The organism is Ornithinimicrobium cavernae, assembly GCF_003121625.1.
GTDB lineage: Bacteria > Actinomycetota > Actinomycetes > Actinomycetales > Dermatophilaceae > Ornithinicoccus > Ornithinicoccus cavernae.
This window is the reverse complement of record NZ_QDDJ01000001.1, coordinates 224,544-338,630: the sequence shown is the minus strand read 5'-3', so window position 1 is coordinate 338,630 and position 114,087 is coordinate 224,544. Positions and strand designations below refer to the sequence as shown.

Annotated in this window: 102 protein-coding genes and 1 pseudogene (2 of these 103 running past the window's edge); 62 read left to right on the top strand and 41 right to left on the bottom strand. The window is 69.4% G+C overall.

What is annotated here, in order from left to right; translation table 11 throughout:
- The 3 genes from DA085_RS01575 to rfbB all read right to left on the bottom strand — a co-directional run.
- Positions 1–145: the 5' end (the start) of a DUF6270 domain-containing protein gene (locus DA085_RS01575; RefSeq protein WP_109471162.1), read on the bottom strand. 641 nt of this gene lie to the left of the window's left edge; the window shows 145 of its 786 coding nt (coding positions 1–145); its start codon is at positions 143–145; its stop codon lies beyond the left edge, outside the window.
- A 124-nt stretch (positions 146–269) separates the two neighbouring features.
- On the bottom strand, positions 270–1,688 hold the full coding sequence (locus DA085_RS01570) for a sugar nucleotide-binding protein (protein WP_109471161.1): 1,419 nt from the start codon (positions 1,686–1,688) through the stop codon (positions 270–272).
- A gap of 2 nt (positions 1,689–1,690) precedes the next feature.
- Positions 1,691–2,689, bottom strand: coding sequence for a dTDP-glucose 4,6-dehydratase (gene rfbB, locus DA085_RS01565; protein WP_109471160.1), 999 nt, complete (start codon positions 2,687–2,689; stop codon positions 1,691–1,693).
- A gap of 197 nt (positions 2,690–2,886) precedes the next feature.
- Between rfbB and cysD the strand changes: the two genes are divergently transcribed.
- Genes cysD through DA085_RS01550 form a run of 3 tightly spaced genes read left to right on the top strand, consistent with a single transcriptional unit; the run spans position 2,887 to position 5,823 of the window.
- On the top strand, positions 2,887–3,798 hold the full coding sequence (gene cysD / locus DA085_RS01560) for a sulfate adenylyltransferase subunit CysD (RefSeq protein WP_109471159.1): 912 nt from the start codon (positions 2,887–2,889) through the stop codon (positions 3,796–3,798).
- On the top strand, positions 3,798–5,039 hold the full coding sequence (locus tag DA085_RS01555) for a sulfate adenylyltransferase subunit 1 (RefSeq protein WP_109471158.1): 1,242 nt from the start codon (positions 3,798–3,800) through the stop codon (positions 5,037–5,039). Before cysD ends, DA085_RS01555 begins: the two co-directional genes overlap by 1 nt.
- Positions 5,040–5,043: 4 nt before the next feature.
- On the top strand, positions 5,044–5,823 hold the full coding sequence (locus tag DA085_RS01550; protein WP_109471157.1) for a 3'(2'),5'-bisphosphate nucleotidase CysQ: 780 nt from the start codon (positions 5,044–5,046) through the stop codon (positions 5,821–5,823).
- Here DA085_RS01550 and DA085_RS01545 read toward each other — a convergent pair.
- Both DA085_RS01545 and cysC read right to left on the bottom strand, forming a co-directional pair.
- A complete protein-coding gene (locus tag DA085_RS01545; RefSeq protein ID WP_202619062.1) occupies positions 5,816–6,754 on the bottom strand; it encodes a sulfite exporter TauE/SafE family protein in 939 nt (312 codons plus the stop codon). The genes DA085_RS01550 and DA085_RS01545 overlap by 8 nt on opposite strands.
- Before the next feature lie 13 nt (positions 6,755–6,767).
- Entirely contained in the window at positions 6,768–7,937 is a 1,170-nt protein-coding gene (cysC, locus tag DA085_RS21260; RefSeq protein WP_202619061.1) for an adenylyl-sulfate kinase, read from the bottom strand.
- Positions 7,938–8,114: 177 nt separating this feature from the next.
- Here cysC and rfbA point away from each other — a divergent pair, with 177 nt between their 5' ends.
- Positions 8,115–8,987: a glucose-1-phosphate thymidylyltransferase RfbA gene (gene rfbA / locus DA085_RS01535; RefSeq protein WP_109471156.1), complete on the top strand. Its 873-nt coding sequence runs from the start codon at positions 8,115–8,117 to the stop codon at positions 8,985–8,987.
- A 52-nt stretch (positions 8,988–9,039) separates the two neighbouring features.
- Here the strand turns inward: rfbA and DA085_RS01530 are convergent, their stop codons facing one another.
- Positions 9,040–10,647, bottom strand: a complete 1,608-nt coding sequence (locus DA085_RS01530) for a metallophosphoesterase (RefSeq protein ID WP_109471155.1) — start codon at positions 10,645–10,647, stop codon at positions 9,040–9,042.
- Between the two features lie 66 nt (positions 10,648–10,713).
- Here DA085_RS01530 and DA085_RS01525 point away from each other — a divergent pair, with 66 nt between their 5' ends.
- The 11 genes from DA085_RS01525 to hutU all read left to right on the top strand — a co-directional run bounded on the left by DA085_RS01525 (position 10,714) and on the right by hutU (position 22,894).
- Positions 10,714–12,387, top strand: coding sequence for an FAD-binding dehydrogenase (locus tag DA085_RS01525; protein WP_109471154.1), 1,674 nt, complete (start codon positions 10,714–10,716; stop codon positions 12,385–12,387).
- A gap of 188 nt (positions 12,388–12,575) precedes the next feature.
- Positions 12,576–13,361 (top strand): hypothetical protein, encoded by a 786-nt coding sequence (locus tag DA085_RS01520; protein WP_161958386.1) that lies wholly within the window; start codon positions 12,576–12,578, stop codon positions 13,359–13,361.
- A complete protein-coding gene (locus tag DA085_RS01515; RefSeq protein WP_109471152.1) occupies positions 13,361–13,873 on the top strand; it encodes an NUDIX hydrolase in 513 nt (170 codons plus the stop codon). The genes DA085_RS01520 and DA085_RS01515 overlap by 1 nt, the downstream gene beginning before the upstream one ends.
- On the top strand, positions 13,870–14,982 hold the full coding sequence (locus DA085_RS01510) for a RodZ family helix-turn-helix domain-containing protein (RefSeq protein WP_202619060.1): 1,113 nt from the start codon (positions 13,870–13,872) through the stop codon (positions 14,980–14,982). Before DA085_RS01515 ends, DA085_RS01510 begins: the two co-directional genes overlap by 4 nt.
- Positions 14,983–15,061: 79 nt before the next feature.
- Complete coding sequence (locus DA085_RS01505; RefSeq protein ID WP_109471151.1) at positions 15,062–15,271, top strand: hypothetical protein; 210 nt, start codon at positions 15,062–15,064, stop codon at positions 15,269–15,271.
- Between the two features lie 433 nt (positions 15,272–15,704).
- Positions 15,705–16,478, top strand: coding sequence for an IclR family transcriptional regulator (locus DA085_RS01500; protein ID WP_109471150.1), 774 nt, complete (start codon positions 15,705–15,707; stop codon positions 16,476–16,478).
- A 9-nt stretch (positions 16,479–16,487) separates the two neighbouring features.
- Positions 16,488–17,477 (top strand): NAD(P)H-quinone oxidoreductase, encoded by a 990-nt coding sequence (locus tag DA085_RS01495; RefSeq protein WP_109471149.1) that lies wholly within the window; start codon positions 16,488–16,490, stop codon positions 17,475–17,477.
- Positions 17,477–18,115, top strand: coding sequence for a proteasome activator (locus DA085_RS01490; protein ID WP_109471148.1), 639 nt, complete (start codon positions 17,477–17,479; stop codon positions 18,113–18,115). The genes DA085_RS01495 and DA085_RS01490 overlap by 1 nt, the downstream gene beginning before the upstream one ends.
- A gap of 348 nt (positions 18,116–18,463) precedes the next feature.
- A complete protein-coding gene (locus DA085_RS01485) occupies positions 18,464–19,357 on the top strand; it encodes an MFS transporter (RefSeq protein ID WP_237565244.1) in 894 nt (297 codons plus the stop codon).
- 102 nt (positions 19,358–19,459) lie between these two features.
- The gene (hutH, locus tag DA085_RS01480) at positions 19,460–21,076 is read left to right on the top strand and encodes a histidine ammonia-lyase (protein ID WP_109471225.1); all 1,617 of its coding nucleotides are present in this window, start codon (positions 19,460–19,462) and stop codon (positions 21,074–21,076) included.
- A gap of 162 nt (positions 21,077–21,238) precedes the next feature.
- A complete protein-coding gene (gene hutU, locus DA085_RS01475) occupies positions 21,239–22,894 on the top strand; it encodes a urocanate hydratase (protein ID WP_109471147.1) in 1,656 nt (551 codons plus the stop codon).
- Positions 22,895–22,970: 76 nt separating this feature from the next.
- Here hutU and DA085_RS01470 read toward each other — a convergent pair whose 3' ends face one another.
- Genes DA085_RS01470 through DA085_RS01460 form a run of 3 tightly spaced genes read right to left on the bottom strand, consistent with a single transcriptional unit; the run spans position 22,971 to position 24,672 of the window.
- A complete protein-coding gene (locus tag DA085_RS01470; protein WP_109471146.1) occupies positions 22,971–24,014 on the bottom strand; it encodes a hypothetical protein in 1,044 nt (347 codons plus the stop codon).
- A 26-nt stretch (positions 24,015–24,040) separates the two neighbouring features.
- On the bottom strand, positions 24,041–24,433 hold the full coding sequence (locus DA085_RS01465; protein WP_109471145.1) for a type II toxin-antitoxin system VapC family toxin: 393 nt from the start codon (positions 24,431–24,433) through the stop codon (positions 24,041–24,043).
- On the bottom strand, positions 24,430–24,672 hold the full coding sequence (locus DA085_RS01460; RefSeq protein WP_109471144.1) for a FitA-like ribbon-helix-helix domain-containing protein: 243 nt from the start codon (positions 24,670–24,672) through the stop codon (positions 24,430–24,432). The genes DA085_RS01465 and DA085_RS01460 overlap by 4 nt, the downstream gene beginning before the upstream one ends.
- A gap of 82 nt (positions 24,673–24,754) precedes the next feature.
- Here DA085_RS01460 and DA085_RS01455 point away from each other — a divergent pair, with 82 nt between their 5' ends.
- The gene (locus DA085_RS01455) at positions 24,755–26,047 is read left to right on the top strand and encodes an MFS transporter (RefSeq protein ID WP_161958385.1); all 1,293 of its coding nucleotides are present in this window, start codon (positions 24,755–24,757) and stop codon (positions 26,045–26,047) included.
- Between the two features lie 18 nt (positions 26,048–26,065).
- Here the strand turns inward: DA085_RS01455 and DA085_RS01450 are convergent, their stop codons facing one another.
- The 3 genes from DA085_RS01450 to DA085_RS01440 form a co-directional block, all read right to left on the bottom strand.
- Positions 26,066–27,028 (bottom strand): AraC family transcriptional regulator, encoded by a 963-nt coding sequence (locus tag DA085_RS01450; RefSeq protein ID WP_109471142.1) that lies wholly within the window; start codon positions 27,026–27,028, stop codon positions 26,066–26,068.
- 38 nt (positions 27,029–27,066) lie between these two features.
- Entirely contained in the window at positions 27,067–27,687 is a 621-nt protein-coding gene (locus DA085_RS01445; RefSeq protein ID WP_109471141.1) for an NAD(P)-dependent oxidoreductase, read from the bottom strand.
- Between the two features lie 72 nt (positions 27,688–27,759).
- Positions 27,760–28,260 carry an anthrone oxygenase family protein gene (locus DA085_RS01440; RefSeq protein WP_109471140.1) on the bottom strand — a complete coding sequence of 167 codons (501 nt, stop codon included), beginning with the start codon at positions 28,258–28,260 and terminating at the stop codon, positions 27,760–27,762.
- Positions 28,261–28,475: 215 nt separating this feature from the next.
- Between DA085_RS01440 and DA085_RS01435 the strand changes: the two genes are divergently transcribed.
- From DA085_RS01435 to hutI, 7 genes are all read left to right on the top strand, one after another.
- A complete protein-coding gene (locus DA085_RS01435) occupies positions 28,476–28,754 on the top strand; it encodes a Fe-S cluster assembly protein HesB (RefSeq protein WP_109471139.1) in 279 nt (92 codons plus the stop codon).
- A 58-nt stretch (positions 28,755–28,812) separates the two neighbouring features.
- Entirely contained in the window at positions 28,813–29,283 is a 471-nt protein-coding gene (locus DA085_RS01430; protein ID WP_109471138.1) for an aminoacyl-tRNA deacylase, read from the top strand.
- Between the two features lie 160 nt (positions 29,284–29,443).
- Positions 29,444–31,408 (top strand): BCCT family transporter, encoded by a 1,965-nt coding sequence (locus DA085_RS01425; protein WP_109471224.1) that lies wholly within the window; start codon positions 29,444–29,446, stop codon positions 31,406–31,408.
- 45 nt (positions 31,409–31,453) lie between these two features.
- Entirely contained in the window at positions 31,454–32,680 is a 1,227-nt protein-coding gene (locus DA085_RS01420) for an allantoate amidohydrolase (RefSeq protein ID WP_272914464.1), read from the top strand.
- Positions 32,681–32,802: 122 nt separating this feature from the next.
- Positions 32,803–33,282, top strand: a complete 480-nt coding sequence (locus DA085_RS01415; RefSeq protein ID WP_202619059.1) for an AAA family ATPase — start codon at positions 32,803–32,805, stop codon at positions 33,280–33,282.
- Positions 33,279–34,658 carry a formimidoylglutamate deiminase gene (locus tag DA085_RS01410; protein WP_109471137.1) on the top strand — a complete coding sequence of 460 codons (1,380 nt, stop codon included), beginning with the start codon at positions 33,279–33,281 and terminating at the stop codon, positions 34,656–34,658. Before DA085_RS01415 ends, DA085_RS01410 begins: the two co-directional genes overlap by 4 nt.
- A 31-nt stretch (positions 34,659–34,689) precedes the next feature.
- On the top strand, positions 34,690–35,877 hold the full coding sequence (hutI, locus tag DA085_RS01405; RefSeq protein ID WP_109471136.1) for an imidazolonepropionase: 1,188 nt from the start codon (positions 34,690–34,692) through the stop codon (positions 35,875–35,877).
- A 27-nt stretch (positions 35,878–35,904) separates the two neighbouring features.
- Here the strand turns inward: hutI and DA085_RS01400 are convergent, their stop codons facing one another.
- Positions 35,905–37,695, bottom strand: coding sequence for a bifunctional metallophosphatase/5'-nucleotidase (locus tag DA085_RS01400; protein WP_109471135.1), 1,791 nt, complete (start codon positions 37,693–37,695; stop codon positions 35,905–35,907).
- A 200-nt stretch (positions 37,696–37,895) separates the two neighbouring features.
- Here DA085_RS01400 and DA085_RS01395 point away from each other — a divergent pair, with 200 nt between their 5' ends.
- The 3 genes from DA085_RS01395 to DA085_RS01385 all read left to right on the top strand — a co-directional run bounded on the left by DA085_RS01395 (position 37,896) and on the right by DA085_RS01385 (position 40,777).
- The gene (locus tag DA085_RS01395; RefSeq protein WP_109471134.1) at positions 37,896–39,206 is read left to right on the top strand and encodes a sensor histidine kinase; all 1,311 of its coding nucleotides are present in this window, start codon (positions 37,896–37,898) and stop codon (positions 39,204–39,206) included.
- 256 nt (positions 39,207–39,462) lie between these two features.
- Complete coding sequence (locus tag DA085_RS01390) at positions 39,463–39,924, top strand: hypothetical protein (RefSeq protein WP_109471133.1); 462 nt, start codon at positions 39,463–39,465, stop codon at positions 39,922–39,924.
- A 235-nt stretch (positions 39,925–40,159) separates the two neighbouring features.
- Entirely contained in the window at positions 40,160–40,777 is a 618-nt protein-coding gene (locus DA085_RS01385; RefSeq protein WP_109471221.1) for a response regulator, read from the top strand.
- Between the two features lie 6 nt (positions 40,778–40,783).
- Here the strand turns inward: DA085_RS01385 and DA085_RS01380 are convergent.
- A pseudogene (locus tag DA085_RS01380) lies at positions 40,784–41,098 on the bottom strand (transposase); the annotation flags it as partial.
- A 54-nt stretch (positions 41,099–41,152) separates the two neighbouring features.
- Here DA085_RS01380 and DA085_RS01375 point away from each other — a divergent pair.
- The 5 genes from DA085_RS01375 (at position 41,153) to DA085_RS01355 (ending at position 46,826) form a co-directional block, all read left to right on the top strand.
- Positions 41,153–41,611: a type II toxin-antitoxin system Phd/YefM family antitoxin gene (locus tag DA085_RS01375; protein WP_237565243.1), complete on the top strand. Its 459-nt coding sequence runs from the start codon at positions 41,153–41,155 to the stop codon at positions 41,609–41,611.
- Complete coding sequence (locus DA085_RS01370) at positions 41,608–41,946, top strand: hypothetical protein (RefSeq protein WP_109471131.1); 339 nt, start codon at positions 41,608–41,610, stop codon at positions 41,944–41,946. Before DA085_RS01375 ends, DA085_RS01370 begins: the two co-directional genes overlap by 4 nt.
- Before the next feature lie 339 nt (positions 41,947–42,285).
- Complete coding sequence (locus DA085_RS01365; RefSeq protein ID WP_109471130.1) at positions 42,286–43,053, top strand: ABC transporter ATP-binding protein; 768 nt, start codon at positions 42,286–42,288, stop codon at positions 43,051–43,053.
- Positions 43,053–45,611 carry an FtsX-like permease family protein gene (locus DA085_RS01360; RefSeq protein ID WP_109471129.1) on the top strand — a complete coding sequence of 853 codons (2,559 nt, stop codon included), beginning with the start codon at positions 43,053–43,055 and terminating at the stop codon, positions 45,609–45,611. The genes DA085_RS01365 and DA085_RS01360 overlap by 1 nt, the downstream gene beginning before the upstream one ends.
- Before the next feature lie 141 nt (positions 45,612–45,752).
- Complete coding sequence (locus tag DA085_RS01355) at positions 45,753–46,826, top strand: glycerophosphodiester phosphodiesterase family protein (protein WP_109471128.1); 1,074 nt, start codon at positions 45,753–45,755, stop codon at positions 46,824–46,826.
- Positions 46,827–46,902: 76 nt separating this feature from the next.
- Here the strand turns inward: DA085_RS01355 and DA085_RS01350 are convergent, their stop codons facing one another.
- Complete coding sequence (locus tag DA085_RS01350; protein WP_161958384.1) at positions 46,903–47,508, bottom strand: COG4315 family predicted lipoprotein; 606 nt, start codon at positions 47,506–47,508, stop codon at positions 46,903–46,905.
- Positions 47,509–47,608: 100 nt separating this feature from the next.
- On the opposite strand from DA085_RS01350, the gene DA085_RS01345 reads away from it, so the two are divergent.
- From DA085_RS01345 to DA085_RS01330, 4 genes are all read left to right on the top strand, one after another.
- Positions 47,609–48,202: an RNA polymerase sigma factor gene (locus DA085_RS01345; RefSeq protein ID WP_109471126.1), complete on the top strand. Its 594-nt coding sequence runs from the start codon at positions 47,609–47,611 to the stop codon at positions 48,200–48,202.
- The gene (locus DA085_RS01340) at positions 48,195–48,863 is read left to right on the top strand and encodes a hypothetical protein (RefSeq protein WP_109471125.1); all 669 of its coding nucleotides are present in this window, start codon (positions 48,195–48,197) and stop codon (positions 48,861–48,863) included. Before DA085_RS01345 ends, DA085_RS01340 begins: the two co-directional genes overlap by 8 nt.
- Before the next feature lie 177 nt (positions 48,864–49,040).
- Complete coding sequence (locus tag DA085_RS01335; RefSeq protein WP_161958383.1) at positions 49,041–49,463, top strand: DUF4333 domain-containing protein; 423 nt, start codon at positions 49,041–49,043, stop codon at positions 49,461–49,463.
- Positions 49,464–49,467: 4 nt separating this feature from the next.
- On the top strand, positions 49,468–49,692 hold the full coding sequence (locus tag DA085_RS01330) for a DivIVA domain-containing protein (RefSeq protein ID WP_161958382.1): 225 nt from the start codon (positions 49,468–49,470) through the stop codon (positions 49,690–49,692).
- A 34-nt stretch (positions 49,693–49,726) separates the two neighbouring features.
- On the opposite strand, the gene recD is transcribed toward DA085_RS01330, so the two are convergent.
- From recD to recC, 3 genes are read right to left on the bottom strand one after another with little or no spacing between them, the layout of a single operon-like run.
- Positions 49,727–51,784: an exodeoxyribonuclease V subunit alpha gene (gene recD / locus DA085_RS01325; RefSeq protein WP_109471122.1), complete on the bottom strand. Its 2,058-nt coding sequence runs from the start codon at positions 51,782–51,784 to the stop codon at positions 49,727–49,729.
- Complete coding sequence (locus DA085_RS01320; protein ID WP_109471121.1) at positions 51,781–55,209, bottom strand: UvrD-helicase domain-containing protein; 3,429 nt, start codon at positions 55,207–55,209, stop codon at positions 51,781–51,783. The genes recD and DA085_RS01320 overlap by 4 nt, the downstream gene beginning before the upstream one ends.
- Positions 55,206–58,670 (bottom strand): exodeoxyribonuclease V subunit gamma, encoded by a 3,465-nt coding sequence (gene recC, locus DA085_RS01315; RefSeq protein WP_109471120.1) that lies wholly within the window; start codon positions 58,668–58,670, stop codon positions 55,206–55,208. Before recC ends, DA085_RS01320 begins: the two co-directional genes overlap by 4 nt.
- A 134-nt stretch (positions 58,671–58,804) precedes the next feature.
- Between recC and DA085_RS01310 the strand changes: the two genes are divergently transcribed.
- Positions 58,805–59,803 (top strand): CHAD domain-containing protein, encoded by a 999-nt coding sequence (locus DA085_RS01310; RefSeq protein WP_154402063.1) that lies wholly within the window; start codon positions 58,805–58,807, stop codon positions 59,801–59,803.
- Here DA085_RS01310 and DA085_RS01305 read toward each other — a convergent pair.
- Positions 59,787–60,251 carry a YbaK/EbsC family protein gene (locus DA085_RS01305; protein WP_109471118.1) on the bottom strand — a complete coding sequence of 155 codons (465 nt, stop codon included), beginning with the start codon at positions 60,249–60,251 and terminating at the stop codon, positions 59,787–59,789. The two genes, DA085_RS01310 and DA085_RS01305, sit on opposite strands and share 17 nt — an antisense overlap.
- A gap of 151 nt (positions 60,252–60,402) precedes the next feature.
- On the opposite strand from DA085_RS01305, the gene DA085_RS01300 reads away from it, so the two are divergent.
- On the top strand, positions 60,403–60,636 hold the full coding sequence (locus DA085_RS01300; RefSeq protein ID WP_109471117.1) for a YlcI/YnfO family protein: 234 nt from the start codon (positions 60,403–60,405) through the stop codon (positions 60,634–60,636).
- A gap of 106 nt (positions 60,637–60,742) precedes the next feature.
- The gene (locus tag DA085_RS01295; protein ID WP_272914462.1) at positions 60,743–60,955 is read left to right on the top strand and encodes a hypothetical protein; all 213 of its coding nucleotides are present in this window, start codon (positions 60,743–60,745) and stop codon (positions 60,953–60,955) included.
- Between the two features lie 39 nt (positions 60,956–60,994).
- Here DA085_RS01295 and DA085_RS01290 read toward each other — a convergent pair whose 3' ends face one another.
- Positions 60,995–63,205, bottom strand: coding sequence for an alpha/beta hydrolase (locus DA085_RS01290; protein ID WP_109471116.1), 2,211 nt, complete (start codon positions 63,203–63,205; stop codon positions 60,995–60,997).
- A 40-nt stretch (positions 63,206–63,245) separates the two neighbouring features.
- Positions 63,246–64,346 (bottom strand): class I SAM-dependent methyltransferase, encoded by a 1,101-nt coding sequence (locus DA085_RS01285; RefSeq protein ID WP_109471115.1) that lies wholly within the window; start codon positions 64,344–64,346, stop codon positions 63,246–63,248.
- A gap of 124 nt (positions 64,347–64,470) precedes the next feature.
- On the opposite strand from DA085_RS01285, the gene DA085_RS01280 reads away from it, so the two are divergent.
- From DA085_RS01280 to DA085_RS01260, 5 genes are all read left to right on the top strand, one after another.
- Entirely contained in the window at positions 64,471–67,197 is a 2,727-nt protein-coding gene (locus DA085_RS01280; RefSeq protein WP_161958381.1) for a helix-turn-helix transcriptional regulator, read from the top strand.
- Between the two features lie 192 nt (positions 67,198–67,389).
- Positions 67,390–68,235: a class I SAM-dependent methyltransferase gene (locus tag DA085_RS01275; protein WP_109471113.1), complete on the top strand. Its 846-nt coding sequence runs from the start codon at positions 67,390–67,392 to the stop codon at positions 68,233–68,235.
- Positions 68,236–68,417: 182 nt separating this feature from the next.
- Positions 68,418–69,470, top strand: a complete 1,053-nt coding sequence (locus DA085_RS01270; protein ID WP_109471112.1) for a type IV toxin-antitoxin system AbiEi family antitoxin domain-containing protein — start codon at positions 68,418–68,420, stop codon at positions 69,468–69,470.
- The gene (locus tag DA085_RS21970; protein WP_419866486.1) at positions 69,455–69,814 is read left to right on the top strand and encodes a type II toxin-antitoxin system Phd/YefM family antitoxin; all 360 of its coding nucleotides are present in this window, start codon (positions 69,455–69,457) and stop codon (positions 69,812–69,814) included. The genes DA085_RS01270 and DA085_RS21970 overlap by 16 nt, the downstream gene beginning before the upstream one ends.
- Positions 69,811–70,188, top strand: coding sequence for a PIN domain-containing protein (locus tag DA085_RS01260; RefSeq protein ID WP_109471111.1), 378 nt, complete (start codon positions 69,811–69,813; stop codon positions 70,186–70,188). Before DA085_RS21970 ends, DA085_RS01260 begins: the two co-directional genes overlap by 4 nt.
- A 174-nt stretch (positions 70,189–70,362) precedes the next feature.
- On the opposite strand, the gene DA085_RS01255 is transcribed toward DA085_RS01260, so the two are convergent.
- The gene (locus tag DA085_RS01255; protein WP_161958380.1) at positions 70,363–72,180 is read right to left on the bottom strand and encodes a helix-turn-helix domain-containing protein; all 1,818 of its coding nucleotides are present in this window, start codon (positions 72,178–72,180) and stop codon (positions 70,363–70,365) included.
- A 114-nt stretch (positions 72,181–72,294) separates the two neighbouring features.
- Here DA085_RS01255 and DA085_RS01250 point away from each other — a divergent pair, with 114 nt between their 5' ends.
- The 3 genes from DA085_RS01250 (at position 72,295) to DA085_RS01240 (ending at position 77,643) form a co-directional block, all read left to right on the top strand.
- On the top strand, positions 72,295–73,674 hold the full coding sequence (locus tag DA085_RS01250) for an MFS transporter (protein ID WP_109471109.1): 1,380 nt from the start codon (positions 72,295–72,297) through the stop codon (positions 73,672–73,674).
- A complete protein-coding gene (locus tag DA085_RS01245) occupies positions 73,671–75,116 on the top strand; it encodes an FAD-binding oxidoreductase (RefSeq protein ID WP_109471108.1) in 1,446 nt (481 codons plus the stop codon). Before DA085_RS01250 ends, DA085_RS01245 begins: the two co-directional genes overlap by 4 nt.
- A 274-nt stretch (positions 75,117–75,390) precedes the next feature.
- Positions 75,391–77,643: a D-glucuronyl C5-epimerase family protein gene (locus tag DA085_RS01240; protein WP_161958379.1), complete on the top strand. Its 2,253-nt coding sequence runs from the start codon at positions 75,391–75,393 to the stop codon at positions 77,641–77,643.
- A gap of 132 nt (positions 77,644–77,775) precedes the next feature.
- On the opposite strand, the gene DA085_RS01235 is transcribed toward DA085_RS01240, so the two are convergent.
- From DA085_RS01235 to pdhA, 3 genes are read right to left on the bottom strand one after another with little or no spacing between them, the layout of a single operon-like run.
- Positions 77,776–79,080 carry a dihydrolipoamide acetyltransferase family protein gene (locus DA085_RS01235; RefSeq protein ID WP_109471106.1) on the bottom strand — a complete coding sequence of 435 codons (1,305 nt, stop codon included), beginning with the start codon at positions 79,078–79,080 and terminating at the stop codon, positions 77,776–77,778.
- On the bottom strand, positions 79,077–80,090 hold the full coding sequence (locus DA085_RS01230) for an alpha-ketoacid dehydrogenase subunit beta (RefSeq protein WP_109471105.1): 1,014 nt from the start codon (positions 80,088–80,090) through the stop codon (positions 79,077–79,079). Before DA085_RS01230 ends, DA085_RS01235 begins: the two co-directional genes overlap by 4 nt.
- A complete protein-coding gene (gene pdhA / locus DA085_RS01225; protein ID WP_109471104.1) occupies positions 80,087–81,208 on the bottom strand; it encodes a pyruvate dehydrogenase (acetyl-transferring) E1 component subunit alpha in 1,122 nt (373 codons plus the stop codon). The genes DA085_RS01230 and pdhA overlap by 4 nt, the downstream gene beginning before the upstream one ends.
- A gap of 175 nt (positions 81,209–81,383) precedes the next feature.
- Between pdhA and DA085_RS01220 the strand changes: the two genes are divergently transcribed.
- Positions 81,384–81,869, top strand: a complete 486-nt coding sequence (locus DA085_RS01220; protein ID WP_109471103.1) for an Lrp/AsnC family transcriptional regulator — start codon at positions 81,384–81,386, stop codon at positions 81,867–81,869.
- Between the two features lie 10 nt (positions 81,870–81,879).
- Here DA085_RS01220 and DA085_RS01215 read toward each other — a convergent pair whose 3' ends face one another.
- A complete protein-coding gene (locus DA085_RS01215) occupies positions 81,880–82,119 on the bottom strand; it encodes a hypothetical protein (protein WP_161958378.1) in 240 nt (79 codons plus the stop codon).
- Between the two features lie 221 nt (positions 82,120–82,340).
- On the opposite strand from DA085_RS01215, the gene DA085_RS01210 reads away from it, so the two are divergent.
- Positions 82,341–83,234, top strand: a complete 894-nt coding sequence (locus DA085_RS01210; RefSeq protein ID WP_154402061.1) for a hypothetical protein — start codon at positions 82,341–82,343, stop codon at positions 83,232–83,234.
- Between the two features lie 25 nt (positions 83,235–83,259).
- On the opposite strand, the gene DA085_RS01205 is transcribed toward DA085_RS01210, so the two are convergent.
- From DA085_RS01205 to DA085_RS01195, 3 genes are all read right to left on the bottom strand, one after another.
- A complete protein-coding gene (locus tag DA085_RS01205; RefSeq protein ID WP_109471100.1) occupies positions 83,260–83,931 on the bottom strand; it encodes a response regulator transcription factor in 672 nt (223 codons plus the stop codon).
- A complete protein-coding gene (locus DA085_RS01200) occupies positions 83,928–85,223 on the bottom strand; it encodes a sensor histidine kinase (RefSeq protein WP_109471099.1) in 1,296 nt (431 codons plus the stop codon). The genes DA085_RS01205 and DA085_RS01200 overlap by 4 nt, the downstream gene beginning before the upstream one ends.
- An 80-nt stretch (positions 85,224–85,303) precedes the next feature.
- Positions 85,304–85,657, bottom strand: coding sequence for a hypothetical protein (locus DA085_RS01195; protein WP_154402060.1), 354 nt, complete (start codon positions 85,655–85,657; stop codon positions 85,304–85,306).
- A 218-nt stretch (positions 85,658–85,875) separates the two neighbouring features.
- Here DA085_RS01195 and DA085_RS01190 point away from each other — a divergent pair, with 218 nt between their 5' ends.
- The 7 genes from DA085_RS01190 (at position 85,876) to DA085_RS20835 (ending at position 94,162) form a co-directional block, all read left to right on the top strand.
- Positions 85,876–86,622 carry an esterase family protein gene (locus DA085_RS01190; protein WP_109471097.1) on the top strand — a complete coding sequence of 249 codons (747 nt, stop codon included), beginning with the start codon at positions 85,876–85,878 and terminating at the stop codon, positions 86,620–86,622.
- An 18-nt stretch (positions 86,623–86,640) separates the two neighbouring features.
- Positions 86,641–87,933 carry an ATP-grasp domain-containing protein gene (locus DA085_RS01185; protein ID WP_109471096.1) on the top strand — a complete coding sequence of 431 codons (1,293 nt, stop codon included), beginning with the start codon at positions 86,641–86,643 and terminating at the stop codon, positions 87,931–87,933.
- A 108-nt stretch (positions 87,934–88,041) separates the two neighbouring features.
- Positions 88,042–89,322, top strand: coding sequence for a UDP-N-acetyl-D-mannosamine dehydrogenase (gene wecC, locus DA085_RS01180; RefSeq protein WP_109471095.1), 1,281 nt, complete (start codon positions 88,042–88,044; stop codon positions 89,320–89,322).
- A gap of 199 nt (positions 89,323–89,521) precedes the next feature.
- Positions 89,522–90,391 carry a hypothetical protein gene (locus DA085_RS01175; protein ID WP_109471094.1) on the top strand — a complete coding sequence of 290 codons (870 nt, stop codon included), beginning with the start codon at positions 89,522–89,524 and terminating at the stop codon, positions 90,389–90,391.
- Complete coding sequence (locus DA085_RS01170; RefSeq protein ID WP_109471093.1) at positions 90,388–92,640, top strand: glycosyltransferase; 2,253 nt, start codon at positions 90,388–90,390, stop codon at positions 92,638–92,640. Before DA085_RS01175 ends, DA085_RS01170 begins: the two co-directional genes overlap by 4 nt.
- Positions 92,624–93,364: a sulfotransferase family protein gene (locus tag DA085_RS01165; RefSeq protein ID WP_109471092.1), complete on the top strand. Its 741-nt coding sequence runs from the start codon at positions 92,624–92,626 to the stop codon at positions 93,362–93,364. The genes DA085_RS01170 and DA085_RS01165 overlap by 17 nt, the downstream gene beginning before the upstream one ends.
- Positions 93,365–93,379: 15 nt before the next feature.
- The gene (locus DA085_RS20835) at positions 93,380–94,162 is read left to right on the top strand and encodes a hypothetical protein (protein WP_154402059.1); all 783 of its coding nucleotides are present in this window, start codon (positions 93,380–93,382) and stop codon (positions 94,160–94,162) included.
- Between the two features lie 27 nt (positions 94,163–94,189).
- Here the strand turns inward: DA085_RS20835 and DA085_RS20830 are convergent, their stop codons facing one another.
- Positions 94,190–95,038 (bottom strand): hypothetical protein, encoded by an 849-nt coding sequence (locus DA085_RS20830; RefSeq protein WP_154402058.1) that lies wholly within the window; start codon positions 95,036–95,038, stop codon positions 94,190–94,192.
- Between the two features lie 291 nt (positions 95,039–95,329).
- Between DA085_RS20830 and DA085_RS01160 the strand changes: the two genes are divergently transcribed.
- The 4 genes from DA085_RS01160 to DA085_RS01140 all read left to right on the top strand — a co-directional run bounded on the left by DA085_RS01160 (position 95,330) and on the right by DA085_RS01140 (position 100,331).
- Positions 95,330–96,067, top strand: a complete 738-nt coding sequence (locus DA085_RS01160; protein ID WP_161958377.1) for a class I SAM-dependent methyltransferase — start codon at positions 95,330–95,332, stop codon at positions 96,065–96,067.
- A 408-nt stretch (positions 96,068–96,475) separates the two neighbouring features.
- Complete coding sequence (locus tag DA085_RS01150) at positions 96,476–98,557, top strand: glycosyltransferase (RefSeq protein WP_109471089.1); 2,082 nt, start codon at positions 96,476–96,478, stop codon at positions 98,555–98,557.
- Positions 98,554–99,156: a hypothetical protein gene (locus tag DA085_RS01145; protein ID WP_109471088.1), complete on the top strand. Its 603-nt coding sequence runs from the start codon at positions 98,554–98,556 to the stop codon at positions 99,154–99,156. The genes DA085_RS01150 and DA085_RS01145 overlap by 4 nt, the downstream gene beginning before the upstream one ends.
- A gap of 107 nt (positions 99,157–99,263) precedes the next feature.
- Positions 99,264–100,331: a glycosyltransferase family protein gene (locus DA085_RS01140; RefSeq protein WP_161958376.1), complete on the top strand. Its 1,068-nt coding sequence runs from the start codon at positions 99,264–99,266 to the stop codon at positions 100,329–100,331.
- Positions 100,332–100,389: 58 nt separating this feature from the next.
- Here the strand turns inward: DA085_RS01140 and DA085_RS01135 are convergent, their stop codons facing one another.
- From DA085_RS01135 to DA085_RS01110, 6 genes are all read right to left on the bottom strand, one after another.
- Positions 100,390–101,076 carry a sulfotransferase gene (locus DA085_RS01135; protein ID WP_109471086.1) on the bottom strand — a complete coding sequence of 229 codons (687 nt, stop codon included), beginning with the start codon at positions 101,074–101,076 and terminating at the stop codon, positions 100,390–100,392.
- Positions 101,077–101,082: 6 nt separating this feature from the next.
- Positions 101,083–102,234, bottom strand: a complete 1,152-nt coding sequence (gene wecB / locus DA085_RS01130) for a non-hydrolyzing UDP-N-acetylglucosamine 2-epimerase (RefSeq protein WP_237565242.1) — start codon at positions 102,232–102,234, stop codon at positions 101,083–101,085.
- Between the two features lie 83 nt (positions 102,235–102,317).
- Positions 102,318–102,629, bottom strand: coding sequence for a DUF4235 domain-containing protein (locus DA085_RS01125; protein WP_109471084.1), 312 nt, complete (start codon positions 102,627–102,629; stop codon positions 102,318–102,320).
- 32 nt (positions 102,630–102,661) lie between these two features.
- Positions 102,662–103,285 carry an arsenate reductase/protein-tyrosine-phosphatase family protein gene (locus DA085_RS01120; protein ID WP_109471083.1) on the bottom strand — a complete coding sequence of 208 codons (624 nt, stop codon included), beginning with the start codon at positions 103,283–103,285 and terminating at the stop codon, positions 102,662–102,664.
- A complete protein-coding gene (locus tag DA085_RS20825) occupies positions 103,282–104,127 on the bottom strand; it encodes a hypothetical protein (RefSeq protein WP_154402056.1) in 846 nt (281 codons plus the stop codon). The genes DA085_RS01120 and DA085_RS20825 overlap by 4 nt, the downstream gene beginning before the upstream one ends.
- A 3-nt stretch (positions 104,128–104,130) precedes the next feature.
- Positions 104,131–105,600, bottom strand: a complete 1,470-nt coding sequence (locus DA085_RS01110) for a tyrosine-protein kinase domain-containing protein (protein WP_161958375.1) — start codon at positions 105,598–105,600, stop codon at positions 104,131–104,133.
- Between the two features lie 203 nt (positions 105,601–105,803).
- On the opposite strand from DA085_RS01110, the gene DA085_RS01105 reads away from it, so the two are divergent.
- Positions 105,804–107,027: a glycosyltransferase family 4 protein gene (locus DA085_RS01105; protein WP_161958374.1), complete on the top strand. Its 1,224-nt coding sequence runs from the start codon at positions 105,804–105,806 to the stop codon at positions 107,025–107,027.
- 11 nt (positions 107,028–107,038) lie between these two features.
- Here the strand turns inward: DA085_RS01105 and DA085_RS01100 are convergent, their stop codons facing one another.
- On the bottom strand, positions 107,039–108,292 hold the full coding sequence (locus DA085_RS01100; RefSeq protein ID WP_109471079.1) for an IS110 family RNA-guided transposase: 1,254 nt from the start codon (positions 108,290–108,292) through the stop codon (positions 107,039–107,041).
- 266 nt (positions 108,293–108,558) lie between these two features.
- On the opposite strand from DA085_RS01100, the gene DA085_RS01095 reads away from it, so the two are divergent.
- Together DA085_RS01095 and DA085_RS01090 are read left to right on the top strand one after the other, a co-directional pair.
- A complete protein-coding gene (locus DA085_RS01095; protein WP_202619058.1) occupies positions 108,559–109,428 on the top strand; it encodes a sulfotransferase family protein in 870 nt (289 codons plus the stop codon).
- Positions 109,429–109,471: 43 nt separating this feature from the next.
- A complete protein-coding gene (locus DA085_RS01090) occupies positions 109,472–110,050 on the top strand; it encodes a sugar transferase (protein WP_202619057.1) in 579 nt (192 codons plus the stop codon).
- Here the strand turns inward: DA085_RS01090 and DA085_RS20820 are convergent.
- From DA085_RS20820 to DA085_RS01070, 4 genes are all read right to left on the bottom strand, one after another.
- The gene (locus DA085_RS20820; protein ID WP_154402055.1) at positions 110,047–111,447 is read right to left on the bottom strand and encodes a hypothetical protein; all 1,401 of its coding nucleotides are present in this window, start codon (positions 111,445–111,447) and stop codon (positions 110,047–110,049) included. The genes DA085_RS01090 and DA085_RS20820 overlap by 4 nt on opposite strands.
- Before the next feature lie 77 nt (positions 111,448–111,524).
- The gene (locus tag DA085_RS01080; RefSeq protein ID WP_161958373.1) at positions 111,525–112,532 is read right to left on the bottom strand and encodes a glycosyltransferase family 4 protein; all 1,008 of its coding nucleotides are present in this window, start codon (positions 112,530–112,532) and stop codon (positions 111,525–111,527) included.
- Between the two features lie 113 nt (positions 112,533–112,645).
- Positions 112,646–113,869 (bottom strand): lipopolysaccharide biosynthesis protein, encoded by a 1,224-nt coding sequence (locus DA085_RS01075; RefSeq protein ID WP_109471075.1) that lies wholly within the window; start codon positions 113,867–113,869, stop codon positions 112,646–112,648.
- Positions 113,870–113,906: 37 nt separating this feature from the next.
- Positions 113,907–114,087, bottom strand: the final stretch of a protein-coding gene (locus DA085_RS01070; protein ID WP_161958372.1) for a sulfotransferase domain-containing protein. 425 nt of this gene lie beyond the right edge of the window; only the last 181 of its 606 coding nucleotides appear in the window; the start codon falls outside the window, past its right edge — the gene reads right to left on this strand; it ends in the stop codon at positions 113,907–113,909.

The window sequence follows — 114,087 nt, the reverse complement described above, 5'->3', positions numbered from 1 at the left end:
CGTCGCTGCCCACCGACAGCAGCGACTGCCGGGCGATGTAGGCCTCGATCGCGAGGGTGGTCCGGTCCACCAGCTCGAGGGTGTCCCTGGCGACGCAGCTGCCGAACAGGAAGGCGCGCGGCGCGCTGTCGTCGGTGCTGGTCACTGCTCTCCATGTCCTGTGTCGCGCCCGCGACGCCTCGTCGTGACGGGTCGGTCCAGGATACGTGCTGACCGACCGGCCCCGTGCATCCGAGCCGCCACCCCTAGCGGGCCGCTGGTGCGGCCCCTCAGCGTCCGGTGAGGTACTCCTCGAGCAGCTCGGCCTGGTCCCTCGGGACGAAGCCGGTCGCCTCGAGCCGCGCCAGGTCCAGCGTGCTCTGCAGCGGCCGGGGGGCGATGCCCTCCCGGCCCGCGTAGTAGTCCGGCGTCGTCACGGGCGTCACCCGGCCCGGGTCGTGGCCCGTGTGGGCGAACACGCGCTGCGCAAGGTCTGCCCAGCTCGTGGGCGTGCCGCCGCTGGAGACGTTGTAGGTCCCGTAGGGAGCACGGGTGGTGAGGAGGTGCTCGACCGCCCGGGCGAGCTCGCTGGCAAAGGTCAACCGACCCACCTGGTCACTGACCACGCTCGGGTCGATCCCGCGCTCGGCGAGGGAGGCCATCGTCGTGATGAAGTTGGTGCCGTCGCCGACGACCCACGACGTGCGCAGGATGTAGTGGCGCGGCGTCACCGACACCGCGAGGTCGCCCGCGGCCTTGGACTGCCCGTAGACCCCCAGCGGGCTCAGCGGCTCCTCCTCGGTGTGCGATGTCAGGGAGCCGTCGAAGACGTAGTCGCTGGAGACGTGGACGAGCGTCAGGCGGTGCTCGCTCGCGAGCGCCGCCAGCACGGCCGGTCCCGCGGCGTTGGCCGCCCACGCCGCGCGCCGGCCGGCCGCGGTCTCGGCCTCGTCGACGGCGGTGTGGGCCGCCGCGTTCACGATGGTGTCGTAGGCCGACCAGGACACGGCGGACAACGTCTCCGGCCGGGCCAGGTCGACCCGGTCGCGACCCACGAACTCGACGTCGGTCCGGTCGGCCCACTGCGCGCGCAGGGCCCGGCCGAGCTGGCCCCCGGCGCCCAGGACGAGCGTCCGGCGCGGAGGCACCGGCACGACGTCCTCGAGCACCGGGTGGGCCCGGTCCTTGTCGCTGACCTCGGCCCGCTCGAGCGGGACCGGCCACGGCACGGCGGTCGTCGGGTCGGCCAGGTTGAGGAAGGTGTAGGCGTCCTGGGCGTCGGGCGACCAGTGGTCGTTGACGAGGTAGGTGTAGGCCGTGTCCTCCTCCAGGGCCTGGAAGGCGTTGCCGACGCCGCGGGGCACGAAGACGGCCACCGAGGGGTCGATCTCGCAGTGGAAGGTGGTGCCGAAGGTCGGGCCCTCGCGCAGGTCGACCCACGCACCGAAGACCCGCCCGCACGCCACCGAGATGTACTTGTCCCACGGCTCGGCGTGGATCCCCCGGGTGACGCCGACGTCCGCGTTGAAGGAGATGTTGTTCTGCACCGGCCCGAAGTCGGGCAGGCCCAGTGCCGTCAGCTTCGCGCGCTGCCAGTTCTCCTTGAACCACCCGCGGTTGTCGCCGTGCACCGGCAGGTCGATCACCAGGAACCCCGGGATCGGGGTCTCGCGGACGGACAGCTCCTTGCCCGTGAGGTCACCGGCCATGCTCAGTGACCCGCCGCCGCGTACCGCGCCTCGGCCTCCGCCTTCTGCGGCCGCCACCACGCCTCGTTCTCGCGGTACCACGCGATCGTGTCGGCCAGGCCCGCCTCGAAGTCCCGGTAGCCGGGCTCCCAGCCCAGCTCCTCGCGGAGCTTGGTCGCATCGATCGCGTAGCGCAGGTCGTGGCCGGGACGGTCGGTCACGTGGTCGAAGGCGTCGGGCTCCTGACCCATCAGCCGCAGGATCGTCTGCACCACCTCCAGGTTGTTCCGCTCCCCGTCGGCGCCGATGAGGTAGGTCTCCCCGGTCCGACCCGCCTCCAGGATGCGCAGGACCGCGCTGGAGTGGTCGTCCGCGTGGATCCAGTCCCGCACGTTCTCGCCCGCGCCGTACAGCCGGGGGCGCACGCCGTCGATGACGTTGGTGATCTGACGGGGGATGAACTTCTCGACGTGCTGGCGCGGGCCGTAGTTGTTGGAGCAGTTGGAGATCGTCGCCTCCAGGCCGAAGGACCGCACCCAGGCCCGCACGAGGAGGTCGGAGCCGGCCTTGGTCGCGGAGTAGGGGCTCGAGGGGTTGTAGGGCGTCTCGGGAGTGAACTTGCCGGGGTCGTCCAGGGCCAGGTCGCCGTAGACCTCGTCGGTCGAGATGTGGTGGAAGCGGGTGCCGTGCCGCCGGGCCGCCTCGAGCAGGGTGAAGGTGCCGACGACATTGGTCTGCACGAACGGTGAGGGGTCGGTGAGCGAGTTGTCGTTGTGGGACTCCGCGGCGTAGTGCACGACCGCCCCGGCGTCGGCGACCAGGGCGTCCACCAGCTCGGCGTCGGCGATGTCACCCACGACGAGCCTGACCCGCTCCTCAGGGAGACCGGACAGGGAGGCCCGCTCCCCGGCATACGTCAGCTTGTCGAGCACCACGATCTGGTGGTCGGTGTGGGCCACCGCGTAGTGGACGAAGTTCGACCCGATGAACCCGGCGCCGCCGGTGACTAGCAGTCCACTCATGGTCCGAGCCTAACGACCACCCCGGGAACCGACCGGCCCCGTGCGGACGCGTTCGGCGAGGTCCGTCACGGGTGGACGGTGCGGGCGGCTCCTCCGTCCTCCCCTAGGGTAGGGGCGGGCCGCGCTAGTCTGACGGCTCATGTGAGTGCTTCTGACGCGGCTCCGCCGCGTCCCGACACGCGTAGGAGGATCTGGGGTTGAAGGCGCACCGTGACTACCGCCTCACGCAGCTCGACGAGCTGGAGGCCGAGTCCATCCACATCTTCCGGGAGGTGGCGGCCGAGTTCGAGAAGCCGGTCATCATGTTCTCCGGCGGCAAGGACTCGATCGTGATGCTGCGCCTGGCGCAGAAGGCGTTCTACCCCGCCCGGGTCCCGTTCCCGGTGCTCCAGGTCGACACCGGCTACGACTTCCCCGAGGTGCTCGCCACCCGCGACGGGTGGGTCGAGCGGCTGGGCGCGCGACTGATCGTGGCCTCCGTGGAGCAGGCGATCGCCGACGGCGTGGTCATCGACGACGGCAAGACCAGCCGCAACCGCCTCCAGATCGGCACGCTGCTGCACGCGATCGAGGAGCACGGCTTCACGGCGGCCTTCGGCGGCGGCCGCCGGGACGAGGAGAAGGCCCGCGCCAAGGAGCGCGTCTACTCCCACCGCGACGAGTTCGGCCAGTGGGACCCCAAGAACCAGCGTCCCGAGCTGTGGAGCCTGTACAACGGTCAGCTGCACGAGGGCGAGCACATGCGGATCTTCCCGCTCTCCAACTGGACCGAGCTGGACATCTGGCACTACCTGCGCCAGGAGCAGATCGAGATCCCCTCGATCTACTTCAGCCACCGTCGCCGGGTCTTCGAGCGCGACGGCATGCTGCTCACCGAGAGCGACTACAACCCGCTGCGCGCGGGCGAGGAGGCCAGCGAGCGGCAGGTGCGCTTCCGCACCGTCGGCGACCTCACCCTCACGGGCTGCGTCGAGTCCGATGCCGACACCTTCGACGCCATCATCGACGAGATCTCCGTGGCGCGGCTGACCGAGCGCGGCGCGACGCGGGGTGACGACCGGTTCTCCGAGGCGGCCATGGAAGACCGCAAGAAGATGGGGTACTTCTGATGGATCTGCTGCGTTTCGCCACCGCCGGCTCGGTCGACGACGGCAAGTCGACCCTGATCGGGCGGCTGCTGATGGACTCCAAGGCGATCTTCGAGGACCAGCTCGAGGCCGTCGAGACGACCTCCCAGAACCGCGGGTTCGACTACACCGACCTGTCCCTGTTCACCGACGGGCTGCGCGCCGAGCGCGAGCAGGGCATCACGATCGACGTGGCCTACCGCTACTTCGCGACCCCGCGGCGCAAGTTCATCATCGCCGACACACCCGGCCACGTGCAGTACACCCGCAACATGGTCACCGGGTCCTCGACGGCCGACCTCGGGCTCGTGCTGGTCGACTCGCGCAACGGGCTGACCGAGCAGTCCCGCCGCCACGCCCTCATCCTGTCGCTGCTGCGGGTCCCGCACGTGGTGCTCGCGGTCAACAAGATGGACCTGGTCGACTACTCGCAGGACGTCTTCCGCAGGATCCAGGACGACTTCGTCTCCTTCTCCACCAAGCTGGACATCCCCGACCTGCAGATCATCCCGATCTCGGCCCTCAAGGGCGACAACGTGGTGACCCGCTCGGAGAACATGCCGTGGTACGAGGGCCCGTCGCTGATGTACCACCTGGAGAACGTCCAGATCGCCGCCGACCGCGACCTGCAGGACGTGCGCTTCCCGGTCCAGTACGTCATCCGGCCGCAGTCCGACGACTTCCACGACTACCGCGGCTACGCGGGCACGGTGGCCGGCGGCGTCCTGAAGCCGGGTGACGAGGTCATGGCCCTGCCCTCCGGTCTCACGACGACCGTGGCCGCCATCGACCTGTTCGACACCGAGGTGGAGGCGGCCTTCCCACCGATGTCGGTCACGGTCCGCCTGACCGACGACGTCGATATCTCCCGCGGTGACATGCTGTGCCGGGTCAACAACCAGCCCGACGTCACCCAGGACGTGGACGCCCGCATCTGCTGGATGGCGACCCAGCCGCTGCGGCCCGGCGCGAAGTACCTCATCAAGCACACGACGCGCACGGTCCGGACGATCGTCAAGGAGATCCAGTACCAGCTGGATGTCAACACGCTGCACCGCAACCAGAACGTCGGGGAGCTCAAGCTCAACGAGATCGGGCGCGTGCGCTTCCGGACGACGCAGCCGCTGCTGACCGACACCTACGAGCGCAACCGCACCACCGGGTCCTTCGTCGTGATCGACCCGGCGAACGGCAGCACCGTCGCCGCCGGAACGATCCTCTGAGCCGATGATCGGCCGGACCGACGCGGCGCTCGCCGCTGACCTCGCCCAGGGAGCAGGAGAGCTCCTCCTCGCCGTCCGCGACGAGCTCCTCGCCTCCGGTGAGCAGGACCAGCGCGCGATCGCCCGGGCGGGTGACGCGCGGGCCCAGGCCTACCTCGCGGAGCGCTTGTCGCAGGAGCGGCCCCGGGACGCGGTCCTGTCCGAGGAGGCCAGGGACGACCTCGCCCGCCTGGAGGCCCCGCGCGTGTGGATCATCGATCCGCTCGACGGGACCAAGGAGTTCTCCCAGGGGCGGCACGACTGGGCGGTGCACGTCGCGCTCTGGGAGGACGGCGACCTCGCTGCGGGCGCCGTCGCGCTGCCCGGCATCGGTGAGGTGCTCCGCTCCGACGAGCCGCGGGCCGTCCCGCAGCGCGCCGCGGCGGACACCGGCCTGAGGTTCGCGGTGTCCCGGTCCCACCCCTCGGAGCTGATCACCGCGGTCATCGAGGAGAGCGGTGGCACCGCGGTAGCCATGGGTTCGGCCGGCTACAAGGTGTGTGCCGTCGTCCGCGGTGAGGCGGACGCCTATGTGCACGCCGGTGGTCAGTTCGAGTGGGACTCGGCCGCGCCGGTCGCGGTCGCCCGGGCCGCCGGGTTGTTCACCAGCCGGCTCGACGGCAGCCCGATGCAGTACAACCAGCGCGACGTCTACCTGCCCGACCTCATCGTCTGTGCACCCGAGCACGCGCCGTCCGTGCAGGGAGCGGTGCGGGCGGCCCAGGACCGGACAGCCCTCAGCTGACCTCGTCGCGGCTGGGCTCCGCGCCCTCGCCGAGGAGGGCCGTCGTGTCCGCCGTCCCGTTGCGGGCCACCCGCCGGACGATCCACGTCCAGGCCAGCGGACCCAGGATCAGCAGGGCCGCGCCGACGACGCCGACCCAGACGGGTGGGACGCCCAGGAGGGCCAGGCTGGTGAGGGACAGGACGACGATGATGCCGTTCTGCACGACGGAGGGCCGCACGATGCTGGAGAGCCTGGAGCCCAGGTAGGTGCCGATCGGCCCGCCGATCAGGAGCGGGACCAGCACGCTCCAGTCGACACCACTGACGATCACGTGGCTGGTCGCGGCCGCGACCACGAGGGGCACGGCCTGCACGAGGTCGGTGCCCACCAGCTTGCGCGGTGACAGTGCGGGGTAGAGCAGCAGCAGGGTCACCATGATCACCGAGCCCGACCCCACCGATGTGATCCCGACCAGGGTGCCGCCGAGCATGCCGATGAGCACCGTGCGCACCGGCTTGACCTGCACGTCGTCCGCGGCACCCACCGGGTTGGCCAGGCGCAGGAGCGTGCGGGCGAGGTAGGTCACCGCGGCCAGCATCAGCGCGATGCCGATCATGGTCAGCAGGGTCGCGTTGGCCTCCTCCGGCTCCCCGAGGGAGCGCACGATGAACGCCCCGGCAAACGCCGTCGGGATGCTGCCGAGCATCAGCCAGGCGGCGATGTGGCCGTGGGGGGACCCCTGCCTCCAGTGGACGGCGGCACCGACGGTCTTGTTGGCCGCGGAGGCGACCAGGTCGTTGGCGACGGCGGTGACCGGCGGGATGCCGAAGGCGATGAGGGCTGGGGTCATCAACGCCCCACCACCCATCCCGGTCAGGCCGACGGCCACGCCGACGCCGAGGCTGACCACGATGAGCGAGAGCACGTCGGAGGTGAAGAAGTCGAGCACGGGGTGGCTCCGGTCAGTCGGTGGGCAGCACGCCGCGGTCGCGGAGCACGCTGAGCAGCTCGGCCAGGCAGTCCTCGAGGGACCGACCCTCGGTGTCGATCCGCAGGTCGGCGTCGGTGGGCACCTCGTACGGGCTGCTGATGCCCGTGAAGTCGGGGATCGCGCCCTGCCGTGCCCTGGCGTAGAGGCCCTTGCGGTCGCGACGCTCGCACTCCTCGAGCGAGGTGGCGACGTGCACCAGGACGAACCGGGCGCCGGCCTCCTCCGCCATCGCCCGCACGTCGGCGCGGGTCTCGGCGAAGGGCGCGATCGGCGAGCAGACGGCAAGCCCTCCGTGCCGGCCGATCTCGGCCGCGACCCACCCGATGCGCCGGATGTTGCGCTCGCGGTCCTCCCGCCCGAACCCGAGACCGGCGGAGAGGTTGCGGCGGACCACGTCGCCGTCGAGCAGCGACACCGGACGGGTGCCGGCCTCGACGACCGTGTCCCGCAGCGCGCGGGCCAGCGTGGACTTGCCCGAGCCCGACAGGCCGGTGAGCAGCACGACCGCGCCGGCCAGGCCCGTGTCGGTCGGCAGGGTCAGGGCCGCGCGGACCGCCGGCACCGGTCCGCCGGTGTGGTCGAGCGGGATGACGTCGGCGGCACCCAGGGACTCCAGGGTCGCCCGGAGCACGGAGTGGTCGAGCTCGTCCCGTGGTGGCCGCCGGTGCAGCACGACGACCTCACCGCCGTCCGGGGCCACGGCCAGCGTCGCACGCACCAGTCCGTCGGCGGTCCAGCCGCCGCCCGGGGCGGCCAGGACCAGCGTCGCCACGGGGCCCTCGACACCACGCAGGGTCTCGACGTCCCCACCGGTGAGGGGTGCGTCGACCAGCACCACCCGGTGGCCGCGCAGCACTCCCCGGCGGGCGGTCAGGACGTTGCGGGCGTCGAACGGCCGGGGGCTGCGCGGTTCCCGCGGGGCGAACGTCGGAGGGTCGGGGGTGATCGTGGCGACGGGCACGCCCTCCTCGTCGACGAGCTCGACCGCCGGGGACGCCCGGAGCGCTGGGGGAAGGGCCTCGGCGACGCGACGCGTCAGGGCCGTCGAGAGGTCGGGGCCCAGGACGCCCGCGGCGAGGAGCTCGATGTCGTCCAGCACCCAGTCAGGCGGATGGAAGGTCTCGCTGGGGGCGGAGGTCATGACGGGGAGTATTTCATCCACCCCGCGGATCACCGGCCACCTTCCCCGGTCGGGGCCCGGACCGCGCCCGGGCTGACTAGCGCCACCGCCCACCACCGGCCGATCACCTATCGTTTCCGGAGAGACGTCGCTGACAGCGAGGCACGCGAGCGCACACCACCACGAAGGGCATGGCACGTGAAGGGCATCATCCTGGCCGGCGGTTCCGGCACGCGGCTACACCCGATCACCCTGGGGATCTCCAAACAGCTCATCCCCGTCTACGACAAGCCGATGGTCTACTACCCCCTGGCCACGCTGATGCTCGCCGGGATCCGGGACGTGCTCATCATCACGACGCCGCACGACCTGGAGTCGTTCCAGCGGCTGCTGGGCGACGGCTCGCAGTTCGGCATCACGCTGGAGTATGCCGTGCAGCCGGCGCCCGAGGGGCTCGCCCAGGCCTTCCTCATCGGTGCGGACTTCATCGGCGACGACAGCGTCTGCCTCGTGCTCGGCGACAACATCTTCTACGGCCCGGGGCTGGGCTCCCAGCTGGCCCGCTTCACCCGCATCGACGGGGGAGCGGTGTTCGCCTACTGGGTGGCCGACCCGACCGCCTACGGCGTCGTCGAGTTCGACGACACCGGCACGGCGATCTCGATCGAGGAGAAGCCGCGGGAGCCGCGCAGCAACTACGCGGTGCCGGGGATCTACTTCTACGACAACAGCGTGATCGCCATCGCGAGGTCCCTGACGCCGTCGGCCCGTGGTGAGTACGAGATCACCGACGTGAACGCCGCCTACCTGCGCGAGCGGAAGCTGCAGGTCGAGGTGCTGCCCCGCGGCACGGCGTGGCTCGACACCGGGACATTCGACTCCATGGCGGCGGCCTCCGAGTTCGTCCGCACCATCGAGAAGCGGCAGGGGCTCAAGATCGGCGCGCCCGAGGAGGTCGCCTGGCGGCGTGGGTGGCTCGACGACGACCAGCTCCGGGAGCGGGGCGAGGCGCTCGGCAAGTCCGGTTACGGGACCTACCTGCTGGAGGTCCTGGCCCGCGGCGACCAGTGACCGGGCCCAGGGCGACCAGTGACCGCCCCGGCTGACTCAGGCGGAGTGCTGCTCAGTCCTGCGCGACCGGCGTGATCGGCTGGGTGCTGACGCCCAGGTCCGGCCCGCACGTGCGGCCCTCCTCGGCGGCGTCGGCGATGCGGTTGCCGTTGATCACGGCGACGTTGTCGTACTGCGGCCGCCCGGACACCAGGTTGCGGTAGGTGTACCGCGTCAGCGACTGCACCGAGCAGTCGGTGCCGAACGCCAGGATGTCGAACGCGTAGGGCTGACCGACCAGCTCACCGGCCGTGTCCTCGTCCTCACCGGTGGTCTCCGGGACCTGGAAGTGGTTGACCAGGCCGCCGCCGGTGAACGTGCCGACCTGGATCCGGTTGCCGTCGAGCAGCGGCGAGTGCATGTGGCCGTTCAGCTTGACGCCGCCGGACTCCAGGGAGGTCAGTGCGTAGGGCTGGTGGGTGACCAGGATGTCGGCCAGCGGCCAGCCCTCCGTGGCGGCGGCGTAGCGGTCCGCGGCGGCCCGCTGCTGCGCGCCGAAGTCCTCGTTGACCTCACCGAAGTGCCGCCAGTCGTTGAGCCCGGTGAGGGTGACACCGGCGATGGTCGCCTCGACGTACTCGCCAGCGGTCGGCTCGAGCAGGACCACGTTGGGGACCTCCGCCAGCCGGCGCAGCAGCGACTCGTCCGTCGGGGTCAGCGCGTCGTGGTTGCCCCGCACGAAGACGTAGGGGACGCCGAGGTCCTCGATCGCGGCGTACATCCCTGCGAGGTCACCCTCGGCGACCCGGCCGAAGTTGAGCATGTCGCCGGTGTCGATCACCGCGGTGATCTGCTCGTCCTCGACGATCTGCTTGACCAGCGGGTAGTAGTTCATGCCGTGGATGTCGGAGATCAGCAGGAACCGGGCACCGGGGTCGGCGGCGGTCTCGGCGGGGACGAACTCGTTCTGCAGGGCGTCGGAGAGCGCCAGGAGGTTCTGGACGTAGGGGGTCGCCCGCTGCGCCTGGCCCTGGATGTCGGTGAACATGCCGCTGTTGGAGCGCACGGTTCCGAGCAGGCTCGTCGCCTCGTAGGCCGCGAAGTTGGTCGTGCGGTAGGTCGTGACGGCGGCGAGCGAGGGCACCACCACCGCGAGCGCGGTGGCCGTGCCGACGGCGATCACCGGGTGCCGCCACGGCGGGCGGGACCGGCCGAGGAGGTAGAGCACCACCACGACGGCCTGGGTGAGCAGCACGCCGCCGATGAACTTGACCGCCAGCTCGCGCAGGCCGCTCTCCATGGCCTCCCGCAGCTCCCCCTCCCTGGGGGTGAGCTCGGCCACGTCGACCCGGCCGCGGGTGAACAGGTCGGTGATCTCCTCCTTGACCTGCAGACGGGCCTCGATGCCGGGGGCGGGGACCGGTCCGGCGAAGTGGAGGTCGATGTCGCCGAAGACGGTGGGGGCGTGGACCACGGAGGCCTGGAAGGGCGACGGGGTGAGCTGCACGGAGGCCCGGAAGTTGTCCGTCTCGGCCGTGATCGGCCACAGGTTGGTGGTGGCCATCCCGCCGATGTAGCCGACGACCGCGAGCAGCGCGACGGTCAGCGCGGCGCGCAGCCGACCTCCCCACCTGCTGCGTGGGGCGGCGCCGCGCGGCAGGGCCTCTTCCGCTTCAGTCATCGCGTCTGGAATCTTAGGCGGGACAGATGAGCGTTGCCGCTCGGTGGCGCAGAGAGGAGCCGGGCCATGGCACCGGAGCTGTCCGCGGACGTCATCGTGGTGGGGGCCGGCCTGGCCGGGCTGGTGGCCACGGCGGAGCTGGTGGCGGCCGGCCGGTCCGTCGTCCTGGTCGACCAGGAGTCGACCGAGCACCTGGGTGGCCAGGCCTGGTGGTCCTTCGGTGGTCTCTTCCTGGTCGACAGCCCGGAGCAGCGCCGGATGGGCATCCGGGACAACCTCGAGCTGGCCTGGCGGGACTGGCAGGGCAGCGCCGGTTTCGACCGGTTGGCCGACGAGGACAGCTGGGCGGTGCGCTGGGCGCGCGCCTACGTCGAGTGGGCGGCGGGGGAGAAGCGGGCCTGGCTGCACGAGCGGGGCGTGCGCTTCTTCCCCGTCGTGGGGTGGGCCGAGCGCGGCGACGGCACCGCGGACGGGCACGGCAACGGCGTGCCGCGCTTCCACCTCACCTGGGGCACCGGTCCCGGTCTCGTTGCCCCCTTCGAGGCCGTATGCCGTGAGGCTGCGTCCGAGGGTCGGCTCACCCTGGCCGGTCGGCACCGGGTGACCGGCCTGGTCACGACCGACGGCACGGTGACCGGCGTGCGGGGCGAGGTGCTGGCGACCGACGGTGCGGCGCGCGGGGCGGCCAGCACCCGCAGCGTGGTCGACGCCTTCAGCTTCTCTGCGCAGGCCGTGGTGGTCACGTCCGGCGGGATCGGGCACAACCTCGACCTGGTCCGTGAGTGGTGGCCCGCCCGACTGGGCCCCCCGCCTCCGGTGGGGTCGATGGTGGCCGGTGTCCCGGCATACGTCGACGGATCGATGCTGCCCCTGGTCGAGGGGGTCGGTGCCCGCCTGGTCAACCGGGACCGGATGTGGCACTACGTGGAGGGGATCGAGAACCACTCGCCGGTGTGGGAGCGGCACGGTATCCGGATCCTCCCCGGGCCGTCCTCGCTGTGGCTGGACGCTGCGGGCAACCGACTGCCCGCTCCGCTCTACCCGGGCTTCGACACTCTCGGCACGCTGGCGCACCTGCGGCGCACCGGCCACGACTACTCCTGGTTCGTCCTCACCGAGTCGGTGATCGAGAAGGAGTTCGCCCTGTCGGGCTCGGAGCAGAATCCCGATCTGACGGGCAAGAGCATCACCCAGGTGCTGGGTCGCATCCGACCGGGCGCGCCCGGCCCGGTGCAGCGGTTCATCGACGACGGGGTCGACTTCGTCAGCGCGGAGACGGTCGAGGAGCTCGTGGTGGCGATGAACGACCTGACCGGTGACGGGCTGTTGGACGCCGGGCGCGTGCGTGCGCTGATCGAGGCGCGGGACGCCGAGCTGGACAACGACTTCGGCAAGGACACGCAGCTGGCGCTGGTCCGCGCGGCCCGTCGCTACCGCGGGGACCGGCTGATCCGGACCGCGGCTCCCCACCGCTTCCTCGACGTGGCGCACGGCCCGCTGCACGCGGTGCGCCTGCGGGTGCTGACCCGCAAGACCCTCGGCGGCGTGCAGACCGACCTCGGCTCGCGTGCGCTCGGCGCCGACGGTGCCCCGGTGCCCGGCCTGTATGCCGCGGGCGAGGTCGCCGGGTTCGGCGGCGGTGGCGTGCACGGCTACCGGTCGCTTGAGGGCACGTTCCTGGGCGGGTGCCTGTTCAGCGGGCGGGCCGCCGGCCGGACCGTGCACGCCGACCTCGGCTGACGACAGCGTCAGGCGTTTCCAGGGTCCGAGCCCTGTCGATGCCTGACACATGGCGGCGCCACCTCCAGCGTCAGGCGTTTCCAGGGTGTGAGCCCTGTCATTGCCTGACACGTGGCGGCCTCCTCCTCCCGCTGTGGACCGCCCGTCCCAGTCGGGTGTGGTTGGCTGAGCACATGCGTGGTCTGTGGGTGGGAACAGCGATCGGGGTGCTGCTCTGCGCCGGTTGCTCTGACGGTGAGGACGGCTCCGTCGAGGTCACCACGACCGACAGCGCCGGCCGCACCACCGTCGTCACCCAGGAGGTGACCGAGGACCCGGAGCCCTCTCCGGACGATGCCGCCACCACCACGACCACCTTCATCTCGGCGGTGCTCGAGGGGCCGGAGGGCACCGGTGTCGCGTTCGACCTGCCGGACACGTGGAGCATCCAGACGCTGGGCGAGGCGGAGCGGACCGCGGCCCCCGACCCGGAGGCCGTCGCACCGGTGCAGTGGTGCCTGGTGCCCCCGTCCGCTCCACCGGCGATCGACGGCTGCTCCGGCGTGCTCGTCGCGCTGGGTCCGGACTGGTTGCCCGGGCACGCCGGCGCGGCCTACTCCCTGCGGCAGGTGGAGGGCTGGAGGTCGACACCGGGGCCGTTGTCCTGCCCGTTGGGCGAGGAGGGCACCCCGGTCGACGTGGCCACGGTCACCAGCACGCCCGACGACGTGGAGGCGACCGCCGACCCGACGCCCGACGACACCGAGGTGGATCTGCTCGTCACGGCCGCCGAGGGGATGCCGCTGACCACCACCCAGAGCGAGGTCGACGGGCGCACGGTCACCTACGAGACCTGGCGGGCGGCCTGCAGCCTGTCCGAGGACGTCGTGATCGCGCCGCAGGTCTGGCAGGACCAGGACCTGGGGGTGCTGGTCCGCGACTACTTCGGGCTGCCGGAGACCGTCGTGATCGTCGAGTCGCTGCGGGAGGTCTGATGGACCTGGGCGTGCTCCGGCGCAAGGCCGGCACCGCGGCGCTGGTCGGCTTCCGGATGATCCCCGGGCCGCTCAAGCGCACGCTGGTCCGCGCCGGCACGCCGGGCTACACCGTCGGCGCCGCCTGCCTGATCGAGCACGACGGTGAGGTGCTCATGCTCTGGCAGCCGCACCGGCGGGGGTGGAGCCTGCCGGGCGGGCTGCTCGGCTGGGGCGAGGAGCCCGCCGATGCGGTGCGGCGCGAGGTGCGGGAGGAGACCGGGCTGACGATCGAGCCGGGTGACGCCCTGGCGGTGGGCATCCACGCCGGGACCCAGCAGATCGACGTGATCTACCGCGTGCGAGTCAGCGAGCGGCCCGAGGTGCAGCTGGCGACGGAGGCGCGCAAGGCGCAGTGGTGGCAGTTGGCCGACCTGACCGAGAGCGACCTGGAGACACGGCGCATCCTGGACCTCGTGCGGACGGCGGACGACGAGCGTGCGCCGGGGCGGCTGGTGGCGGGGGTGCCATGAGCCGCGGCCTCGGGGGAGCGACGGAGTCACGTCGCTGGCGGCACCGAGGTGTCGTGCTCGCCGGCGCTCTCGCCGTGCTCCTGGCCGGGTGCACCGACGGCGCACCGGACAGCGGTGTCCGCGGAGACGCGGCCCCGACCGGTGCATCGACCCCCGCGCCGCCCACCGGCATCGCGTCCGGTCCCACGGACGAGACGGCCACCGGGGACGAGACGGCCACCGGCGGGGAGAGCACCACGGACGCGGCGACGTCCACCGTGACCAGTCCTGGGCCGCCGGACGACACCGAGGTCACCAGCGAGGCACCGCAGACCGTGGAGCTGCCGCGCGGCGGGACCGAGATCTTCCCCGACTACCGGCTCTTCGGCTACTCCGGCCTCCCCGGCGCCCCGGGGATGGGGCGCATGGGCATCGGTGACCTGGACGAGCGCGTCGCCGAGATGGAGGAGCGCGGCGAGGAGTATGCGGGTGGCCGGGAGCTGCTGCCCGTCCTGGAGCTCATCGCGACCGTCGTCCATGCGAGTCCTGGGGCGGACGGGATGTACCGCACCTACATCCCCGAGTCGGTGATCCAGGACCACCTGGACGCCGCTCGTCGGCACGACGGCATCCTGCTGCTCAACATCCAGCCCGGCCGGTCGGACTTCCTGGACGAGGTCCGTCACTACGAGGAGTGGCTGAAGGAGCCGGACGTGGGCGTGGCCCTCGACCCGGAGTGGGCGGTGGAGGAGGGGCAGGTCCCTGGTGAGGTGTACGGCCGCACCAGCGGCAGCGAGCTCGACGACGTGGCGCACTACCTCTCCACCCTGGTCGAGGAGCACGGTCTGCCGGAGAAGGTGATGGTCTATCACCAGGTCCACCCGGGCGTGGTGCAGGACGAGCTGGACATGCACCCGCACGAGGGCGTGGTCATGATCAAGTCGGTCGACGGCATCGGGGCGCCCAGCGACAAGGTGAAGACCTACAACAAGGTCAACGAGACCAGACCCGACTTCGTGGTGCCCGGCTTCAAGCTCTTCTACGAGGAGGACGCCGCCATGGGGCCGCTGATGACGGGCGCCGAGGTGCTCGCCCTGGACCCGCAGCCGCAGTACATCCTCTTCGAGTAACCCCCTCCCCTCCCCCTCGACCGAGCGCGTGGGCGACCGTTCGCTGACACACTGGTCGTGTGCTGGAGAGGAGCACACCATGACGCACGACATGGACCACGACCTGCGCGCGCTGGACCCGCGCGCCGGGAACGGACTCAGTGACCGCAGGCTGCAGGAGCTGCTCCGCTCCCGGGCCACACCGCCGCCCGAGCCGCCGGCTGCGCGGGAGCGACGAGGGGCCCACCGCACCGGGCGCAGGACACGGGACACCGGGGGCAGCGACCAGGCCGGGTCGTCGGAGGGCTGAGCCAGGGTGTCTCGGAGCTCCCCGGCGCCGAAAAGTTCTCCGCCCCAGAATTGGTGAAGGGCCCTCGGCAGTATGAGTGCCAAGGGCCCTTCGGGGGTGATGGGGGCAAAGGGTGACGCCCATCGACGGATCCGGGTCTCTGTGCTCCCACCAGCGGTGTCACCGTGCTGATGCGACGGGCGATGCCCGTTGCCACCAAGGGGCAAGCCCCTGCGGTGCGGATCAAGTGTTCCGGTCCATCCCGCCTTCCCTACTGGGAGGGCGTGACTCATTTCTATGCCACCGGCGCCGGGCACGCAAGGGGTTCGGGGAACTTTCTTCCGACAATTTCGCCATCCACAGGGTTGTGCACCGAATTCGCTACTTATCCACCGGTATTCACCCCTTTCTCCACCGCCTGTCCACAGTGCCTGTGGACAGGCATACTGGCGCGGTGGGTAGATCGGAGGCGCCGGCCGCGGGACACGCCCTCGCGGTGTTGCGGCTCCTGAGCCGGCACGCGGGGCCGTTGCCGGCGGCATCGATCGCACGGTCTCTGGGGCTACCGAGGTCGACGACCTACCGGCTGCTCGGCGTCCTGGTCGAGCACGGTTTCGTCGTGCACCTGCCGGAGGAGCGGCGCTACGGGTTGGGCGTGGGTGCCTTCGAACTCGGCTCCGCCTACTCCCGGCAGGAGCCGATGCAGCGTCTGGCCCGGCCTCTGCTGAGCCGGCTCGCGGACCGCACCGGCCACAACGCGCACCTGGTCGTCCTGCACGGCCGGGACGTCCTCTACGTCATCGAGGAGCGGGTGGTGGGCCGGCCCTCCCTGGTGACCGACGTGGGAGTGCGGCTGCCGGCCTCCCTCACGGCCAGCGGCCTCGCGGTCCTGGCGGCCCTGCCGTCCGCGCAGGTCCGGGCGCTCTATCCCTCACCTGACGCCTTCGTGCAGCGCAACGGCCAGGGACCGACGTCGCTGAGCGGGCTGCGGCGGGTGCTCACCACGGTGCGCGCCGACGGTTTTGCGAGCGAGTCCCACTCGGTCACGCCCGGGCTGGCCTCGGTCGCGTCTGCGGTCCTGGACCACAACGGCCACCCGGTCGCCGGCATCGCGGTCACCTACCCGGTCGACGAGGTGGACGAGACCGCCCGGTCCGGGATCGTCGCCGCCACCCGGTGGTGTGCCGGTGAGCTGACCCGGCGTCTCGGGGGAGCGCCGAGGTCCTAGTCTCGTGGGATGCGAGCGATCACGATCCCAGAGCCCGGCGAGGCGGACGCCCTCGTCCCCGCAGACGTCCCCACCCCCGAGGTCCGGTCCGGCGAGGTGCTGGTCGAGGTGGCCGCCGCGGGGGTCAACCGGGCGGACGTCATGCAGCGCAAGGGGTTCTACCCGCCGCCCGAGGGCGCGTCGGCCTATCCCGGCCTCGAGGTGAGCGGCACGATCGTGCAGCTGGGGCCCGACGTGGAGGGGTGGCAGGTCGGGGACGAGGTGTGCGCCCTGCTCAGCGGCGGTGGGTATGCCGAGCAGGTGGCGGTTCCCGCGGGGCAGCTCCTGCCGGTGCCGGAGGGCGTCGACCTCACCGAGGCGGCGGCCCTGCCCGAGGTCGCGTGCACGGTCTGGAGCAATGTCTTCCTCACCGCGAACCTGCAGCCGGGGCAGGTGCTCCTGGTGCACGGCGGCTCCAGCGGCATCGGCACCATGGCGATCCAGCTGGCGCGAGAGGTCGGTGCCCGCGTGGCGGTGACCGCCGGCTCGCAGGACAAGCTCGACGCGTGCGCCGAGCTGGGCGCCGAGATCCTGGTCAACTACCGGGAGCAGGACTTCGTTGAGGAGGTCCGTCGTGCGACGGACGGCCACGGTGCCGACGTGATCCTCGACGTCGTCGGGGCCAAGTACCTCGACCGGAACACCGACCTGCTCGCCGCCAACGGCCGCCTCGTCGTCATCGGGCTGCAGGGCGGGCGCAAGGCCGAGATCGACCTGGGCAGGTTGCTCGCCAAGCGGGCGGCCCTGATCGCGACCTCCCTGCGGGCCCGGCCCGCGGCGGAGAAGGCGACGATCGTCGCCGCGGTCCGCGAGCACGTGTGGCCCCTGGTGGCGGCCGGCCGGGTGCGGCCGGTGATCCACGAGCGGTTCCCCCTCGAGCAGGCCGCCGAGGCGCACCGGCTGATGCAGGGAAGCACCCACGTCGGGAAGATCCTGCTCGACGTTGGCAGGATGGGGTGATGACCGAGAACCAGCCGCAGGAGCAGGAGCCCAGGGGAGAGCACGAGGCGACCTCGTCCGGGGGGGCTGAGGGTGACCAGCGCAGGGTCGTCGTCGTGACCCAGGACGGCATGGGGGTGGCCCATCCCCAGGGCGCCGACGAGGAGAGGGCGGAGCGCAAGCCGTCGGAGCTGGTGGAGCAGCCGGCCAAGGTGATGCGCCTCGGCACGATGGTCAAACAGCTGCTCGAGGAGGTCCGCGAGGCCCCGCTCGACGAGGCCGGCCGGGTCCGCCTGGCGGAGATCCACCGCCGCTCCATCACCGAGCTCGAGAAGGGTCTGGCCCCTGAGCTGGTCGAGGAGCTCGAGCGGATCACGCTGCCGCTGACCGACGAGGCGCCGAGCGAGGCCGAGCTGCGGATCGCCCAGGCCCAGCTGGTCGGGTGGTTGGAGGGCCTGTTCCACGGCATCCAGACCGCCATCGTGGCCCAGCAGATGGCGGCCCAGCAGCAGCTGCAGCAGATCCGGCTCGCGCTGCCCGGTGGCGCGCACCCCGGCCAGATGGTGCCCGGCCAGCAGCCCGGTATGCCGGGCGGTCCGGCGGGCAGCCCCGGGTCCGGCGAGGATGACGACACCGGGCCGACGGGCCAGTACCTCTGAAGCCCGTCCCCGGCACTCCGTGACCTCAGGTCGCCGAGTGAGCTGGCGTCGGGGGTTCGTCAGGCTGTGGGCGGGCAACGCGGCGGGGAACCTCGCCGACGGTCTGGCCTTCGTCGTCATTCCGCTGCTCGCGGCGGCACTGACCACCGACCCCGTCCTGGTGGCCGGTCTCCCCGCGGCCTACTCGGCCGTCCGACTGCTCACGGTGGTTCCGGTCGGTGTCCTGGTGGACCGCTGGGACCGTCGCGCGATCCTGTGGGTGACGAACATCGTGCGCGGCCTGCTCCTCCTGGGCTTCGCCGCTTCTCTCAGCGCGGGTGCGGAGTCGATCAGCGCGTCCTGTATGCGGTGTACGTCGCCCTGGGGGTCCTGGAGTCCGCGGCGGACAACGCCGCACTGTCCGTGCTGCCGTCCCTGGTGCCCCAGGCGCAGCTGGACCGTGCCAACGGGCGCATCTCGGCGGCGCAGCTGGTCGCCGACGAGTTCGTCGGACCACCCCTGGGTGGTGTGCTCTTCGGGCTTGCCGTGGCGGTGCCGGTGTATGCGATGGGTGGTCTCTATCTCGCGGCCGCCGTGTTCTTCCTCGCGCTCCCGCGTACGGTCACTCCTGCGGGCGGGGCCGCAGCCGTCTCTCGACCGACGCTCTTCGCGGCGGCGTGGGAGGGTGCGTCGTGGCTGCGCGGGCACCGGCTGCTGGGCGGGCTGGCGCTGGTGTCCGGCGTGGCCAGCCTTGCCTACATGGTCCCCTTCTCGGTCCTGGTGCTCTGGGCCAGGGACGTCCTGGGTCTCGGCGCGACCGGCTACGGCCTGCTGCTCTCACTGTCGGCCCTGGGCGGTCTCGTCGGGTCCTTCGCGACGGCCCCGGTGCGGGAACGCTTCGGTTACCGGACCACGATCCTGGGCGCACTGGTGCTCGGTGCCGGGACGATGATGGCGCTCGGTGTGACCAGCACGGCATGGCTGGCCGGGCCGTTGCTCGCGGCCTACATCCTGCATGCCGTGGTGTGGGGCATCTGCGTGGCCGCCCTCCGCCAGCGACTCGTGCCCGACGACCTGCGCGGACGGGTGAACGCCTCAGCCAGGCTGCTCGGCCTGATCGGACTGACAGCCGGAGCCCTGATCGGCGGAGCCGTCGCCTCCGCCTGGGGGTTGGAGGCGACGTTTCTGGTGGGCGGGGCGCTGTTCGCCGGCTGTGCGGCCGTGGTCCCGTGGGTCTTCCGCGGAGCGCCCGGACCACGGTGAGGCCGCCTGGGGCTCCCGAGGCGGGGACAGATGTCCCGTCGGTGAGACAACTTCGCCAGTTGAACGGTCGCCACCGGACTCGGCGAGGTGTGGAATGTGGGCATGAGCCGCACCGCCTCCCCCGACGCACCGTCGACCGTCCTGGTCAGCACCGGGCCCCTGGCCCCCGACGAGGTCGTCGCTGTCGCCCGTCACGGCGCCCGGGTCGAGCTCTCTGACGAGGCGACGGAGGGCATCGCGGCGAGCCGGGCTGTGATCGAGGCGCTCGCCGAGGACCCGGTGCCGCACTACGGCATCTCCACCGGTTTCGGTGCGCTGGCCACCAAGCACATCCCCACCGAGATGCGGGCCCAGCTGCAGCGCAGCCTGGTCCGCAGCCACGCTGCCGGCTCCGGGCCGGAGGTGGAGCGCGAGGTGGTCCGCGCCACGATGCTCCTGCGGCTGTCCACCCTGGCGACCGGCCGCACCGGTGTCCGGCTCGAGACGGCACAGGCCTATGCGGCGCTGCTCAACGCCGGGATCACGCCGGTCGTGCACGAGTACGGCTCGCTGGGCTGCTCCGGCGACCTGGCACCGTTGGCGCACTGCGCGCTCGCGGTCATGGGCGAGGGGCTCGTGCGGGACGCCGACGGTGCGGTGGTCGAGGCGGCGGAGGCGCTGGCCGCTGCCGGGATCGAGCCGGTCCGGCTCGCCGAGAAGGAGGGCCTGGCCCTCATCAACGGGACCGACGGCATGCTCGGGATGCTGGTCCTCGCCCTCGCCGACCTGGGCACGCTGCTGAGCTCTGCCGACATCGCGGCTGCGATGAGCGTCGAGGGTCAGCTGGGCACCGACGACGTCTTCGCCGCGGACCTGCAGGCGCTGCGTCCTCACCCCGGCCAGGCGCTGTCCGCCGAGAACCTCCGGAAGGTGATGGCGGACAGTCCGATCCGCGACAGCCACCGCGACCCTGAGGCCTGCACCCGGGTCCAGGACGCCTACTCGTTGCGCTGCAGCCCGCAGGTCCACGGCGCGGCACGGGACACCCTCGAGCACTGCACCACCGTGGCCGGCCGGGAGCTGGCGGCGGCAGTCGACAACCCGGTCGTCACGCTTGATGGCCGGGTGGAGTCCAACGGCAACTTCCACGGGGCGCCGGTCGCCTACGTGCTGGACTTCCTGGCGATCGTCGCCGCCGACGTGGCCAGCATCTCCGAGCGACGCACGGACCGGTTCCTGGACGTCGCCCGCAACCACGGCCTCAACCCGTTCCTCGCCGACGACCCCGGCGTCGACTCGGGCCACATGATCGCGCAGTACACCCAGGCCGCGATCGTCTCCGAGCTCAAGCGGCTGGCCAACCCCGCGAGCGTCGACTCGATCCCGTCCTCGGCCATGCAGGAGGACCACGTCTCGATGGGGTGGTCGGCGGCCCGCAAGCTGCTCCGCTCGATCGACGGCCTGACCCGGGTCATCGCTGTCGAGGTCCTGACCGCCGCCCGCGCCCTGGACCTGAGGGCCCCACTGAAGCCCGCGCCCGCCAGCGCGGCGGTCGTCCGCCTGCTGCGCACCGGGGTCGTCCCCGGGGCCGAGCAGGACATCGAGGGCACCGGCTACGAGCCGGTGCCCGGCCCCGGGCCGGACCGGTTCCTCGCTCCCGAGATCGAGACGGTCGTCGACCTGGTCGCCGACGGCGCGGTCCGCCGAGCGGCCGAGTCGGTCACCGGCCCCCTCCACTGACCCGAACCCCTCCCATTTTTGGGGAGGTTCGGCACACCTCTCACGGATTCTTGGGGAGGTTTGGCACAACTGAATACGGTCCGATCTTCCCCAAAATTGGTCGAAGGGCGGTCCGAACCTCCCCAAAAATGGGGACACCCGGCACACTCAAAGGAGAGCACCATGGAAGGCGCCCGACCCGTCCGCGCAGCACGCGGCACCACGCTGAGCGCCCGCAGCTGGGCCACCGAGGCCCCGCTGCGGATGCTGATGAACAACCTGGACCCCGAGGTGGCTGAGCGCCCGGACGACCTCGTCGTCTACGGCGGCACCGGCCGCGCGGCCCGCGACTGGAAGTCCTTCGACGCGATGGTGCGCACCCTCACCACGCTGCGCGAGGACGAGACCATGCTCGTGCAGTCCGGTCGCCCCGTCGGCGTCTTCCAGACCCACGAGTGGGCCCCGCGCGTGCTCATCGCCAACTCCAACCTGGTGCCGGACTGGGCGACCTGGCCGGAGTTCCGGCGCCTGGAGCACCTGGGGCTGACGATGTACGGCCAGATGACCGCCGGGTCGTGGATCTACATCGGGACCCAGGGCATCCTCCAGGGCACCTACGAGACGTTCGCGGCCATCGCGGCCAAGCGGTTCAACGACACCCTGACCGGGACCCTCACCCTGACCGGTGGGTGCGGCGGCATGGGCGGTGCGCAGCCGCTCGCCGTCACGCTCAACGGCGGGGTCTGTCTCATCGTGGACGTCGACCGGTCGCGGCTGCAGCGACGGGTGAAGAGCCGCTACCTGGACGAGGTCGCCGACTCCCTCGATGCCGGCGTCGAGCGCGCGCTGGCCGCCAAGGAGGCGGGTGAGGCGGTCTCGATCGGTGTCGTCGGCAACGCCGCCGAGGTCTTCCCGGAGCTGCTGCGCCGCGGCGTCGCCATCGACATCGTCACCGACCAGACGTCGGCGCACGACCCGTTGTCCTACCTGCCGGAGGGCGTCGCCCTGGAGGAGTGGCACGAGCTCGCCGAGAAGAAGCCCGAGGAGTTCACCGACCGCGCGCAGGCCTCCATGGCCAAGCACGTGGAGGCGATGGTCGGGTTCCTCGACGCCGGTGCCGAGGTGTTCGACTACGGCAACTCGATCCGGGACGAGGCGCGCAAGGGCGGTTTCGACCGGGCCTTCGACTTTCCCGGGTTCGTCCCTGCCTACATCCGGCCCCTGTTCTGCGAGGGCAAGGGTCCCTTCCGCTGGGCGGCACTGTCCGGCGAGGAGAAGGACATCTATGCCACCGACCGGGCCGTGATGGACCTGTTCCCCGACAACGACCACCTGCAGAAGTGGTTGCGGGGCGCGCGGGAGAAGGTCGCCTTCGAGGGCCTGCCGGCGCGGATCTGCTGGCTCGGCTACGGGGAGCGGGACAGGGCGGGGCTGAAGTTCAACGACATGGTGGCCAGGGGTGAGGTCGAGGCCCCGATCGTCATCGGCCGCGACCACCTGGACTGCGGTTCGGTGGCCAGTCCCTACCGGGAGACCGAGTCGATGGCCGACGGGTCGGACGCGATCGCCGACTGGCCGCTGCTGAACGCCCTGGTCAACACGTCCTCCGGCGCGTCCTGGGTGTCACTGCACCACGGTGGTGGCGTCGGTATCGGGCGCTCGATGCACGCCGGCCAGGTGTCGCTGGCGGACGGCACCGAGCTGGCCGCGCAGAAGCTGGCGCGGGTCCTGACCAACGACCCGGGCATGGGCGTCATCCGGCACGTGGACGCCGGCTACCACGAGGCCGAGGAGGTCGCTTCCGAGCGCGGCGTGCGGGTGCCGATGCGCGAGCAGTAAGCGTCTCCCCGTCCCGATCGAGCGCGTCGTGGCCTGAGATACCAGACGACCGAGCGCGTCGTGGCGGGACGATGGGTCAGGGCACCCTCATCATGAGAGTGATGCCGGCAAGCAGGTCGGTCTCCCCGAAGGCGAGGTGCAGGAACTTCTCGTCCACCCGATAGCGCAGGTAGGACCTGCCCTCGCTCTCCGGATCCCCGAGCAGGGCCCCGACCTGCTTCATGGTCGACTCCTTGGTGAGGCCGTCGATCAGGTCCGGCCCGGACCACCAGGTGTGCTCCGTGGGTGGCAGCCCGTAGCCGATGCTGCGGCCGAGGCTTACGTGCACCCAGATCGTCTCGACCCGGCCGCGCTCGACCTCCACCTCGAGGCCGGTCTTCTTGAGTCTGCGGCTGGTCGACCTGACCTTGTCGCCGAGCTCGACGCCGACGAACTCGCCGAGGGCGGCGGCGGCCTCAGGGCCGTCGGGGCTGCCGAGGAGGTCGAGCAGTGTGGTGATCGCGCCGGTGACCGACGTCTGTCCGGACGCCTTGTCCGGGTTCTCGGTCGTCGAGACGGGCGCGCCATCCTGTCCGGTCGCCTCGTCCCACCAGTCGGTGAACGCGTCCGCGCCGAGGTCATCCCAGGCCTCGGGGACACTCACCCCGAAGGTTCTCTCCACCCAGGAGCGGAAGCCGGCGTGCGCCTGTGCCGACTCCGCGGACGGCCTCTGGGACACCGAGAAGCTCTTGAGCTCGTCGTGGCCGATGGCGACCAGGCGCAGGAACTCGAGGGGCGACTCGGCCAGCGTCAGCCTGTCGAGGCCGTCAATGAGCACGACCTTGACGTCGCTCTCGGATGCGCGCCACAGCGCGACCATGCCTCCGGCGCCGTCCGCCTCCGCGAACGGCAGCAGTTGCTGGCTGGCGGCCTCGTCGTCCAACCAACCCTCGAGCGTGAGGTCGCTGCGGAAGACGGTCCCCGTCTGCCACTCGCCGGCGTAGGGCGTGGCGTAGACGACCCTGCCGTTTCCCGCCTCCCAGCCCTGCTCGTGCATCCAGTCAAAGGCTCGGAGCAGCTCGTGAGGGAGCTGACCCCAGTGGGGGTGCGCGGCGGTCAGGGCATCGGCGAGCTGGCTCATGGAAGGAAATGTAGCCGGACGACGCGTCAGCCCACCGTGAGCACAGACAGGCCGCGCACGGGTGCCCGTGCCAGCCGCCCGTCCGCGGTGAGCAGTGGTGCACCGAGCAGGCGGGCGAGGGTCACATAGTGGGCGTCGCTGATGCGCAGGCCCTTGCGCAGCGCCCAGATCTCGGCCGCGAGCTCATCAGTGGGGACGCGGGTGAACGGCAGGCGGCTCCAGGCGTGGACGGCGCGGTCGGCCTCGGTCGTGGTGATGGCCTCGGCACGCTCCAGCCGGGCGAGGGCGGAGAGCACCTCCGTGTCGATGAGCGTCGGAGCGAACAGGTCGGCTGCCGCGAACCTCTGCAGTGTGGCGTCCCGGAGCTGACCGGGCACCAGGGCATTGACGCCTGCGCTGGCATCGAGAACCAGCCTCACGCGTCGACTCGGTCGTAGTCCTCACGAGCGTCGTCCACTGCGCTCAGCACGTCGATGGGGCGAACGTCCGCCTGGGTGGCACGCTGCTCAAGGAGCCATTCGCGCATGGTGGGGCGGTGCAGGTCGATCCTCAGGAGCCGTATGACATACGCCGACATCGTGACGCCCTCGCTGCGGGCGCGCTCGGCGAGAGCAGCGTGTAGGTCGTCGGGAAGATTCTTGACCTGGAGCATGCCCATGGCATGATTTTAGCATGCTGCTGGCATGCCGCGTCATCCGGCGGGAGACCGCCCGACCAGCGGGCCACGGCAGGATAGGGCCGTGCGTCTCACCGTCGTCTACCAGCGCCTCGTCCGGGCCGACCGCAGCGACCAGTCCGACAGCGAGCAGCGGGCCACCGCGCACAACGGCACCCGCCAGCTGGTGGCCGACGCGCTGCAGGCGACGGGCGACCAGGTCGTCAACGCCAAGACCGTGCTGCCCTGGCTGTTCACCGCGCTGGGGGTGCCGCCGGGCCTGATCGGGCTCCTCGTGCCGATCCGCGAGTCCGGCTCGATGCTGCCGCAGGCTGCGCTGGCCCCGTGCGTCGAGCGGACCCGGCGCCGCCGCTACCTGTGGATGCTGGGGGCGGCGGGGCAGGGGGTTGGAGCGGCCGGTATGGCGCTCGCCGCGGCAGTCCTCGACGGTCTCGTGGCGGGGGTGGTCATCCTGGTGGCGCTCGCCGCCTTCTCCCTCGCCCGGGCGCTGTGCTCCCTGGCCGGCAAGGACGTGCTCGGGCGCACAGTCCCCAAGGGGGAGCGGGGTCAGATCACCGGGCTGACCACCGTCCTGTCCGGCGCCGTCGCCATCACCCTGGGCCTCGGCATACGTCTGCTGGGCGGTGCCGAGCCCCATCCCGCGGTGCTCGTCTGGCTGCTCGCCGGTGCCGCCGCCCTCTGGGTGCTCGCCCTGCTGGTCTTCCTCGGCGTCCGCGAGCCGGACGTCGAGCCGGCGACACCGGAGGAGACCCAGGGGTGGGCGCGCCGGTCGGTGCAGCTGCTCCGGGAGGACCGCACGTTCCGGCGCTTCGTCCTGGCCCGCACCCTGCTCCTCGTGTCGGCGCTGAGCCCGCCCTTCGTGGTCGTGCTGGCGGCCCGGCAGGGCGGGGGAGGGCTCTCCGGGCTCGGCCCGTTCATCATCGCCCAGGGGTTGGCGAGCCTGCTCGGCGGGAAGTGGTTCGGGCGCCTGGCCGACCGCTCCTCCCGGTCGCTCATGGTGTGGGGTGCGGCGGCCGCGTCCGTGGTCATCGTCGGTTTCCTGCTCCTGCTGCGCCTCCCCGGTATGCCGTCGGCCTGGTGGCTCTACCCGGTCACCTACCTGTTGCTGGTCCTGACCCACACCGGGGTGCGCGTGGCCCGCAAGACCTATGTGGTCGACCTGGCCGAGGGGGACCAGCGCACGGAGTACATCGCGGTCGCCAACACCGCGATGGGCATCCTGCTGCTGGTTGCCGGTGCGGTCTCCGGTGCGCTGGCCCTGCTCGGAGCGCAGGCGGCGCTGCTCTTCCTGGCCGGGCTCGGCCTGGGCGGGGTGCTGGTCAGCCGGTCGCTGCCGGAGGTGAGTCACTCCAGCTGAGGCCGGCACCCGCGCAGGTCAGCTGCTCGTGCGGGCGACGAGCGAGGGCGGGGGCGCCTGCCGATACTGCTGCGGGCTCACGTCGTAGGCCCGCTTGAACGCCGTGCTCAGCGAGAACGGCGTCGCGTAGCCGACCTGCCGGGCGATCGCCGCGACCGTCGCGTCGGACGAGGTCAGCCGGTCGGCGGCCAGGGCCAGGCGCCAGGTCGCCAGATAGCTCATGGGCGGCTCACCCACGATCGAGGTGAACCGCCGGCCGAGCGCCGCCCGGGAGACGCCGACCCGACCCGCGAGCTCCTCGACGGTCCACGGGTGGGCGACCTCACGGTGCAGCAGGGTGAGGGCCGCACCGACGGCAGGGTCCTGCCGGGCCCGGAACCAGCCGGGGCCCTCGTCAGCCTGCGCAGCGAACCAGCTGCGCAACGTCGAGATCAGGAGCACGTCGAGCAGCCGGTCCAGCAGGGCCCGCTGCCCCGGGGCCTCGACGCCCAGCTCGGCCACGAGCACGTCCAGGAGCGGGTCACCCGAGGCGCCCGGATCGTGGACGGCGACCCGGGGCAGCGCAGCCAGCAGTGGCCGGCTCGCCTCGCCGTGGCCCTCGTAGGAGCCGACCAGGATCTGGGTCGAGCCGCCCGGGACACCCCAGGTGCGCACGCCCAGCGAGCGCTCGTCCCAGAGGCCCCGGCCGTCCTCGACGCTGGTGCAGCGCCCACCGGGGTAGATGACCACATCGGGAGGCAGGCCGAGGATGTCGGTCACCGTGTAGAAGTCCGGTCCGCGGACGATGGCCACGCTGCCCTCGGGCACCGGCACCGGCTCGCCCCCGTCGGGGCACACCCACATCGGCCCGTGCAGGGACGCGAGCACGGTCAGCGGCGCCCGGTCCTCGATGCGCAGCGACCACGGGGGCTCCAGCAGGGCGCGCAGCAGGAACGCCCCGCGCGCCCGCGGCCCGTCGAGCAGTGCCTCGAGCACGTCCACACCGGTCAGGCTATCGGCGGCACGGGCGCAGGCCGGTCTCATGCCGACAGCGCGACGTGGCGGTGCACGAGATCGTCCGCACCCACCTGGGCGACCAGGAAGTCCGCCACCTGCCCGCGGGACACCTTCAGCGACAGGCCGCTCGCCTCGCTGCCGAAGCCGTGGCGGACTCCCGGCACCTCGTCGTCGGTGAAGGCGCTGGGCCGCACGATCGTCCAGTCCAGCCCGCTGGCGGTGACGACCTCCTCCTGGGCGACGTGGTCGGCATACGCCTTCCGCAGCAGCGCACCGAACATGACGTGGCGCCACAGGAGGTTGAGGTTCGCCCGGCTGGTCCCGACGCCGAGGGTCGACTGGCAGATGAGCCGCCGGACGCCCGCCTTGTGCATCGCCTCGACGACGGCGCGGGTTCCCGCCTCACGCACCGCTCCGTGCCGGCCGTTGCCGAGCGTGATGATCACGGCGTCCGCGTCGGTGAGAGCGGCTCGGCAGGCGACCGGGTCGGTGACGTCACCCTCGACGACGCGCAGGTGGTCGTGCTGCCGGGTCACCCGCGCGGCGTCGCGCGTGTGGGCCGTGACGGTGTGGCCGGCCTCCAGGGCCCGGTCGACGACGAGCCGACCGGTGGTGCTGGTGGCTCCGAAGACGGTGAGGTGCATGACTGTTCTCCTTGGGTTGCGGTGTGTCAGACAGAGGTATGCGGCGTGGTCGGGTCGGGCGGTGCGGTCCGCTCAGGTGGCGTGCCGGCTCAGCAGCAGGGCGACGGACAGGGCGCCCAGGGAGCCGACGGAGGTGACGGTGCGGACGATGTTCCAGGTCACCCACCGCGCCTCGAAGCGCTCCCGCAGGGTGGCGGCGTCCGAGAAGTCCGGTGCGGCGGCCTGGACCCGGGCGTTGAGCGGCAGATGCACCGCCACGGTGACCGCGACGGTCGCGACGACCAGCACCAGCGCGACGGCGAGCCAGGTGACAGCCCCGCCGCCGCCCGGCAGGTGCAGGACGAGGGCGGCGAGCGTCAGGACCGGGCTGCCGAGGAAGGCCAGCCCCATCCACGGGTTGGCGATCGCGGCGTCGATCCGCTGGAAGCCGCGCAGACTGTCCTCGTCCGACAGGGTGCCGAGCCCGGGCATCACGCAGTGCGCGAAGGCGTAGAGCAGCCCGGCGGTCAGACCCGTGGTGAGGGTCGCCCCGATCAGCGTGCCCACGACCAGGGGGTTGGAGAAGGTGCTCATGTCACAAGGGAACCCGCTGCCCGGGTGCCCTGGCCATGGTTTGCCTGCTCCACGGCATACGTCAGACGCTCACCAGGCCGGCGACTTGACACACCCCCGGGGTCTTCGACCAGTGTGGAGGGTGTCCGAGGCGCGTGCGCATTGCCCCGCGAGGTGGTCGTAAGCGTCCACGCCGGCCGCAGTGCCGGCGACCGCACCGAAGACAGGAGTCCCCCATGCTCACCGTTTCCGAGAACGCTCAGGCCGTCGTCAAGGGCCTGACCGACAGCGAGGAACTGCCCGCCACTGCCGGCCTCCGCCTGGCCGTCGGCCCTGACCAGAGCCAGCTGGAGGTGAGTGTCGTCCGCGAGCCGCAGGCCAGCGACGTGACGGTCCCGGCAGGTGACGGCAACGTCTACCTGGCGGAGGAGGCGGCCCCGCTGCTCGAGGGGCAGACCCTCGACGCGGCGCAGACCGACGAGGGCGTCGGCTTCACGCTCACCCCACAGTCCTGACCGGGTGACACCGGCGTCCGCCCCACGCGGTGGGGCGGACGCCAGTATGTTTGCCCCCATGGCGGAGGAGACTGCGATCGCGGCCGTCGAGGCGGCCGGCCTCGACTACGAGGTGAAGCGGCACGGACGGGTCGGCAGCCTCGAGGAGGCTGCCGCGGCCCGCGGTGTGCCGCCGGGTGACCTGATCAAGACGCTGGTCGTGCGCCGGGCCGACGACGACTTCCTGTTCGTGCTGGTCCCCGGCGGGCGGGAGATCTCCTGGCCCAAGCTGCGCAAGCTGCTGGGCGTCAGCCGCCTGTCCATGCCCGATGCGGAGACGGCCCGCGCGGCCACCGGCTACGAGCGCGGCACCATCACGCCGTTCGGGTCCTCGACGGCCTGGCCGGTCATCGCGGACACCAGGGTCGCCGAGCCGGAGCGGCCGATCTCGCTGGGGGGCGGCGCGCACGGCGTGGGCCTCACGGTGGCCGCGGGGGAGGCGCTCACCGCCCTGGGCGCGCAGGTCGCCGACGTCACGACCGAGGGGTGACCGCCCCCGCTGTTGAGCGCGGTGTCCGCTTCGGGCAAGGTGGAGAGGTTGACCGACCAGCAACGTCCCGCGGCCCCGTGGGGCAGGAAAGGTAGATGTGGCTTCGGACGAGACCACGACCCAGACCCCCGTCACCGGACACCAGGGCGTGGAGCACCCGATGTACAGCAAGCACGAGCTGCTGGAGCACATGTTCAGCACGGCCGAGGAGTCCGGGACCGGCCGCGGCGGCCTCGACAGAGTCATCTTCGGGGTGGCCTCGGTCATCGCCCTGAGCTTCGTGGCGTGGGGCTTCCTGGGCACCGAGTCCCTCGGCGCCACCGCGGGCAACGCCCTCGGGTGGGCGATGACGAACGCCGGCTGGGTCTTCGTGCTGCTGGCCTCGGTCTTCGTGGTGTTCGCGCTCTGGCTGGCCGCCAGCCGCTACGGCACCATCCCGCTGGGCAAGGACGACGAGACGCCGGAGTTCCGCACCGTCTCGTGGATCGCGATGATGTTCAGCGCCGGCATGGGCATCGGGCTCATGTTCTACGGGGTGGCCGAGCCGCTCTACCACTACCTCGTGCCGCCCGGGACGAGCTACGACCCGGCCAACTACACCGGTGACGGGGGACTGCTGCAGACCCAGGTCCAGCAGGCCGAGGCCCTCGAGACGGCGATGGCGACCACGATCTTCCACTGGTCGCTGCACCCGTGGGCGATCTACGCAGTGGTCGGCATCGCCGTCGCCTACAGCACCTTCCGCAAGGACCGGAGCCAGCTCATCTCCTCGGTCTTCGAGCCGTTGCTCGGTGACCGGGCGAACGGCCCGGTCGGCAAGGTCATCGACATCCTGGCGATCTTCGCGACCCTCTTCGGGTCGGCCGCCTCCCTCGGCCTGGGCGCGCTGCAGATCGGCGGTGGCCTCACGTTCAACGGGTGGTTCGGTGAGGTCGGCACGCCCGTGCTCATCGGCATCATCGCGATCCTGACCTGTGCCTTCATCGCCTCCGCGGTCTCCGGTGTCGCCAGGGGGATCCAGTGGCTCTCGAACATCAACATGGTGCTCGCGCTGGCCATCGCGGTCTTCGTCTTCGTCGTCGGCCCGACCGTCGCCATCCTCAACATCGTCCCGACGTCGGTCGGCCAGTACCTCACCGACCTCACCGAGATGGCCTCGCGCACCAACGCCAGCGGTGGCGACGCGATGGACGTGTGGCTGTCCGGGTGGACGGTCTTCTACTGGGCCTGGTGGGTGTCGTGGACCCCCTTCGTCGGGATGTTCCTGGCCAGGATCAGCCGGGGCCGCACCATCCGCGAGTTCGTGACCGGTGTCATCCTCGTGCCGAGCATCGTCAGCGTCATCTGGTTCGCCGTCTTCGGCGGCGCGGCCATCCGCACCCAGCAGGCGACCGGCGCGGTCGCCGACACGACGGCGCCCGCGGCGGACGGGCCGATGTCCTTCGACCTGGCCCTGTTCAACATGCTCGAGCAGTACCCCCTGGCCTCCATCACCAGCGTCATGGTGATGGTCCTGGTCGGGATCTTCTTCGTCTCCGGTGCGGACGCGGCGTCGATGGTGATGGGTTCGCTCTCCGAGCGGGGCACGCTGCACCCGAGCCGCAAGACGGTGATCTTCTGGGGTGCGCTCACCGGTGGCGTCGCGGCGGTGATGCTCATGGCCGGCACCGGCGACGACCCGGCCGCCGCCCTCAACGGCCTCAAGAACATCACGATCCTGTCGGCACTGCCGTTCGTCCTGGTGATGGCCGGCCTGTGCCTCGCGCTGACCAAGGACCTGCGCAACGACCCGATGATGCTCCGCCGGGAGAAGGCTGTCGACATGCTCAAGCAGGCCGTCGTCAGCGGTGTCGCCATGCATGGCGACGAGGAGCTGACCATCCTCGTGGAGCCGACGGCCGAGAGCGACGTGCCGTCGCTGGAGGACCTGCACCCGGGGCCGATCAAGACCCCTCTCTCGGTCACCGGTGAGCCTCCGGGGTCCGACCGTGACCGGACGGGGTCCGACGATGACCGGACCCCGGAGGACGGCGGATCGTCGGAGTCCGGGCCCGGCGAGTCGTCAGGCACCACCGGCCCGACGAAGCGGGACCGCGGCGACTCGCCGGACACCACCGAGGAGTGAGAGCCCCCGCCTGCGGCGCCGGCGTCGAAGGGGCAGGATGAGGCCGTGACCTTCGACGCGATGTGGCAGGACCTGGAGCCGGTCGGACGTGCTCAGAGCGGGGGCTACCGGCGGTTCGCCTGGACGGGTGAGGACCACACCCTGCGGGAGTGGTTCGCGGCCGAGTGCCGGCGCCGCGGCCTGGACCTGGCCGAGGACCGGATGGGCAATCAGTGGGGCTGGTGGTGGGACGGTCCGGGCACGGTCGACGACGCCGCCGCGGCAGGGAACAGCGGGGTCGCGATCGGCTCCCACCTGGACTCCGTCCCGGACGGCGGGGCGTATGACGGTCCGTTGGGTGTGGTGTCCGCGCTCGCCACCGTGGACCGGCTGAGGGCGGCCGGCGTCCGGCCGGACCGTCCGCTGGCCGTGGTCAACTTCGTCGACGAGGAGGGGGCGCGGTTCGGCGTGGCGTGCGCCGGCTCCCGGGTGATCACGGGCGCCATGACACCGGAGCGGGCGCTGGCGCTCACCGATGCCGAAGGGGTAAGCATGGCGGAGGCCCTGACCGCCGCGGGGCGCGACCCCTCCGCCGTGGGTCCTGACGCCGAGGCCCTCCGGCGGGTAGGCGCCTTCGTCGAGCTGCACGTCGAGCAGGGACGCGGTCTGGTCGACCTCGGCGTGCCGGTGGCCGTCGCCAGCGACATCTGGCCGCACGGCCGGTGGCGCTTCGACTTCCCGGGCGAGGCCAACCATGCCGGCACCACGAGGCTGGAGGACCGGCAGGACGCGATGCTCGGGTATGCCGACCTCGTCCTCGGGGCCCGCAAGGAGGCCCAGCTCCGCGGCTGCGTCGCCACCGTCGGCAAGGTCGCGGTCACCCCGGGCGGGGTCAACGCGATCCCGAGCCACGTGACGGGTTGGTTGGACAGCCGCGGCCCCGACGAGGACGAGGTGCGGGCGACCGTCGAGGAGCTGCGCTCCCGGGCGGGTCACTTCGGCGCCACCGTCACCGAGGAGTCGTGGACCGCGACGACCCGCTTCGACCAGCCTCTCAGCGACCGGCTGCGCGACGTCCTGGCCAGTGAGGCGGAGCTCAGCGTCCCGGTGCTCGGGACGGGTGCGGGACACGACGCGGGCATCCTCGCCGCGGCGGGGATCCCGTCGGCCATGCTCTTTGTCCGCAATCCCACCGGCATCTCGCACAGCCCCGAGGAGTTCGCCGAGCGGGATGACTGCCACGCCGGCGTCGACGCGCTCACCGCGTGCGTCCAGGACCTGGTGACCCGATGACCACCCCCAGTGCTCTGCAGAACGAGCCTCCCACCCTCAGCGCTCTGCAGAACGAGCCTCCCACCCGCAATGCTCTGCAGAACGAGTCGCGTGCGACGTCTTCTGCAGAACCGACGGGACCGGTGGGACGACCCGCCAAGGGGCGCACCCGCATACTGCTGACCGGCATGTCCGCGGTCGGCAAGTCGACGCTCGTCGGGCTGCTCCGGTCGCGCGGTCACTGTGCGGTGGACCTCGACGAGGGCTACACCACCGAGAGCATCGGACAACCGGGTGAGGTGCTGTGGCTCGAGGACCGGGTCCAGGATCTCCTGGACGGTCCCCAGGACGTGCTGTTCGTGGCGGGGTGCGCCAGCAACCAGGGTCGGTTCCGTGACGACTTCGACCACATCGTGCTGCTCAGCGCGCCGCCCGAGGTGATCCGGCAACGGCTGCGGACGCGCGACACCAACCCCTTCGGCAAGACCCCTGAGCAGGAGGACCGGGTCCTGACCGACCTGGCCGAGGTGGAGCCGCTGCTGCGCGCCGTCGCGGACACCGAGATCGTCACCACCGACGGGCCCGAGCGCGCCCTCGAGCAGCTCCTGGAGCTGGTCCGATGACCGGCGAGCGCAAGTGGCACGCGGAGTGGGCGCTGCTGCCCGACGGCCCGGCGCGCGACGTCGTCCTGGACGTGGTGGGCGGACGGTTCGCCGCCATCACCGTCGGCGTGCCGGCGGTCCAGGCGGCTGCGGACGGGGCCGAACGGCTCCCCGGGGTGGTCCTTCCCGGACTGGCCAACTGCCACAGCCACGCCTTCCACCGGGCCCTGCGGGGGCGCACGCACAGCGGCGGCGGCACCTTCTGGACCTGGCGGGAGGGCATGTATGCCATAGCGAACCGGCTGGACCCCGACAGCTACCTGCAGCTGGCCCGGGCGACGTATGCCGAGATGGCGCTGGCCGGCATCACCGCCGTCGGGGAGTTCCACTACCTGCACCACCAGCCGGGCGGGACACCCTATGACGACCCGAACGCGATGGGCCACGCCCTCGTGGAGGCCGCTCGTGACGCCGGGATCCGGCTGACCCTGCTGGACACCTGCTACCTGGCGGGCGGGCTGACCGCTGACGGCCACACCGAGCTCGCCGGTCCGCAGCTGCGCTTCGGCGACGGGGGCGTCGACGGGTGGGCGACGCGGGTGTCCGAGCTGACCGACCACGCTGCAGGTGGCCCTGGGCACCTGCGGGTCGGCGCCGCGATCCACTCCGTCCGCGGCGTGCCGCGGGAAGCGCTGGGGCGGGTCGCAGAGTTCGGACGGACCCGTCCGGGTGGAGCGGCGCCGGTGCACGCGCACGTCTCCGAGCAACCGGCGGAGAACGAGGCCTGCCTCGCGGCCTATGGACTGACGCCCACAGGGCTGCTGGCGGCGGAGGGAGCCCTCAGTCCGGAGTTCTCAGCGGTCCATGCCACGCACCTGACCGGCGCTGATATCGCGCTGCTGGGTGACTCGCGGTCCACCGCGTGCTTCTGCCCGACCACGGAGCGCGATCTCGCTGACGGCATCGGCCCGGCCCGGGCCCTTGTCGACGCCGGGGCACGGCTGTCCCTCGGGTCCGACCAGCACGCGGTCATCGACCTCATCGAGGAGGCGCGCGCCCTGGAGATGCACGAACGCCTGGACACGCTGGAACGCGGGCGGTTCACACCCGACCAGCTGCTGGTGGCCGCGACGGCGCACGACACGATCGGGTGGCCCGACGCCGGTCGACTCGAGGTCGGGGCGCGCGGCGACCTGGTGGCAGTGCGGCTCGACTCCCCACGGACGGCAGGGGCGGATCCGGGCCAGGTGCTGCTGGCCGCGACCGCTGCCGATGTCGACACCGTGGTCGTCGACGGCGAGGTGGTGGTCACAGAGGGGCGGCACCGACTTGAGGACGGGCGCCGGCTCGGGCCCCGGATGGCCGAGGTCATCGACCTGCTGTGGACCGGTCCCTGAGCGCACCGATGGGTGCGGGAGACTAGCAGCCATGGCGATCCTCATCACCGGCATCAGCGAACTAGTCACCTGCGACGAGACTCTTGAGGGGGCCGACCAGGCCGACCGCCTCGGGATCCTCCACGACGCCGCAGTCGTCGTGGGCGCGGAGTTCGAGGACGCGCCGACGACCGTCCAGTGGGTCGGTGCGGCCGCTGACGCTCCTGCTGCCGACTGGTCGTTCGACCTCGGGGGCCAGGCCGTGCTCCCCGGGTTCGTCGACAGCCACTCCCACCTGGTCTATGCCGGCGACCGGTCCGCCGAGTTCGCCGCGCGCATGACGGGTCAGCCCTACGACGGCGGAGGCATCGCGGTCACGATGGCAGCCACCCGCGAGGCCTCCGACCCCGAGCTGCGTGCCCTCCTCACCGCCCGCGTCGACGAGATGCGCTCGCAGGGCACCACGACGGTGGAGATCAAGAGCGGTTACGGGCTCACCCTCGAGGAGGAGGTGCGGGCCCTCCGCCTGGCCAGTGAGGTCACCGAGGAGACCACCTTCCTCGGTGGGCACGTGGTGCCGCCGGAGTTTCGGGAGGACCGCGGGAGCTACGTCGACCTCGTCGCGGGGGAGATGCTGCAGGCCGCCGCGCCCTACGCCCGCTGGATCGACGTGTTCTGCGAGCCGAACTCCCCCCACGCCTTCGACGGGGAGGAGGCGCGCCGCATACTCCTGGCCGGAAGGGAGGCCGGGCTCGAGCTGCGGGTCCACGGCAACCAGCTGGGCCACGGGCCGGGCGTGCAGCTGGCCGTCGAGCTCGGCGCGGCCAGCGTGGACCACTGCACCTACCTGTCCGACGCCGACATCGACGCCCTCGCCGGGTCCGAGACGGTCGCCACCCTGCTGCCCGGCGTGGAGTTCTCCACGCACTCGCCGTACCCGGACGGCCGACGACTGATCGACGCCGGGGTCGAGGTGGCGATCGCGACCGACTGCAACCCGGGCACCTGCAACTCCTCCTCGATGCCGCTGATGATCGCCCTCGCCGTCCGCGAGATGGGCATGACCCCGGCCGAGGCGGTCCGGGCCGCCACGGTGGTGGCGGCCCGGTCGCTCCGGCGCTCGGACGTGGGGGTCGTGCGGGTCGGCGCGCGGGCGGACCTCGCCGTCCTCAGCGCCCCGAGCTACCTGCACCTCCCGTACCGCGTGGGCGTGCCGATCGCGAAGACGCTGCAGGTCTGAGCGCCGACACGACCACGCGGAGAAAGGTCAGTCGACGACCCGCTCCCCGGCCACAGTCAGCCACCAGTTCTCCGTGTGGAACTCGGCCGGGTCGATGACCCCACGGTCGGCGGCCCAGTCGATGAGCAGCTGGCGGATCTCCTGCTGCTCGTTGTAGACCAGGGGCGCGCTGGTGATGTGCGGGAAGTTGCCGCCGCCGGAGCGCCGGTAGTTGTTCACCGCGACCACGAACTCCGTGTCAGCAGTCACCGGCGTGCCGTCCGCGAGGGCGAGGTTCACCACGCGCTCGCCGACCGGCTGCGACAGGTCGAGCTCGTAGCTGACCCCGGAGAGCATGTCGTAGTTGTAGTCCGGCGTGCCGTCGGCGTTCACGTCCGTGGCGGGGTCGAATGTGTCACCGGCCGGGACGGTCGCGAAGTACTTCGCGGAGTACTCCAGGTAGTCCGTGATCTGGGCACCTGTCATCGTGACGGCCTCGAGGGTGTTGTCGTAGATGTACAGGCCGGCAATGTCCCGGACGCTGACATCACCGGCGGGGAAGACCGCCTCGCGCGAGAACGGTGCGGCGATCGACAGGACCGGCAGGTCGGCGTATGCCGTGCCGTCCAGGGCCGCGTCGACGGTCTCGGTCTGCACGTGCTGGATGAAGTCGACGATCGGCGTGTCCTGCCAGTAGGAGGCGGCGCCCGACAGCTCCTCGGTCGCGGTCGCCACGACCTGGTTGACGTAGTCGACCGTCGCCTCGTGCTCGTCGGCCAGCGCCGCCACGACCCCCGGGTGCTCGGGGTAGTCCGCGGTGCGGATCGCGACGGCCTCGGCACCGGTCACGTCCCACTGACCGCGCTGCTTGTGCAGGTCGAGGTCAACGCGGGAGACGGTGCTGCCCCACCGGTAGGGCTGGGTGAGCAGCACCGGCTCGCCGGTGGCCTCGTTGGTGATGACCTGCTGCGGCGCGTCCTGGTGCGTGTGCCCGATGACCATCACGTCGATGCCGGGGACCGACCGCGCGATGTCGTCGGCCGGGTTCTCCGGCGGGAGCACCGAGTCGTCGTAGGAGGAGTCGCCGATGCCGGCATGGCTGAGCACGACCACGACGTCGGCGCCCTCGGCCCTCATCTGCGGCACGTACTGGGCGGCGGTGTCGACCATGTCCAGGAACTCCACCCGGCCCTCGACGTTGCCCTTGTCCCAGATCGCCGAGCCCGGTGTGGTCAGGCCCAGGACTCCGACGGTGACCGGCTTGTGGCCCTTCACCTTCTTCCTGATCATCGTGTAGGGCTGCAGCGCCGGCTCACCCGTCGCGGCGTCGACGACGTTGGCGCCGAGGAGCGGGAAGTCCAGGTCCGCGTCGTAGGCGTTCAGGTGGTCCAGCCCGTAGTTGAACTCGTGGTTGCCGACGACCTGGGCGTCGTAGCCGATCAGGTTGTACGCGGTCGCCATCGGGTGGTCCGCACCGGTCTCGGTGATCGGCTCGACCTTGGCGTAGTAGTAGGACAGCGGCGTGCCCTGGATCGCGTCGCCGTTGTCGAGGACGAGCAGGTGGTCGTCGCCGACCTCAGTGCGCACGGCGTCCACGATCGAGGCGACCTTGGCCAGACCCACGGAGTCACCGGCACGGTCGCTGTAGGGGGCGTCGCGGAAGTAGTCCCAGTCCATCACCCGCCCGTGCATGTCCGTGGTGACCAGCAGGGACAGGTCGAGATCGTGGGCACTGTCGGCCTGGTCAGGGGTGCGGTCCGGGGCGCCGGAGGCGGCAACGGGCGTGAGCCCCGCAACGGCGATGACGAGCCCGAGGGCGAGGGTGCGGCGGGTGGACATACGGGTCTCCTGTGTCGGCACGAGGGTTGACACCGACACCGTAGGGGAGAGGGGTGACGTCCGGCCATCCCCGAAGCCGGGCGACCGCCACCCCTCAGCTCCGGCGGCAGCCGCCTGCGACCGAAGTCGTAGGACCGACCCGGCCGACCTCAGACCGGCGGCTGACTCGCCGGCCCGGCCACGCGGCATACGCTCGTGGGATGGAATCGGTCCGGAGAGCACGCGACTGGGTGCAGGGCTCCCCCTTCCTGGTCGACGCCGTGCTGGCAGGGCTGGCGTGGCTGGTGTGTGTCGTGATCAGCGGCGCCAGCGGTCCGTGGACCCTCCTTCTCACCACCACGCAGGTGCTGCCGCTGGCCTGGCGTCGCACGCAGCCGTTCGCCGCCGCGATGGTCATCGCGGCCTCCTGCGTCCTCCAGCTCGTCATCCTCGACGAACCGCTCGTCTCCAACGTGGCGGCCCTGGCCATCACGTATGCGGTGGCCGCCTATGGCGAGGAGCGCTGGCACACGCGGGCGGTGGTCGCCGCAGGGCTGGGCGGCTCGGTGCTCGGGGTGTTCGACTGGCTGGTGGGTCGTGGCTTCTACAGCCCCAGCGTCGACTCCCTGATCGTCCAGATGGTGCCGATGCTGCTGTTCATGTGGATGTCGGTCGGCGTCGCGTGGGTGCTCGGCGACGCGGTCCGCAGGCGTCGCGCCGTCGTCGCCAGGCTGCGCGAGCAGAACGAGGCACTCGCCCGGGACCAGGCCCAGCGGACGGCGCTCGCGGCGCAGGGGGAACGGGCCACGATCGCGCGGGAGATGCACGACATCGTGGCCCACTCCCTGTCGGTCGTGGTCGTGCAGGCCGACGGAGGGGCGTATGCCGCTCGCGTGGCACTGGACCGTGGGTCCGGTGGGGACGCCGCGGCGCTCGAGCACGCCGCGCAGACCCTGGAGACCCTCGCCGCGACCGCGCGGGAGGCGCTCACGGACACCCGGCGCCTGGTGGGCGTGCTGCGGGACAGCGGTAGCGCCGCGGAGTTCCAGCCGGCGCAGGGGCTGGGTGACCTCGAGGACCTCGTGCAGCGGGTGCGCGACTCGGGGGTGCCGGTGACGCTGGCGGTGCGCGGCGAGGTGGAGCGGCTGCCGCGGGAGCTGGACCTGGCGGCCTACCGCATCGTGCAGGAGTCCCTGACCAACGTCCTCAAGCACGCCGGGCCCGACGCCAGCGTGGTCGTCGACGTGCTGCGCACCCCGGCGGTGCTGCTCGTGAGGGTGACCGACGACGGCTGGGGGGTCGGCGACCCGGGGACCGACCCGGGGGAGGACGGGTACGGCAGTCACGCCGTCGTGCCGGACGGGCACGGCAACGGGATCATCGGGATGCGCGAGCGGGTCGAGGTCCTGGGCGGCACCCTGCACGCGGGGCCGCGGGTCGGCGGCGGCTTCGAGGTCGTCGCCTCGGTCCCGGTGACCGCCTCGGAGCAGGTGCCCGCGGACAGCGGAGGCAGCCAGCAGACGCGTCCTTGATCGCGCGCACGAGGCAAAAAAGACGTGTGTCGGAAACATAAAGCGACGCGTAGCAATTCAAGAAGTCATCACTTGGTCAAGATTTCCCAGGCCCGCATTCTCGTCTTGCGGCGCCTGAAGAGCGTGTTTAGCGTCGGTGATATTCGAGGACTTCTTGCGAGTCTGCGAAGGCGTCCGGCCGACCAGGTCGGCGCCAGTCAGCAATCCATTATCGTGCCGCCGGCCTCATCGCCAGCCGCACGGAGAAGGAGCCACCATGCGTACGCTGATGATTGCCGCTTCCAGCCTCGTCCTCGCCGCCAGCCTTCCGCCGGCTGCCTCCGCCCAGAACGGCCACTTCGTCGGCCAGCAGGACTGCGAGGGTGACGGCCTCGCTGTGACGTGTGAGGGGAAGGTGGCCGGGCTCGGCTCGGAGACGTTCAACATCGTCGTCACGGCAGACGCCTCGGCCACGGTCGAGTGCACGAACCCCGGCGGGAACGTGGCGCCCGGCCAGTCGTTCGACTACGTCGCCGAGGGCGCCACCGGTGAGATGGAGACCCCCCGCAACGGCAGCTACACCTACAGCATCTCGACCGACGCCCCCGAGGCGCCGGCCGACGCGTGCCCCAACGGCGCGTGGACCGCAGAGGTGGTCGACGTGGAGTACGGCCCAGCCACGGTCTCGCTCTACGAGGGCGGGGCGCTCGTCGACTCCGTCACGCTGCCCGTGGACTGACCCAGCCCCGGAGGGCGGCCCTTCACGGTCGCTCAGCCCCTTCCGACTCGCGCTGACCCGCCGAGCCAGCCACGCCGCATACGCTGGAGGTCGTCGTCCCGGTCCCGGTGACCGCCTCGGAGCAGGTGCCCGCGCGCACCGGAAGGAGCCAGCAGTGAGCGATCAGCCGCGGGAGGGTGGTCCGATCCGGCTCTTTCTGGTGGACGACCAGGAGCTGGTCCGGGCCGGGTTCCGGATGGTCCTGGATGCGCAGGACGACATGACCGTCGTCGGGGAGGCCGGCGACGGCGTGGCCGCGCTCGCCGCGGTGCCCCAGGTGCGTCCCGACGTCGTGCTGATGGACATCCGGATGCCGCGCATGGACGGTGTCGAGGCCACCCGCCGGCTGTCCGAGGCGGGCGACCTGCCCAAGGTCCTGGTGCTGACCACCTTCGACCTGGACGAGTACGCCTTCTCCGCCCTGCGGGCCGGGGCCTCCGGGTTCCTGCTCAAGGACGCCGGGCCGGCCGAGCTGCTGACCGCCATCCGGGCCGTCCACGAGGGCGACGCGGTCGTGGCCCCGAGCACGACCCGGCGGATGCTGGACCGGTTCGCCGAGCACCTGCCGGGCGGCGACGACACCGGCGGGGGCGCCGAGACGGCCGAGGCCCGTCTCGCGCCGCTCACCGAACGGGAGCGGGAGGTGCTCGTGGCGGTCGCGCGGGGCCTGAGCAACGGCGAGATCGCGGCCGAGCTGTTCCTCGCCGAGGCCACGGTCAAGACCCACATCGGCAGGATCCTGCACAAGCTCCAGCTGCGGGACCGAGTGCACATGGTCATCACCGGCTACGAGACCGGACTGGTCGGGGACTGACATGGACTTCTTGCCGAGGTTGGAGTCGGTGAACGCCTTCAGCGCGGCGTCCTCATTCGCCGCGGTGTAGATCGGGCGCAGCATGGCAGCGACGGCCTTGCGGTCGGTGTAGGACACGAAGTGCATGGAGGCCCGGGTCAGGTACACCACAACCGTTTCGACCAACGCGCCGGTCCAGGCCGCCTCGATGGCCTCGGGGAAGTCGGTGGGCAAGTCACGGCAGACGATCAGCACGTCCTGGAGGCCGCGGTTGGCCAACTCGGCGCAGACCGATGCCCAGAACTTCGCCCCCTCGGTGGCCTGCACCCAGATGTCCAGGACGTTGTCTGCCGATGTGATTTGCGTATTCAGAGCGTGTTCTGAATACTAGGGGCCATGAGCATGACGATCACCCGCAGTGTCCAATCCTCCGAGTTGAGCCGCAACTCTCGTGAGGTGTTCAAGGCTGCCGACGAGGGGCCTGTGATCGTCACCCGGCGCGACGGTGAGGACCTGGTCCTGGAGAGCCGTCAGAATGTGGAGACCGAGCGGGCGGGGGTCGAGTTGGCCTCCCACCTGGTCGCGGCATCCCTCGCGCCCAGCGATGCCCCTTTCGCAGAGCGGCTCATGAGCGTCTTCCCTTGGATGGAGTTCCTGAGTGCCAGTGGGCGCGAGGAGTTCGCCGAAGAGGTCGTCCGCGTCGCCCGAGCCTGCGCGGCGGTCAGTCGCTACGAGAGGCTTCTGATCACCCTCAACTCCTGGCAGGACAGCGCTGTGGCAATCTCCATGGGCTATGCAGACCGCCAGGTTGAGTGGCTGGACGAAGGCGAGACGGTCCCGGACCCCCGCGCGTGAGCAAGCGGGGCCAGGTCGTCAACAGACCTCTGCGAAAGAGCGAGTTCACGATCCACTTCGCGTCCAAGTCGGCCGGAGAGGGCTGGCAGGCGATGCTGGCGACACGGCGGAATGACGTTGTGACGGCCTGGGAGTGGCTGACCAGCACTCCGCTCGAGAGGGCTCTGGGTAACTACCCACTCAAGGACGAACTTCGGTGGATCAGCCGCGGCGGTAAACGGCACGAGCGGTGGCAGTACAAGCTGGGGAGCAACGCGCGAATCTGGTTCTACGTGGACGGGCAGATCGTCCACCTCGAGGATGTGCACACCAACCACCCGAACGAGACAAAGTAGAATGGACCTCGGCGCCATCGCAGACCGCGAACGCCGGGTATTTGAACGCGTCAGCGCCTCCACGGCCGAGTTGATGCGGGTCAGGCTGAGATCTTGGCGGCCCGGGAGCGACGCGATGCCGCGGTTCGGGCAGCGGTGCGCAGTGGCCGTTCCATCATGTGGTGCCCAGAGGTTCGCGGCCCCACGGCACCCTCGTGCAACGTGGGAGGTCGACGGCCTCTGAGTCATGCGTCATACCCCGGTATGACGGTGCTCGGCCTGTGGGGGCAGGGCACCTGACTTGCGGTCCAGCCCGCGGACCGACGCGCGGACCGGCCTCCGCTCCGTAGCGTCATCGGCATGACACAGACGAGCATGCAGCGGGCAGTCAGCCCGGGGGCGACGCTGGCCGCCAGCGCGATAGACCTGACCAAGACCTACGGCCACGGGGAGACGGCGGTGCGCGCCCTCGACGGGGTCTCCGTCGGGATCGAGGCCGGCCGGTTCACCGCCATCATGGGGCCCAGCGGGTCGGGCAAGTCCACCCTGATGCACCTGCTGGCGGGGCTGGACACCCCCACCAGCGGCCGGGTCTTCCTGGGCGACGCCGAGCTGACCCGGATGACCGACACGGCCCTGACCCGCCTGCGCCGCTCGCGGGTCGGCTTCGTCTTCCAGTCGTTCAACCTGCTGCCGACCCTCACCGCGGAGCAGAACATCCGCCTGCCGCTGCAACTCGCCGGGTCGCAGGGGGACCCGGCGTGGCTGCGGCAGGTGGTGACCGGCCTCGGGCTCGAGGAGCGGCTCAGCCACCGGCCCGGTGAGCTCTCGGGTGGGCAGCAGCAGCGGGTGGCCCTGGCCCGCGCGCTGGTCACCCGACCGGACGTCGTCTTCGCCGACGAGCCGACCGGGGCGCTCGACTCCACGACGGGGGCGGAGGTCCTGTCGCTGCTGCGGCGCAGTGTCGATGAGTGGGGACAGTCGGTCGTCATGGTGACCCACGACCCTGTGGCCGCGTCGTATGCCGATCGGGTTCTGCTCCTCTCTGACGGCAGGGTCGCCGGTGAGATCCTCGACCCTGACGCGGACGCGGTGCTCGCGGCCGTGCGTGATCTGGGTCGGCTCTGATGGCGGGTGCGCGGGGCTGGATGACCGCCGGGATGGCCTCCAAGGGACGGCGCCTGGTTTCTGCGGCCGTCGTGATCGTGATCGGCGTGGCCTTCCTGACGACCAGCCTGGCTGCGATGGTCACCATGCAGCGGGGCCTGCAGGACGCCGTCGGAGCCGGACTGCGGGAGGCCGGCGTGGTGGTGACCGGGACCGACAACAGCTGGATCGGGGCCGAGACGTTCGACGACCTCGCCGCGCTGCCCGAGCTGACGGACGTGCGGGGCGCCACCAACGTCTCCGCCCAGCTCGGACCGGAGGAGTGGGTGATGGGCGCGTCCGTCCCGCTCGGCGGACTGACCCTGACCGACGGCGCTGCAGTCGGGGAGGACAGCCGCGTCGGAGAGGTCGTCGTCAACCAGATCCTGGCCGAGGACGTTGCTGTGGGTGACGAGCTGACCGTCACGACCGTCCCGGCGGAGCCGGGCGAGCCCGGTACCCCGGTGACGCTCAACGTCGTGGGCGTCGCCAGCTTTGACGAGGCCACCTCTGCGCTGGCCTTCGGGCCAGGCTTCGTGGCCGCCGACGCGACCCTGCGGTCCATCGACCCGCAACTGTCCTACGAGGCCCTCATCGCCGACGTGGCGCCCGGGGCCGACGAGGCAGCGGCGCGGGAGGCCGTCGCGCAGGCGTGGTCCTCGGCCGTCGTGCAGACCGGCCCCGAGGCCGCCGCCGAGCGGGTCGCGCAGCTCACCGGCGGCACCGACATCCTCGCTGGGATCCTGCTCGGGTTCGGCGCGGTGGCCCTGGCGACCGCAGCGATCGTCATCGCCAACACCTTCACCATCACCCTGGCCCAGCGCACTGGCGAGCTCGCCCTGCTGCGGGCCGTGGGCGCGACCAAGCGCCAGGTCCGCGGGCTGGTCCTGTTCGAGGCCCTCGTCCTCGGTCTCGTCGCATCCGCGGTCGGGGTGTGCGTCGGGCTGCTGGGCGGGCAGGGACTGCTGGTGCTGGCCGGACGCTTCGACCTCGGCATTCCCCTGGCGGACCGCATCGCGATCACCCCACTGATGCTGCTCCTGCCGCTCGCCGTCGGCACGGCGATGACTGTGCTCGCCGGCCTCTGGCCGGCGGCGCGGGCCACCCGCGTCTCCCCGCTCGCCGCGCTGCGGCCGGCGGGGCAGGCCAGTGACCGCCGCCGGATCAGCGGGGTCCGCCTGGTCGCCGCGATCCTGCTCGTCGGGACCGGCGGGGCAGCGATGGCGTATGCCGCCACGAACCGAGACATGATCAGCGGCGTCGTCGGTGGTCTGGTCTCGTTCGTCGGCGTGCTGCTCGCTGCCGTGGTCATCGTCCCGGCCGCGGTCCGGGCGCTGGGTCTGTTGGCGCGTGCCACCGGGGTTCCCGGCCGGCTCGCGGTCGACAACGCGGTGCGCAACCCGGGCCGGGCGGCCGCGACGAGCGCGGCGCTGCTGGTGGGCGTCACCCTCATCACGATGACCTCAATCGGCGCAGCCTCGGGGGAGCGGACCGCGATCGGTGAGATCGACGCCGCCTACGCCGTCGACTTCGTGGCCGAGACCGGCGGGGAGTATCTGGAGGAGACCGGCACCCCGGCCGACGACGTCGACGGTGCCGGGTCGGGCGAGGAGTCGGAGGCCCCGACGACGGTGCCCCTGCCGCTCGGGCGGGACACCGACACACGACTCGGCGCCGTCGACGGTGTCGAGGCGGCGCGGGCCGTGGACACGGCCTACCTGGACCTGGACGAGTCCTGGGCCTCGACGCTCACGCTCGGGCTCGACCCGGCACGCGACGGCGACGTCGTGCGCAGCCCTGCGCTGCAGCAGCTGGTGCCGGGCACCATCGGCCTGAGCCGCGACATGCTGAACATCCACGGCCTGGAGCCGGGTGCCACCATCCCGGTGCACGGCCCGGGCGGGACCCGCGAGCTGAGGATCGTCGAGCTCGCGGTGGGCTACAACCTGGCGCTGCACGTCACCGACCTGCAGACCCTGGGTGGCGACTCCGTCGTCCCCGGTGCGGTCCTGGTGCGACTGGCCGAGGACGTGGACCTGGCCGACACGCTGGCCGGCATCCAGGAGGTCGCGGACAAGGAGAGCCTGACGCTCAGCGGCTCGGCCATGGACCGGGCCGTCATCACGCAGATGCTCGACGTTCTGGTCCTGGTGACCACGGCCCTGCTCGGGGTGGCGGTGCTGATCGCGGTCGTGGGCATCGCCAACACGCTGGCGCTCTCCGTCCTGGAGCGCACACGGGAGAACGCGCTGCTGCGCGCGCTCGGGCTGACCCGGTTACAGCTGCGCGGCATGCTCACCGTCGAGGGTGTCCTGCTGGCGGTGGTCAGCGCCCTGCTGGGCATCGTGCTGGGTGTCACCTACGCCTGGCTCGGGGTGCAGACCCTCATGCCGGAGGACACCGAGGCCGTGCTCGCGTTCCCGGTGACCCGGCTGAGCGTGATCCTCGCGGTGGCGATCGCGGCCGGGGTGCTGGCCTCCGTCCTGCCGGCACGCCGGGCGGCCCGCACCGCACCGGCCGCGGGGCTGGCGGCGGTCTGACCGACGGCGGCAACCGTTCAGGGCCCGTGCAGCGGCTGTTTGCTCACCGTTGTCGTGGTGGGGAGGGTGACTGCCTAGCGTCGGCGGAGAGCCTGTGCGGCAGTGCCGCCGGCGCTGTCACCCCCCACCAGAGGAGACCTCATGCTGACCCACCTGGTTGCCGCCGCGCTGGCGGCCACCGCCCTGGCGGTGCCCGCCGCAGCGCCCGGGGCGGAGGCCCCCGGGCACGAGCCCAAGCGCCACGTGCTGCCCCAGAAGACGCACTTCGACCTCCAGGCCCATCGTGGCGGCCTCGGTCTGACCACGGAGTCCGTGCCGGAGGCCTTCGCGAAGGCGATGGAGCTGGGCGTCACCACGCTCGAGCTGGACACCCAGGTCACCGAGGACGGCGCCGTCGTGGTGACCCACGACCGGCAGATCTCGGCGCAGAAGTGCCGGGACACGGGGCCGGCCTTCCCGGGCGACCCCGAGTACCCGTACGTCGGTGGGTACCTCACGAACCTCACCCTGGAGCAGGTGCAGACGGTCGAGTGCGGCTACCAGCAGCTGCCCGGACACCCGGGTCAGGAGGTCGTCACCGGTCCCATGGTCGAGCTCAAGGACGTCTTCGCGCTGGTCGAGGCCTACGACGCCCGGCAGCTCACCCTCAACATCGAGACCAAGGTCGAGGCGGGCGCTCCCGAGCAGACGGCGCCGCGCGAGCTGTTCGTCCGGCGGGTCCACGAGGAGATCGCGGCGGCCGGGATGGAGCAGCAGGTCACCATCCAGTCCTTCGACTGGGGCGCGTTGATGGAGATGCACGAGATCGCGCCCGACCTGCCGCTCGTCGCCCTCACCAACCACGACTTCCTCGAGGTCGGGGAGCCGGGGGCGTCGCCGTGGCTGGGCGGCATCGACGCGGACGACTTCGGGGGCGACCTCGTCGAGGCCGCCGCGTCGATCGACGGGGTCGTGGCCGTCTCGCCCGTCTACGGCTTCCCGCAGAACGGCACCGTCGGCCAGGAGGGCTTCGAGTTCTACGTCTCGGCGGACATGGTCGAGCGTGCCAACGCCAAGGGGCTCGAGGTGATCCCGTGGACGGTCGACGACCGGGCCACGATGGAGGCCCTGCTCGGCATGGGCGTCAACGGCCTCATCACCGACTACCCGGACGTCCTGCGCGACCTCATGGCCGACCGCGGGATGCGGCTGCCCAAGCCGTACACCGAGGACTGAGCAGCCGCACCGCAGCAGCCGCCGGTCGTCGAGCCACGGCGCGGCGGCCACGTGCGGTCGACCAGGGCGCGACTCGTCAGTAGTCGATCCCGCCGCCGTCATCGGACTCCCCGGGAGCCTCGGTGACGGCGGCGCCGTCGGCGTCGATGACCCACCAGACGTCGTTGACGGCCTGTCCGGTGACGTCACCGGGCGCCTGGTCCTGGGCGAAGTAGTAGAGCGGCCACCCGTCATACGTCGCCTGGATGGTGCCGTCCTCGCGCTCGAAGGAGCCGAGCAGGCTGTCGTCCGCCCCCTCACCGGCCGTCGGCTCGCCCTCGAGGATCGGCCAGGCGGCGAGGCAGTCGTCGAAGCACGCGGAGGTGTTGGGGCTGTCCTGGGTGAACAGGTAGAGGGTCATCCCCTCGCCGTCCACCAGGATCGTCCCGAAGTCGGTGTCGGCGGTGGACACCACCGGCCCGGGACCCATGGCCTCGCCGGTCTGTCCGGACATGTCATCGGTGGTCGTGCCCCCGTCGGTCATGTCCTCGCTGGTGGTCTCCTCCGAGGTCTCCTCAGTGGTGGTCTCTGCCGGTGGGGTGGCATCGGTGCCAGACTGGTCTGGCTCGTCACTGCCGCAGGCAGCGAGGGTGGTGGCGAGCAACAGTGCCGTCGCCGGCCAGAGCAGGTGTGTGCGGTGCATGGTTCCTCCAGCGGTAGGAGTTGTCGTGGAGGGTGGTACGCGTCCCGGGGACCGCCCGGATTGGCCAATCCTTCCCTCGTCCGCGTCCGTAACACCTGACATGCCGCGCGTCCCGAGAGCCGACCGGGCCGCCGATGCCGCGCTGCTCGCGGGCCTGGCCGTGGCCGACCCGCAGGCCGGCAGTGCGTTCGTGGCGCGCTTCCAGGGCGCCGTGTTCGGTATGGCGCTGAGCATCACCCGGGACCCCGGGCTGGCCGAGGACGTGAGTCAGGAGGCGTTCGTGAAGGCGTGGCGTGCCGCCGGTAGCTACGACATCCGGCGCGCCTCCGTGCTCACCTGGCTGCTGACGATCACCCGGAACACGGCGATCGACGCGGTGCGGTCCCGCCGGCCGGTGCCGGCCGACGCGGAGTTCCTGGACCAGCTGGTGGAGGACACCCTCGGGTCGCCCGACCTCGCCGAGACGACGGCCCACCGTCTGGAGACCGAGCGGGCGGTCCGCCGGCTGCACGATCTGTCGCCGGACCAGGCCCGGGCCGTGGTGCTCGCGGTGGTCGGTGGGTGCACGGCCCGCGAGGTCAGCGAGCGGGAGCGGATCCCGCTCGGGACCGCCAAGACCAGGATCCGCGACGGCCTGCAGCGGCTGCGCGCCGCCTATGCGACGCCCGAGTCGGAGGGGGTGGACCGTGGCTGAGCAGCACCCCGACCCGGACCTCGTCCTGGACCTTGCCCTCGGGCAGCTCGGTGGCCCGCAGCGCGATGCCGTCGTGGCCCACGTCGCCGACTGTGCCCTGTGCCGGGCCGACCTCGAGGCGCTGTCGGCTGCCGTGGAGGCCACGCTCCCCGCCGTGCCGCGGACCGGGCCGCCGCCCGGCTTCGCGGCCCGGGTCCTGGACCGGCTGGACGCCGAGCGCCCGACCGTGCGGGCGGGCACTCGGGACGGTCGGGCCCGCCAGCGGTGGTGGCTGGGCGTTGCCGCCGCGGCCGTGCTCGGACTCGGTGTCGGCTCGGGCCTCACGCTGGCCCTGACCGGGCCACCGGACGGTGCCCCCACCACCGAGGTGCCGGTGGCGTCGGCGGGCGTGGCCCTCACGACCGCGGACGGGACGCGCGTCGGCACGGTGTCCCGCAGCTGGAGCTCGGGGGAGCCGGTCCTGGTCGTCGACGTCTCCTCCGGGCAGCCCGGCCGCAGCTACCTGTGCCGGGTGCGGCTCGAGGACGGTGGCACCGAGGACGTGGGCCGCTGGACCCTGTCGCCGGACCGCCCGAACAGCTGGGTGGTCCCCGACCCGGGGGTTGCTGAGGTCGAGATGGTGACCGACTCGGGCAAGGTCTGGTCCAGCGCGACCCTGTGACCACCGGCTCGGCGGACCGTATGCAGGAGGCGCCAGTCTGAGGCAACACTCGCCACGACGCCGCGCCAGCGATCGTCACCCGTCGGTCCCGGTGTGCCGGTGACGCGTTTGTCCGTGTGGTCGTTCGCTGGCCTACCCTGGTGCCGATCGAACAGCCACACAGGTCGAGGAGGGGTCGTGGCGAGGAGTCTGGACCGCAGGGTGGTTGCCGCACTGGGCACCGCGGCGGTGCTCGTGCTCGGTGGCTGCGGGGGCACCACCGTGTCTGCGGCCTCGGTGCAGCAGAGCGTTCGCGACGGTCTGGCGGGCCAGGGCATCGAGCCGCGCTCGGTCAGCTGTCCCGAGGGAGTGGCGGCCGCGGTGGGCGAGAGCGTGGTGTGCGGGGTCGAGCTGTGGGACGAGGCCGCCTTCGGGCACCCGGTCGACCGGATCCGCGTGGTGGTCAAGGAGATTGATCGCGACCAGGTGCGCTACCGGCTCGAGCCGCTGGCCGTCGGGGTGCCCGACGATGCCGAGGCGACCGACGATGCCGAGGCGACCGACGACGCCGAGGCGACCGACGACGCCGAGGCGACCGATGACGCGGGCCGGACGGAGTAGGCACGTGAGTGAGCAGCGTGGACGACCCGCGTTCCGGACCACCGGCTTCCTGCGGCAGGGCTACCAGGTGGAGGACGTCGATGACTTCCTGGACGAGGTCTTCGACGCCCTCGCCGGCGGGCGTCCGGTGCCGGACATCGGCGGGGCACGGTTCCGGAACCGGCGGGGCGGCTACGAGGTGTCCGAGGTCGACGCCTTCCTCGACGAGCTGGCCGCTGAGCTGGGCTGAGGAGCAGCCCACGGTGGCTGTGCGCCGAGCCTGGTCAGCCCGGGTCGGTGACGTCGGCGGCGTCGTCCCGGGCGACCTCCTGCACGGCGAGGCGCTGACGCAGCCCGCTCGCGCGCTGGACCCGACGGCCCACGGCGGCGCGGACGGCGGCCTCGCTGCCCACGACCCGCACCCTCTCGCGCGCCCGGGTCACGGCCGTGTAGAACAGCTCGCGCGTGAGCAGCGGTGACTCCTCCGGCGGCAGCAGCACCGTGACCTCCTCGGCCTGGCTGCCCTGGGCCTTGTGCACCGTCATGGCGTGCATCGTGTCGATGTCACCGAGGCGGCCGGTCCCGAACGGCTGGTCGCCCTCGGTGCCCCGGATCACCGCGACCCGCCCGGTCGTGCCGTCGGCGCGCCGGGTGGCGACCACGACGCCGGTGTCCCCGTTGAACACCCCGGTCGCATAGTCGTTGGCGGTCACCAGGAGCGGGCGGCCGACGTACATCGGGTCATAGAGCCCGTCGCCGGTCTCCTCGGTCAGCCACCCCTCGACGGCGCGGTTCCAGGTCCGCACACCCCACGGCCCCTCGCGGTGGGCGCAGAGCAGGCGGTGCCGTCCGAGCAGGTCGAGGGCCTCGCGGCTGTGGCCGGCCTGCGCGGCGCGATAGAGCGCGAGCGCGTGCGTGGTCAGGACCGGTCGGAGGTATGCCGCAGGGTCCGGGTCCTCGACCCAGGTCACCTGGGCGCTGCGGTCACCGGAGCGCAGGGCGCGCACGACCGCATCGGCGTCGCCCTCGCGCAGCGCCTCGGCGAGCGACCCGATCGTCTCCCCGAACCGGTGCGACGTGCGGAGCCGGGCGACGGAGACCGGTCGCGCTGACCGGGACCCGGGTGACCGGGTCGGAGCACCCACCGGCGCTGCTGCGTCCCTCGGCGCTGCTGGGTCCTCCGGCGCTGCTGGGTCCTCCGGCGCTGCTGGGTCCTCCGGCGCTGCTGAGTCCTCCGGCGTTGCCGCGTCGCTGGCCTCCTCGCCGGCAACCAGGTCCGCGAGCACCGCGCCGGCGTCGATCGACACCAGCTGGTCGGGGTCGCCGACCAGGATCAAACGGGTGGTCGGCCGCAGCGCCTCGAGCAGCCGCGCCATATGGGTCAGGGAGACCATGGAGGTCTCGTCGACCAGCACGACGTCGTGCGGCAGGTGGTGGTCCCGGTCGTGCCGGAACCGGGTCGAGGAGTCCGGGCGCCGCCCGAGGAGGCGGTGCAGCGTCACGGCGGTGACCTCCCGCAGCGGCTCCACCAGGTCGCGGACAGCGGGGTCCTGCGTGCGGTCGAGGATCTCGTGCAGGGCGCTGCTCACGGCCTCCTGCATGCGGGCGGCCGCCTTGCCGGTCGGGGCCGCCAGCCCGACCCGCAACGGCTGGCCGGGCGGCGCCTGCTCGGCCAGGAGCGCGAGGACCCCCGCGACCGTGCTGGTCTTGCCGGTGCCCGGCCCACCGGTGAGGACGCTCGTCCAGGACCCGGCGACGACCCGGGCGGCCTCCCGCTGCTCCTCCCACCCCTCCGGGAAGACGCGGGTGAGTCCCTGCTCGAGCAGCGCGACGTCAACAGCAGGGGCCGGCTGGTCCGCCCGGGCGAGCAGGTCCCGGACCACCTGGACCTCCTGGTGGTGGTAGCGCTGGAGGTAGACCAGTCCGTGCTCGACGACGAGGGCGCGGTGGCGGACCAGCGAGCTGTCCAGGAGCTGCTGCAGCCACTCGCCCGGCCCGGCCCAGGGCAGGTCCGGAGCCGGCTCGAGCCTGCGCAGCGCGGCGTCGATCTGGGCGAGGTCGACGGCGACGGAGCCGGTGCGCACGGCCCGGGTGGCCAGGGCGGCCGCCACCAGGGCCGCGTCGGCCGAGGAGTCCTCGATGCCGCCCGCGGCGTTCCCGAGGGTCCGGGCGACGTGCACGTCGGCCGCGGTCAGCACGCGGGCCGTGTTGAGCCGTCCCAGCAGGCCGGTGGCGCCGCGCGCCAGGCGCCGGTCGTGCTCGTCGACCGGCTCGAACAGCTCCAGGGCGGCTGGTGCCGGCTGGGCCCCCGCTTGAGCCACACCGCTCTCGGACACCGTCATGGCACTCCCTCCATGGTCCCGTCGAGCAGGTCGGACACGGCCTCCACGAGCGCGACCGGCGGCTTCCAGGAGAAGACGCCACACGGCATACCGTCGATGACCGGTGTGGCCGGCCCGCACATGCCCCGCACGTAGAGATAGAGGACGCCCCCGAGATGCCGCCGGGGGGAGTAGTCGCGCAGCCGCCAGCGCAGGAACCGGTGGGCGACCACGGCGTAGAGCAGCGCCTGGAGCGGGTAGGAGGAGTGCCCCATCGCCTCGTCCAGCGCCTCGGGCCGGTAGGCCGCGGCGGTCAGGGGCTGCTCGGGGTCACCGAACGGGCCGAGCCAGTTGGTCTTGTAGTCGACCACCAGGTAGGTGCCGCCGGTGCGGAGCACGACGTCGACCGAGCCGGTGAGGTAGCCGCGGAGCTCCTGCTCGGCCAGCGCCGGCTGCGCATCGAGCACGTCGGCCCAGGCGCGCACCGCGTCACCCGGCCGCAGGTGCTCGCGCAGCAGCCCCGCCAGGTCGCCGAGCCGGGCGCGGGAGACCTCCCCGCGCAGGTCGCCCCCGCCGAGCGGCATCTCGAAGTCGAGCTCGCTCAGCCGGTCCTGCTGCCCGATCGCCCGCAGGGTGGCGCCGTGTGCCAGCGGCCCCAGCGGGCTGTCGCAGACAGCCACCAGTGCGTCGGCCAGCTCCTCGGGGTCCAGGTCCACCGGCCACCACACGAGCTGCTCGTGGACGTGCGCCAGCAGCTCGGCCCGCAGGTCGGGGGCCTGCGGGTCGGCGTGCTCCAGCACCCCGTGGACCAGGGACCCGAAGGTCGCGCCCACGGGCAGGTCGGCCATCGGTGAGGGCACGTCGGTGCCGGGGATGAGCGAGGCGAGGCCGGGGAGTACCGGCTCGGCGCCGGTCACCGGCTCGGGTGCCTCCGGCTCGTCGTCCCGCGGGGCGACCTCGGGCTCGCTGCCCACGCCGCCGGTCAGCTCGTGTCCCTCGGCGTCGCGCGGGGTGCTGAGCGAGGTGTAGGACGTGCGTCGCCAGCTGCTGTCGATGGCACGGTCGAGCTCCCGGACCGCCAGGTCGGGCAGCTGGACCGGTGGGGGCGCGGGTGCCACCGCGGCGTGGTCGGCCGCCTCCAGCACGAACGCCCCGTGCTCGGCCCACCGCTGCAGCTGCTCGGTCGCCTCCGCGTCGTTGCGGGGTGTCGTGACCACCTCGGGGACGCTGGACGGCCCGCCCGGGGACCGGCCGAAGAGGAGCCGGTGCAGGGCGGAGTTGGGCGTGTTGTTCGTCGGTGACCACCACAGCACGACCTGTGACTGGGCACGGGTGAGCGCGACATACAGCAGGCGCAGGGCCTCGCCGGCCTCCTCGGCCTTGTGCCGCGCGACCGACTCCGTCCACCCCGGGTTGGCCGGGCCGTCCCCGCCCACGTCACGGCAGCGGGTGCGCTCGGGCTCGTCACCGTGGAACAGCGGGATGTCAGGTGCCTTGCTCACCCAGCGGTCGAAGAGGGCGGGGCAGTAGACGATGGGGTACTGCAGGCCCTTGCTCGAGTGGATCGTCACCAGCTGCACGGCCGCGGCGTCGGAGTCCAGCCGCCGGCTGCGCGCCCCGGAGACCTGCGGTGCGTCGTCGGCCATCTGGGAGCGGAGCCACTCGATCAGCGACGCCAGCCCGAGCCGGCCGCCCCCGGCGGGCTGCTGGCTCGTCTCGTGCAGGAGCTCGCCCACGTGCTGCAGGTCGGTCAGCTGGCGCTCGCCCCCGACCTGGGTGAGGACCCGGGCGGGGAGACCGGCCATCGTGAGCGACTCCAGCACGGCCGCCGCCCCCTGGCGGGCGTAGACGTCGGCCAGCCGGCGCATCCGGGCGGCCAGCTCGTCGTCGAGGTCGTCGCCTCCGGCATCGAGCTCGGTGGCCGTCCGGCCGACCAGGTTGGTCAGGGCCGCGGCACGGGTCAGCACCGAGCGGTGCGGTGCCGCCATGGCCTCCAGCAGGGCGAGCCACTCCTGGGCGGCCTCGCTGCGCAGCACGCTCGCCCCGGCCGCGCTGACCGCGTGGATGCCGAGGCGCCGCAGCTCGGCCTGGGCGGTGAGCAGGTCGCGCCCGGCGTGGGCCAGGACCGCGATGTCGCGGGCCTGCACCGGACGGGGCCGCGGGTCGTCGTGGGTGCCTTCGTCGAACGTGGCCCCGGAGGCCAGCAGCCCGGCGATGTCGAGCGCCAGGTCGCGTCCCACGTGGGTCCGGGTGCGTCCGATGGTGGTGCTGTTCCTCAGGTGCTGCTTCCTGAGCACCTGGCGCAGCCGGACCGCTCCCGGGTGGGGCAGACCGTGGAGCCTGGAGCCTCCGTGGTGTGCCCGGACCGGCCCCACGGTGATCTGCTCGTCGCCCAGGGCGGCGCCACGCAGCATCGACTGGAGGGCCTCGACGACCGGGGCGTCGCTGCGGTAGTTGGTCGGCAGCGTGCGGGTGTCCTGGGCGTGGGCGGCAGCCTTCAGGTAGGTGACGACGTCGCCGCCGCGGAAGGCGTAGATCGCCTGCTTGGGGTCGCCGATGAGCACCATCGTCGCGTGCCCGCGGAAGGCCCGCTCCAGCACCTGCCACTGGATCGGGTCGGTGTCCTGGAACTCGTCGACGAGCACGACGCGCCAGCGCGTCCGCATGCGCTGGGCCGCGAGCGAGTCCGGCTCTGCCAGCGCGCCGGCGAGCTGGGTCAGCAGGTCGTTGTAGTGCATGACCTGCAGGCGGCGCTTGCGCCGCTCCAGCTCCTCCCGCACGAGTCGGGCGAAGGCGGCACGGCGCAGCGGCTCGCTGCGCCGGTCACCGCTGGCGGGGTCGGGGCGGAGCTCGGCGTGGACGTCGTCGACCACGGCCCGGGCGATGGCCAGGGACTCCCGGCGGCTGAGGAAGGGCTCCTCCCTCGAGCCGACGAACCCGCGCAGGTAGAGGTCGTCGACGACGTCCACCAGCAGGTCGTCGAGGTCCTCGACGAGGTGGGCGGACGCGTCGGAGGTGCCGGCCACGCCGAGGGAGCGCAGGACCTGGTGGCAGAACTGGTGGGTCGTGGCGATCGTGGCCTCGTCGAAGGAGGTGAGGGCCCGGCGGACGCGACCGAGGCGTCGGGCCCGTTCGGTGTCGTCCACGTCGAGCAGGAGCTCGATCAGCGGGCCGGCGCCGGGTGGCACGGTCACGGGGTGGTGCAGGGCACGCTCGACCTCGACGAGCTGGTCCCGGACCCGGGCGCGCAGCTCCTGGCTGGCGGCCCGGCCGAAGGTGATGATGAGCATCTCGGTGAGGAGGGCGTGGCCCTCGGCGACATAGCGCGCGACCAGCGCGGCGATCGTCCACGTCTTGCCGGTGCCCGCGGAGGCCTCGAGCAGGACCGTCCCCGAGGGCAATGGGTCGGTGATCGAGAAGTCGGCGCTGGACCTGGCCGGCGTCACAGCCACTCCCTCCGCTCGGCGTCGGTGGCCACGAGCGGCTCCCACACCCGCATGGCCAGCTGCCCGAAGCGGGTGGTCACGCCGGTCCTCCAGCGCTCGTCCGCGCCGGGCTCACCGGCGACGTCGGACAGCCTCGCGCCGGCTCCCAGGACCCGCACGAACGCCGGGTCGTCCTGCTCGCCCGGGATGGTGAAGCGTCCCGTGCTCGTGGCCCACTTCTTCTCTGCGTCATAGAGCGCCCCCCGTTCGTCGCCGCTGGCGCAGAAGGACTCGGCGAACGCGCACGCCGTCTGCACGCCGAGGGGCAGGGGCGCGGTCATGCCCCGGTCATAGAGGTCGACCAGCTGGCCCAGCAGGGTGAGGGCGACCGGCTGGTCGACCGGCCCGTGCGTGAAGTGCCCGACGCCGGGGTTGCGTCCCCGCTTCAGCTGCCCGATGACGTGGCTCGTGGCGCTCTCGTGCCCGGCCGCGGCGAGGGCCAGCACGGTGACCCAGGAGCGGAGCCGCTGCTTCGCCCTGATCGAGGAGTAGGTGCTGGTGATCACGCGGGGGTCGGTCCCGTGCAGCCCGCTGACCGTGCCGGTCAACCGACGGCCGTCGGGCAGGAGGATGTCGAGGTCGACGCTCGAGGCGACGCCCTCGCGGAGGTCGAGGGTGGCCCGGTGGATGCCGCGGACGTTGCCGGAGATGTCATCCAGGATCGCCCGGCCGAGCTCACCGGGGGGCACGCTGCCGCGCCAGACCTCGTGCTGCCGGGCCTCGTGTGGGTCGGCGCCGGCCAGCACGGCCCGGAGCATCCGGTCGCCGATCTGCCACTTCTCCAGCCCGTCGAGGTCGATCGGGATGCCCTCGGAGGGCTGCTCGGGCTCGTCGGGAAGCAGCAGCCCGAGCCGTTGGCGCAGGAAGGCCTGGGCGGGCTGGGCCAGGAAGCGCTGCAGGTCCTCCAGCGCGAGGTCCCCGGCCGGCAGGGGCGCCAGCGGCTCGTTGAGCAGGGCCGTGCTGACCACCTCGGCGTCACGGGCCAGGGGCCGCGCCACATGGGCCCGGCCGCCGGCGAGGGCCGCCGGGTCGAAGCTGAAGGGCTCGCCGCCCGGCAGGAGCGGGATGTCACCGGGGGCGGCCGCGCCCAGGTTGCGGGCGTCGTAGGGCTGCAACGGGTGCCGGCGCACCAGCGCCCCGGCCCCCTCGGGTCGCTCGGCGGTCTCCCCGAGTGCATCCAGCAGCTCCCCGAGCGGCACGGCCGGGGGCCGCTCGGCACCGCTGTGCTCGTCGGCACCCGTGTAGGTGATGACCAGTGTCTGCCGCGCGGCCATCACCGCGTCGAGCAGCAGCTGCCGGTCCTCGGCGCGCGTGTCGCGCTCACCGGTCACGGGGGTGCGGGCGAGGGCGTCGTCGCCGTCGGGTGAGGTCGTGCGCGGGAAGACGCCGTCGTCCAGGCCGACCAGCGCGACCACCCGGTGCGGCACGGAGCGCATCGGCACCATGGTGCAGACGGTGAGGGTCCCGGTGCGGAAGCTGGACCGGGTGGCCCGTCCCGTGAGGTGCTCCTCGAGCAGGGCGCGCACGTCGGAGAGCGCGAGCTCGGTCGAGGTGGTGTCGCGTCTCGCGGAGGCCTCGATGCGGGCCAGCTCGCGCTCCAGCTGGGTGACCTGCCACCCCTCGCTGGTCGGCACGTCGGTCAGGCCGAGCACCCCCTCGCGGAGGGTTCTGCTCCACTCGCCGGCCTGCCGGCACCCGTGCAGGGCGGTGAGGGTCGCGCCGAGCCGTGAGACCAGCTCGGCGAGCCGGCCGGCGAGGTCGATGTCGCCGCTGTCGAGGTCGTCGAGCGCGACGGTCTGCCCGAGGTGGGTGGTGTCCTGACCGTCCAGCGCGGCCCCGGTCAGCACGCGGTCCAGCCCGGTGCGCCAGGTGTTCTGCGGGAAGTTGCGCAGCTCGTAGACCGCGCGGTGCTCGGTGTCCAGCCCCCACCGGATCGCGACCTCGTCGACCCAGCCGGCGATCCGGTCGAGGTCGTCGTCATCCAGCCCGAACCGTCGTCGCACCGGCTCCGCCCGGGCCAGGTCGAGCACCTCGCTCGCAGTGAGCCGGCCGCCGGCCAGCGTGACCAGCCGGGCGGCGAGCCCGAGCAGGGGATTGGTATGCCGAGGGGCCCGGTCCGCGAGCATCACCCGCAGCCGGTGGGCCGGGTGAGCGACGCCGTCCTCCTCGCTGCGCACCACCTCGCCCAGGCCGAACCCGGCGTGCACCAGGGGTGCGTAGGCGTCGATGTCCGGGCACATCACGAGGATGTCGCGGGGCTCGAGGTCGGGGTTGTCGCGCAGCAGCCCGGCCAGCACGTCCCGCAGCACCTGGACCTGCCGGCCCCGGCCGTGACACGCGTGCACCTGGACCGAGTCGTCGTCGGGGGCGAGGAGGCGGGCGGCCCGCTCGTCGACCGTGGGGACGTGGTCGTGCTCGAGGTCGTGCTGCAACCACTGGAGGAGGGTCGAGGGGGCCCGCGCCGGGGCAGCGTGCACCAGGGCGCCGAGGCGGGCGTCGGATGCCGAGGTGGGTGCGAGCGAGCGCTGGAGCTCGCGCGCGTCCCGCCCGAGGGAGGCGAGCAGGGGGTGCTGCACGTGGTCGACCGAAGGGTCGTCCACCCGCAGGACGGGCCCGTCCGCGACGACCCCGACCAGGGCGTCCCACGCGGCGGGAGAGGCCTGGGGCAGCCACAGGTGCACGTCCCGGTGCGCGGCGAGGGCGCTGAGGACGTCGATCTCGCTGGAGGCGATCCGGGTGTGGCCGAACAGGGACAACCTGCCGGGGAGCTCCAGGCCCTGGGGGTCGCCGCCGGAGCGGAGCGCCGTGACGACGTCGTGGTGCCGCACATCCGGTGGCGCGGCGTCGACCAGCTCGAGCACCGCCCGCCACAGGGGCGGCTGCCACGCCAGGTCGTCGGCCAGTGCCGCGCCCAGGCCGTCCCCGGCGCCACCGGTGCGCCAGTCGGTGATGATCGCCGGGCGCTGCACGGCATACGCGGCGAACAGTCCCGCCAGTCGCCGCGCCACGGCATACCTCCGCCCGCGCCGCAGCCCGCGCTCGACCTCGTCCACCTCGCCACGCGCACCCAGGTGCAGGGCCAGGGGCTCGGCCCAGTCCTGGCCGAGGGACTCATCGATCGCCTGCAGCACCGGCCAGGTGAGCTGGTCGGGGTGCCAGGGGTCGTCACGCTCGATCCCGAGCACCAGGGCGACGAGGGAGTGTGGGTTGAGGAAGCGCACGCCCGCACAGACACCGTCGCCGCCGGCCGGCCCCGCGCCGAGGCGGTGCGAGAGGCGCTGGGCCAGCCACCGCTCGACGCCCTTGGCGGGCACGGCGACGACCTCCTGCGCGAACGGATCCTCCAGGGGCGTCGCGAGGAGCTCGGCGAGACCGTCGGCCAGCACATCGGTGCTGACCGCCCGGTGCACGAACAAGGTCACGGTCCCGACCCTAGGGGCAGCGACCGACAGGGCAGCGGTGGGCGCGCGTCCACGGCACGAACCCCCGGGTCAGCGCCGCCGGACGGTTCCTGTCCGCCCAGCCCTGGCGCGGGTCGATAGGCTGAACTCATCATGTGCGCCAGCACGTCGAGGACCGACACCGACCGGGTGCCGCCGGCAGGAGGCGCGGGCCGATAGCCACCGGGTCCAGCTTCCGGATCCACCGGGACGAGGCTCTTGGTGGGGGCGTTTCGCGCGCCGTCCTCGAGCAGGTCGCCCACGCGATGGAGCTGCGGGACACCGACGACCTCGACGCCTCGGTCCATGAGCTCCGCAGGTCGCTCAAGCGGACGCGTGCGGTGCTGCGACTGGTGCGTGGTGAGCTCGGGGACTGGGCGTACCGCCAGGAGAACACCTGCCTGCGTGACACCGCGCGGCTGTGGGGGCCGACCCGTGACGCCCGGGTGCTGGTGCAGGTCGCCACCGACGTGGCGCGCGACTCAGATCTCGACCCGGGGACGGCCGACCACATGGTCGGCGTCCTGCGCGCGCGGGCTGAGGTCACGTCACGCGCCGCGCTGGCCGACCGCCGTCGCCAGCTGGACACCCTGACGGCGCTGGGGAGCTTCGCCTGTCGTGTCCGGAGGTTCCCGGTCGAGGGGGAGGGTGCCGTCCCGGACCGGTTCGACGCGGTCCGGCCCGGACTGGCACGCGTCGCCAACCGGGCAGCGAGGCGGATGCGGCGCGCCGAGACCGATCCGACCACCGAGCGGCTCCATGCCTGGCGCAAGGACGTGAAGTACCTCGGCTACCAGCTGGAGCTCCTCCGCCCTGTCTGGAAGGGGCTGCTCAAGGCCATCAGTGGGCGGCTGGCCGACCTCGGGAGCGTCCTCGGTGACGACCACGACCTCGCGGCGCTGGCCGAGACGATCCGTGCCGACGACACCCTGGTGCCCGACGAGGGGGACCGGGAGCGGCTGCTCAAGCAGGTGGCGGAGCGACGACGGGAGCTCCAGCGGGAGGCCCTCGCGCTCGGCCACAGTGTGTTGCACGACCCGGACGCCCTGGTCGAGCAGGTCGGCGCGGCCTGGGAGCACGCGCGCCGCCCCAGGGGGCTCAGCGCACCGGGGTGACGTGGCCGGCCGTGATCGTCACCAGCTGCTGGAAGGTGAGGGGGACGATCGAGTCGGGGGTGCCGCCCGCGGCCCAGATGGTGTCGTGCGCACCGAGCTCGGGGTCGACCAGCGTCTGCAGCGGCGTGGGGTGCCCGGTCGGGGCCACCCCACCGATCGCCTGACCCGTCGCGGCGCGCACCTGGTCGGCGCTGGCCTTGGTCACCGAGTCCGCCCCGACAGCACTGGCGATCACGTCCGTGTCCACCCGTGCCGCGCCGCTGGCCATCACCAGCAACGGCTGGCCGTCCGCCATGAACACCAGACTGTTGGCGATCGCCGCCACCTCGCAGCCCAGCTGCGCGGCGGCGAGGGCGGCGGTCCGGGCGTGCTCGTCGAGCACCTGGATCCGGGAGGCGATGCCAGCGGCGGTCAGGGCGTCCTGCACGGCCTGGTTGCGGGGGTGCATGAGGTGAGTATGCCGTGTGGGCACCCCTCCTGTGGACAGCCCCTGCGCCGTCGGGCCGGTCGCTGGCACCCTCAGAGTGTGAGGTTGGCGCGAGAGGCTGCGGGAACCGCAGGGCATCCCGTTCTGGGATGCACGTCGGTACGCTTGCCGGATGAGCACGCAGATTGCCGTCCGGCTGCCCGACGAGATGGTGGCCTTCCTGGACCAGTGCGTGCGTCAGGGGCGAGCGCCCAGTCGCGCAGCACTGGTCGCGATCGCGCTCGAGCGGGAGATGCGCCGCCAGTCGGCGATGAGTGACGCACGCGTGCTGACCGACGTGGGCGCGGCTGACGACCTGGATGACCTCGTGACCTGGACGGTGAGTCACACCCGGATCGAGGACTGACCGCGGTGCGGGAGCTCTGCCTGGCGCGACTGGACAAGACCCGCCCGGTCCTCGTCCTCACACGAGCGGCAGCACGGCCGGTCATGACCAAGGTCACGGTCGCCCCGTGACCTCCACCGTGAAAGGTCTCTGGAGCGAGGTGCTGGTCGGTCCCCGCAACGGCCTGGATCACGAGTGCGCGATCTCGGTCGACAACACCCTGACGATCCCGGTGACCGCCCTCGGTCGCACGCTGGGCTACCTCCACGACGACCAGGAGCGTGCGCTCGCCGAGGCAGTGGTGAGAGCGTTCGACCTCGACCTGCCGCTGATGAGCTGAGCCGGCCGATCCGGGAGCGGAGCACGGTGACGATGCGCGTCAGAGCAGCCCCGCGAGCATCGCGGCGGCGCGGTCCGCGCCGTCGGTCTCGACAGGCAGACCGGTTGTCTCGCGGCGCAGCTCCTTGGCCAGCGCGGTGGCGAGGCACTCGGGGTCGGACGCCTCGGCATACTCCACGCAGGTCCCGGCGCCGTAGCGCTCCAGCCGATGACGCACGTGCACGTTCTGCTCGAAGTGGTGCTGCAGCGGCACGTAGAGGAACGGTCGCCGGGAGGCGGCCAGCTCCATGCACGTGGTGAGTCCGCCCTGCACCACCGCGAGGTCGCACGCCGCCAGCTGCCGGTACAGGTCCGGCACGTAGCCGCGGTAGGTGACACCCCGGCGGCGAGGCAGGCTCTGCGGGTCGATCCTCGGCCCGGTCACCACGAGGAAGTGCAGGTCGGGAACCAGCCGGCGGGCGACCGGGACAGCGTCGAGGACCCGGCGCAGCAGCGATCCACCCACCGCCGACCCACCGACGGTGACCACGCACAGCAGGTCGTCCTCGCCCAGGCGGAGCCCACGCCGGATCGTGGCGCGCTCGCTCTCGGTGGGCGGCAGGAACCCGGTGACGTAGCCGGCGAAGTCGAAGTTGGCCCTCGTCCACTCCCGGATCCCGGGCAGCCCGGGGCCGAACGGCAGGTCGACCACGTCCTCCGGGTTGCCGACGAAGACCGAGGCGTCCCGCACCCGGCGGTAGCGCGCCCGCTGCTCGATCATCTCGGCGTTGTAGTCCGCGGTGAGGGCGGCCTCGTGCTCCCCGCCGTCGGGCATCGGGACCCACCCGACGAAGTCGGTCAGCCACGCGAAGGAGAACCGTTTGAGCTCAGGGTTCTCGTGCAGGAAGTAGTCGACCTCCCAGGCCTCGTCACCGACCACCAGGTCGTAGCAGCCCTCCTCGACCACGTCGGCGAAGACCATGAAGTTGTTGACCATGATCTCGTCCATCCGCCGGATCGCCTGGAACGCGTGGAGGTCGTGGTCCGCGGACTCGTCCTCGATGTGCGCTGACTCGCTCGCTAGCCACCCGCAGGCCGGGTGCACCCGCTCACCGGCGTCCTCCAGGACCCGGGTCACCGGGTGCTGGGTCAGCCAGTCGATCTCCAGGTCGGGGTGGTGTGTGCGCAGCGCCTGCGCCACGGCCAGGTCGCGCCGGGCGTGCCCGAGCCCGATGGGGGACGACAGGTAGAGGGCCCGCCGGGGGCGCCGCTGGGCGCGGGTCCAGGTCCTGCGCCGGGGAGCGGTCGCGGAGGCTGCGGTCCCTGCGGCCGCGGTCACCGCGAACTCCTTGACCAGTCGGTTGATCCGGACCGGGTCGCGGGCCGGCAGGCCGTGTCCGCCGCCCTCCACGAGCACCAGGGTTCCGCCGGTCAGCTCCGCCAGGCGCTCACCGACCGCCGCGGAGTGCACCGCGTCCTCCGTGCCGTGCACGACCAGGACCGGGCACCGGACCCGTGCGCACAGCGGCTCCAGGGGAGTCCGGGTCGCCCCGACCAGGCCGAGCCGCCCGGCTGTCGTGTCGGCGAGCGTCTGCGGGCTGACCTGGTGGGCCCACCGGACGACGTCCTCGACCTGTTTGGTCGAGTGCGGCTCCGTGAACATCTTGTGGGCGAAGAAGTCGACGAAGTCGTCGTACCCGCCGCCAAGCCAGTAGTCCCGGTTGTACTTGGCCCACCCCTGCGTGGTGTCCAGCTGGGCGTCCCAGCCGAACTGCTCCCGCGCCGGGGCCGCAACCGCCAGGCCGCACGACGGTGCGACGGCGATGATCCCCTGCACCCGCTCGGGATGGTCGGCCGCCAGGTGAACCGCCCACGCGGCGCCGCAGGAGAAGCCGACGACCACGGCGTGGTCCGTCCCGGTGGCGTCCAGCACGGCCGCCGCGTCCGCGGCATACTGCTCGTCGGTGTATGCCGCGGCGCCGGCCGGGCGCCCCGCGTCACCGCTGCCGCGCCCGTCGTAGGTCACCACGCGCAGGTGGCGCGCCAGATAGGGCACCTGGGCCTTCCACCAGCGTGAGGGCACCAGCGACCAGGTGGGCAGGAGCAGCACCGTCACGGGTCCGGTGCCGTGCACGGCATACGGAATCCGGACCCCGTCCCGGACGGTGACACCGGTGCTGTCCGGTGCGCGTGCCGGTCGGGGGTCCTGACCCGCGAGGGGGAGCGGGACCCGCCCGGGATCCGGGGGACGTGCTGCGAGGCGGCGCCTCATGGTCACAGTGTCCTCCGGTTCCCGGTCCCTGCCCAGGCCCTCAGGGCCGGATCTCCAGCACCCGGTTGAACGGTGTCTGGGCGACGGAGGCGAACCGGGTGAATCCGGCGGCCGTGGCGACGTCGCGGATCCTGGCCGGCCCGGCCTGCGTGCCCAGCGCCAGACCCACGTCCTGGGCGAGGGAGGCGGGGGTGCACAGCAGGGTGGAGAAGCCGTAGTACGCACGGCCCACCGGGTTGAGGTTGTCCTCGACGTGGTCGCCGGCCATCGGCTCGACGACCATCCAGGTGCCGTCCGGCGCGAGCGCGCCCCGGACCTGCTGGGCGGCGCCGACCGGGTCACCCATGTCGTGCAGGCAGTCGAACATCGTGACCAGCCCGAAGTCCGACTCGGGAAGGGCCTGCGCGGACGCGACCTCGAAGGTCACCCGGTCGGCGACGTCCGCCTCGGCGGCACGTCGGCGGGCTGTGGCGATCGACTCCGGGTGGTAGTCGTAGCCGATGAACCTGGAGCGGGGGAAGGCCTGCGCCATGAGCACCGTCGAGGCGCCGTGCCCGCAGCCGACGTCGGCGACCAGGGTGCCCGTCTCCAGCTTGTCGACGACCCCGTCGAGAGCGGGCAGCCACTCGGCCACCAGGTGGGCGTTGTAGCTGGGCCGGAAGAACCGCTCGCAGCCGACGTGCACGTCGGTGACGTGCTCGTGCCAGCCGAAGCCGGAGCCGTTGCGTGCCGCGTCCAGGATGTGGTCCATGTCGTGCACCGTGCCCAGGGCGATCTGGAAGAACCCGGGCAGGAACGCCGGGCTGTCCTCGACCGTGAGGGCGACCGCCTGCTCCGGTGGGAGGGTGTAGCGGGCGGTGGCGGGGTCGTAGGTGAGGTACTGCCCCGCGGCCTGGGCGTTGAGCCACTCCCGGGCGTAGGGCTCGGCGGTGCCGGTGCGTTCGGCCAGTTCGGCGGGTGTGCTCGGCCCGTGCGCCGCGAGGTCGCGGTAGTAGCCGAGCTTGTCGCCGAGCACGACCAGGGCCGCGTTGAGCGTGGCCCCGACCTCGTCGACGGCGCGGAACACGAAGGCCATGAGGGCGTCCATGTCGATAGGCGCCTCGGGCGTCGTGGTGGCGGGTGTGCTGGTGTCGGTGCTCATCGGGAGGCCTCCGTGGGTGTCGGTATGCCGTGAACGTAGGTGGGGTGTACCCCTCACCGCGTCCGGTGCCCCACCTAGTCCGCACACGGCATACCCCCTGGTGGTCCGCACCTAGACTGTGGTGGTGCTCCTCGGCAGGTCGGCCGAGCAGGAGGCGGTCTCCCGCGTCCTGGCGTCAGCGCGCCTCGGCCGCGGCGCGGCCCTGGTCGTCACCGGTGACCCGGGGATCGGCAAGACGGCCCTGCTGGTCGACGCGCTCGCCGGTCCCGGCACCGGCGGTGCCCGCGTGCTGCACGCGACGGCCACGGAGGTGGAGCAGGACCTGCCGTTCGCCACGCTGCACGCCCTCCTGCTGCCGATCCTGCACCTGCTTGAGGAGATCCCGGGCCCACAGGCGGACGCGTTGGGCAGCGCCCTGAGCCTGCGTCGTGGAGGAGTGCCGGACCGGTTCGCGATCGGCGCGGCGACGATCAGCCTCCTCAGCAGGTATGCGGAGCAGGCGCCGGTCTGTGTCGTGCTGGACGACGCGCAGTGGGCGGACGGCCCCTCGGTGGAGGCGCTGGCCTTCGCCGCCCGGCGGGTGGGGGAGGACCCCATCGCCGTCCTGGTGGCCGGGCGGGCCGGTGAGCTGTCGGAGGCGCTCGGGGACCTGCCGGTGCTCGCGCTTCCCGGGCTGGACGCAGAGGCAGCGGCCAGGCTGGTGTCCGCCTCCGAGGTCGGCACTCGCGCCGACCTCGACAGGTTGCACCGCCTGACCGGCGGGAACCCGCTGGCACTGATGGAACTGGCCCACCACCTCGACACCGGTGCCCTGACCGGGACCGACCCCTCGGTTCTGCCCCACACCCTGCCGGAGCGGCTCCAGGACGCCTTCGCACGTCATCTCGCGAGGCTCACTCCCCAGGACCGCGTCGTCGCCGTCGTGGCGGCGGTCTCCGGCGGTGACCTGAGGCTGGTCCGTGCGGGGTGCGAACACCTCGACGTCGACCCGGCAGGTCTTGAGCGGATGCAGCAGGCCGGGCTGCTGACTGTCGACCGGGGCCGGGTGACCTTCCGGCACCCCCTGGTGCGGTCGGCAGCCTACGGTTCGGCACCGGTCGGCACCCGCCGCAGTGTGCACCGTGCTCTGGCCGACCTGCTCACCGCCACCGCTGACCTCGACCGACGCACCTGGCACCTGGTCGCCGCGACGACCGGACTCGATGAGGGTCTGGCCACCCAGCTGGAGGCTCTCGCCGGCCGGGCGGCGGCCCGCAGCGCCTTCACCGTCGCCGCGACCGCGCTGGAGCGGTCGGCCGGGTTCAGCACGGACCCGGACCGTTCCCGGTCACGCCTCGTCGGTGCCGCGGCTGCTGCCTGGACGGGGGGACAGGCCACCCGCGCACTGCAGCTCCTCGACCAGGCTGAGTCACCTGCGGGCCCCGTGACGGTGGCCGGGGCCGAGCTGCGCGCCACCATCGCCGTGCGGTCCGGCTCGCTCCGGGAAGGGCTGAGCATGCTGGAGCACGCGGCCGACCTGGCGACACCCGACGAACGGGTTCTGCTGCTGGCCGATGCGTGCCAGGCCTGCCTGTACCTGGTCGACACCGCGGCGCTCACGCGGGTGGAGTCCGAGCTGTCCACGGCCCTGCGCCTGACGACCGACCCGCTGGCCCGGTCGGTGGGGCAGGCGGCGGCCGGGGCTGCCGGCGTTCTCCTGGGGCGGCGGGACTCCACCCCTCAGCTGCGGGAAGCCGTGGCCGACCTCGCGGAGGCCCGTGACCCGCTGGCGCACCCGGCCGCCCTCCCCTGGCTGATGCTGGCGCCGCTGTTCCTCAGGGACGCGGCCAGCGGTGCCGAGCTGCGCGCGCTGGTGGATGCCGCGCGGTCCCGTGTCGGGGTGGGTGTGCTCCCCAACCTGCTCTTCCACGTGGCCCGGGACCAGGCGACCTCCACCGTGTGGGACCGGGCCGCCGCCAACTACGAGGAGGCGGCCCGGCTGGCCCGCGAGACCGGCCAGAGCACCGAGCTGGCGATGGCGCTGGCGGGAATGGCCTGGCTCGAGTCGCGTCGCGGTCAGGACGCCGCCTGTCAGCAGCACGCCACCGAGGCGCTGGCCCGGTGCCGGGAGCGGTTCATCCACTTCGGGGAGATCTGGTGCGAGCTGGCCCTGGGCGATCTGAGGCTGTCGCAGGGGCGGGCGCCGGAGGCTGTGGCACGTTTTCGGGCCCTCGCCAGGCGCCTGGAGGAGCTGGATGTCCGAGACCCCGATCTCCATCCCGGGCCCGAGTTCGTCGACGCGCTGAGGCGGACCGGGCAGGACCGTGAGGCCCTCGAGGTGGCGCACGGCTTCGTCGGGCTCGTCCGGGCGGTCACTCGGCCCTGGTCGCAGGCCCGGGCCGAGCGTGCCCTGGGGCTCATCGCGGTGGAGGACGCGTTCGAGGAGCACTTCGGCTCTGCGCTGGATCACCACGGTCGGACCAGAGACATCTTCGAGACCGGCCGGACCCACCTCGCCCACGGGATGCGCCTGCGCCGGGCGGGACGCCGGGTGCAGTCCAGGGTGGCCCTCCGGGAGGCCCTGGGGATCTTCGAGGGCCTCGGGGCCGGGCGCTGGGCGGACAACACGCGCGCCGAGCTCGGCGCCACGGGCGAGAAGGTGCCCCCGCGCGACGCGGACGGTGCAGGCGCGCTGACTCCGCAGGAGCTACAGGTCTGCCTGCTCCTGGCCCGGGGGCGCACCACGCGGGAGGCGGGGGCGGCACTGTTCCTCAGCCCCAAGACGATCGAGTACCACCTGCGCAAGGCCTACACCAAGCTTGGCATCCACTCCCGCGGCGAGCTGGCTGTCGCCCTGCACGAGGCAGACTGACCTGCGTCCACTCGCGCGGCGAGCTGGCGGTGGCCCTGCACGAGGCGGACTGACCTGCGTCCACCTGCCCGAGGCAGACTGACCTGCGTCCACCTGCACGAGGCGCACCTTGCCCCCGCCCACCCGGCGGACCCAGCCACCGCCCACCGTGACACGCGACGCGGGGCCGGGACACGGCATACAGTCGGCAGGGTGGCCAGTGACGCGGTGCGGCAGGGATGGATCCAGGGTGGTCAGGGCTGGGTGGCGAACCAGCGGATCTTTGACGCGGCCTTCGCGCCGCTGACCGCCGAGCTCGTCCAGCGGGCCGGGTGGAGGCAGGGCGAGCGGGTGCTGGATGTCGGGTGCGGATCCGGGACGCTGCTGGAGGAGGGGCTGCGGGCCGGCGCCGAGATGGTGGGCGTCGACATCTCGCCGGTGATGGTGGCGGCCGCGCAGGAACGGGTCCCGGCGGCGAGGGTCATCGAGGCCGACGCGGAGACGGCCGATCTGCTCGCGGACGCGCCGGGGCGCCCGTTCGACGCGGTGGTGTCCCGCTTCGGGGTCATGTTCTTCGGCGACCCGGCGGCGGCGTTCGCCAACCTCCGCCGCGCGACCCGGCCGGACGCCTCGATGACCTTCGTCTGCTGGCGCTCCCGCGAGGAGAACCCCGTCTTCACCCAGGGCGCGGAGCTGCTCGCCGCCGCGCTGCCGGAGCCACCTCCCCGCCCCGCGCCCGGCGCGCCCGGGCCGACGGCGTTCGCTGACGCGGAGCGCCTGCGTTCGTTGCTGGAGGAGGCGGGCTGGCGCGAGATCGGTATCGACCCGTTCGACTTCCACTGTGACTACGGCGTGGACGGAAGCGACGGCGTGGAGGAGCGCCTCGCCGTGATCCTCAGCTCCAGCGGCCGCACCGCCTGGGAGCAGCTGCAGTCACTCGTCGGGGCAGAGCGCCGGGCGGAGCTCCTGGAGGCGGTCCGCGCGGACCTGCGCGCTCACCGGGTCGACGGTGTGGTGCGCGTGCCCGCGGCCGTCTGGCTGGTGTCCGCGCGCCACTGACTGCGGTCGCTGGCTGTCGCCCGCCCGTGACCCCAGCCCTCGAGGGCAACTTGCAGCACGCTCTGCTTCCTGGAGCCGGCTCTGGGGGGCTGGAAGAACGCTCAGGCGCTCCAAGACGACCGTCCGAGCGGTTATCCACAGGGGTGAATCGCGAGATCCCGGAACTGGCCAGACTCTCGGGGATGAGAGAGCTCATCCGCACCTTCCTCGAGGGCAACGGCAACGGGATCATCACGTCGGCCGAGGCCCGCAACCTCGGGTGCAGTCCGGAGGTCGTCCGCGGCATGGTCAGGTCCAAGGAGCTGGTCCGGGTCGCACGAGGGGTCTATGTCAGCGCGGCGAGGCTGAACCCGCCGGGTGGCCGGAGTGCCGGAGACGACGCCTTCGCGCTCGCAGACCGGCGGCACCTGCTCCTGCTGGATGCCCTGCTGCGCACCTACGGCCCCAAGGTTGCCGCGAGCCACCAGAGTGCAGTCCTCGCGTGGGGGCTGCCCGCCGCTTCGAGCTCGCTGGACCGACGTCACCTCGTGCACACGGCGAGAGGTCGGACGGCGCGACGTCATGATGACTTCACCATCCACACCTGCGAGCTCGACGGCGTCATCACGGAACACGAGGGCCGCCGACTGGTGATTCCTCCTCTGGCAGTCGTCAGCCAGGCGCTGCAGGTCGGACTGGTAGACGCCGTGGCCTCCATGGACGCAGCGGTCGTCAGGGAGCTGACCACTTTGCAGGAGATCGCCGAGATGCTGGAGAGGATGCGGCACACGCCACTACTGGGGCTGGCCCGTAGGGCGTTCGGGCTGGCGGACGGCCTTTCCGAGTCGCCCGGCGAGACCCGTCTGCGGCTGGTGATCATCCAGCTCGGTCTCAGGTTCAGAGCGCAGCACTGGATCCGGACGGAGACCGGCACGTTCTATCGGGTGGACTTCTACCTGCCGGAGCTGGGAGTGGTGCTGGAGTACGACGGGCGGGAGAAGTACCTCCGACCGGAGAACCGTCTCAACCGGACCGGTGTCGAGGCGGCCCAGAACTCCGCAGCGGGACGGAAGGCTCTGATGGCCGAGAAGTCTCGTGAGGACGACCTCAGGATCGACGGGTTCGGCGTCGGTCGCGTCACCGCATCAGGCCTCCGCCCTGAGCAGGTGAGTCGCATCATCACCAAGGCGGGTCAGCAGGCGCAGCCACGGGCGTTGCACCGCAAGGCCGAGCCGCCGGCATGGGCCCGTCGGTGAGAGTGACGCGCCGGGAACGTGCGGCCGTCGGGCCGCGACCCCTGCCGTTGCACGTGATGCCGCAAGTGCTCGGTAGCAGAAGTGCTACCTTGGAGATTATGGACGTGATTCCACAGAAGGTGCTCCGCAATCACGTCGGTGAGGTGTTGCGGCGGGTGGAGGCCGGGGAGTCTCTCACCGTGACCGTTGCGGGGCGGCCGGTGGCTGAGTTGCGGCCAGTCGGCCGTCGTCGCTGGGTGAGCGGCGCCAGCTTGGCGCAGGTCTGGCGAGGCCCGGCCCCACGTGACTTCGAAGACGACGTAGCGGCACTCGCTGCCGGCGTCATCGACCCCTTCACCCCATGAGGGTCATCCTCGACACATCGGTGCTCATTGGCGAGCACGCGCCGGGTGACGTCGACGCAGCGATCAGCGTCGTGTCCCTGACGGAGCTGCACTTCGGTGTCCTCGTGGCGACGGATCCAGACGAGAGGGCGCGGCGAACCGACCGACTCGCCGTGGTGGAGGCCACCTTCGACGCACTCCCCATCACGTCGGAGGTAGCCCGTGCCTGGGGTCGCCTGGCGGCGGCGGTCACTCAACGAGGAGGGAATCCACGTCGCCGCCAGATCGACCTTGCGATCGCTGCGACCGCCGCCGTCGAGAACGTGCCTCTGCTCACCCACAACGTCGGGGACTTCCGGATCATCGAGGACCTCGTCGACGCGCGTCGGCCCTAGAGCGGCAGTCGCCGCACGAGTGCCGAGTGTGCGCGGCTGGAAATAGCCGGCTCGAAGAAGAGCTACCGGCTGCAGGACGAGATGTCCGTGGCCAGGAGGACAGAAGGACGTTCAGGCGAGACGTCGACGTGCGTGGACGTGAACGGGCGGGAAGTGGCGGGGGAGCGCAGCTCGTCAGCTGGGCTCCCGGAGGGCGGTGAGGCCGTCCTGCAGCCGCAGCAGGAGGTGCAGCTCAAGAGACCTGGCTGGCTCACGCCAGCCGTCGCCGAGGAGGCGATCCACGGTGGTCAGCCGTTGATAGAGCGTGTTGACGTGGACCCGCAGCAGGCTCGCGGACGGTCCCGGGCGACGCCCCTGGTCGAGGAAGACGCGCATCGTGTGCAGCAGGGGCACCCCGCGCCGGGTCTCCTCGTCCTCGACCGGCCCCAGCCGGCGTCGGAAGGTCTCCTGCAGCTCGGCCCGTCCGGTGTGGCTCAGCAGCACGCGATAGAGGCCCAGCTGGCCCGCTGTCGCCACGCCGCCCGGTCCCTCGAGCGCGCCCACCACGGCCAGCGTCTCCACCGCCTCGCGGTGTGCCGCGGCCAGGTCACCGGTGGCCTCCACCGGGCCGGCCAGACCCGCCGTGAGGTGTCCGTCGGCGCGCAGCAGCTCCCCGAGGGCCTCCGGGGAGAGTCCCGGCGCGAGTACGACGACCCGACCCTGGTGCGAGACGACGCTCGCCGCAGCGGGCAGTGACAGGGTAGCGATCCGCTTGCGCGCCGTGGGTTGGTCCTCGTCCGGCACCTGCACCACGGCGACCGCATAGGAGGCGGCGGGATCCAGACCAGCCAGCCGGGCCTGCCGGCTGCGTCCCAACGGGTCGTCCGGGACCGTCGTGAGTAGCTCGAGCAGCCCGACGTGCCGTGCCTGCCCGCTGGCCTCGGCCGCCGCCTCCTGCGCCAGCATCGCGAGGGCCAGGACCGGCGCGGCGCGGTCCAGCACGAGCCGCGCGGCCGCCGGTGGTTCCGCGACGCCCGGCATGGTGAGCGTCCCCAGGTCACGGCTCCCCGCCGCCACGACCCGCGCGAACCCGGTCGAGGTCGCGCCGTCGTCACCGTCTCGGTGGTCCGGTCCGCGCACTGAGTCCGGCCTGCCGCCCGGGTCGGTGCCGGTCGCCTCGAACCGCACGGCCGTCCCGACCGCCGAGGTGACCTCGGCGAGGAGGTCGTCGACGCCGCCGCCCCGCAGCACCACCTCGGTCAGTCGCCGGTCCCAGGTCACGATCTGCTCGAGCTCGGACGACCGCCGCGCCAGCTCGTCCTTGGCTGCCTCCAGCCGCTCCAGGGTCGCCGCGTTGTCCAGGGCGATCCCGGCGTGTGCCGCCAGGGCACACAGCAGGGTCACCTCCTCCTCGGCGAACTCACGGGGCTCACGCTCGGAGGCGAAGAGGGCCCCGACCACCTCACCCCGCACCGTCAGTGGTGCCCCCAGGAGGCCGTGCATGTGCTCCGCCGAGGCGGCCGAGTCGGCAGTCGCGCTGTGCCGGAACGTCGGGTCCTGCAGGTAGTCGGTGCTCCACAGCGGCTTGGCCTGCGTGAGGATCGCCCCAGCGAGCCCGCTGTCCATCGGCACCTCCACCCCGACGAGCTCGGGCGTCAGGGCACCGCTGGTCACCTCGAGGCGCAGCACCCTGCCGAGTCCAGGGTCCTCGCGCACCAGGCCGAGGTAGGCCAGGTCGACCCGCAGCAGCCGGCGGGCCTGGTCCACGATCTCCGGCAGGAGGTCGGCGGGGGAGCGCAGGGTCAGCAGCCGCGCGGCGATGTCGTTGAGGGTGGCCAGCTCACGGGCGCGCTGGGCGCGCTGGGCCAGCATCGTCTTGAGCCGGAGGGCCCTGAGCACCTGACGCTCCCCGTCACCGGGAAGCGACGCACCGTGTGCCGTCAGCTCCTCGGCCGAGGCGTCCTGCAGCAGGAGCCGCAGCCACCGTCCGTCCCGGTCGTCACCATCACTCATGGAGGAAGTCTCTACCATCGTGGCCACACGCCGGACGGTTCGTCCATTGCCGACGGTGCACCGGCCGTCATACGGTGCCGTGACGCCCGGACCGGGCGACCACGAAGGAGTGACATGACCCAGACATCGAGCGCCGTGCCGGACGAGCGCCGGACGGCACAGCCGGAGCTGGAGCGGCGGGTGATGCGCAAGGTCACCCGCCGGCTCATCCCGTTCCTCATCGCGCTGTACTTCGTCAACTACCTGGATCGCACGAACATCGGCTTTGCCGGCCCGAACGGGATGAACGAGGAGCTCGGGCTCACGGCCACCATGTTCGGACTCGCCTCGGGCATCTTCTTCGTCGGCTACCTGCTCCTCGAGGTGCCGAGCAACCTGGCGCTGCACCGGTTCGGTGGGCGCCGCTGGCTGGCGCGGATCATCTTCTCCTGGGGTCTGGTGGCCGCCCTCATGGCCTTCGTTCCCAGCGCCACCTGGCTCTACGTGCTGCGCTTCCTGCTCGGTGTCGCCGAGGCCGGGTTCTTCCCGGGGATCATCCTCTACCTGACCTACTGGTTCCCGAAGCGGTCCAGGGCCAAGGCGACGGCGCTGTTCCTCCTGGCGATCCCGCTCTCCACCGTGGTCGGCGCCCCGCTGTCCGCCTGGCTCATCGAGACCGGTGACACCTTCATCCCGGGGATGTCCGGGTGGCGGTTCATGTTCCTCGTCGAGGGCATCCCGGCCATGCTGCTCGGCGTGGCCTGCTGGTTCTATCTCACGGACCGGCCGCACCAGGCCAGCTGGCTGGACGACGAGGAGCGGGCCTGGCTGACCAGCGAGATGGACCACGAGGCGTCCCAGACCTCGCAGCGCTACCACTACCCGCTGCGCCGCGCGCTGGTCCAGCCGCGCATCTGGGCACTCGCCTTCGTCTACTTCGGCACGGTCTACGGGCTCTACACGATGAGCTTCTTCCTGCCGACGATCATCGACGGGTTCTCCCAGACCTTCCAGACCGACTACTCCGTGATGCAGGTCGGCCTGATCACCGCCATCCCCTTCGCGTTCGCCGCGGTGGCCATGGTGCTGTGGTCCCGGCACGGGGACCGGACGGGGGAGCGGGTCTGGCACGTGGCGCTGCCGCTGTTCCTCGGTGGCGTGACCATCCCGGTCGCGCTCTACCTGAACTCCCCGTTCACCACCATGGTGGCGGTCACCATCACGTGCGTGTGCATCTGCTCGGCGCTCCCGACGTTCTGGCCGCTGCCGACGATGTTCCTGTCCGGTGCGGCGGCTGCCGGTGGGATCGCCCTGATCAACACGGTCGGCAACGCCAGCGGGTTCTTCGCGCCCTACATCACGGGCTGGCTCAAGGACCTGACCGGCACCCAGAACGCCGGCATGTGGGTGATCGGCATCATCATGGTCGCCGCCGGATTCGCCGTGCTGGCGCTGCGGGCAGCCCCGGAGCCCGATGACGCCGGGGCCGAAGAGACCGACCGGATGCGCTCATGACCGGCACGACGGGCACCGGGGTGCGCGACACCGCCACCCTCCTGCAGCTGGTCGAGAGCGAGCTCGCCCCCACGCTCGCCGACGGCGCGCTGAGCACCGACCCCGACGTGCTGGAGAGCTACTCCCGCGACGAGGCGCTGTTCTGCCCGGCCGACGGGGCAGTCGCGCTGGTCCGGGCGACCACGGTGGCAGACGTGCAGGCCACGCTCCGGTTCGCCTCGGCATACCGCATCCCGGTCGTCCCCCAGGGTGCCCGCTCCGGCATCTCCGGCGGGGCCAACGCCGTGCCCGGCTGCCTGCTGCTCTCGGTCGAGCGGATGTCGCGGATCCTGGCGGTCGACGTGGCCGAGCGCAGCGTCACGGTCGAGCCGGGCGTCATCAACCAGGACCTCAAGAACGCCGTGGCCGAGCACGGACTGTCCTACCCGCCGGACCCCGGCTCGGTCGCCATCTCCTCGATCGGTGGCAACGTCGCCACGAACGCCGGCGGCCTGTGCTGTGTCAAGTACGGCGTCACCAAGGACTACGTGCGCAGGCTCACGGTGGTGCTCGCCGACGGCACCCTGGCCACCCTGGGGACGGGCACCGCCAAGGGCGTCGCGGGCCTGGACCTGCGCGGCCTGTTCGTCGGCTCGGAGGGCACGCTCGGGGTCATCGTCGAGATCACCCTGCGGCTCGTGCCGCTCCTGCCGGAGCCGCTCACGGCGGTCGCCACGTTCACCGACGAGCGGTCGGCCGCCGCGACCGTTGCGGACTTCATGGCCTCCGGCGCGCAGCCCTCCATGCTGGAGTCGCTGGACCGGACCACGCTGCGGCTGCTCAACGAGTACGGCGACTTCGGGCTGGACGACCGGGCGGGGGCGATGCTCCTCATGCAGTCCGACGGCAGCGGCAACCGCGCAGCGGCCCTGGCGGAGGTCGAGTCGTTCACGGCGCGGGCGGAGGCCAACGGCGCCCTGGACACCGGCTACAGCGAGGACACCGCCGACAACGAGGCCCTGGTCGCCACCCGCAGGCTGGCGCAGCCCGCCTACGAGCGCTACGCCCAGGCCCACGGTGGCGGCCAGCTCCTCGACGACATCTGCCTTCCCCGCGCGCGGATGCCGGAGTTCTATGACGGGCTCGACCGGGTCCGCGCCACGTCCGGGCTCACCATCGCGGTCGTGGCCCACGCCGGCGACGGCAACATCCACCCGTCCGTGTTCTTCGACGCCCGCGACCCGGCGGACGTGGAGCGGGCCGAGCGGGCCTTCGAGGAGATCATGCGCCTCGGACTCGAGCTGGGCGGGACGATCACCGGGGAGCACGGCGTTGGTTACCTGAAGCGGGAGTGGCTTCCGCGGGAGCTGGACGAGGGCAACCGACGGCTGCACCGGGCAGTCAAGGAGGCCCTCGACCCGGACGGGATCCTCAACCCGGGCAAGATGTTCGCCGACCTCTGAGGGTCGGCCGTCGTCACCGTGGGTCACGTGGCACACCGGGGTACCCACTCGATGGCGTTGCATCTCGGCTCTCAAGGCTGCACCTTTTCAGGCTTACGAACCGTGACAGCGTCTAGTTTTGACAAGCCGCACGGTTCGCTGGCCGAACTTCGAGTCAGCGGACTCGCCGTCCCGCAATTCGTGTGACCGGAGGGTTGCGTGCCAATCTTGCCGGTGACATTCCCGTAGGGTGAGCACCATGCCTCGCTCCGACGGCCTCCTAGAGGAGGCTCCCGTGCTTAGCGTCTGGGACCCACGCCACCAAGCGGTCATCCGCCGTTGGCATGACCTTAGTTCTGTGGTGCTTGGCACTCAGGAGACGCGCCAATCCTCACGCGTGCGCCACATTGTGACCGCTTCAGGGAAGCCAGGTGACACATTTGACATCGACGCACTCTATCAACCTGGGAGTGGTGACGTTCTGATCGTTGCCTTTCATGGTGCATTGGTCAGGGAGAGGGTGGACTTACCGCGCTTTGAGTGGCTTGGTGCCCTCCGAGAGCGCTCGGAGCATCGGCTCTACATTGCAGATACCACGCTGAGTGCCTCGCCGTCACTGACCCTAGGGTGGTACCTCGGAGACGAGAGTGACGATCTAACTGAGAAGATCACGCGATTCATAAACCATGTGCGCAATCAATTGAGCATCTCGAAAACGATCCTGCTAGGCTCGTCCGGAGGCGGGTATGCAGCGCTGGCAGTGGCCCCTGGGATCGATGGTTCGAACGCCATCGCGTTCAGCCCGCAGACGGATGTTTGGAAGTTCTCCCCTCGGCATACCCAAAATTTACTCGAGGCGTCATTTCCCGGTCATCTCAATGAGGAAGAGCTCGTTCGACGTCATCCCACGCGATTCTCACTCATTGAGCGCTACAAGGATCTGACGCGCAGGAACAGGTTCGTATATGTCCAGAATGAGGGAGACGTGCGGCACGTCAACCGACATTTCAAGCCGTTTGCGCAGTCGCTGGGAGTGCGGCTGCCTAATGGTCGAACATTTGACCAACGAGGGCGCTTCGTGTCTCTATACTATGGGGATGGCCACGCACCGCCACCCAAGGACAGCCTGAACTCATTTCTGGATCTGGCCATTTCCGATCTTGAGGTTCCCACCAAGAAGGCAGTCATGAGTGCGGGCCGGTACGGTCCGCTCCACACGCACTCATTCATCGGTGGCGACAACTTTAATGAGCGTGTCTCGCATGAATTGAACACGTACTATCAAACCAACGACCAGCCCTTACGGATTGAGGCTCCTCACAGGTCGTACGCTGAATCTGGTGTGCCCTTGCGGGTGATTGACGGAGAGCTGTATGACCACCCGGTCATGCATGCCCAGTTCATGCTCAAGCACATCAACACTCTGCGTCGGACTCGGTCGGCGGAGTATTCCGACGTGTTACACGCAACAGCACAGCGGATCATGTCCTATGCGGTTGAATCGCGGGGTGCACACTTCCTCCCGTTCTTGTTTCCGTGGAGAGGTGGAAAGCAACAGCCTCCGTGGTACTCAGCTATGGCGCAGGGGCAAGTGCTGTCGGCGATATCGCGACTGCACGAAGTGGAGCCGAGGCCGGAGTATGAAGCCTTCGCGGCGTCCCTCTCCGCAAGCTTCCAGTTCCTTCCCGAGGGTGCGGGGTCTCCCACTCCGTGGGTGGTGGACATAGACACTGAAGGACACCTTTGGTTTGATGAGTATCCCAATATCGGCCAAGGCAAGTTTGTCCTTAACGGCCATCTGTTCGCCGTGTGGGGGCTCTACGACTATTGGCGGGTGTTCGACGACGCTGGCGGACTTGACTTGGCGAACGCTGGTTTGGAGACCACTAAACGGTACATGTTGGAGAGTCGAACGCCAGGTTGGTCATCACACTACGATGTGACAGAGTTTTCCTTGCTGCGAAACTATCATCAAACGCACGTTTGGCAAATGGAGGCAACGTACAACTTGACAGGTGACCCGTACTTCTTGGAAGTGGCGGATATCCTTGAGTCGGATTTCCCCAGTTATCAACGAAAAGGCTTTGCCGTTATGTCGCGGGGTGCCCATCAGTTGTGCCGGATGGATAATCCGGGAGTGCCAACGAAGCGCGTCGCTGACAGGGTCGTTCACTTAGGCAGGGATGAACGGCTGGCATTTACTGCGCGGACGAAAGTTGAGGAGTTACCGGGAATTTGGCTCAGGCTCGCTGGAGAAGAGTACGAAGGTTGGTGGGTTCAGGAGGTCCCTGACCACTCCTTCCCTGCGAATATTTTCGACCGGCACGTTTACAGGCGGCCGCGACGAGTTGCTCTAGCGCCGGGTGACCATTCGTATGTAGTTTTGGATGATCGTGGCAATCTAGTCTCACGTGAGAAGGTGTCACTTCCGGACGCAGTGGAACTCAGTGTGGGCAGCAAGAGTATGTGGCGAGGGCGATGGTACTACGAAGTCTCCAACATCGCGGGTGACGCCAAAACTGGTGAGAAATGGTTGCCCATGGCGTGATGTTCAAGGTCGTGGCATAGAGGTCCCACTCCCATGGGTCCGCATGCCGTGGGGCGTGTAGTAGAGGAAAGACCATGTGCGCGCCGGTAGCATCCGCCGATGGGCCACCTTTCCCTTGGCTGAAGGCGACTTCTATAGATTGGCGAGCAGCACTGCCGGCTGCTCCACGCAGTCGGCCACGTAGCGCAGGAAGCCCCCGGCCGTGCCGCCGTCACAGACACGGTGGTCGAAGGTGAACGACAGCTGGGTGACCTTGCGCAGAGCGAGCTGGCCGTCGTGGGCCCAGGGCTTGTCGATGATCCGGCCGACGCCGAGCATCGCGGCCTCGGGGTGGTTGATGATCGGGGTGGACCCGTCCACACCGAAGACGCCGTAGTTGTTGAGCGTGAACGTCCCACCGGTCAGCTGCGCCGGGGTGAGTGTGCCCTCGCGTGCCGCCTCGGTGAGGTCCCGCAGGGCGGCGGCCAGCTCCGAGGTGGTCTTCGTGTGGGCGTCGTGGACGACGGGGACCACCAGCCCCCGGGGCGACTGGGCGGCGAAGCCCAGGTTGATCGCACCGTGCAGCACGACCTCGTCGCCGTCGACGGAGGAGTTGAGCTCGGGGAACTGCCGCAGGCCGGCGACCGTGATGCGCGCCAGGAGAGCGAGTATGCCGATCGCGTCCTGCGGTCTGGCCCGCTTGAGGGCGTCGCGGGTCGCCAGGAGCTCGGTCGCGTCGACGTCCACCCAGGTGGTCGCGTCCGGGATCTCCCGGCGCGAGGTCGTGAGCTTGTCGGCGATGGCCCGGCGCACCCCGGTGAGCGGGACCCGGCGGTCCTCGAGGGAGCCGGCTGACCCGGATGAGGGGGCCATGCTCGCCGCAGCGGTGGCGGCGGGCGTCACGGCGGACGCGCCGATCGCGGCCTCGACGTCGGCGCGGCGGATCACGCCACCCGAGCCGGTCCCGGAGAGCGCGCGCAGGTCGATCCCGGCGTCGGCGGCCAGCCGGCGCACCAGCGGGGAGATGACGCGGACAGCGGTCGCGGGAGCAGCGGCTTCCTGGGCGCCGGAGCTGTTGGGACCGGGAGCGGTTGCCTCGCCGGCCACGCGCCCACGCCGGCGGTTGCGTCGGGCCGGTTCGGAGGCGCCGTAGCCGATCAGCGGTCGCTCGGGGGACCGGCTGCCTGCCCGCTCCTCGGTGCGGTACGCCTCGGCGTCGGCCAGCGCCGCGACGGTGATCAGCGGTGCACCGACGGCGAGCTGCCCGCCGGGTGCCGTGTGCAGGGTGGTGACCACGCCGGCATACGGGCAGGGGACCTCGACCGCCGCCTTGGCGGTCTCCACGGTGACGACGTCCTGGTCGACGGTCACCGTGTCCCCCTCGGTCACGTGCCACTCGACGACTGTCGCCTCGGTCAGTCCCTCGCCGAGGTCGGGGAGGCGGAACACCTGCGTCATCGGGTGGCCGCCAGGTGGGTGGTGTCCGGCTGGTCGTCCCACTGGAGCCTCGCGATCGTGTCGAGGATGCGGTCGACCCCGGGCAGGTGGGTGTGCTCGAGCTTGGGCGGGGGATAGGGGATGTCGAGCCCGGTCACCCGCAGCACCGGCGCGGCCAGAGAGTGGAAGCAGCGCTCGGCGACGCGGGCCGCGACCTCACCGCCGACACCGCCGAACCCCTGGGCCTCGGACACCACCACGCAGCGGCCGGTCCTGCGCACCGATGCCGCGACCGTCTCGTCGTCGAAGGGGACGATCGTGCGCAGGTCGACGACCTCGACGCTCCAGCCCTCCTCCTGCTCGGCCACCTCCGCCGCCCGGAGCGCGTTGGGCACCTGCGGGCCGTAGGCCACCAGCGTCACGTCGGTCCCCTCGCGGCGGACCGCGGCGCGACCGAACGGCTCGGTGGTGACCGGCAGCTCCAGCTCGGCCTTGGACCAGTAGAGCGCCTTGGGCTCCATGAAGACCACCGGGTCGTCGCTGGCGATGGCCTCGCGCAGGAGCGAGTAGGCGTCGGCCGGGGTGGCCGGTGTGACGACGTGCAGCCCCGGCGTGTGGGCGTAGTAGCCCTCGGAGGAGTCGCAGTGGTGCTCGACGCCGCCGATGCCGCCGGCGAACGGCATCCGGATCACGATCGGCATGCCCAGCCTGCCCTGGGTCCGGTTGCGCATCTTGGCGATGTGCGAGACCACCTGCTCGAAGGCGGGGTAGCCGAAGGCGTCGAACTGCATCTCGATGACCGGACGGAACCCCTGCATTGCCAGGCCCACGGCGAAGCCGGCGATCCCGGCCTCGGCCAGCGGGGTGTCGAAGCAGCGCTCCTCACCGAAGTCGGCGGTCAGGCCGTCGGTGATGCGGAAGACACCGCCCAGCTGACCGACGTCCTCGCCGAAGACGAGCACGTTGTCGTCCTCGGCCAGGGAGTCGCGCAGCGCCCGGTTGAGTGCCTGGGCGAAGGTGGTGGTGCTCACGCCGTGACCTCCGATCCGTGGGCGTCCTCGAGCTCGGCTGCCACCATGGCCGCCTGCTCCCGCAGCTGGGGGGTCGGCTCGGCATAGACGTGGTCGAACAGTGAGAGGGGAGCGACCTCGGGCTCGCGGTTCATCCGCTCCCGCACGTCCGCGGCATACTCCTCGGCCTCTGCGGCGACCTGCTCCTCCCGCTCCGGTGTCAGCGCACCGGTGCCGACCAGGTAGGTGCGCAGCCGCGCGATCGGGTCGCGCCCGGACCACTGCGTGACCTCGTCGGCCTGCCGGTAGCGGGTCGCGTCGTCGGCGTTGGTGTGCGCCTCGAGACGGTAGGTGTGTGCCTCGATGAGGAACGGTCCTCTGCCGGCCCGGGCGTGCTCGTAGGCCGCTCGGGTGACCGCGAGGACGGCGGCGGGGTCGTTGCCGTCGACCTGCTCCGAGCGGATGCCGTAGCCGATGCCCTTGTAGGCCAGGCTGGGTGCCTTCGTCTGCCGGGCGAGCGGGACGGAGATGGCGTACCTGTTGTTCTGGACGAAGAAGACCGTGGGCGCGTTGAAGACCGCGGCGAAGTTGAGCCCCTCGTGGAAGTCGCCCTCGCTGGTGCCACCGTCCCCGATGAAGCAGAGCGCCAGCCCACCCTCGCCGCGGCGCGCCATGCCGTGACCCGCGCCCGCCGCGTGCGGTGCCTGCGTCGCCAGCGGCGTGCACTGCGGCGCGGTGCGCGTGGCGGCCGGGTCGTAGCCGCAGTGCCAGGACCCGCGCAGCAGCGTCAGGGCCTCCACCGGGTCCAGCCCACGGCTGATGAGGGCCATCGAGTCGCGGTAGGTCGGGAAGAACCAGTCCTGCTCCTGCAGGGCGAGCACGGGCGCGACCTGGCAGGCGTCCTGCCCGCGGGAGGAGGGATAGACGGCAAGGCGCCCCTGCTTGGTGAGCGCCGTCGCCTGCGCATCGAAGCGCCGTCCGATGACCATCTGGCGCCAGACGGCCAGGAGGTCCTCGTCGGACGGGAAGGCGTAGCCGCGCTCGCGGACCTCGCTCGTCGGGTCCGTCCGCGTGCCGTCCTCGGTGAGGAGCTGCACGGGCTCGGCGCAGGGCAGCAGGTGCTGCACGCCTGTCGACATTGACTCTCCGTCCTCCGGGTGCGTGTCCCACCATCGTGGCTGATCACGAGACTATCGCGGTGTCGTGGCTCAAAGGTCGAGACAGATGGACCTACCATGGGCCGTATGCCGACACTTGGTCTCGCGAGCGACGTCACCCCGGGTGGGTGGCTGGACATTCTGCGGCGGTGTCCGCATGACTGACAGGGCCAGCGTCGACGAGGTGGACCAGCGGATCATCCGTGCCCTGCGCGCCGATGGCCGGCTCTCTGTGCGGAGCCTCGCTGAGCAGGTGCACATCTCCCGGGCGAACGCCTATGCGCGCATCGAGCGGCTGCGGGACAGCGGGGTGATCACCGGGTTCACCGCAGAGGTCGCTCCGGAGCACCTGGGCCTCGGCACGTCGGCCTATGTGTCGGTCTCCATCGAGCAGAACACCTGGAAGCCGGTCGCCGCCGCCCTGCGCAGCGTGCCCTGCGTCGAGCGGGTGGCCCTCGTGGGGGCGGAGTTCGACGCACTCGTGACCGTGCGCTGCCGGGACAACCACGAGCTGCGCGACACGGTGCTGGAGCAGATCCAGGCGATCCCGGGAGTCAAGGCGACCCGGACATGGCTGATCTTCGAGGAGACCGAGGTGCACGACTGGGCCACGGCGCCGCCGGCGCGCGACCCGGGGCGATAGAGCCCGCCCGTCAGGCGGGCACGGTGCCGGTCACCGGACGCGCCCGTGGGCGTCGCCGGGGTGTCGGCGAGGCGGGTGTGTCCTCCAGCGTGCGGGAGCGCAGCTCCCGACAGAGCCGTTCCTGGTGCTCCTCCATCGCCCGTCGGGCGGAGGGACTCAAGGTCTGTGGCGTCCGGCCCTGCAGGGCGTCCTCAACAGTGGTCAGCTCTGCGAACAGCTCGCGAATGGTCAGCGTCGACAGATCCATCATGAACTCACTTCATCGTGATTCATAGCCCCCTGTGGCTGGAAGGCACTACTGAGTGTTGGTCCTCGGTGCGCCGGGCGCAAGTGCTCCCGCCACCCCGGCGTCGTCGCCCCACTGCGCCGCAGCTCCGACGCGAAACTCGGGGCCGACAGCGCGTTTTGCTCGTCGGCGCACTTCGCCATACGCCAGAGTCTGCTCCGGCTGAGCCTTGCTAGTGTGCCGCCGTGAGCACGCGCGACCTGACTCGGTATGCACAATTTCCTCAGACTTACTTCGATGGGATTTCCGATTTCCTGCGGAGTCGCGTTCCACGAGGCATCGTGTCCATCAACTATCACGGTGGTCTCCTGGACCTGCTGATCCAGGAGGAAAGTGGTGCGGAGACGACCATTGTCGTGTTTCATGCTGCGGTTCCAACGACCGCCACCCTGCCAGTGTTCGCTGGAATCGGAGTGACGAGGACTCTCAAAGCGAACCTCGTGTTCGTGGCAGACCCCACGCTCGCGCTCAATTCGCAACTTACCCTGGGTTGGTTTGCGGGGAATCGCCTTCAACCACTTCAGAAGGACTTGCCTCTAGTTCTCGAGCATATCCTCGACGGGCTCGGGTCGAAGCACACCATATTCCACGGGCCATCTGGTGGTGGGTTCGCGGCGCTGTACTACTCCGCCCAGTTCCCGGGATCGTTGGCGATCCCGACCAACCCGCAAACGATCATCGAGAACTTCTCCCCCTACAGTGTTCGCGCGTATGTCGAGGCCGCTTTTGGTGCCGTGGACAACTTGGCTGGAGCTATCGAGTCTCTAGATCGTTACGTGGTGCACGACTTATGTGAACTCTATGGGAAGGGGCAATCGAACGCGGTGGCGTACCTGCAGAACATTCCTGACTCCCGGCACATGGAGCGCCATCTTGGCCCCTTCTACTCCGCATGCCGCCCCTCCCCCTTGACGCGCTATCTATTGGGCGACTGGGGCCCCGGGCATCATGCCCCACCGAAAGATCTGATTCGTGATGTTCTGACGACGGCCACGCGGGCTGCAGGCGACTGGAAGGGAATGTTGGACGCCCTGGGCTTCGCTGAAGAGATACCAGGCATCGTGGCCCAGACGCCATGACTGGCGGCCACAAGCATGGCCCTGGCTATGGCGTGACGAGCCCGCTGCGGTAGGCCAGCGCCACCAGCTGGGCGCGATCGTGGCAGCCGGTCTTCATCAGCATCCGGGAGATGTGCGTCTTGACCGTCGCCTCGGACAGGACCATGCGGCGGCTCAGGTCGGCGTTCGTGGCACCGTCGGCCAGCTCGCGCAACACGTCGAGCTCGCGCGGGGTGAGCATGTCCAGGCTCGGTCTGCCCTCCGGGTTGTCCGAGGCCATCTCGCGCAGGGTGTCGAGCACCTTGGGTGCGACGCCGGGGTCGATCCAGGCATCACCGCCGGCGACGCGGCGGATCGCGTTGGCGAGCTCGCTGGGTGCAGCGTGCTTGAGCATGTAGCCGGAGGCCCCAGCGCGCAGCGTCCCGTAGAGCGCGGCGTCCTCGTCGAAGGTGGTCAGGACCAGGACCTTGGCCAGGTGGTCGGGATCGTCCGGGCGCTCGCGGATCAGACGCCGGGTTGCCTCGATGCCGTCCGTCCCAGGCATCCGCACATCCATGACGACCAGGTCGGGGCGCAACCGCTCGACGAGGGCGATGGCCTCCTCACCGTCCGCGGCCTCGCCCACGACCTCGATGTCCGGTTCGGCACCGAGCAGCATGGCGATGCCTTGACGCACCATCGGCTGGTCATCGGCCAGGACGATACGGATCACGCTCATGAGGCACCACCCTGGCGCACGGGCAGCGTGGCAGAGGTGACAAAGCCGCCCTCGACCGGCCCGCTCTCGAACGAGCCGCCGGCGAGCTCCACCCGCTCCCGAAGCCCCCACAGGCCGGTCCCCGACCCGATGGCGCCGGGCACCGCCACGGAGGCGCCACCGTTCGGCAGGCCACGGGAGCTTCGGACCTGCAGGTGCAGCTCGTCCGGCTCCCAGGTCTCGTAGATGTCCACGACTGCTCCCCTGCCAGCGTGCTTCATGGCGTTGGTGAGCGACTCCTGGACCATGTGGTAGGCCGCCAGGTCGACGCTGGGGTCCAGCGGCTGGGGCGTGCCCTCGCGGTGTCGCTCCACGATCAGACCTCCGTGTCGGGTGGCGGTGAGCAGTGCGTCAGTGTCGGCCAGCCGCAGACGGGCGATCGCCGTGTCGCCGTCGTCCGCGGTGCGCAGGAGCCCGAGCAGTCGATGGAGCTCACGCATCGACTCCGCGCCGGTCGTCTCGATGGCGGACAGGGCATCGGTCACCTGCTTGGCCTCGGACGTCTTGTCCAGCCTGCTCGAGACTGCCCGGGCACCGGCGGACTGGAGGATCATCGCGCTCATCGAGTGGCTGAGGATGTCGTGCAGGTCGCGGGCGATGCGCTGGCGCTGCTGCCCGAGGGAGGCCTCGGCGCTGGCGAGCAGACGCTGCCTCTCCTGCTGTGCGCGCCACCGTGTCGCCCGCTCGCGGCGGCCGAGTGCCCAGATGAGGGTGAGGACGGCCATGAAGACCGCAGCGATGACGATCAGCCCGAAGAGCGAGTCGTCACCGGACACGGTGGTAGCGGTCTGCGCGTTGCGAAGACTCACGAAGGCGACGAGGACGAGCGCAGGGTTGGCGCGGCGCGCGGGGCAGCGACGGGCCACCGCGTGGAGCGCGAGGGCGACACCCACCAGTGGCTGGAACTGGTAGAGCACCAGACTGGCCACCAGGGTGGGCACCAGGACCGCCAGGAAGGCCGCCCAGGGTGCGATGCGCCGCCAGGCCAGTGGGACGTAGGTGAGCGCGATCACGGCGACGACCGGCCAGTGCGGCAGGTCGGGGCCCAGTGTCGTCGCGACCGGCAGACCGTCGAGGTAGCCGCTGATGAACAGGTCGACAGCGGCGCACACCAGCACAATCAGGATGTCCAGGCGCTGCGGTCCGGCACCGCGCTCCTCGTCGTGCAGCGTGGTCACCGGGACCTGGCCATCGTGGAGCGGGTGCAGCGAGGGGGCCAGGATCGGAGCCCTGACAGGCTTGGGGGGTCCCACATGAGGGTCATTGTCGCCGTTCAGCCAAGGGAGTGCGAGCGACCTGAGACCGCGCGGGGGAACGGTGTGTGGCGCAGGGGTCAGTTCCGGCAGCCGGGAAGTGAGGGGAAGCACCGGCACAGCCAGCCGTCGGTGGTGGCGAGATCATCATCCGACGCTGAGATGGTCGCGCCGCCGAGCAGGGTCGGCTCGGTGGACGCCGTCCGAGACAGGTCAGAGACCGAGAGCCCGGACAGCTCGATACCCTCGGGCAGCGGGCCCGGGGCGGGCACCTCACACTCCCGGTCCAGCTGCAGGGCCACCCAGCCGTCGAGCTCGGGTGAGTCGTAGACCCCCAGGACCGGCACCCGGTCGTCCCTGCCGCCCCCCGAGACGGCAGGGACACCGATGTGCGACGGCAGTCCGGGCGTGGCCCCACGCCCGGACTGCCTCATCACGACAACGCTCGGCGTCACGAGCCAGCCAACCCCCGCTGGTGACTCGCCCTGGCCCCTGAGACCTTCGGCGAAGACGCTCACTTCGTTGTCCTGATGCACGTGACTACTCTCCTGCTCAGCAAGGGGTCGCGCATCATCCTGGAGATGTATCTTTCGGCGCACCACCCCGGTGTGGTTGGCTTTCGACACTCGCACCTTACTGCCGGGAGGAAGCCATGGACAGGGAACAGGTAGAGATCGGCGCGGAAGGCCTCGACCACCCCGGCACGGTGATCCGCTACGGACACTTCGGGCGGCCGGTGGTCGCGTTCCCCTCCGAGGCGGGCCGCGCCTGGGACTACGAGAACAACGGCATGGTCGACGCCCTGCGGCCGCTGATCGATGAGGGTCGCATCAAGCTCTACGCGGTGGACTCCTTCGACCACCTGTCGTGGTCCAACTACGCGCTGCCCACGGAGCAGCGCGCGCAACGGCACGCGATCTATGAGAACTGGATCCTCAACCACGTCGTCCCGCTGGTCGACACCGACTCACCCGGCCACGGCGGCATCGTCACGACGGGGTGCAGCCTGGGGGGCTACCACGCCGTGAACTTCGCCCTCAAGCGCGCCGACCTGTTCCCGGTCGCGATCTCGCTGTCCGGCAACTTCGACCCCACGTCCTGGCGAGGCTGGGGGGAGACTGGCGAGGCGACATACCTGAACAATCCTGTGGCCTATGTCGCCGGTGCCGACGGCGACCACCTTGACTGGCTGCGCCGCACCGTGCAGATCCTGCTCGTCGTCGGTGAGGGCCCGTTCGAGGTGCAGCCGACCAGGTCCCTGCCCGGCGCCCGGCAGCTCGCCGCGGTCCTGGCCGAGAAGCAGGTGCCCCACCAGCTCGACGTGTGGGGACACGACTCGGCGCACGACTGGCCCTGGTGGCGCAAGCAGATCGCCTACCACCTGCCGCGCTTCTGCTGATCGGGGTAGGTTGCCGCTATGGCTGACAAGCGCAACCCGCTGATCGGACTGCTCCTCGGCGCGGAGGAGGACTGGCCCCGCGCGTTCGAGCAGATCCTCGGCCTGGTGGGGCCCCTCAAGGTCGGCGGCGAGACGCTCGAGCTGACCTCAGAACGGTTGCGGATCTCGCCGTTCGACCTCACCGACCCGGTGCAGCCCGGCCTCGTGATCGACCGGCTCGCGTACTGGTACTACCACCCGCGCGAGTGGCTCAAGAAGGCCGCGCTGATGAACGACACCTACCTGCTCAACAGCCCCTTCACGTTCCAGTCGATGGAGAAGCACAGCGCCTACTGCGCGATGCTGCGGCTGGGCATGAAGATCCCCAAGACGGTGCTGGTGCCCTACAAGAACCCCGTCGACAACGTGCGCTGGGCCTACACCTCCGCCAAGTACAACGACCGGTTCGACCTGGACGCGATCGCCGACGAGATCGGCTACCCCATGTATATGAAGCCGTTCGACGGAGGCGGCTGGCGCGGCGTCTCCAGGGTGGAGGACCGGGCGGGGCTGCACAAGTCCTACGACGAGTCCGGTGAGATGCTCATGCACCTGCAGGCGACCGTCGACTACGACAAGTTCGCCCGCGCGCTCTCCATCGGGCCGGAGACGATGGTGATGGACTTCCGTCCCGAGCAGCCGATGCACAACCGGTATGCCGTCAGTTACGACTTCCTCTCACCCCAGGCCGGGTGGGAGGCCGAGACGGTGAGCAAGGTGGTCAACGCCTTCTTCGGCTGGGAGTTCAACAGCGCCGAGATGCTGGTCGCCGGCGACGAGGTGCACCCGATCGACTACGCCAACGCGTGCCCGGACGTCGCGGTGACCTCGCTGCACTATTACTTCCCCTGGGCGATCACCGCGCTGGTCCGCTGGTCGGTGTTCGCGCTGGCGACCAACCGGCGTGCGACTGTTGACCTGGAGACCCGCCGCTACTACGAGATCGCGGACGACGAGTCCCTGGACTACCAGGCCAAGATGGAGCGCTACCGCGCCCTGGCCGACGCCCACTTCGACACCGAGCGCTACTGGGAGTTCTGCCACGAGCACCTGGCGCACCTGCCCGAGGCGGTGCTGGAGTGGGTGGACTCGCCCGCTTTCGACAAGATCCTGCTCGACACAGTGCGCTCGACGTATCCCGCGCACGAGCACGACAAGTTCGCCGCGCACTTCCGCGGACTGGTCGGGCTGTGGGTCAAGGACCAGCGCAACCTGGCTGGTGGGCCGTCGGACACGCCAGCGCGCGAGGTCGACGCCGAGATCCTGTCCTAGGGCGAACACTTGGCGGACCCCGCGCGGCGCAGTGCTGCGTAGCACCGGCCGTGGTCGGTTTGGGTAGAGTCAGCCCGGTCCTACCCACGTACAGGAAGTCCTACTCCTATGTCACTGAGCGTCGCAGTCATCGGGCTGGGCTATATCGGCCTTCCCACGGCGGCAATCCTGGCCAGTCACGGGTACCAGGTGCTGGGGGTGGACGTCAACGACCGTCACGTCGACGCCGTGAACGCTGGCGAGATCCCGTTCGTGGAGCCCGATCTGGTGACCTACGTGGCCGGGGCGGTGAGCCAGGGAACGCTGTCAGCGCAGCGAGAGACGCCGAAGGCGGATGTCTACATCATCGCTGTGCCCACGCCCTTCGCAGACGGCTACGCGGCGGATCTCAGCTTCATCGACGCAGCAACGGACGGGCTCATCCCGCACCTGGAGGGCGGCGAGCTCGTCATCCTGGAGTCAACCTCCCCTCCTGGAGCCACCCAGCACATGGCGGACCGCATCACCGCTGCGCGGCCCGAGCTGACGACGGCCGAGGAGGGGAGCGAGCGCAATGTCGACGTGGCTCACTGCCCCGAGCGTGTGCTGCCAGGGCGTGTGATGGTGGAACTCGTCGAGAATGACCGCATCGTCGGCGGCCTGACCAGTCAGGCGGCAGAGCGGGCCAGGGACCTCTATGCCAGCTTCTGCAAGGGCGAGATCTTCCTCACGGATGCGGTCACGGCCGAGATGGCCAAGCTCACCGAGAACTCATTTCGGGACGTCAACATCGCCTTCGCCAACGAGTTGTCCATCATTGCCGAGAAGATCGGCATCGACGTCTTTGAACTCATCGAGCTGGCGAACAAGCACCCTCGCGTCAACATTCTGCAACCCGGTCCTGGAGTGGGTGGACACTGCATCGCCGTCGACCCGTGGTTCATCGTCTCCTCCGTCCCCAACCAGGCTCGGCTGATTCGTACAGCGCGTGAGGTCAACGACAGCAAGCCGGAATATGTCATCAACCAGGTGCTCAGTCACCTGGACGGCGTGCGAAGCCCCGTCATCGCGACCTTGGGGCTGGCCTTCAAGCCAGACATCGACGACATGCGGGAGTCCCCCGCCCTGGAGATCACCCGAGCCATCGCCCAGCGTCTTCCGCAGGCCACGATTCTCGCCGTGGAGCCGAATGTCGACGAACTGCCCGCCCGACTGAACGATCTCCCGAACGTGCGCCTCAGCGGTATCGATGAGGTGGAGGAGCGAGCGGACGTGGTGGCACTGCTCGTGGATCACCGTGAGTTCAAGGAGCACGGTGCCTTGACGACGAGCGCTCCAGTTGTGGACACGCGCGGAGCGTGGAGGCAGGGGCCGCAACACGGCACTGACATCTTGACCGCGCGAGACTGAGACAGGAGTGGCATTGGACCAGTCGACTCGAGCCAACGGCAGTCGCGGGACGTCAACCGTCCGCGCGGGGTCGAGAGCAACGCTGCGTCAGATCGGCCGAAGTTCTTCGGTTCGTCTCGCCGTCCTTTGTGTGGGGCTCGGCACTGCTCTCCTTGCCGTTGGGCTGACTGCGGCAGGAGTCGCAGTCCAGAACGCGCTGATGATCGCCGCCGGCCTCCTGCTGCTGAGCGGGCTGCCCTGCCTGGTGATCCTCGCGCACCTCACCGTCGGGCTTGCCCGCATGGCAAGCCACGCAGGCGCCACGGAGGTGCATGCTCGGGAGACTGTCAACAAGTTGTCGAGCATCGCCTGGGCCACCGCCAGGAGCCGGGACACCGCTTCCAGTGTCGGGAAGGTCGCGCCGGACATTCGGTGGATGAAGGAACGGCTCAAGGGCGTGCCCACAGTGCGTGAGCAGGAAGCCGCGCGAGAAGCAGCGAGGCTGAGCCCGGACCGCCTTGGCCACACCAATCCATACGCACCGGGCCTGATCCAGGTGAGCAAGGTAGCCGTGCCCCAGATGGCCGTTCCCGGCCGGGCAGCCGCGAGCAGACCCGATGATCCGTTGTCCGACGCAAAGCTGGCGACACTCCTGGCAGGCAACTTCGAGTCCTCCCGACCTCTGGCGTGTGTCATCGGCAGCGATGCGCTGGTGGCCCTGATCCGGGCCGACGCCGACGTCACACGTCTCTACCCGAGTTACGAGGCCCCCCGGTTGCCAGAAGGGACAGCCTTCCTCGTGATCGAGGACCGTGCCCTCCTCACGGGACCGTGGGCCGGCGCACTCCAGACGAATGGGACGGCACTCTTTGGACAGTTGAACCGGCTCGCGGAGTCGTGTAGGGCGATGCAGGTCGTCGTGGTGTATGTGGATGGTGCCGTTCCACCGGGGCACTTCACACAGTCACTGAAGGAGATGGCGACCGTCGTGATCCACCCAGATCGTCCGCTCCCTGAAACCGACCTTGCGAGAATGCCTGCGCTCGTCCGGACCCTCGCTCACGGAACGGCCCAGGAAGGAGGAGCATGAGCAAGGTACTGATCTACGGCGACACCTCGGCAAACATCGTGGACGGTTCATCGATCTGGCTGGCCTCGATCACGACGGTCATGTCTCGAGTCTTCGATGAGGTCCACGTCCTCCTCAAGTTTCCACCGCAGAGTGAGGTCCTGCTCGGCCCGCTGCGGGCACTGGAGGGAGTCACTCTCCACCCACCCGTGCCGGAACAGCCACCGGGTGTTGCCCCACCGCAGGCAGCGATCGCGACGCAGGCTCAGCAGATCATCAGCGAAGTCGGAGCAGATGCTGTCCTTGTGCGCGGGCTTGAGGCCTGCCTGGCATTCTCCGAACACGCGGAGCTGAGCAAGCGTCTGTGGTCGTACGTGACAGACCTGCCCTTTCCCCCACGAAGGCTGTCTGCGAACGGTAGGAACAGGCTTAATCGTCTGGCGCGCAAGTCGAGACGGATGTTTTCACAAACAGAAGCCGCAAGGTCCTATCTCGAGGCGATCGCGCCGGTGGCAGCTGGTAAGACCCTTCTTATGCCGCCTATGGTGCCTGACGAAGCCTTCCGGGACTCGGAACGGCATACAGAGTCGCAAACGCTTCAGCTGGTCTATGCAGGAAAGTTCGCTCGTGAGTGGCACACCTATGAAATGTTAGATCTGCCGCGAGCCCTGCGCGATCTCGGCATGGATGCTGAACTGACCGTTGTGGGGGACAAATACAACCGCGACGCGAATGACCCTGAGTGGCCGACACGCATGCGGGATCGGCTCCGCCGAGAGGATGCCGATCCCGACAGCGGTGTTCGGTGGCTGGGTAACCTACCGCGCACCGAGGCGATAGCACTGATGGCACGAGCCGATGTCGGGATCGGATGGCGCTCCGAACGCCTGGACTCCAGCCTCGAAATATCCACCAAGGTTCTTGAGTACGGAGCGGCCGGTGCCGCACCGCTTCTGAATGAAACCCTTGACCACCGTGAACTCTTCACGGACGCGTATCCCCTCTTTGTGAGAGGACGGGACACGGTCCGGGACGTCGCCGAGAAGATTCTCGCGGCGGCTCCACACCTTGACCGTGCGCGTGCACTGGCTATGCAGGTCTCCCAAAAGCACGCGATGGCCAAGGCTGCCCAACGGTTGCGTGATGACTTTGAGGCAGGTGGCGTGCTCGTGAGCGGGACATCGGCCGCAACGTCTCTGGCGTGGCAGGGGAAAGGGAAGCGGGAAGTCCTTGTCGCTAGCCATGATCTCAAGTTCTTTGGCGAGGTTCTCGACGCCTATGAGGGAGAGTCTGATCTCGACGTCCGGTTGGATGCCTGGAGAACATTACATCATCACAACGAACAAGAGAGCCAACGGCTTCTCTCGACGGCGGATGTCGTTGTCTGTGAATGGGCTGGCCCCAACCTTGTGTGGTATTCGCGTCGAGTCGGCCCTCATCAACGACTTATCGCTCGGCTGCATGGCTTTGAGCTCCGTGGTGGCCCGTGGCTCCGAGACATCGTGTTCGATAACGTGGACGCCCTCATCGTTGTGTCCGAGCACTACAAGAACATGGCGATAGCCAAGCTGGGCGTGGCGCCAGAGAAGGTTCATGTTGTGCCAAATATGCTCAACACGAGCGACCTGACTAGGGCCAAACGGACGGGCGCACAGTTCAGACTTGGTCTGGTTGGGTGGGTGCCCTTCCTGAAGCGTCCGGACCGCGCTGTCGACCTCCTCGAGGCGCTCCTCGAACAGGATGATCGCTACACGCTCCATATCCGCGGGCGTGCGCCGTGGGAGTACCCCCACTACTGGAACAATGCCCTCGAACGACAGGTCTACCTGGAGTTGTTCCAGAGACTCGGTTCGGAACGGCTCCGTGAGCACGTGGTGTTCGAGGGGTTTGGCGCCGATATGGCGTCCTGGCTACGAAAGATTGGTGTGATCCTCTCGCCCAGCGACCATGAGAGCTTCCACCTGGCTCCCGCGGAGGGAATGGCCTCAGGTGCCTACCCCATCGTCTGGGAGCGCCAGGGAGCCAGCGACGTGTTTGGTCCTGAGTACGTCCACGCCGACACCGCCTCTGCCGTGGACCGAGTCCTCGGACTGAGGGATGAGATGATGTGGCGTGAAGCAGCAGGCCTGGCTGCCGACGTCGCTGTAGCCCGCTGGGACAGCCAGGCACTTCAGCGCCAGTGGATAGACCTTGCTCGGGGCGAGCCAACGCTGAGCAATCCACAGCAGTTCCCATCCGGCGACAGGACTTCCCATGCCATACGTCAATGAACAGCAGATCGCCGTCCACAAAAAGATCTTGGATTTTCACAACAATACGAATATTTCCTTGGTCAACGGGTATGTCTACTATGCCATTGATAAAGTCGCAAACAGTTCAATCAAGAATGCACTGTTTCACATCGAGTACGGCAAGGTGAAAAAGGAGCCACTGTCGCTCTATGACGAACGTTGCTCGCCCCTGTTGTCGCCGTACCAACTACCGACCGACATGTTGAAGAATGCACTGAACTCTGGGAACTACTTCCGGTTCGCCTTCGTGCGCAATCCATACTCGCGGCTGCTGTCCTGCTATCTTGACCGCATATTGACTGCCACGAGTCGTCCCCGTCGCCAATTGAATATCTCCTTAAAGGCGCAAGGCTTGGGCACGGGAGAAGTCTCCTTCGAGACGTTCATCCGGACTATCTGTGAACAGACGTCCCCGCAGCAGAACTCTCATTGGCGTGTTCAGGCTGACGACGTAGCCCATCCAGTCCTTGAGTTGGATTACATCGGAAAGTTTGAGTCACTCTGGGATGACATGAGGACGCTCAGCAAGGAAATCTGGGGCGAGGTGCGTCCCGAGATGGCCATTGAAGGTGTGAACAAGTCCCCTAAAGCCACCAACGCCAGCGACAGGCTGAAGCAGTACTACACGCCGGAGCTCGCGGGGTTGGTGGCGGAGCGTTATTCAGCTGACTTCGAGCTGTTTGGCTACGAAACGAAGATGTGAGGGGAACGGAGCACGATGAGCGAGCATGAGCGCCCTGAAGCGGCCGTCCCGAAGGTGTGTACGTTAGGGGATTCACACAGCAGATTCTTTCTTGAGTCCAAATTCTTTGCTGGACGGATGGGCTACCGGGATGCTCTTCCATATCGCATCGAGGGGGAAGCCATTGCTGCGGCATCAGTGGCAGGTTTTCGACCACGCGTATCAACATTGGACGTGAAAGAGACCATCCGGAAGGCCTTGCCTCGATATGAGATGGCCGTTTTAGCCTTTGGTCAAGTGGACCTTGAGCTGGGCTTCTATTACCGGGTTGCAGTGAAGAAGGAGGATATCGATCCGGAGGAGTACACCAGGTGGCTTGCCGCTATTTATGGAGATTTCCTTGATGATCTCGATGTTGCGGGCAAGCGGATCGCTCTTAAAGGTGTCAATCTGACAGCCTTGCGCCCTCGGGCATTTGCCGTTCGGTATGTGTCCCGCATTGTGACGCAAAAGGCCAGTTTAACTCCGCGCGAGCGAGACCGCGTCGTCGGCCCTGTCATTCTCACGGAGGCGCAACAGAATCGCATGCACCTTTCGTTCAACGCCAAGGTCAGGGAACTCGCCCACAGCCAGGGTCACCAATATTTTGACCTGGTCGCAGAGACTGCCGACGGAGCGGACGGTGCCTTGAGCGCAACTATTCCGCGACTGGCCGACAGGTTCTTGACGGCAGCGTTCGATCACCACCTTGCCGACACTGTGCCCGTTCGGCGCATGCATTTCGAATCTGTAGGAAGAGTCTTTGGATTGTTGGCGTGACGTGGTGACGCTCCTATGCCAATGGGTTCAAACGTTGCGGGTCAATTCCAGGCCGCGAATCGCAGTGGTGAGTTCATCCCAACGCGGATGATCCCGCATTGTCTCGAGGAGTCGAATGAAGGTCTGGCGGTCGGAACCGATGTGGCCCGGTCCGAAGTCTGGTAGTAGGAACTCGACCCTATTCTCGGGGTGAAGTGCTTCTCGAAACCTGGGGAGGTGGCGCCTCATGTGGTGCCGGTCAGAAGTGTTCTGCATGTAGACGACTGAGGCGCTGTTTGGACGAGCATACAAGTCAACGACGTCTGCTGTGAACGGCACCCTCTCTGTGTTCAGTGCGGTACTCCAGCCTATCGTCATGTACTTCTCAACAGCGGCTTTCGTATAGCGGAAGACGCTTGTTTGAGGGTTAGAGACCAAGGCGAAAGTGTCGGGTAGCATGGCCGCCTGATACAGTGCTGCGAAGCCTCCTCCGGATGGCCCGAAGAGGATTGTGCGGGTATCTTCAGAAATCGCTGATATGAGGTCCGTAAGGTCGCGCTGGAGATTCGGCTGCTGACTATTCCCCCCATACCATGCTAGTTGCAGAGCCGTTGATAGTGCGATTGTCGGGTCGGATATGAGAACCCGGTTTACCCCAAGGCCCTGGGACATCCTATCGCCGGACCATGCTGGGACGTGCTTAACCTTTGCAGGGACAGATCCGGCAAAAGACACTAAGGTAGTTGGTGCATCGCGCCAATCGTAGAGAAAATGAAGTGGGACACCGTGATGATCTATCTCCACCGTGCCCGAGACGCTGGCCCGCGCCGCAAGGAAGGCACCGATGGACGCGAAGCGTGCTGGGGCGGTCGATGTCCGTGTTTCACGCATAGGCATAGGGCGACAGTATCCGAGCACCTATGACGTGCCGGTCGCCGCGCACTCGTGACTGGTAGCCGTTCACGACCCGGACGGGGCCTAGCGGGCATCTCTTCCGGCATGGGAACGGCGTGCTGGACGCGATCGCTGTATAGTCGCGGCGTCTGTGCGTCCAGGAAGGGAGTCCGAGCCCATGGCAGTGGCATCTGCGGGGGTGGGGAGGCATGTGCGGGGCTCCCGACAGGGTTGTGGACTGCTGATGAGTCGCAGGCGGTGGGTGCGGTCATGACGGAGCCCGCACGATCTCGGTTGGAGAAGCTCGAGACGGCTGCGCAGTCCATCACGTGGCACGTCACGTCGGCGCGCTGGCAGGTGGCCCGCGAGGTTGCTGCGGTTGAGTACCTGATGGCAACGCTCGGGTCGGACCGCTTCCTCCCTCCCATCGGGGGCTGGTCGGTCGACTACTCCGTGGTGGCCGCCGTGCTGGACGGCGCTCTTGCTCGCGGGGGCCCCGTGCACTCGTTGGAGCTCGGCAGCGGCGCTGGGACGCCGTGGTTCGCGAGCGTTGCAAAGCTGACCGGCGGGCAGCATGTCGCTGTAGAGCACAATCCGGTGTTTGTTGCTCGGACCATGGCCCTGTTGGAGCACTACGAATTGCTGGACTTTTGCACCGTCGTCGAGGCTGAGCTCACCCCTGGCGCCGACGGTGCGGAGTGGTATGCCCTCGCGCCAATCACGTCACGCGTTTCCGATGGGTCAGTCGATGTCCTTGTGATCGATGGGCCGCCAGCCAGCGTGGGCCCACAGGCGCGGCGCCCGGCCCTGGCACTCCTGGAGCGCCTACTAGCAGATGATGCGTTGGTGGTGCTGGATGACGTCGTCCGCGCCGAGGAGCAGCAGACGTTGGCGGCGTGGGAGCAGGAGTACGGTGACCGGCTCCGGGTCCTGCCGATCCTGGACCGTGCGGCGCTGTTTCGTCTACGTTCGGCAGCACCTTCTGAGGGCCCCCAATCAGGGGACGAGCCCGACCCGACGGAGGAGGCCTAGTGGTCGGGGCGGCACGCTACGAGTTGATCCCGCTCGATGCGGTGGTTGCGTGGCAAGGGGCCATTCTGCTCAAGTCGCCAGTCGAGGAGCCTCGGTCGCTGGTGGTGACGGTGCATGGCTATCGAGCCGATGGGGAGCCCGTTGTGCTGCAGGGTAGGCGCTGGCGCCGTTCCACGCAGTTCGATGCCGAGTTCTGCTATCTGCCAACTGCTCGGGCCGGTCAGGTTGTCCCCCTTCCGGCGCTGCGCAGTCAGGAGGCAGCATCTCGGTTGACGCTGGTCGTCCGGCCGTTTGGTCAGGAGACCCGACAAGCTCACGAGGTTGTCTCGACGCTCTGTTTCGAGGATCTGGACCCAGTGAGGAAGCGCGGACACACGGTTGTCACTACGCACCAGCCGGAGGCTGTCGATGTCTGAGTTGGTGGCGTCGGTGGTGATCGGCTTCAAGGACTGGGGATTGGATCGGTTGCAGCGCTGCATCACCTCGGTCCAGGGCAGTTTTGCAGAGGTGACTGTCGAGGTGATCGTGTCCGACTACGGCAGCCTGGAAGGGGAGCCGGTGGCAGCGGCAGCAGCTGAAGCCGGAGCCCGTTACGTACGCACCGAGACGGATGGAACGTGGTCGCGGTCGCGTGCCTTGAACGCAGGGTTCGCAGTGGCGCGCGGACAACAGTTCTTTGCCACCGATGCCGACATGATCTTTACGCCCGGCGCGCTCGCCTCCGTGTCGCGCAGGCTGGACACCAATCCCCGAGAGGCCATCATCCTCCAGTGCCGCGACCTACCTCCTGACGTAGCGGAGGTGCCTGTGGCAGATACCGATTGGCAGCGCTACGAGCGCGCGGCCACCATCCGTCCCCGGTGGGGAATGGGCGGGCTCGTCGCGACCCACCGGGAGGTCTTCCACGCCCTACGTGGTTACGACGAGCGGATGCACACCTACGGTGGGGAGGATATCGATTTCGGGAAGCGGCTGCGCCGGTTCGGGGTGCCGATCAACTGGCTCGATCAGCCCCATATCCGTATGTACCACGTCTGGCACCCTTCCTCACGCCTCGCTGCAACGCTCGATGAAGCAGCGGAGGCGGCGATTGGACGCAACAGGCGGATCCACGTTAACGACCTCACGACGGCCCGTAACAGAACCCTGTCCCAGATAGCGGAGCCTCGAGCAGTCCCACTTGTCAGCGTGGTGGCACAGGCCGATCGCCCTGCCGGCGTCCTCCGGGCGGAACTCAGTAACGTTCTGGGCCAGTCCGTGCGTGACCTTGAGGTCCTGCTCGTCGATACAGGTGGCGACGGCACCATCGTCGCGCAGCAACTGAACGATGACCGGGTTCGGGTCGTGCCACCTCCGGCCGGTGGGTGGTGGCACGCTCTGGCACAGGCCAGCGGGACCTACAGCATCCTCCACGCGCCGGGCAGCTGGCATGCTCCCACCCGGCTTGAGACCCTCCTGGACCACACCGCGCAGCGCCATCACATGCCGGCAGACGCCTTCGTCACGGCCGTTGCCACTGACAATGGTGAGCTCCTGCCGCTTCCCGCGAGAGAGGACGCGGCGCGGACGTCGCCGTGGAGCTCCCTGCTGCTGCCCACCGCGACGGTCCAGTCTCTTCTGCGCACTTTTCCGCAGGGAGGAACCGACCCGGGCGACCTCGTCGTCGGGCTGTTGCGGAATGGGCTTTCGGTCACCCCCGTCCTGGCGCCTGCTGGGGCGCAGGTGCTGGAGGAGGGCGTTGTCAGTGAGCTGATGCTCGACGACATGGCCCGAAGCGCGCAGAAGCTCGCCTGGCGCTTACGGGCTGGCAACCTGCCGGACGAATGGTTGTTCGCCAAGCCCGCACCAGCCGCGGCCAGAGAGGTCGTCAGAAGCGCACAACAGCTGATGAACGACCAGGTGGATCTGGTCGTGTGGAGCTCCGATGACGACGTACTTGAGTCGCTGGAGCGCATGGCGGACCAGGACACAGCAATCCACCGATGCGAGGTGAGTGACCCCTCCGGCGAGCGGCTCATGACTCTGCTCAAGGTTGCTGGTCTGTCGGGTTCGCTGGGTCGTGCGTTGCGCAGCCAGGCGGCGTCATCCATCCTGGCCGGAACCACTCGGATCGATACGCTCCAGGACGACGGCGAGGTGACTGGCGACAGTTCGGTCCGCTGGATGATCGAGGAGTACTCGCGCCTCTATGGGGGCGACCCGGAGACTGCGGTCTGGGTGGTTGTTCGTGCGGCGGAGGCAGGGGCAGTCGGTCGCGCGGTCCAGGAGATGGAGAGACTTGCTGATGTGACCGTCGTGCTCCATCGAGTGGTGCACGACGGCACGGGAGCTCCGCAGCATGTGGCGCTGGGATTGGTGAGCGCCATCTCCTCCAGCCTGCGAAGTCTGCTCAGTGTCCGAGCAAGCGTCAGCCAGTCCGCCTCGGTCCACCTCTGGCTGGGTCAGGACTGCGACACGAGTCTCCAAGAGCTTGCGGTGACGTCGGCATGAAGTTCTCGATGCAGGTCGACTTGGAGCGCACCGTCATCTCCACCGTCCCCGGTGAGTTCGACGGTGATCCACCAGTCCCGCACCTGGACATCGGCCTCCCGCTGGACGGCATCGCCTCGGCGGATCGTCTCGCGGTGGGTCTCGCGCTGATCTACAGTCCGTGGCTCTCTGGCCCGGTGGAGTTTCCCGAGGCAGTCTCGGCCCTGACCGCCCAGCGGATCTCGGAGTTCTTCGGGGAGCGGTTCGTCACGGTCACGGGTATCGCAGACCGCGCCCTGCCGATCCCCAGGGGTGTCGGCGACGTTCTTGTCGTGGATCTCGCGCTGCGGTCTCGGCCGCCTGCCGACGAGCGGGCTCTGTGCCTGGCGCCGCTTTCTCAGGCCCAGGGCACGGTGTCCTTCGGGCAGCAGCTGATGGTGGCCTCGAATGTTCACCTACTCACCGGCACACCGTCCACCGGCCTCCACACGCTGGGTCTGGCGATCGTTCTCGCCGAGTGTGCTGACGCCAACATCCTGGTTCATCCGAGTGCCGACAACGTGCCGCCTGCCCTGAACCTGCTCCTGGAGTCGGTGGGCCTCGGGCTCACACAGGAATGACGGGAGGCCGCCACCTCGTCGTGGCGTACAACTTCCCACCATTCGCGGACGCCTCAGCTATCACTCAGGCCAAGCGGATCGCCACCGCCGGGCAAACGGTGGACGTCGTGAGCCAGGACATGACGGGTCTGCGGACCCGAGATCAGACCCTCGCGGATCTCGTCGCACCATTCGTTGCCGTGCACGACGTCATCGCAGGTCAACCTCAGTTCATGGCCTGGCCGAGTATGCGCCAGTTCGCTGTCCGCGGTCTGCGCAGGTTGTTGGCGCGGGGATCCCTCGCGAGGTACGCCACGGTCTACTCGCGCTCGATGTGGCCTCACTCCCACGTTCTTGCGGCGCTGATCGCCGTGACCCATCCGCAGATTGAGTGGCGGGCGGAGTTCTCGGACCCGATTCTGCGCCACGTGGACGGATCGATGCGCCGCAGTCAGCCACTGCCCACGGACGACTACCTGCTGCGTCACCTCCGGCGCTCGCTCCCGAGCGGATACCAGGAGTTCCTGTCCGCTGGGGGTGACCAGACACTTCATCTGGTCCAGGCGCTCCCCTTCGCACTGGCTGACCGGCTCGTCTTCACGAATAGCCAACAGCGCACCGTCATGCTTGCTGACCTCGGACGGGAGGTTCTCAGTGAACGGGCGCTCTCCCGCAGTGAGATCTCACCTCACCCAACGCCGCCCGGGCACTGGGTTCGCCCGCCCACAGGGAGTTCGGACCGTCGGCTGTGCAGGATCGGCTACTTTGGCACGCTCTATCCCAACCGTGGCCTGGGCAGCCTCACGGAGGCGATCCGCTTGCTGCCGAGCGAGGTGCGCTCGCGCCTGCGGATCGACGTGTACACCGGGCAGCGCCAGGCGAGTTATGAGCAGGTCATGCGCTGCGGAGTCGGCGACGTGATTCGTCTCCGTCCCGAACTGCCCTACGCCGAGTTCCTCAGCGCCGCCGGCGGCTATGACCACCTGCTCGTGACAGACACTTCACCGGGGGCCTTCCCTGTGGCCAACCCCTTCCTTCCCTCGAAGGTCAGTGACTACTCGGCTACTGGGGCCAATATCCTGGCCATCACCTCGCCCGGCAGTGAGCTCAGCACGCGAGGTTATGCTCCGAGCGCCACCGTGGGGGACGTCATCTCGATTCGGGACGCCTTGGCCGAGGCCGTCCGCTGCGCGTAACGCTGCGACGCCGCCGTTCCGGGCCGCGCCGCCCGCGAGTCACGGCATACCCCCTGTTTCAGTAGGAGTGCCGGGTGGCGAGAACCCGGCGGACGTCGTCAACAACGAACGGCTCACCGAGCCACTCAAAGAGGGGCTCCAGCGCTTCGGTGCGGTTGACGTAGTCCTCGTACTGCACATGGTGGGCGGCCGGCCCGAGCCGCTCGCGGAGACTGTCAAAAGTCTCCTCCATCGTGGCCAGCTTGGACATGGCGTCCGGGTCCTTGGCCCACCAGCCACTCGCCGCGACGTCGGCATGTCGACGCGAGTTCACCAGGAACCGAGCGCCGGGGAAGACCTCCCGCAACCAGTCGACAAACTCATCGACGTCCGCGTGATACCAGCGGATCTCCTTGAAGCCCAGGACGCGAGTGTCATCGTCCGGCCGAAGCAACGTGTTCGTCACGAGCCGACGCACCTCGGTCAGGGCCTGTTCTGTCGGGTACTGGTCGATCCCATAGAACGGGTCGGAAGGGGTCATCATGCCCACGGGCCTCCCGTTGCGGCGATGCATCTCCCGGAACCCCTCCCGGTCCTTCACCAGCGTGCGGTGGTACTGGTGCAGGAAGCGCAGCGCTTGTCTGTTCTCACCACGGATGAGGAACCCCGGAATGGAGTTGAGGATCGCCTGCAAGGTCGTGGACCCGGATCGGCCGTACGTCACGACAAACAGGTACGTCGGTTCGCTCTCAGGCTGTGTGCTCATCGCGGTTTAACCGGCGAACTCGATGGGGCGCTCGGAGCCGTTGAGCAGGTGTCCGATCGCCGCGACGCTGCGCGCGGCCGCCTGCCCGTCGCCGTAGGGGTTCACGGCGTTGGCCATGGCGCCGTAGGCGGAGTCGTCGTCCAGCAGCGAGACGACCTCGGTGACGATCCGCTCCTCGTCGGTGCCGATGAGCTTGACCGTGCCTGCCTCGACGGCCTCGGGACGCTCGGTGTTCTTGCGCATCACCAGCACGGGCTTGCCCAGGGAGGGAGCCTCCTCCTGGACACCACCGGAGTCGGTGAGGACCACGGTGGAGGCCGCCATGACCCGGGTGAACTCGCCGTAGGCGAGCGGCTCGGTGACCAGGACGTTCGCCAGGCCCTCCAGGTGCGGCAGGACGGCTTCACGCACGATCGGGTTGCGGTGGGCCGGAAGCACGATGGTCAGGTCCGGGTAACGTTCGCCGAGGCGACGCAGCGCACGGCCGACGCCCTGCATGGCATCGCCCCAGTTCTCCCGGCGGTGGGTGGTGACGAGCAGGATCTTGTCACCGTCGGCGACGTGCTTGGCCAGGCGCTCGTCGGCGATCGGCAGCCCCTGCTCGACAGTGTGCAGGAGGGCGTCGATGACGGTGTTGCCCGTCACCACGATGAGATCGTCAGCGATCCCCTCGCGCGTGAGGTTGGCCTTCGAGGTCGGGGTCGGCGCCAGGTGCAGGGCGCCCACCTGCGAGGTGATCTTGCGGTTGGCCTCTTCCGGGAACGGCGAGTGGATGTTGCCGCTGCGCAGCCCGGCCTCCAGGTGGACCACCGGGATCTGGCGGTAGAAGGCGGCGATCGAGGCCGCGGCGACCGTCGAGGTGTCTCCCTGGACCAGGACGGCATCGGGTGCCACCTCGGCGAGCACCGGATCCAGCCGCTCGAACACCTTCGCCATCAGCACGTTGAGGGTCTGGCCGTGGGCGAAGACATCGAGGTCGAAGTCGGGCACGATGCCGAAGATCTCGTTGACCTGGTCGAGCATCTCCCGGTGCTGCCCGGTCACAGCCGTGACGGACTCCAGGTGGTCACTGGTCTCGATGGCCTTGATGACCGGCGCGACCTTGATGGCCTCGGGGCGGGTGCCGTAGATGGTCATGACGCGCTGGCGTGAAGTCATGGAGTCGTGCTGCCTCTCAGGACGGAGCAGATCGGTTGCCCCGACATCGTCCCAGGTCGACGCGGAGAAGCTAGTACCCGGTCCTACTTCTTGGACTTCGTCCCCGCGGCGGCCTCGTTCTTGGCGTCCAGCAGCGCCTTGGGCAGGTGTCCCGTGGACTTCGCATACAGCTTGGTGGCCTGGCGGTTGGCGATCATACGGCTCAGCCCGACGATGGCGCCGGAGAGCAGCGCGAAGGCGATGGCCTCCTTGATGTCGATGTCCGGGTCGTCGGGGTTCTTCGGCGAGTCACCGCCGGAGACGAACTTCCAGGTCCCGTCGGTCAGCTTGCGTGCGATGACGCCCGCGCCGATCGCCGCGCCGGTCGCCATCAGCTTCCACACCAGATTGCCCATGGCCCTAGCCTGCCACGGCACAACTCACGGCGTCACCCAGGCCGTCCGCCTGCGTGCTCTGTCCCAGGTGTCAGTGCGGCCCTGATGATGTCGATGGCTGGAGCGATCTGCTCGCGCATGAGCTCGTAGACGTCGTCGGGTCGCCGAAAGGGATCAACGATGTCGATGCTCTCCAAACCCTGACCGGCGAGCCGCCCGCGCCCCTCCCTGGCCAACTGCGCAAGTCCGGCAATCCGCCCAGTGGGATCAAGAGTCAGCGACGCGGTGTCCACGGCACCGAGCAGCGCAGCCAGTTCGAGGATCGTGAACGTGTGGCGCATCGCTGGCGGGTGCAGCCGCACTGCGGCTGCACGGTGCTCGCGTGTCGCCGTGAGCACCAGCGAGCCCTCGGCAACCATGCGCGGTTCCAGGTGCCGCGCCACGAAGCCGTCGGCATCCCCGCCGAGGTCACTGAGGATCTGTGCTGCGCGCTCGTCCATCGGCGCACCGACGAGGGCGCCCGTCCCTGCGGAGCGAACTTCAACGGCGTCGGCTCCAAAGGCGTCGTCAAGGGTTGGCTGGAGCAGACGCTCGATGAGTGGAGACCTGCAGACGTTGCCCGTGCAGACAACCAGGATGACTGGTGCGGGTCCGCCACAGCCAGAGGCGTCCGTCATTGCTCAGCGTCCAAGGCTTCGTCAAACGCCTGTGCCCATTGCTCCGCCGTGGCCCCCTCGGGCGCGGAGGCCCGCAGATCCATCACGGACACCCGATCCTCGTTGGCCTGGGACCAGCTGAGTATGCCGTCACTGATCTCGTCCGAGAGGAGTCCCCTGGGTGCGACAACAGCGAGTACGGGGAGCCCCTCGCCTGACTGGTCCAACTCCGACTGCAGGTATTCGAGAGCCTCGGCCATGTCGTCGCTCGTGCCTTCGCTGTCGCTGCCCAGGGACACCAGCACGGCGTCGATCGGCCCAGCGGCCTCGAAGAAGTCGTCAGTGCGGTCGGCGGCGGCAGTGACGGTCGTGCCGTGACGACTCGCGCTCCAGATCGTGAGCAGTGGGCCGTCACCCTCCGAGAGGACGTCGGCGCCATTGAAGTCGACGTCCTCCTCTTCGGCCCAGTGGTGGATCTGTACCGGACGGTCGTCGGCGAGTTCGGCGCCCCAGAGATGGATCCACTGGGACCGCAGGTTGCTGGAGCCATCCCCGATCACGAGCAGCGCGGCACCGTCGCGGGACCATGCTTCGAGCCATGAACTGACGCTCGCGGTTGGATAGTCGACCGTATTCTGCGTGGTCGCGTCGTCGGCAGCGTCAGCTCCGTGTTGAAGTTCAGGTGCCGTTAGTGTCGGGTTAGTGGCCGACACAACCGCTATGTCATCAACAGCATCGTGCGCACTCGCAGAGAGCGATGGATGAGGGCGCCCGACGCTCCACACGGCATAAGCCGATGCCGCGACCGTGACAGCTGCAAGGCTGGCTAGCAGGACATTGTGTGGAGCGGTGCTGAGACCCATGGGTCATCCCCGAGTGGCGGTGCTCGCAGCCCTGCTACGACGTGGGCGCGCCCTCCGCGGTCGTCGTTTGTCATCGAGTTCGATCGCGTCCTGGTAGGCCCCGTATGCCTGGCGGTAGGCGTCTGGTCCCTTGACCGGCAGGCGGTTGGCGACCAACCCGACGACCTTTCCTCCAACTCGATCGAGGTCGACAAGCGTGCGCTGCAACTCGTCGCGGTCGACTATCCCGGTGCCGACCACCACGATTGTGCCGTCGGCGATGGTGGACAAGATCGCTGAGTCGGTGACCGCCATGAGTGGCGGTCCGTCGATGATGACGTAGTCGAACTCGTTGGACAGACGCTCGATGAGTTGCTTCATCGCATTGGAGCCGAGCAGTTCACTGGGGTTGGGTGGGATCTGGCCGCACCCAATCACACGCATGTTCGTGACGTAGGGCTGCATGACGTCCTCCACCTCGGCTCGTCCCACGAGGATCTCTGTGAGGCCGACCGCGTTCTCGAGGCCCATGTACGTCATCACACGGGGACGTCGCAGGTCTCCCTCGATCAGGCAGACCGTAGAACCCGTTTCCGCGATAGTCAGTGCGAGGTTCGTGGCGGTCGTACTCTTGCCCTCTCCCATCACTGACGAGGTCGTAAGGAGGACACGGGGGCGGTTGTCGGGATCTAGATATATGAGATTGGTCCGCAGGCTGCGAAACGACTCGGATCGCATGCTTCGAGGATCGAGTTCGACGACCAGCGGGTGCGTCGTGGCATCGGCGTCGAAGGTGACTGCGCCGATGATGGGTTCGTCGGTGATCGCAGAGATGTCACTTTCACCGCGCACCCGTTTGTCCGACAGGTCCCGAAGCATTGCTAGGCCACTCCCCAACAGCAGACCCAGAACGGTGGCGATCGCAATGTTGCGCACTGGATCCGGACTGGCGGGCGTCTGGGGGATGGTCGCTGGTCGCACAACGGTGGCCTTGACAGGCGTGTCGCCTGACGAATCCACGCGCTCCAGGCTCTGGATCGTTTCTGCGAACTGAGTCGAGATGGCATTCGCGATCTCGGCTGCCTGGCTCGGGTTCTCGTCCGTCACCGTGACTCTTATCAGGACTGTGTTGGGTGGCACCGAGGCACTGATGTGCCTGGCTAATCCACGGGTCGAGTAGTCCAGGCCGAGGTCAGAGATCACCGGTTCCAACACCAGGGGCGTGGACACAAGGTCGGCGTAGGTGGTGACCTGGCGTTGGGTGAAAGAACCACCCTGAGCCAGGTCCGCGACGCTGTCGGCACCCGATGTGGACACGAACAACTCAGTCTCCGCCTGGTATTGGCGAGTTGCACTTGCGGTGATGATTGCGCTCACCGCTACGACGAGCAGCAATGTCGAGAGGACGAGCCTCCAGTTGCGGCGTGCGACGCGAACAAAGTCGCCAAGTTCCATCTCGGTCCCCAGTGTGTGGTCGTCGATGAGCGGTGCCACCCTACCCGACAATCGCAGGCTCCCTTCAGCGTTGTAGGGCATTGATGGGGTTGTCGGGAATTGATGGACGTGCTCGGTAGGCATGTGATCGGAGATGCGGACGTCGATGGGTCTCGGGCTGGTTCCCGTTTGGGCGGCTGCTGAGGCTCCGCCTGGCTGGCTATGCTGACCTCGCCGGCGGCCGATCCAGGAGAGAGGAAGACGTGCGCATCATCGCGATTCACCGCTATTTCTGGCCCGACAGCCCTCCCTATGCCTCATTTCTTCGGCGGATCGCGGGTCGGTGGGCTGAGGACGGTCACCAGGTCGAGGTGCTCGCCGGTCGACCTTCGTACGAATCCGCGAGGAGCCGTGCGGGGGCTGCCGAACTGGTGGATGGCTTCCGCATCAGGCGAATTCCCGTACTCCGGGATCTCTCTGGGGGGTGGCGACAACTGATCAACCTCGTGGCCTTCCCCGTCTTCGTGTCCGTGCGCATCCTCCTAGCGCGTAGCCCTGACGTGGTCATGTGCTCGACCGTTCCCCAGGTGACCCTTGGTTGGGCGGTCTCTGTCGCAACTCGTGTCAGGCGTGGCGCGTTCGTCTACCACTGCATGGACCTTCACCCTGAGATCGGTCGCATCTCAGGAGAGTTCCGCAACCCCCTGCTCTACCGCGTCCTGGCCCAACTTGACCTCGCGACCATGCGGCGGGCCGAACGGATCGTTGTGCTGTCGGAGGACATGCGTCGGGCAGTCCTGAGCCGGGACCCCAGGCTTGAAGGGCGAGTAATAGTCCTGAACAACTGGGCTCTCCCAGATTTTGGCGAGCCCGAGGCATCTCCCCTCCCACCACCGGCCGAGGGTGTCCTGCGAGTTGTCTTTACGGGCAATCTCGGTCGCTTCCAGGGTCTTGAGCAGGTCGTTTCAGCGCTCGCCTTCCTCCCCCCGCACGTGCGTATCGAGGTGGTCTTCATGGGGGAGGGGCGCGCGAAGTCGGATGTCGAGCAGGCGACACGCCTCCTGGAGGCGCCCGGTATTGACGTGCTTTTCCTTCCAGCCGGCTCAGCCAGTGCGGCGAAAGCTCTCATGCGCACGGCGCATCTGGGGTTGGTGACGTTGGTCCCGGGTGTCGTGCGTTATGCCTACCCGAGCAAGACGGCAACCTACATCAGCCAAGGCCTGCCGTTGCTTGTGTTGTGCGAGCAGGACAGTGCCTTGGCCCAATCCGTGACTCGCCTCGGTTTAGGCTGGAGTGTGGCTGCCGGAGATCAGCGCGGCCTGGTCCGGGCACTGGAAGAAGCATGCCAGCGGCTGGCGGAAGACGGTCTTGCTTCCGAGAGGGAAGCGGTGACGCGATGGTCCAGGGGTTCCTTCAACGAGTCACGTGTCTTGCAGCGATGGAGCGAGATGCTTTTTGACTCCGTCCGCGGGACGGTGGAGGCATGAGAAGCCCTGTGTCAAGCCCCTTCGTTTTCGGTGGCTTGGAGGAAGCGTTGGAGAGCTCCGTGTTTGGTGGGGTCGTAGGCGAGGCCGTCTTGCCAGCAGTGCCAGATGACGAAGAGCCAGGCGCGGGCCAGGATGCGGACGGCGTGTGCGTGGTCGTGGCCTCGGTCGCGGGCGCGTTGGTAGAGGTCGGCGGCCCAGGGGTTGTCGTGTCTGGTGTCGCCGGCGAAGTCGGTGACGGCGTCGCGCAGTTGTTTGTCGCAGGCCCAGCGGAAGGTGACGGCGCGGAGCTTGCCGGATTGTCGGGTCGAGGGTGCGACGCCCGCCAGGCAGGCCAGGGAGGCCGGGGTGGGGTACTTGGCGCGGCAGTCGCCGATCTCGGCGAGCAGTCGGGCGGCTCGCACGCGGCCCGAGCGGGGCAGGGACGTGAAGATGTGGGAGTCGGCGTGCGCGGTGAGCTGCTGGTCGATTTGGACGGCGAGGTTCTTGATCTGTTCGACCAGGGTGGTCAGGACCACGAGGTAGGCGGTCGTGATGTGGGCTTGGGTGGTCGCGTCGTGCCCGGTGATGCCGCGGGGTGCGGCGGTCAGGCGCGCGTGGAGCAGGGCAGGGTCGGATCTGCCGGAGTAGCCCTGCTTGGCCAGCCAGTCGCCCAGTCGTTTGGGGGTGAGCCAATCGGCGCGGTCTTGGGTGGGAAAGCGGGTCAGGAAGGCCAGGGCGATCTCGGAGTCCAGATGCGCGAACAGGCCTATCGCGCCGGGGAAGACATTGCGCAGGTGGGAGCGCAGCTGGTTTGTTGTGGCGACCCGGTCGGCGACCAGGTCTTTGCGGGCTCGGCAGGTGCGGCGCAAGGCGATGGTCTCTGGTGTGTCGGGTTGGAGGTGGCGCAGTCGGGGTCGGTCGGTGCGCAGGGTGTCGGCCAGCACGAACGCGTCGAAGCGGTCGTCTTTGTTGCCCGCCGAGCCGTACCGGCTCCGCAGGTTCTTGACCTGGTTCGGGCTGATCACCACGACGGTCAGGTTGGCTTCGAGCAGGGTGTCGATGATTGGACCGTCGGGTCGTTCGATGGCGACCTCTCCGGCTCCGTGGCGGTTCAGGAAGGTGACCAGCTCACGCAAGCCGGCGGCGGTGTGTTCGACCATGGTGCGGGCCAGTTCGCGGCCGCGGCCGTCGACGATGGACACGGCGTGGTCGTGCATGGCCCAGTCAAGTCCGGCGGTCACGTCGTTGATGGGTTGGTCGGGCAGGGTGTTGCTGGCAGACTTCACGTCAGCCTCCTCGCTGCTAGTCCCAGTGGGGAGGCACCCTCATTTCACGGTGCCGCAGGTGCCGGGCCGTGCCTGCCGGTTCGCTCACTGATTGGCGCTCGGAGGCGCTCAGCCCTGTCGACGGTCTACACGTCCCGGGCGACCACCAGACCTCGCGAATCTCATGCTGGACTTCAATCGCGTCGAGTGAACATGGCGATGGCCTGGTGGCACCTCGGGTGCATCAACGCTCCATCTGAGAACGCTGACACCAGGAAGGTGGACCAGTGAGTCAGCCGGTCATCATTGTAGGAGCGCCGCGCTCGGGTACGAACATGCTCCGTGACGTGCTCACCTCTGCACCTGGCGTCACGACCTGGCCGTGCGACGAAATCAACTTCGTGTGGAAGCACCGAAACCTTGACATTGGTCACGATGAGATTCCCGTGGAACGTGCCGTCAGCAGCCAGGCGTATCTTCAGGGACAGTTCCGTCGCCGTGGATATCGGGATAGAGCTGACCTCGTGGTAGAGAAGACGTGTGCGACGAGCCTCAGGGTTCCCTTCGCGGCGGCCGCCGTGCCCACAGCAAAGTTCATCTTCATCCGACGGGACGGGATAGATGCGACTGCGTCAACCATGAAGCGATGGAACGCAGCCTTCGATCTCAGTTACACGCTGCAGAAGGCTCGATTCGTCCCGCCAACCGACCTTCCGCGTCATCTGTGGGACTTCACCATGAAGCGTGTTGTTCAGCGCGTATCCGGTGACACGCGGTCCGAGCGGAACGACCTCAAGGTGAGCACGTGGTGGGGTCCCCGCCCACACGACTTCCGCAGCCTCCAGCAAAACCACTCCTTGGAGGAGCTCGCGTTCATTCAATGGCAGCGATGCGTGGAGCAAGCGGACGACGCACTGTCCGGGCTCGAGCCAGGCCGCGTGCTTGAGGTGTGTTACGAGGACTTCGTCGCGGCCCCGCGAGAAGAGACCAGGCGGTGCCTCAAATTTATGGGAATCGAGCACCAGCTCGACTCGACTGGCGTGAGTCAGGTCCGCGCGGGGAGTGTGGGCAAGGGGCGGGCGCAGCTCGGGGACGACGCCGTCGAGCGGCTCACGGACCTGGGCGGCGACACACTGCGGAGATTCGGCTATGCCTGAGCCTCAGGGGCTGAGTTCGCGTCAGGCGGCCGTCAAGAGGGCCATGGACCTGGTTCTCGGTGGGACTGCCCTGGTGGTCGCAGCACCGGTGATGGCTGCAGGGGTGGCAGCCGCCACCTGGAGCACCCGTCAGTGGGGCATCTTTGCCCAGGAACGGGTTGGCCGCAACGGTGTGCCGTTCCAGGTGTACAAAGTGCGCTCGATGTGTGCCGTAGCTGGCGTCGAGAGCACGATCACCGTCGGTGCGGACCCACGGATCACCCCCACCGGGCGATGGTTGCGTCGACTCAAGATCGACGAACTCCCCCAGTTGCTGAACGTGGTCCGCGGAGACATGAGTCTGGTCGGACCACGACCCGACGTTGTCGGATGGGCAGATCGGCTTGAGGGCCGCGATAGGGTGGTGCTGACAGTTCGGCCTGGCATCACGGGACCGGCGTCCGTCGCCTTCCGGCACGAAGAGGATCTGCTGGACTCCGTCGACAATCCAGAGGCGTACAACCGAGAGGTCATCTGGCCGAAGAAGGTCGGCCTCAACCGACACTATGTCGAAACGTGGACTCTGCGTCGCGACTTCTACTGGTTGGCGACGACCGTGCGCTCGTTGCTGGACCGCAACTAAGGTGCAGGGTCGTGGCGCACTTGGGTGAACCAGAGCACGGGTAGCAAGAGCACCAGCATCGACACGACCTGATACGCCGCGTAGCCCACCCCGTTCGATGTCAGGTCCACCCCCACCCTCAGCACGACTGCCGAAATCACGATCGCAGCACCAGGGTTACTCGTGGCCCGCTGAGCGATACCGTTATACGCCAGTGCCATGGCTAGACCACACAACAAAGGGATGGCAAGCAGTCCGGCCATACCGAAATTCCAGTACGATTCCCCAAACATGCCTGGCGGGACCCCGGTGCGATCATTCCCATAGATTACTGCCGCAATTTCTGGGCCAGCGGAGATGACTGGCTTCTCCGGCCACAGCGCTCGGGGGACTGGGGCTAGGAGCCATGCGGCGATGGTGCTGCCATTCTCATAAGGAAGGCGCTCCGGAGCGGCTGAGATGATATGTGCCGTCGAGGGCATGTCGCCAAAAGTTCTTGTGAGAATGAATGCATCGACAAAGGCGCCGAAACTCACGTCCGCACCACTGATGTCGGTTCTTTGTGCGCCTCTCAGTGTTGTCATTGCCGCGATGATGCCGAGAGCAATGGCTACCCAGCCGACGGCGGTGGACCAATGAATAGATTCCCTGCCGAGGCACCAGCAAACGGCAACGCCGGTGAGCACGATGAAGGCGATATCTGCGCGTGTGCTCGCGATGATCGGAAGAAGGCACGCGTTCAGCAGGAGCACGAGAATCCAGATGCCCCTGGCGTTGAACAGGGCCACACGCCTGCGTGCCTGTGCGTAATGTGCCAACTGAAGCCAGAGTGCCACAGAACTGAGGGAGTTCAGGAAGCGATACTCGCCGTGACTAGCGTACGAAGCACTCGGGTCAAGGCCGCCCACCAGAGTCCTCTTGGCTGAAAGTTGCGCTAGCGAAACGCCGCCCGTCGCTTCGGCGAACGCGACAAAGGAAAGGAAGCCAATGCCCGCACATGCAATGACTGTCAGAGTCACGCGACCGGGCGTGAACGTGCCGGTCAGAATCGTGGGAATTTTCGATGGCTTAATTCGATCACCCAGTAGATATCCGAAAGTGAACAGTCCGACAGACAAGAGGATCAACATGAAGGGATGAGCGAAGTAATCCTCTCCGTTCCCCAAGAAGTAGAGGCTCTGCAAAGACCGTGTGCCATCAACACCCAAAGTCATCAAGGTGCCACGGATTCCATAACTCAGGTAGAAGGAAATGGCGACGAGAGTCCATGGTGAAAGTATGGGGTAGCCCCTCTTGCTGACAAGGGGTAGCGACACGAGCAGGCAGCCAACCCATCCAGCAAGCCCATAGATTGCGGCGTCGTGAAACATGTATGCGACACCCAAAGCGACAATGAGAGTTGCTTGAATGGAAAGCAAGAACCATCCTGCTGGGGCCCCCAGGCGCGGAAGGTCCCCGTGCCAGTAGGGACCATCGCCGTGGGAGAGTCTTTGGTTCATTTCTGACCAGTCATCGTTGCCGCGAAGTGGGCGACGTCTTCGGCCACCGTCTCCCAAGTGGGTAGTTTGTTGAACCGCACCTGCCCTCTGCGGGCAAGTTCGGCGAGGGTGGTGTCGTCGTTCAGTACCTCGAGCATGGCCTCACCCATCTGGTGGGGTGACCTGGGATCGAAGTAGCGCACGGCGTCCTGACACATCTCAGGCATCGATGAGGTGCTCGAGGCCAAGACAGGTAGACCGTGCCCAAACGCGTCGAGCAGTGTGAAGGAAGCGGCGTTCTCTGATATGGATGGCGAAACGAAGAGAGTGGCCTCCTTGTACAGTCGACCAAGGCTCCGCCGTTCTACATTACCAAGGAATATGACGCGCTCATCTAATCCATTGTTCGCCACTTCTTGTTGGAGTTGCGTGTAATAGTCCGGATCCGCGGGAGATCCAGCGATGACGAGGTCGTGAGGCACTCCGCCCTGAACTACTAAGGCGTATCCTCTGATCAGTTCGAGCACCATCTTGTATGGATAGAGATGGCTGACCGCCAGAATGTAGGGGCGCGAACGAGCAGAGGCTGGATTGACTCCAGTATCCTCGGGAGGAATGGAGGTCGCTGGCCAGATGACAGTGGAAGGTTTGTGGGTGACGCTCTGAAAGGTTTCCGCATAAATTGCCCTGGTGTAATGGGAATTGAAGATGAACGAGTCCGCGCGCCGCACAGACTGTCCAATGCTTTCGCGCAACGTCCTCCAACGAAGTTTTGCCGGCAAGGTTGGCCCAAGTCTTCTCATCGCTGCCTCCTCCAGGGGAGCTACTGTCATGGGCCACATGATCGACGGTACGTCAGGGACGGACGTGACCTCGTTTCCCATGTTGATGAGGACATCAACAGGATCCTTATCGAGTGCCTTCTGGAGGGCGTATCGACCAGCAAGGCGGCGTCCGAGCGCACCTCCCGCTACGTTGATCTCCCTCGCTCGCGGAACGTTCCACTGCGCGGGGGAAGTTCCCATGATCATCACGATACATTCAGCATCGACGTCTGCTCGACTGATGGCGTTGCTCAGTGACTCGACGAATACCCGACCACCTCCGCTTGTCCTGGGCGCTATTCGTATACCGATTCTCATGGTGAAGACTCCTTGTGGCCCTGGTGAAAGAATAGCAACCACATTGTTATGAGTGTTCCAATCACAAATGCAGACCCTTGGGTGAGTGCAGCTCCTGTGAGGCCCCATCGCGGAATTGCTGTCAGCGCGATGAGGATGGAGGCCAGCAGAACGATAGAATTGACGAACGCGACCAAGGCGTATCGTTGCGAAGCGTAGAATGCGCGCGCGAGGGAGCGCTGACATGTCGTGAACCCGGCTCCGATGAGGAGGATGATGAGGACCTGCTGGTTGACGAACTCCGCACCGAGCGCCAGCGTCACCCACTGGGCGCCGAACATGACGGCCGCTGCCAGGGCCAGTGCCGTAACTATCCAGCCGAACGCAACGACGATGATCATTGTGCCCCAGAAGGATCGCTTGTCTTCCGTTGCATGTAACCTGGCGAGCCGAGCAAGGACGGCATCGCCGAGTGCCCCCGTCGTCAGGGACACGAGCTGCGCGAGGTAGGCGAGTGTGGCGAAGATGCCCAGTGCGGTTGGGCCGAGGACGAGTTGGACCACGTAACGCGGAATGGTGATCGCGAAGGAGCCAACCCCTGCGTCCAGGCCAAGGGGGGCTGAATACCTCGCGAGTGCCAGCACCTGGCGGGCGTCAACTCGATCGTCGCGGTGGGGTAGGTCGGTCCTGCTGTGGGCCAGTGGCCTGTCGTGGGCGGCGTAGACCGTGACCCAGGCGACTGTCTGTCCCGCGACGGCAAGGGGAAGCGACTGGGTGGTGGACAGCACGCCTACGAGGAGGCCCACGCCCAGAACCCCCCTGAGGATGAGGCTTCGGGCGACGAGGTCCATGCGCTCTGCGAACTGGTACTGACCATAGATGAGTTGACTGCTGGCCTCGAACCCTTTGCTGACGGCCACGAGCGCCAGCGTCAGGAATTGTTCGTCATCGAGGCGGAAGAGGGTTCCTATGGTCATCGCTACAAGGAAAGAAGCAATGTTGAGGATAAGGCGGAGGTGTGTGTAGGTCGTCCAGGACCAGCGATCTCGGGCGTCCGTGGTCCTAATGAGTCTCAGGTTGAGCCCGATCGTAAGGTACACCGGCGCGGTGATGGCCAATGCCAGTGCGTAATGTCCGACAGCCTCAGCCGACAAGAGTCTGGCGATGGCTGCCAGGATGAGGAGCTGGCTGAAGTTGTAGACCAGGACTCCTGAGAAGTTCCATACGAAGCTACGATGCATCGATCCAGCTAACGGTTGCGAGTAGTGCGAGCATTATTCAGGAAGGCAGGGACGTGTACCAACGGGGATCTGACTCATAGCCGAACTGCATCAGCGTCTCGCCGTGGTAGTAGCTGAAGGTTTCCCCGGCGCATCGATCGAAGTGCTGCCTCCAGTCGCCTGCGACGCCCTTCCTCATAAAGCTGTCAAGGTCCTCCTCTCCGCGCTGCCTACCAGTT

What these genes read in the sequence shown, in the direction of transcription:
- DA085_RS01570 (WP_109471161.1), bottom strand. Translation starts at nt 1,688, where the DNA reads ATGGCCGGTGACCTCACGGGCAAGGAGCTGTCCGTCCGCGAGACCCCG.
- rfbB (WP_109471160.1), bottom strand. Translation starts at nt 2,689, where the DNA reads ATGAGTGGACTGCTAGTCACCGGCGGCGCCGGGTTCATCGGGTCGAAC.
- DA085_RS01555 (WP_109471158.1), top strand. Translation starts at nt 3,798, where the DNA reads ATGGATCTGCTGCGTTTCGCCACCGCCGGCTCGGTCGACGACGGCAAG.
- DA085_RS01550 (WP_109471157.1), top strand. Translation starts at nt 5,044, where the DNA reads ATGATCGGCCGGACCGACGCGGCGCTCGCCGCTGACCTCGCCCAGGGA.
- cysC (WP_202619061.1), bottom strand. Translation starts at nt 7,937, where the DNA reads ATGACCTCCGCCCCCAGCGAGACCTTCCATCCGCCTGACTGGGTGCTG.
- DA085_RS01530 (WP_109471155.1), bottom strand. Translation starts at nt 10,647, where the DNA reads ATGACTGAAGCGGAAGAGGCCCTGCCGCGCGGCGCCGCCCCACGCAGC.
- DA085_RS01525 (WP_109471154.1), top strand. Translation starts at nt 10,714, where the DNA reads ATGGCACCGGAGCTGTCCGCGGACGTCATCGTGGTGGGGGCCGGCCTG.
- DA085_RS01515 (WP_109471152.1), top strand. Translation starts at nt 13,361, where the DNA reads ATGGACCTGGGCGTGCTCCGGCGCAAGGCCGGCACCGCGGCGCTGGTC.
- DA085_RS01510 (WP_202619060.1), top strand. Translation starts at nt 13,870, where the DNA reads ATGAGCCGCGGCCTCGGGGGAGCGACGGAGTCACGTCGCTGGCGGCAC.
- DA085_RS01505 (WP_109471151.1), top strand. Translation starts at nt 15,062, where the DNA reads ATGACGCACGACATGGACCACGACCTGCGCGCGCTGGACCCGCGCGCC.
- DA085_RS01495 (WP_109471149.1), top strand. Translation starts at nt 16,488, where the DNA reads ATGCGAGCGATCACGATCCCAGAGCCCGGCGAGGCGGACGCCCTCGTC.
- DA085_RS01490 (WP_109471148.1), top strand. Translation starts at nt 17,477, where the DNA reads ATGACCGAGAACCAGCCGCAGGAGCAGGAGCCCAGGGGAGAGCACGAG.
- hutH (WP_109471225.1), top strand. Translation starts at nt 19,460, where the DNA reads ATGAGCCGCACCGCCTCCCCCGACGCACCGTCGACCGTCCTGGTCAGC.
- hutU (WP_109471147.1), top strand. Translation starts at nt 21,239, where the DNA reads ATGGAAGGCGCCCGACCCGTCCGCGCAGCACGCGGCACCACGCTGAGC.
- DA085_RS01470 (WP_109471146.1), bottom strand. Translation starts at nt 24,014, where the DNA reads ATGAGCCAGCTCGCCGATGCCCTGACCGCCGCGCACCCCCACTGGGGT.
- DA085_RS01460 (WP_109471144.1), bottom strand. Translation starts at nt 24,672, where the DNA reads ATGGGCATGCTCCAGGTCAAGAATCTTCCCGACGACCTACACGCTGCT.
- DA085_RS01445 (WP_109471141.1), bottom strand. Translation starts at nt 27,687, where the DNA reads ATGCACCTCACCGTCTTCGGAGCCACCAGCACCACCGGTCGGCTCGTC.
- DA085_RS01440 (WP_109471140.1), bottom strand. Translation starts at nt 28,260, where the DNA reads ATGAGCACCTTCTCCAACCCCCTGGTCGTGGGCACGCTGATCGGGGCG.
- DA085_RS01435 (WP_109471139.1), top strand. Translation starts at nt 28,476, where the DNA reads ATGCTCACCGTTTCCGAGAACGCTCAGGCCGTCGTCAAGGGCCTGACC.
- DA085_RS01430 (WP_109471138.1), top strand. Translation starts at nt 28,813, where the DNA reads ATGGCGGAGGAGACTGCGATCGCGGCCGTCGAGGCGGCCGGCCTCGAC.
- DA085_RS01425 (WP_109471224.1), top strand. Translation starts at nt 29,444, where the DNA reads ATGTACAGCAAGCACGAGCTGCTGGAGCACATGTTCAGCACGGCCGAG.
- DA085_RS01410 (WP_109471137.1), top strand. Translation starts at nt 33,279, where the DNA reads ATGACCGGCGAGCGCAAGTGGCACGCGGAGTGGGCGCTGCTGCCCGAC.
- hutI (WP_109471136.1), top strand. Translation starts at nt 34,690, where the DNA reads ATGGCGATCCTCATCACCGGCATCAGCGAACTAGTCACCTGCGACGAG.
- DA085_RS01400 (WP_109471135.1), bottom strand. Translation starts at nt 37,695, where the DNA reads ATGTCCACCCGCCGCACCCTCGCCCTCGGGCTCGTCATCGCCGTTGCG.
- DA085_RS01395 (WP_109471134.1), top strand. Translation starts at nt 37,896, where the DNA reads ATGGAATCGGTCCGGAGAGCACGCGACTGGGTGCAGGGCTCCCCCTTC.
- DA085_RS01390 (WP_109471133.1), top strand. Translation starts at nt 39,463, where the DNA reads ATGCGTACGCTGATGATTGCCGCTTCCAGCCTCGTCCTCGCCGCCAGC.
- DA085_RS01385 (WP_109471221.1), top strand. Translation starts at nt 40,160, where the DNA reads ATGGTCCTGGATGCGCAGGACGACATGACCGTCGTCGGGGAGGCCGGC.
- DA085_RS01375 (WP_237565243.1), top strand. Translation starts at nt 41,153, where the DNA reads ATGAGCATGACGATCACCCGCAGTGTCCAATCCTCCGAGTTGAGCCGC.
- DA085_RS01365 (WP_109471130.1), top strand. Translation starts at nt 42,286, where the DNA reads ATGACACAGACGAGCATGCAGCGGGCAGTCAGCCCGGGGGCGACGCTG.
- DA085_RS01360 (WP_109471129.1), top strand. Translation starts at nt 43,053, where the DNA reads ATGGCGGGTGCGCGGGGCTGGATGACCGCCGGGATGGCCTCCAAGGGA.
- DA085_RS01355 (WP_109471128.1), top strand. Translation starts at nt 45,753, where the DNA reads ATGCTGACCCACCTGGTTGCCGCCGCGCTGGCGGCCACCGCCCTGGCG.
- DA085_RS01350 (WP_161958384.1), bottom strand. Translation starts at nt 47,508, where the DNA reads ATGCACCGCACACACCTGCTCTGGCCGGCGACGGCACTGTTGCTCGCC.
- DA085_RS01345 (WP_109471126.1), top strand. Translation starts at nt 47,609, where the DNA reads ATGCCGCGCGTCCCGAGAGCCGACCGGGCCGCCGATGCCGCGCTGCTC.
- recD (WP_109471122.1), bottom strand. Translation starts at nt 51,784, where the DNA reads ATGACGGTGTCCGAGAGCGGTGTGGCTCAAGCGGGGGCCCAGCCGGCA.
- DA085_RS01305 (WP_109471118.1), bottom strand. Translation starts at nt 60,251, where the DNA reads ATGCACCCCCGCAACCAGGCCGTGCAGGACGCCCTGACCGCCGCTGGC.
- DA085_RS01300 (WP_109471117.1), top strand. Translation starts at nt 60,403, where the DNA reads ATGAGCACGCAGATTGCCGTCCGGCTGCCCGACGAGATGGTGGCCTTC.
- DA085_RS01290 (WP_109471116.1), bottom strand. Translation starts at nt 63,205, where the DNA reads ATGAGGCGCCGCCTCGCAGCACGTCCCCCGGATCCCGGGCGGGTCCCG.
- DA085_RS01285 (WP_109471115.1), bottom strand. Translation starts at nt 64,346, where the DNA reads ATGAGCACCGACACCAGCACACCCGCCACCACGACGCCCGAGGCGCCT.
- DA085_RS01270 (WP_109471112.1), top strand. Translation starts at nt 68,418, where the DNA reads ATGAGAGAGCTCATCCGCACCTTCCTCGAGGGCAACGGCAACGGGATC.
- DA085_RS21970 (WP_419866486.1), top strand. Translation starts at nt 69,455, where the DNA reads ATGGGCCCGTCGGTGAGAGTGACGCGCCGGGAACGTGCGGCCGTCGGG.
- DA085_RS01260 (WP_109471111.1), top strand. Translation starts at nt 69,811, where the DNA reads ATGAGGGTCATCCTCGACACATCGGTGCTCATTGGCGAGCACGCGCCG.
- DA085_RS01255 (WP_161958380.1), bottom strand. Translation starts at nt 72,180, where the DNA reads ATGAGTGATGGTGACGACCGGGACGGACGGTGGCTGCGGCTCCTGCTG.
- DA085_RS01250 (WP_109471109.1), top strand. Translation starts at nt 72,295, where the DNA reads ATGACCCAGACATCGAGCGCCGTGCCGGACGAGCGCCGGACGGCACAG.
- DA085_RS01245 (WP_109471108.1), top strand. Translation starts at nt 73,671, where the DNA reads ATGACCGGCACGACGGGCACCGGGGTGCGCGACACCGCCACCCTCCTG.
- DA085_RS01235 (WP_109471106.1), bottom strand. Translation starts at nt 79,080, where the DNA reads ATGACGCAGGTGTTCCGCCTCCCCGACCTCGGCGAGGGACTGACCGAG.
- pdhA (WP_109471104.1), bottom strand. Translation starts at nt 81,208, where the DNA reads ATGTCGACAGGCGTGCAGCACCTGCTGCCCTGCGCCGAGCCCGTGCAG.
- DA085_RS01220 (WP_109471103.1), top strand. Translation starts at nt 81,384, where the DNA reads ATGACTGACAGGGCCAGCGTCGACGAGGTGGACCAGCGGATCATCCGT.
- DA085_RS01215 (WP_161958378.1), bottom strand. Translation starts at nt 82,119, where the DNA reads ATGATGGATCTGTCGACGCTGACCATTCGCGAGCTGTTCGCAGAGCTG.
- DA085_RS01205 (WP_109471100.1), bottom strand. Translation starts at nt 83,931, where the DNA reads ATGAGCGTGATCCGTATCGTCCTGGCCGATGACCAGCCGATGGTGCGT.
- DA085_RS01195 (WP_154402060.1), bottom strand. Translation starts at nt 85,657, where the DNA reads ATGAGGCAGTCCGGGCGTGGGGCCACGCCCGGACTGCCGTCGCACATC.
- DA085_RS01190 (WP_109471097.1), top strand. Translation starts at nt 85,876, where the DNA reads ATGGACAGGGAACAGGTAGAGATCGGCGCGGAAGGCCTCGACCACCCC.
- DA085_RS01185 (WP_109471096.1), top strand. Translation starts at nt 86,641, where the DNA reads ATGGCTGACAAGCGCAACCCGCTGATCGGACTGCTCCTCGGCGCGGAG.
- wecC (WP_109471095.1), top strand. Translation starts at nt 88,042, where the DNA reads ATGTCACTGAGCGTCGCAGTCATCGGGCTGGGCTATATCGGCCTTCCC.
- DA085_RS01175 (WP_109471094.1), top strand. Translation starts at nt 89,522, where the DNA reads ATGATCGCCGCCGGCCTCCTGCTGCTGAGCGGGCTGCCCTGCCTGGTG.
- DA085_RS01170 (WP_109471093.1), top strand. Translation starts at nt 90,388, where the DNA reads ATGAGCAAGGTACTGATCTACGGCGACACCTCGGCAAACATCGTGGAC.
- DA085_RS01165 (WP_109471092.1), top strand. Translation starts at nt 92,624, where the DNA reads ATGCCATACGTCAATGAACAGCAGATCGCCGTCCACAAAAAGATCTTG.
- DA085_RS20835 (WP_154402059.1), top strand. Translation starts at nt 93,380, where the DNA reads ATGAGCGAGCATGAGCGCCCTGAAGCGGCCGTCCCGAAGGTGTGTACG.
- DA085_RS20830 (WP_154402058.1), bottom strand. Translation starts at nt 95,038, where the DNA reads ATGCCTATGCGTGAAACACGGACATCGACCGCCCCAGCACGCTTCGCG.
- DA085_RS01150 (WP_109471089.1), top strand. Translation starts at nt 96,476, where the DNA reads ATGTCTGAGTTGGTGGCGTCGGTGGTGATCGGCTTCAAGGACTGGGGA.
- DA085_RS01145 (WP_109471088.1), top strand. Translation starts at nt 98,554, where the DNA reads ATGAAGTTCTCGATGCAGGTCGACTTGGAGCGCACCGTCATCTCCACC.
- DA085_RS01135 (WP_109471086.1), bottom strand. Translation starts at nt 101,076, where the DNA reads ATGAGCACACAGCCTGAGAGCGAACCGACGTACCTGTTTGTCGTGACG.
- wecB (WP_237565242.1), bottom strand. Translation starts at nt 102,234, where the DNA reads ATGACTTCACGCCAGCGCGTCATGACCATCTACGGCACCCGCCCCGAG.
- DA085_RS01125 (WP_109471084.1), bottom strand. Translation starts at nt 102,629, where the DNA reads ATGGGCAATCTGGTGTGGAAGCTGATGGCGACCGGCGCGGCGATCGGC.
- DA085_RS01120 (WP_109471083.1), bottom strand. Translation starts at nt 103,285, where the DNA reads ATGACGGACGCCTCTGGCTGTGGCGGACCCGCACCAGTCATCCTGGTT.
- DA085_RS20825 (WP_154402056.1), bottom strand. Translation starts at nt 104,127, where the DNA reads ATGGGTCTCAGCACCGCTCCACACAATGTCCTGCTAGCCAGCCTTGCA.
- DA085_RS01090 (WP_202619057.1), top strand. Translation starts at nt 109,472, where the DNA reads ATGGACCTGGTTCTCGGTGGGACTGCCCTGGTGGTCGCAGCACCGGTG.
- DA085_RS01080 (WP_161958373.1), bottom strand. Translation starts at nt 112,532, where the DNA reads ATGGGAACTTCCCCCGCGCAGTGGAACGTTCCGCGAGCGAGGGAGATC.
- DA085_RS01075 (WP_109471075.1), bottom strand. Translation starts at nt 113,869, where the DNA reads ATGCATCGTAGCTTCGTATGGAACTTCTCAGGAGTCCTGGTCTACAAC.